The sequence below is a fragment of the Aeromonas salmonicida genome (genome assembly GCF_028355655.1).
Taxonomy (GTDB): domain Bacteria; phylum Pseudomonadota; class Gammaproteobacteria; order Enterobacterales; family Aeromonadaceae; genus Aeromonas; species Aeromonas salmonicida.
Window position 1 is genome coordinate 3,945,001 of record NZ_CP110645.1, and the last position, 114,409, is coordinate 4,059,409.

At 58.8% G+C, this 114,409-nt stretch carries 113 protein-coding genes, 1 tRNA gene and 2 pseudogenes (2 of these 116 running past the window's edge); 55 read left to right on the top strand and 61 right to left on the bottom strand.

The features are described from left to right. Together rapA and rluA are read left to right on the top strand one after the other, a co-directional pair. Positions 1-1,047 carry the 3' end of an RNA polymerase-associated protein RapA gene (gene rapA, locus ONZ54_RS18255; protein ID WP_271786848.1) on the top strand. 1,821 nt of this gene lie to the left of the window's left edge, so only the last 1,047 of its 2,868 coding nucleotides appear in the window; the start codon falls outside the window, past its left edge; its stop codon occupies positions 1,045-1,047. Positions 1,048-1,247: 200 nt separating this feature from the next. Continuing rightward, complete coding sequence (rluA, locus tag ONZ54_RS18260) at positions 1,248-1,904, top strand: bifunctional tRNA pseudouridine(32) synthase/23S rRNA pseudouridine(746) synthase RluA (RefSeq protein ID WP_271786849.1); 657 nt, start codon at positions 1,248-1,250, stop codon at positions 1,902-1,904. A 56-nt stretch (positions 1,905-1,960) separates the two neighbouring features. Here the strand turns inward: rluA and ONZ54_RS18265 are convergent, their stop codons facing one another. The 5 genes from ONZ54_RS18265 to ONZ54_RS18285 form a co-directional block, all read right to left on the bottom strand. Next, entirely contained in the window at positions 1,961-2,149 is a 189-nt protein-coding gene (locus ONZ54_RS18265; protein WP_005318982.1) for a hypothetical protein, read from the bottom strand. Between the two features lie 58 nt (positions 2,150-2,207). Further along, complete coding sequence (locus ONZ54_RS18270; RefSeq protein WP_058395188.1) at positions 2,208-4,139, bottom strand: putative bifunctional diguanylate cyclase/phosphodiesterase; 1,932 nt, start codon at positions 4,137-4,139, stop codon at positions 2,208-2,210. Between the two features lie 23 nt (positions 4,140-4,162). Next, positions 4,163-4,660, bottom strand: coding sequence for a putative pterin-binding protein (locus ONZ54_RS18275; RefSeq protein ID WP_005318977.1), 498 nt, complete (start codon positions 4,658-4,660; stop codon positions 4,163-4,165). Between the two features lie 95 nt (positions 4,661-4,755). Further along, a complete protein-coding gene (gene groL, locus ONZ54_RS18280; RefSeq protein WP_021140096.1) occupies positions 4,756-6,390 on the bottom strand; it encodes a chaperonin GroEL in 1,635 nt (544 codons plus the stop codon). Positions 6,391-6,431: 41 nt separating this feature from the next. Next, entirely contained in the window at positions 6,432-6,725 is a 294-nt protein-coding gene (locus ONZ54_RS18285) for a co-chaperone GroES (protein ID WP_005318973.1), read from the bottom strand. 216 nt (positions 6,726-6,941) lie between these two features. Here ONZ54_RS18285 and ONZ54_RS18290 point away from each other — a divergent pair, with 216 nt between their 5' ends. After that, the gene (locus ONZ54_RS18290) at positions 6,942-8,312 is read left to right on the top strand and encodes an MATE family efflux transporter (protein WP_271786850.1); all 1,371 of its coding nucleotides are present in this window, start codon (positions 6,942-6,944) and stop codon (positions 8,310-8,312) included. 24 nt (positions 8,313-8,336) lie between these two features. Here the strand turns inward: ONZ54_RS18290 and ONZ54_RS18295 are convergent, their stop codons facing one another. Next, positions 8,337-8,813: an FxsA family protein gene (locus ONZ54_RS18295; protein ID WP_271786851.1), complete on the bottom strand. Its 477-nt coding sequence runs from the start codon at positions 8,811-8,813 to the stop codon at positions 8,337-8,339. Positions 8,814-9,263: 450 nt separating this feature from the next. Here ONZ54_RS18295 and aspA point away from each other — a divergent pair, with 450 nt between their 5' ends. The 3 genes from aspA (at position 9,264) to ONZ54_RS18310 (ending at position 13,440) form a co-directional block, all read left to right on the top strand. Then, a complete protein-coding gene (gene aspA, locus ONZ54_RS18300; protein WP_005318968.1) occupies positions 9,264-10,706 on the top strand; it encodes an aspartate ammonia-lyase in 1,443 nt (480 codons plus the stop codon). Between the two features lie 128 nt (positions 10,707-10,834). Then, positions 10,835-12,154 carry an anaerobic C4-dicarboxylate transporter gene (locus ONZ54_RS18305; protein ID WP_271786852.1) on the top strand — a complete coding sequence of 440 codons (1,320 nt, stop codon included), beginning with the start codon at positions 10,835-10,837 and terminating at the stop codon, positions 12,152-12,154. A gap of 200 nt (positions 12,155-12,354) precedes the next feature. Next, positions 12,355-13,440, top strand: a complete 1,086-nt coding sequence (locus tag ONZ54_RS18310; protein WP_271786853.1) for a porin — start codon at positions 12,355-12,357, stop codon at positions 13,438-13,440. Positions 13,441-13,502: 62 nt separating this feature from the next. On the opposite strand, the gene mdtH is transcribed toward ONZ54_RS18310, so the two are convergent. Next, on the bottom strand, positions 13,503-14,696 hold the full coding sequence (mdtH, locus tag ONZ54_RS18315; RefSeq protein WP_021140091.1) for a multidrug efflux MFS transporter MdtH: 1,194 nt from the start codon (positions 14,694-14,696) through the stop codon (positions 13,503-13,505). A gap of 209 nt (positions 14,697-14,905) precedes the next feature. Between mdtH and ONZ54_RS18320 the strand changes: the two genes are divergently transcribed. Then, entirely contained in the window at positions 14,906-15,805 is a 900-nt protein-coding gene (locus ONZ54_RS18320) for a LysR family transcriptional regulator (protein WP_058395194.1), read from the top strand. A gap of 50 nt (positions 15,806-15,855) precedes the next feature. On the opposite strand, the gene ONZ54_RS18325 is transcribed toward ONZ54_RS18320, so the two are convergent. After that, on the bottom strand, positions 15,856-17,334 hold the full coding sequence (locus ONZ54_RS18325) for a M4 family metallopeptidase (protein ID WP_416995737.1): 1,479 nt from the start codon (positions 17,332-17,334) through the stop codon (positions 15,856-15,858). A gap of 12 nt (positions 17,335-17,346) precedes the next feature. Then, positions 17,347-17,469 (bottom strand): annotated as a pseudogene (locus ONZ54_RS23305) (hypothetical protein); the annotation flags it as partial. A gap of 506 nt (positions 17,470-17,975) precedes the next feature. On the opposite strand from ONZ54_RS23305, the gene ONZ54_RS18330 reads away from it, so the two are divergent. The 3 genes and pseudogenes from ONZ54_RS18330 to ONZ54_RS23355 all read left to right on the top strand — a co-directional run. Beyond that, entirely contained in the window at positions 17,976-18,530 is a 555-nt protein-coding gene (locus ONZ54_RS18330; protein ID WP_271786855.1) for a GNAT family N-acetyltransferase, read from the top strand. A gap of 65 nt (positions 18,531-18,595) precedes the next feature. Next, the gene (gene rimJ, locus ONZ54_RS18335) at positions 18,596-19,147 is read left to right on the top strand and encodes a ribosomal protein S5-alanine N-acetyltransferase (protein ID WP_271786856.1); all 552 of its coding nucleotides are present in this window, start codon (positions 18,596-18,598) and stop codon (positions 19,145-19,147) included. A gap of 37 nt (positions 19,148-19,184) precedes the next feature. After that, positions 19,185-19,307, top strand: a pseudogene (locus ONZ54_RS23355) (30S ribosomal protein S5 alanine N-acetyltransferase); the annotation flags it as partial. Between the two features lie 62 nt (positions 19,308-19,369). On the opposite strand, the gene ONZ54_RS18345 reads toward ONZ54_RS23355, so the two are convergent. The 3 genes from ONZ54_RS18345 to ONZ54_RS18355 form a co-directional block, all read right to left on the bottom strand. Then, complete coding sequence (locus ONZ54_RS18345; RefSeq protein WP_005318949.1) at positions 19,370-19,615, bottom strand: hypothetical protein; 246 nt, start codon at positions 19,613-19,615, stop codon at positions 19,370-19,372. 310 nt (positions 19,616-19,925) lie between these two features. Further along, complete coding sequence (locus tag ONZ54_RS18350; RefSeq protein WP_271786857.1) at positions 19,926-20,975, bottom strand: oxidoreductase; 1,050 nt, start codon at positions 20,973-20,975, stop codon at positions 19,926-19,928. Positions 20,976-21,082: 107 nt separating this feature from the next. Then, positions 21,083-22,246 carry a multidrug effflux MFS transporter gene (locus ONZ54_RS18355; RefSeq protein ID WP_021140085.1) on the bottom strand — a complete coding sequence of 388 codons (1,164 nt, stop codon included), beginning with the start codon at positions 22,244-22,246 and terminating at the stop codon, positions 21,083-21,085. A 235-nt stretch (positions 22,247-22,481) separates the two neighbouring features. Here ONZ54_RS18355 and rdgB point away from each other — a divergent pair, with 235 nt between their 5' ends. Further along, positions 22,482-23,078 carry an RdgB/HAM1 family non-canonical purine NTP pyrophosphatase gene (gene rdgB, locus ONZ54_RS18360; protein ID WP_021140084.1) on the top strand — a complete coding sequence of 199 codons (597 nt, stop codon included), beginning with the start codon at positions 22,482-22,484 and terminating at the stop codon, positions 23,076-23,078. 85 nt (positions 23,079-23,163) lie between these two features. Further along, positions 23,164-24,309, top strand: coding sequence for a radical SAM family heme chaperone HemW (gene hemW, locus ONZ54_RS18365; protein ID WP_271786858.1), 1,146 nt, complete (start codon positions 23,164-23,166; stop codon positions 24,307-24,309). A 225-nt stretch (positions 24,310-24,534) separates the two neighbouring features. Here hemW and ONZ54_RS18370 read toward each other — a convergent pair whose 3' ends face one another. The 3 genes from ONZ54_RS18370 to zntR all read right to left on the bottom strand — a co-directional run bounded on the left by ONZ54_RS18370 (position 24,535) and on the right by zntR (position 25,964). Beyond that, a complete protein-coding gene (locus tag ONZ54_RS18370; protein ID WP_005318940.1) occupies positions 24,535-24,771 on the bottom strand; it encodes an alternative ribosome-rescue factor A in 237 nt (78 codons plus the stop codon). A 131-nt stretch (positions 24,772-24,902) separates the two neighbouring features. Then, complete coding sequence (locus ONZ54_RS18375) at positions 24,903-25,442, bottom strand: dihydrofolate reductase family protein (RefSeq protein WP_271786859.1); 540 nt, start codon at positions 25,440-25,442, stop codon at positions 24,903-24,905. Between the two features lie 81 nt (positions 25,443-25,523). Further along, positions 25,524-25,964 carry a Zn(2+)-responsive transcriptional regulator gene (gene zntR, locus ONZ54_RS18380; RefSeq protein ID WP_096119099.1) on the bottom strand — a complete coding sequence of 147 codons (441 nt, stop codon included), beginning with the start codon at positions 25,962-25,964 and terminating at the stop codon, positions 25,524-25,526. 431 nt (positions 25,965-26,395) lie between these two features. Between zntR and purH the strand changes: the two genes are divergently transcribed. The 6 genes from purH (at position 26,396) to ONZ54_RS18410 (ending at position 33,871) form a co-directional block, all read left to right on the top strand. Continuing rightward, positions 26,396-27,988, top strand: a complete 1,593-nt coding sequence (purH, locus tag ONZ54_RS18385) for a bifunctional phosphoribosylaminoimidazolecarboxamide formyltransferase/IMP cyclohydrolase (RefSeq protein WP_131729963.1) — start codon at positions 26,396-26,398, stop codon at positions 27,986-27,988. Between the two features lie 116 nt (positions 27,989-28,104). Then, entirely contained in the window at positions 28,105-29,394 is a 1,290-nt protein-coding gene (gene purD / locus ONZ54_RS18390) for a phosphoribosylamine--glycine ligase (RefSeq protein ID WP_155603097.1), read from the top strand. Between the two features lie 299 nt (positions 29,395-29,693). After that, a complete protein-coding gene (locus ONZ54_RS18395; protein WP_005318930.1) occupies positions 29,694-30,068 on the top strand; it encodes a cytochrome b562 in 375 nt (124 codons plus the stop codon). Then, the gene (locus ONZ54_RS18400) at positions 30,049-30,600 is read left to right on the top strand and encodes a cytochrome b/b6 domain-containing protein (protein WP_271786860.1); all 552 of its coding nucleotides are present in this window, start codon (positions 30,049-30,051) and stop codon (positions 30,598-30,600) included. Before ONZ54_RS18395 ends, ONZ54_RS18400 begins: the two co-directional genes overlap by 20 nt. Before the next feature lie 345 nt (positions 30,601-30,945). Beyond that, positions 30,946-33,210, top strand: coding sequence for an alpha amylase C-terminal domain-containing protein (locus ONZ54_RS18405; protein WP_271786861.1), 2,265 nt, complete (start codon positions 30,946-30,948; stop codon positions 33,208-33,210). Between the two features lie 190 nt (positions 33,211-33,400). After that, positions 33,401-33,871 (top strand): tetratricopeptide repeat protein, encoded by a 471-nt coding sequence (locus ONZ54_RS18410; RefSeq protein WP_271786862.1) that lies wholly within the window; start codon positions 33,401-33,403, stop codon positions 33,869-33,871. Between the two features lie 48 nt (positions 33,872-33,919). Here the strand turns inward: ONZ54_RS18410 and ONZ54_RS18415 are convergent. The 5 genes from ONZ54_RS18415 to rpsU all read right to left on the bottom strand — a co-directional run bounded on the left by ONZ54_RS18415 (position 33,920) and on the right by rpsU (position 38,819). Continuing rightward, positions 33,920-33,996 (bottom strand) — tRNA-Ile (locus ONZ54_RS18415). A gap of 193 nt (positions 33,997-34,189) precedes the next feature. Further along, positions 34,190-36,055: an RNA polymerase sigma factor RpoD gene (gene rpoD / locus ONZ54_RS18420; RefSeq protein ID WP_081045675.1), complete on the bottom strand. Its 1,866-nt coding sequence runs from the start codon at positions 36,053-36,055 to the stop codon at positions 34,190-34,192. Between the two features lie 213 nt (positions 36,056-36,268). Continuing rightward, positions 36,269-38,056 carry a DNA primase gene (dnaG, locus tag ONZ54_RS18425; protein WP_021139214.1) on the bottom strand — a complete coding sequence of 596 codons (1,788 nt, stop codon included), beginning with the start codon at positions 38,054-38,056 and terminating at the stop codon, positions 36,269-36,271. A gap of 88 nt (positions 38,057-38,144) precedes the next feature. Then, positions 38,145-38,588 (bottom strand): GatB/YqeY domain-containing protein, encoded by a 444-nt coding sequence (locus ONZ54_RS18430; RefSeq protein ID WP_021139213.1) that lies wholly within the window; start codon positions 38,586-38,588, stop codon positions 38,145-38,147. Between the two features lie 15 nt (positions 38,589-38,603). Further along, positions 38,604-38,819 (bottom strand): 30S ribosomal protein S21, encoded by a 216-nt coding sequence (gene rpsU / locus ONZ54_RS18435; RefSeq protein WP_005309452.1) that lies wholly within the window; start codon positions 38,817-38,819, stop codon positions 38,604-38,606. Between the two features lie 179 nt (positions 38,820-38,998). Here rpsU and tsaD point away from each other — a divergent pair, with 179 nt between their 5' ends. Then, complete coding sequence (gene tsaD / locus ONZ54_RS18440; protein WP_108572294.1) at positions 38,999-40,012, top strand: tRNA (adenosine(37)-N6)-threonylcarbamoyltransferase complex transferase subunit TsaD; 1,014 nt, start codon at positions 38,999-39,001, stop codon at positions 40,010-40,012. A gap of 85 nt (positions 40,013-40,097) precedes the next feature. Here the strand turns inward: tsaD and rpoS are convergent, their stop codons facing one another. The 14 genes from rpoS to rlmD form a co-directional block, all read right to left on the bottom strand. Continuing rightward, a complete protein-coding gene (gene rpoS / locus ONZ54_RS18445; protein ID WP_017411567.1) occupies positions 40,098-41,081 on the bottom strand; it encodes an RNA polymerase sigma factor RpoS in 984 nt (327 codons plus the stop codon). Between the two features lie 47 nt (positions 41,082-41,128). Beyond that, complete coding sequence (locus ONZ54_RS18450) at positions 41,129-42,175, bottom strand: LysM peptidoglycan-binding domain-containing protein (RefSeq protein WP_058395211.1); 1,047 nt, start codon at positions 42,173-42,175, stop codon at positions 41,129-41,131. A gap of 9 nt (positions 42,176-42,184) precedes the next feature. Next, entirely contained in the window at positions 42,185-42,766 is a 582-nt protein-coding gene (locus tag ONZ54_RS18455) for a YqaA family protein (protein ID WP_165484161.1), read from the bottom strand. After that, positions 42,763-43,380: a protein-L-isoaspartate(D-aspartate) O-methyltransferase gene (locus ONZ54_RS18460; RefSeq protein WP_005318888.1), complete on the bottom strand. Its 618-nt coding sequence runs from the start codon at positions 43,378-43,380 to the stop codon at positions 42,763-42,765. Before ONZ54_RS18460 ends, ONZ54_RS18455 begins: the two co-directional genes overlap by 4 nt. 4 nt (positions 43,381-43,384) lie before the next feature. Beyond that, positions 43,385-44,131, bottom strand: a complete 747-nt coding sequence (gene surE / locus ONZ54_RS18465) for a 5'/3'-nucleotidase SurE (protein ID WP_021139209.1) — start codon at positions 44,129-44,131, stop codon at positions 43,385-43,387. Continuing rightward, on the bottom strand, positions 44,112-45,170 hold the full coding sequence (truD, locus tag ONZ54_RS18470) for a tRNA pseudouridine(13) synthase TruD (RefSeq protein ID WP_059113506.1): 1,059 nt from the start codon (positions 45,168-45,170) through the stop codon (positions 44,112-44,114). Before truD ends, surE begins: the two co-directional genes overlap by 20 nt. After that, positions 45,170-45,646, bottom strand: coding sequence for a 2-C-methyl-D-erythritol 2,4-cyclodiphosphate synthase (gene ispF / locus ONZ54_RS18475; protein ID WP_005318882.1), 477 nt, complete (start codon positions 45,644-45,646; stop codon positions 45,170-45,172). Before ispF ends, truD begins: the two co-directional genes overlap by 1 nt. Before the next feature lie 133 nt (positions 45,647-45,779). Then, positions 45,780-46,469, bottom strand: coding sequence for a 2-C-methyl-D-erythritol 4-phosphate cytidylyltransferase (ispD, locus tag ONZ54_RS18480; protein WP_271788306.1), 690 nt, complete (start codon positions 46,467-46,469; stop codon positions 45,780-45,782). Further along, positions 46,462-46,779: a cell division protein FtsB gene (gene ftsB / locus ONZ54_RS18485; protein ID WP_005318876.1), complete on the bottom strand. Its 318-nt coding sequence runs from the start codon at positions 46,777-46,779 to the stop codon at positions 46,462-46,464. Before ftsB ends, ispD begins: the two co-directional genes overlap by 8 nt. 179 nt (positions 46,780-46,958) lie before the next feature. After that, complete coding sequence (gene eno / locus ONZ54_RS18490) at positions 46,959-48,260, bottom strand: phosphopyruvate hydratase (protein ID WP_005318874.1); 1,302 nt, start codon at positions 48,258-48,260, stop codon at positions 46,959-46,961. Between the two features lie 89 nt (positions 48,261-48,349). Next, positions 48,350-49,987: a glutamine hydrolyzing CTP synthase gene (gene pyrG, locus ONZ54_RS18495; protein ID WP_005318871.1), complete on the bottom strand. Its 1,638-nt coding sequence runs from the start codon at positions 49,985-49,987 to the stop codon at positions 48,350-48,352. A 141-nt stretch (positions 49,988-50,128) separates the two neighbouring features. Continuing rightward, positions 50,129-50,926 carry a nucleoside triphosphate pyrophosphohydrolase gene (gene mazG / locus ONZ54_RS18500; RefSeq protein ID WP_271786863.1) on the bottom strand — a complete coding sequence of 266 codons (798 nt, stop codon included), beginning with the start codon at positions 50,924-50,926 and terminating at the stop codon, positions 50,129-50,131. Positions 50,927-51,021: 95 nt separating this feature from the next. Further along, positions 51,022-53,232, bottom strand: a complete 2,211-nt coding sequence (gene relA / locus ONZ54_RS18505) for a GTP diphosphokinase (RefSeq protein WP_271786864.1) — start codon at positions 53,230-53,232, stop codon at positions 51,022-51,024. Between the two features lie 173 nt (positions 53,233-53,405). Further along, positions 53,406-54,725, bottom strand: coding sequence for a 23S rRNA (uracil(1939)-C(5))-methyltransferase RlmD (gene rlmD, locus ONZ54_RS18510; RefSeq protein ID WP_271786865.1), 1,320 nt, complete (start codon positions 54,723-54,725; stop codon positions 53,406-53,408). Positions 54,726-54,878: 153 nt separating this feature from the next. On the opposite strand from rlmD, the gene barA reads away from it, so the two are divergent. The 3 genes from barA (at position 54,879) to ONZ54_RS18525 (ending at position 59,130) form a co-directional block, all read left to right on the top strand. Then, the gene (gene barA / locus ONZ54_RS18515; protein ID WP_058395218.1) at positions 54,879-57,590 is read left to right on the top strand and encodes a two-component sensor histidine kinase BarA; all 2,712 of its coding nucleotides are present in this window, start codon (positions 54,879-54,881) and stop codon (positions 57,588-57,590) included. Positions 57,591-57,720: 130 nt separating this feature from the next. Beyond that, positions 57,721-58,200 (top strand): YehS family protein, encoded by a 480-nt coding sequence (locus tag ONZ54_RS18520; RefSeq protein WP_271786866.1) that lies wholly within the window; start codon positions 57,721-57,723, stop codon positions 58,198-58,200. Between the two features lie 3 nt (positions 58,201-58,203). Beyond that, the gene (locus ONZ54_RS18525) at positions 58,204-59,130 is read left to right on the top strand and encodes an N-acetylmuramoyl-L-alanine amidase (protein WP_271786867.1); all 927 of its coding nucleotides are present in this window, start codon (positions 58,204-58,206) and stop codon (positions 59,128-59,130) included. Between the two features lie 70 nt (positions 59,131-59,200). Here ONZ54_RS18525 and ONZ54_RS18530 read toward each other — a convergent pair whose 3' ends face one another. Next, positions 59,201-59,998 (bottom strand): DeoR family transcriptional regulator, encoded by a 798-nt coding sequence (locus tag ONZ54_RS18530; protein WP_058395219.1) that lies wholly within the window; start codon positions 59,996-59,998, stop codon positions 59,201-59,203. 272 nt (positions 59,999-60,270) lie between these two features. Between ONZ54_RS18530 and kbaZ the strand changes: the two genes are divergently transcribed. The 9 genes from kbaZ (at position 60,271) to ONZ54_RS18575 (ending at position 69,440) form a co-directional block, all read left to right on the top strand. Continuing rightward, entirely contained in the window at positions 60,271-61,584 is a 1,314-nt protein-coding gene (gene kbaZ / locus ONZ54_RS18535; RefSeq protein WP_271786868.1) for a tagatose-bisphosphate aldolase subunit KbaZ, read from the top strand. 12 nt (positions 61,585-61,596) lie between these two features. Continuing rightward, entirely contained in the window at positions 61,597-62,766 is a 1,170-nt protein-coding gene (locus tag ONZ54_RS18540) for an SIS domain-containing protein (RefSeq protein ID WP_058395221.1), read from the top strand. Beyond that, complete coding sequence (agaV, locus tag ONZ54_RS18545) at positions 62,766-63,239, top strand: PTS N-acetylgalactosamine transporter subunit IIB (RefSeq protein WP_042872688.1); 474 nt, start codon at positions 62,766-62,768, stop codon at positions 63,237-63,239. The genes ONZ54_RS18540 and agaV overlap by 1 nt, the downstream gene beginning before the upstream one ends. A 15-nt stretch (positions 63,240-63,254) precedes the next feature. After that, a complete protein-coding gene (gene agaW / locus ONZ54_RS18550) occupies positions 63,255-64,031 on the top strand; it encodes a PTS N-acetylgalactosamine transporter subunit IIC (protein WP_043142155.1) in 777 nt (258 codons plus the stop codon). Beyond that, the gene (gene agaE / locus ONZ54_RS18555; RefSeq protein WP_271786869.1) at positions 64,021-64,899 is read left to right on the top strand and encodes a PTS N-acetylgalactosamine transporter subunit IID; all 879 of its coding nucleotides are present in this window, start codon (positions 64,021-64,023) and stop codon (positions 64,897-64,899) included. The genes agaW and agaE overlap by 11 nt, the downstream gene beginning before the upstream one ends. A gap of 47 nt (positions 64,900-64,946) precedes the next feature. After that, complete coding sequence (gene agaF / locus ONZ54_RS18560) at positions 64,947-65,381, top strand: PTS galactosamine/N-acetylgalactosamine transporter subunit IIA (RefSeq protein WP_065401346.1); 435 nt, start codon at positions 64,947-64,949, stop codon at positions 65,379-65,381. Next, positions 65,382-66,581: an N-acetylglucosamine-6-phosphate deacetylase gene (gene nagA / locus ONZ54_RS18565; protein ID WP_271786870.1), complete on the top strand. Its 1,200-nt coding sequence runs from the start codon at positions 65,382-65,384 to the stop codon at positions 66,579-66,581. Further along, entirely contained in the window at positions 66,572-67,426 is an 855-nt protein-coding gene (locus ONZ54_RS18570; RefSeq protein WP_271786871.1) for a tagatose bisphosphate family class II aldolase, read from the top strand. The genes nagA and ONZ54_RS18570 overlap by 10 nt, the downstream gene beginning before the upstream one ends. 124 nt (positions 67,427-67,550) lie before the next feature. Continuing rightward, positions 67,551-69,440, top strand: coding sequence for an alpha-amylase family protein (locus tag ONZ54_RS18575; RefSeq protein ID WP_271786872.1), 1,890 nt, complete (start codon positions 67,551-67,553; stop codon positions 69,438-69,440). An 84-nt stretch (positions 69,441-69,524) separates the two neighbouring features. On the opposite strand, the gene pdxJ is transcribed toward ONZ54_RS18575, so the two are convergent. From pdxJ to rpoE, 10 genes are all read right to left on the bottom strand, one after another. Beyond that, positions 69,525-70,262: a pyridoxine 5'-phosphate synthase gene (gene pdxJ / locus ONZ54_RS18580; RefSeq protein ID WP_271786873.1), complete on the bottom strand. Its 738-nt coding sequence runs from the start codon at positions 70,260-70,262 to the stop codon at positions 69,525-69,527. Between the two features lie 73 nt (positions 70,263-70,335). Next, positions 70,336-71,043: a DNA repair protein RecO gene (gene recO / locus ONZ54_RS18585; RefSeq protein ID WP_005318856.1), complete on the bottom strand. Its 708-nt coding sequence runs from the start codon at positions 71,041-71,043 to the stop codon at positions 70,336-70,338. Beyond that, positions 71,044-71,943, bottom strand: coding sequence for a GTPase Era (gene era, locus ONZ54_RS18590; RefSeq protein WP_271786874.1), 900 nt, complete (start codon positions 71,941-71,943; stop codon positions 71,044-71,046). Positions 71,944-72,001: 58 nt separating this feature from the next. Next, a complete protein-coding gene (gene rnc / locus ONZ54_RS18595; protein ID WP_005318852.1) occupies positions 72,002-72,673 on the bottom strand; it encodes a ribonuclease III in 672 nt (223 codons plus the stop codon). Continuing rightward, positions 72,674-73,597: a signal peptidase I gene (gene lepB, locus ONZ54_RS18600; RefSeq protein WP_005318850.1), complete on the bottom strand. Its 924-nt coding sequence runs from the start codon at positions 73,595-73,597 to the stop codon at positions 72,674-72,676. Between the two features lie 3 nt (positions 73,598-73,600). Next, positions 73,601-75,394 (bottom strand): translation elongation factor 4, encoded by a 1,794-nt coding sequence (gene lepA / locus ONZ54_RS18605; RefSeq protein WP_005318848.1) that lies wholly within the window; start codon positions 75,392-75,394, stop codon positions 73,601-73,603. 118 nt (positions 75,395-75,512) lie between these two features. Then, positions 75,513-75,974 (bottom strand): SoxR reducing system RseC family protein, encoded by a 462-nt coding sequence (locus ONZ54_RS18610; RefSeq protein ID WP_005318845.1) that lies wholly within the window; start codon positions 75,972-75,974, stop codon positions 75,513-75,515. Positions 75,975-76,067: 93 nt separating this feature from the next. Then, entirely contained in the window at positions 76,068-77,048 is a 981-nt protein-coding gene (locus ONZ54_RS18615; RefSeq protein WP_271786875.1) for a MucB/RseB C-terminal domain-containing protein, read from the bottom strand. Positions 77,049-77,069: 21 nt separating this feature from the next. Further along, positions 77,070-77,663, bottom strand: coding sequence for an RseA family anti-sigma factor (locus ONZ54_RS18620; protein WP_096119073.1), 594 nt, complete (start codon positions 77,661-77,663; stop codon positions 77,070-77,072). Positions 77,664-77,684: 21 nt separating this feature from the next. Next, entirely contained in the window at positions 77,685-78,266 is a 582-nt protein-coding gene (rpoE, locus tag ONZ54_RS18625; protein WP_005318837.1) for an RNA polymerase sigma factor RpoE, read from the bottom strand. 182 nt (positions 78,267-78,448) lie between these two features. On the opposite strand from rpoE, the gene nadB reads away from it, so the two are divergent. After that, entirely contained in the window at positions 78,449-80,056 is a 1,608-nt protein-coding gene (gene nadB / locus ONZ54_RS18630; protein WP_058395231.1) for an L-aspartate oxidase, read from the top strand. Positions 80,057-80,218: 162 nt separating this feature from the next. On the opposite strand, the gene ONZ54_RS18635 is transcribed toward nadB, so the two are convergent. Both ONZ54_RS18635 and sdhE read right to left on the bottom strand, forming a co-directional pair. Beyond that, the gene (locus ONZ54_RS18635) at positions 80,219-80,596 is read right to left on the bottom strand and encodes a porin (protein ID WP_234576157.1); all 378 of its coding nucleotides are present in this window, start codon (positions 80,594-80,596) and stop codon (positions 80,219-80,221) included. 18 nt (positions 80,597-80,614) lie between these two features. Then, positions 80,615-80,884, bottom strand: a complete 270-nt coding sequence (gene sdhE / locus ONZ54_RS18640) for an FAD assembly factor SdhE (protein WP_005318829.1) — start codon at positions 80,882-80,884, stop codon at positions 80,615-80,617. Between the two features lie 113 nt (positions 80,885-80,997). Between sdhE and ygfZ the strand changes: the two genes are divergently transcribed. After that, on the top strand, positions 80,998-81,909 hold the full coding sequence (gene ygfZ / locus ONZ54_RS18645; protein ID WP_271786876.1) for a tRNA-modifying protein YgfZ: 912 nt from the start codon (positions 80,998-81,000) through the stop codon (positions 81,907-81,909). A 6-nt stretch (positions 81,910-81,915) separates the two neighbouring features. Here ygfZ and ONZ54_RS18650 read toward each other — a convergent pair whose 3' ends face one another. Beyond that, the gene (locus tag ONZ54_RS18650) at positions 81,916-82,797 is read right to left on the bottom strand and encodes a LysR family transcriptional regulator (protein ID WP_059112836.1); all 882 of its coding nucleotides are present in this window, start codon (positions 82,795-82,797) and stop codon (positions 81,916-81,918) included. Between the two features lie 136 nt (positions 82,798-82,933). On the opposite strand from ONZ54_RS18650, the gene ONZ54_RS18655 reads away from it, so the two are divergent. Next, a complete protein-coding gene (locus ONZ54_RS18655; RefSeq protein ID WP_059112837.1) occupies positions 82,934-83,371 on the top strand; it encodes a PACE efflux transporter in 438 nt (145 codons plus the stop codon). A 95-nt stretch (positions 83,372-83,466) separates the two neighbouring features. Here ONZ54_RS18655 and ONZ54_RS18660 read toward each other — a convergent pair whose 3' ends face one another. Continuing rightward, positions 83,467-83,808: a hypothetical protein gene (locus tag ONZ54_RS18660; protein WP_005318822.1), complete on the bottom strand. Its 342-nt coding sequence runs from the start codon at positions 83,806-83,808 to the stop codon at positions 83,467-83,469. A 193-nt stretch (positions 83,809-84,001) separates the two neighbouring features. Between ONZ54_RS18660 and cutA the strand changes: the two genes are divergently transcribed. From cutA to ONZ54_RS18680, 4 genes are all read left to right on the top strand, one after another. Beyond that, the gene (gene cutA / locus ONZ54_RS18665; RefSeq protein ID WP_059112838.1) at positions 84,002-84,319 is read left to right on the top strand and encodes a divalent-cation tolerance protein CutA; all 318 of its coding nucleotides are present in this window, start codon (positions 84,002-84,004) and stop codon (positions 84,317-84,319) included. Continuing rightward, complete coding sequence (locus tag ONZ54_RS18670; RefSeq protein WP_271786877.1) at positions 84,316-86,112, top strand: protein-disulfide reductase DsbD; 1,797 nt, start codon at positions 84,316-84,318, stop codon at positions 86,110-86,112. Before cutA ends, ONZ54_RS18670 begins: the two co-directional genes overlap by 4 nt. After that, complete coding sequence (locus ONZ54_RS18675) at positions 86,102-86,593, top strand: GNAT family N-acetyltransferase (protein WP_271786878.1); 492 nt, start codon at positions 86,102-86,104, stop codon at positions 86,591-86,593. The genes ONZ54_RS18670 and ONZ54_RS18675 overlap by 11 nt, the downstream gene beginning before the upstream one ends. 70 nt (positions 86,594-86,663) lie before the next feature. Beyond that, positions 86,664-87,077: a hypothetical protein gene (locus ONZ54_RS18680; protein WP_059112841.1), complete on the top strand. Its 414-nt coding sequence runs from the start codon at positions 86,664-86,666 to the stop codon at positions 87,075-87,077. 42 nt (positions 87,078-87,119) lie between these two features. Here ONZ54_RS18680 and ONZ54_RS18685 read toward each other — a convergent pair whose 3' ends face one another. The 6 genes from ONZ54_RS18685 to ONZ54_RS18710 form a co-directional block, all read right to left on the bottom strand. Then, complete coding sequence (locus ONZ54_RS18685; protein ID WP_271786879.1) at positions 87,120-88,424, bottom strand: NAD(P)/FAD-dependent oxidoreductase; 1,305 nt, start codon at positions 88,422-88,424, stop codon at positions 87,120-87,122. 228 nt (positions 88,425-88,652) lie between these two features. Continuing rightward, positions 88,653-89,732: a class II fructose-bisphosphate aldolase gene (fbaA, locus tag ONZ54_RS18690; protein WP_005318811.1), complete on the bottom strand. Its 1,080-nt coding sequence runs from the start codon at positions 89,730-89,732 to the stop codon at positions 88,653-88,655. A 116-nt stretch (positions 89,733-89,848) separates the two neighbouring features. After that, complete coding sequence (locus ONZ54_RS18695) at positions 89,849-91,012, bottom strand: phosphoglycerate kinase (RefSeq protein WP_021139186.1); 1,164 nt, start codon at positions 91,010-91,012, stop codon at positions 89,849-89,851. A 61-nt stretch (positions 91,013-91,073) separates the two neighbouring features. Beyond that, the gene (gene epd / locus ONZ54_RS18700) at positions 91,074-92,084 is read right to left on the bottom strand and encodes an erythrose-4-phosphate dehydrogenase (protein WP_059168290.1); all 1,011 of its coding nucleotides are present in this window, start codon (positions 92,082-92,084) and stop codon (positions 91,074-91,076) included. 49 nt (positions 92,085-92,133) lie between these two features. Further along, positions 92,134-93,063: an ROK family protein gene (locus tag ONZ54_RS18705; RefSeq protein ID WP_271786880.1), complete on the bottom strand. Its 930-nt coding sequence runs from the start codon at positions 93,061-93,063 to the stop codon at positions 92,134-92,136. Positions 93,064-93,424: 361 nt separating this feature from the next. Further along, on the bottom strand, positions 93,425-93,772 hold the full coding sequence (locus ONZ54_RS18710) for a hypothetical protein (RefSeq protein WP_271786881.1): 348 nt from the start codon (positions 93,770-93,772) through the stop codon (positions 93,425-93,427). Between the two features lie 140 nt (positions 93,773-93,912). On the opposite strand from ONZ54_RS18710, the gene ONZ54_RS18715 reads away from it, so the two are divergent. The 14 genes from ONZ54_RS18715 to ONZ54_RS18775 all read left to right on the top strand — a co-directional run bounded on the left by ONZ54_RS18715 (position 93,913) and on the right by ONZ54_RS18775 (position 105,381). Beyond that, positions 93,913-94,791 (top strand): hypothetical protein, encoded by an 879-nt coding sequence (locus ONZ54_RS18715; RefSeq protein ID WP_021139182.1) that lies wholly within the window; start codon positions 93,913-93,915, stop codon positions 94,789-94,791. A gap of 223 nt (positions 94,792-95,014) precedes the next feature. Further along, positions 95,015-95,557: a YtfJ family protein gene (locus tag ONZ54_RS18720; protein ID WP_087757213.1), complete on the top strand. Its 543-nt coding sequence runs from the start codon at positions 95,015-95,017 to the stop codon at positions 95,555-95,557. 43 nt (positions 95,558-95,600) lie between these two features. Further along, positions 95,601-95,906, top strand: a complete 306-nt coding sequence (locus ONZ54_RS18725; protein WP_125608714.1) for a hypothetical protein — start codon at positions 95,601-95,603, stop codon at positions 95,904-95,906. A 20-nt stretch (positions 95,907-95,926) separates the two neighbouring features. Next, positions 95,927-96,505: a DUF2796 domain-containing protein gene (locus ONZ54_RS18730; RefSeq protein ID WP_271786882.1), complete on the top strand. Its 579-nt coding sequence runs from the start codon at positions 95,927-95,929 to the stop codon at positions 96,503-96,505. 4 nt (positions 96,506-96,509) lie between these two features. Further along, the gene (locus tag ONZ54_RS18735; RefSeq protein WP_059112849.1) at positions 96,510-97,199 is read left to right on the top strand and encodes an ABC transporter ATP-binding protein; all 690 of its coding nucleotides are present in this window, start codon (positions 96,510-96,512) and stop codon (positions 97,197-97,199) included. 76 nt (positions 97,200-97,275) lie between these two features. Next, a complete protein-coding gene (locus tag ONZ54_RS18740) occupies positions 97,276-98,523 on the top strand; it encodes an ABC transporter permease (protein ID WP_005318791.1) in 1,248 nt (415 codons plus the stop codon). Positions 98,524-98,545: 22 nt separating this feature from the next. Continuing rightward, positions 98,546-99,019 (top strand): DUF3299 domain-containing protein, encoded by a 474-nt coding sequence (locus ONZ54_RS18745; protein ID WP_011899071.1) that lies wholly within the window; start codon positions 98,546-98,548, stop codon positions 99,017-99,019. A gap of 207 nt (positions 99,020-99,226) precedes the next feature. Continuing rightward, on the top strand, positions 99,227-100,093 hold the full coding sequence (locus ONZ54_RS18750; protein ID WP_059112851.1) for a TIGR03899 family protein: 867 nt from the start codon (positions 99,227-99,229) through the stop codon (positions 100,091-100,093). A 266-nt stretch (positions 100,094-100,359) separates the two neighbouring features. After that, positions 100,360-101,994 carry a methyl-accepting chemotaxis protein gene (locus ONZ54_RS18755; protein ID WP_271786883.1) on the top strand — a complete coding sequence of 545 codons (1,635 nt, stop codon included), beginning with the start codon at positions 100,360-100,362 and terminating at the stop codon, positions 101,992-101,994. A gap of 565 nt (positions 101,995-102,559) precedes the next feature. Continuing rightward, a complete protein-coding gene (locus tag ONZ54_RS18760) occupies positions 102,560-102,979 on the top strand; it encodes a hypothetical protein (RefSeq protein WP_271786884.1) in 420 nt (139 codons plus the stop codon). 76 nt (positions 102,980-103,055) lie between these two features. Further along, a complete protein-coding gene (imm45, locus tag ONZ54_RS18765) occupies positions 103,056-103,388 on the top strand; it encodes an Imm45 family immunity protein (protein WP_271786885.1) in 333 nt (110 codons plus the stop codon). Positions 103,389-103,475: 87 nt separating this feature from the next. Continuing rightward, positions 103,476-103,658, top strand: coding sequence for an Imm41 family immunity protein (locus ONZ54_RS23315; RefSeq protein ID WP_416995739.1), 183 nt, complete (start codon positions 103,476-103,478; stop codon positions 103,656-103,658). Between the two features lie 458 nt (positions 103,659-104,116). Further along, positions 104,117-104,542, top strand: a complete 426-nt coding sequence (locus ONZ54_RS18770) for a nuclear transport factor 2 family protein (RefSeq protein ID WP_271786886.1) — start codon at positions 104,117-104,119, stop codon at positions 104,540-104,542. 149 nt (positions 104,543-104,691) lie between these two features. Further along, positions 104,692-105,381 carry an HNH endonuclease gene (locus ONZ54_RS18775; protein WP_271786887.1) on the top strand — a complete coding sequence of 230 codons (690 nt, stop codon included), beginning with the start codon at positions 104,692-104,694 and terminating at the stop codon, positions 105,379-105,381. Between the two features lie 193 nt (positions 105,382-105,574). Here the strand turns inward: ONZ54_RS18775 and cysC are convergent, their stop codons facing one another. The 5 genes from cysC to cysG form a co-directional block, all read right to left on the bottom strand. Next, a complete protein-coding gene (gene cysC, locus ONZ54_RS18780; RefSeq protein WP_271786888.1) occupies positions 105,575-106,168 on the bottom strand; it encodes an adenylyl-sulfate kinase in 594 nt (197 codons plus the stop codon). A 171-nt stretch (positions 106,169-106,339) separates the two neighbouring features. Beyond that, positions 106,340-108,064 (bottom strand): SLC13 family permease, encoded by a 1,725-nt coding sequence (locus ONZ54_RS18785; protein ID WP_271786889.1) that lies wholly within the window; start codon positions 108,062-108,064, stop codon positions 106,340-106,342. 4 nt (positions 108,065-108,068) lie between these two features. Continuing rightward, complete coding sequence (gene cysN / locus ONZ54_RS18790; protein ID WP_219591275.1) at positions 108,069-109,484, bottom strand: sulfate adenylyltransferase subunit CysN; 1,416 nt, start codon at positions 109,482-109,484, stop codon at positions 108,069-108,071. Between the two features lie 11 nt (positions 109,485-109,495). After that, entirely contained in the window at positions 109,496-110,440 is a 945-nt protein-coding gene (cysD, locus tag ONZ54_RS18795; RefSeq protein ID WP_257979974.1) for a sulfate adenylyltransferase subunit CysD, read from the bottom strand. 80 nt (positions 110,441-110,520) lie between these two features. After that, positions 110,521-111,963: a siroheme synthase CysG gene (cysG, locus tag ONZ54_RS18800; protein WP_080937953.1), complete on the bottom strand. Its 1,443-nt coding sequence runs from the start codon at positions 111,961-111,963 to the stop codon at positions 110,521-110,523. A 197-nt stretch (positions 111,964-112,160) separates the two neighbouring features. Between cysG and ONZ54_RS18805 the strand changes: the two genes are divergently transcribed. Continuing rightward, positions 112,161-113,084 (top strand): SPFH domain-containing protein, encoded by a 924-nt coding sequence (locus tag ONZ54_RS18805; RefSeq protein ID WP_005318765.1) that lies wholly within the window; start codon positions 112,161-112,163, stop codon positions 113,082-113,084. Next, on the top strand, positions 113,081-113,536 hold the full coding sequence (locus ONZ54_RS18810) for an NfeD family protein (protein ID WP_005318764.1): 456 nt from the start codon (positions 113,081-113,083) through the stop codon (positions 113,534-113,536). Before ONZ54_RS18805 ends, ONZ54_RS18810 begins: the two co-directional genes overlap by 4 nt. A 78-nt stretch (positions 113,537-113,614) precedes the next feature. Here ONZ54_RS18810 and ONZ54_RS18815 read toward each other — a convergent pair whose 3' ends face one another. Further along, a complete protein-coding gene (locus ONZ54_RS18815) occupies positions 113,615-114,025 on the bottom strand; it encodes a CBS domain-containing protein (RefSeq protein WP_005318762.1) in 411 nt (136 codons plus the stop codon). 154 nt (positions 114,026-114,179) lie between these two features. On the opposite strand from ONZ54_RS18815, the gene ONZ54_RS18820 reads away from it, so the two are divergent. Further along, on the top strand, positions 114,180-114,409 hold the 5' end (the start) of the coding sequence (locus ONZ54_RS18820; RefSeq protein WP_271786890.1) for an ABC transporter ATP-binding protein. Its footprint extends 1,681 nt past the window's final position; 230 of the gene's 1,911 nt are visible here — the first part of the coding sequence; it begins with the start codon at positions 114,180-114,182; its stop codon lies beyond the right edge, outside the window.

The following is a 114,409-nucleotide window of genomic DNA, read 5'->3' on the forward strand; positions in this document are numbered from 1 at the left end:
GCCCTGCAGCTCTGGTATCACGATGGTCTGGATGCGTTCGAGCAGACCTGCCCGACTGCCCGCCCGGTATTCGAAGCTGTGCGTGACGAACTGTTCGAGCTGCTGGCCGCCAACACCGGCGATCAGGTGACCCTCGACGCCCTGCTGATCAAGACCCGCGAGCTGCACGAGCCGCTCAAAGCCCGACTGGAACAGGGTCGCGATCGCCTGCTGGAGATCCACTCCAGCGGTGGCGCCGCCGCCCAGCAACTGGTTGACAAGCTGGCCGCCGAAGATGATGACACAGGCATGGTTTCCTTCGCCCTCAAGATGTTCGACGAGATCGGCGTCAATCAGGATGACAGAGGCGAGAACGCGCTGGTGCTGACCCCGGGGGATCACATGCTGGTATCCAGCTTCCCGGGCCTGCCGCAGGATGGCATGACCATCACCTTCGATCGCCCGACCGCCTTGTCACGGGATGACATGGCGCTGCTCTCCTGGGATCACCCCATGATGCGCGGCGGTATAGACCTCATTCTGGGCTCCGAGATCGGCGCAACGTCTGTGGCCCTGCTCAAGAACAAGGCGTTGCCCATCGGCTCCATCCTGCTTGAGCTGATCTTCGTCGCCGAGTCTGCAGCCCATCCCCAGCTCTATCGCTTCATGCCGCCGACACCGATCCGCCTGCTGATGGACAAGAACGGTCAGAATCTGGGCGAGAAGGTGGCATTCGATGCCTTCAACCGCCAGCTGACCCCGGTCAACCGCCACCTTGGCAGCAAGTTGGTCACCGCCTCCCAGCCGGTGATTCACGGTCTGATTGGCAAGGGCCAGGTCATTGCCGAAGAGCTGAAAGCCGGGATTGTCGACAAGGCCCGTGCCCGGATGGCGCAGACCCTGCAGCAGGATCTCGATCGTCTGGAAGCGCTCAAGGCAGTCAATCCGAACGTGCGTGACAGCGAACTGGATTATCTGCGCAATCTGCAGGCAGAATTGCACCACCTGATCGATCAGACCCAACTCAAGCTGGATGCAATCCGCTTTATCGTGGTCACTCATAACTGACGCGGCAATGAAGAGACATGACCTGATCCGGCTCAGGCTCAGGCTGGATGCCATGCACTTTATTATCGCGGTCATCCATAACTGACAAGGCAGTGAAGAGGCATGACCGGCTCCGGCTCACGCGGGATCTCATACCCTTTATGATTGTGGTTACCCATAACTGATGGGGGCTTGCCCCCACCTTCTGATGCGAGACATTTATGTTTGAATACTCACCGCCTCTGGAACCCTGGCTCGATATCCTGTTCAAGGACAAGGACATCATGGTGGTCAACAAGCCCACCGGCCTGCTGAGCGTCCCCGGGCGCGGCCCCGAGAATGAAGACAGCGTCCTGCATCGGGTGAAGCAGCAGCACCCCAAGGCGGCCGCAGCCCATCGCCTCGACATGTCCACCACTGGCGTCATTGTCATACCCCTCACCCCCAATTCTCATCGGGAGCTGAGTCGGCAATTTCGCGAGCGGGAGACCGAGAAGCACTACCTCGCCTGGGTGTGGGGCGAGCCAGAAGCAGACTCGGGTCAGGTCGACCTGCCACTTTGCGTCGACTGGCCCAACCGCCCGAAACAGAAGGTGGATTTCGAAGAGGGGCGCCATGCCCTGACCCTGTGGGAAAAACTGAAGGTGGAGAACGGCAACAGCCTGATCAAGCTGACCCCCATCACAGGTCGCTCCCACCAGCTGCGCGTCCATATGCTGGAGCTGGGACACCCCATTCTCGGTGACAACCTCTATGCCCATCCGGATGCACTGGCGGCAGCACCCCATCTCTACCTCCATGCGGCCATGCTGACCATCAGCCACCCCCGCAGTGGCGAGCGGATAACCTTCGAGGCGCCAGCGCCTTTCTCGCTGTAAGCCAGCGCAGACATAAAAAAAGCCCCCATCTACTGATGGGGGCTTTTTCATTAGGATCAGACGCGAATATCAATCTTGCTTCCCAGAGTGGAGCTGGCCGTTGGCGCTGCAGCAGGGGCTGACTGAGCAGCCGTCTGGAGCAGTTTCAATGCGGCTTCACCATCCTGAGTCTGCTGTTTTTTGGCCAGACTGGCCGTCAGCAAAGCAGAACCAAATGACGTTGATGCGGAACTAGATATATCCATGGTGTACCTCCTGCCCTAAGACTATCGGCCATCTTGCGCCAGACATGAATCATTTTGGCTAAATTAAATACGCTTTGTCGGGTTGGCGTCGCTTCAACCACGCCTCCTCCATCTCCAGAAGAGTCTGATATATTTTCTCCGCCTGTTCGGGACGGCTGAACAGATAGCCTTGTCCATAGAGATGAATATCGGTAAGAGTACGCAGGACATCGAGCTGCGCCTGGGTTTCTATCCCTTCGCACACCAGACTCTTGCCCAGCATGGAACCCATACGGCAAATGTTGGCGACCAGTTCAGATGCTTCTATCGAGGTATCGATCCCCTGGATGAAGGAGCGATCGATCTTCACCTTGCTGACCGGCAATTTCTGCAGATAGCTGAGAGATGAGTAGCCGGTACCGAAATCATCCAGCGCCAACTGCACCCCTTGTTGATTCAGATCCTGCATCAGCTGCAGGGAATTCTTCACCTCGCGCATTGTGGTGTCTTCCGTCACCTCCAACACCAGGCTGGCAGCCGGGATATGGTGATCCATCAACGCCTTGGCGACCAGTTTCAACAAATTGCGCTGGTACATGCCAGGCGAGATATTCACGCACATTTGCAAGTCGACCAGCCCGAGCTGCTGCCACTGATAGAGTTGCTCACAGGCGGTGTTCAACACCCAGCTGCCCAGTTTCTCGGCCAGCTGGAACTCTTCCGCCACCTGGATCACCTCGTTGGGTGGAATGAACCCCAACTCAGGATGCCGCCAGCGCAGCAGCGCTTCGACTGCCTCGCAGCGACCGCTTTCAAGATTGACTATGGGCTGGTAATACAGTTCGAGTGCGTTGTGCTCCAGCGCCATGATCATGTCGCTTGCCAGATGCTTGCGCCGCGCCGTTTCATTGAGCAGCGAGTTGTCATAGATGACATAAGGGACATGGGTCTTGCGACTGTGGAACAGCGCCTGCTCGGCCCGACTGAGCAGCTCCTGAGTCAGCTTGCTGTCCATCGGGAAGAAGGCGATACCTATCCCCACCTCCAGCCGGAAGGGGTAATTGTCGATGATGATATCTTGCTTGAGCGCATGAAGCAGGCGTACAACCAGCTCTCTCACCTGCCGCAGGTCACTGCTCTCGCGCTGGATAATGGCAAACTGATCGCCACCCAGACGCGCCACCCACTCACCGTTTTCACACAGGCCGCGAACCCGTTTTGCCATCTCCTGCAGCAAGAAGTCACCGGTGTTGTAGCCAAATTTGCTGTTGATATCCCGAAAATCGTTGATATCAACCAGTACCAAACCAAATGGTATCTCCTTGGTTGCGTACGATTCCATCTTCTCCAGCAACGCCAGCCGATTGACCAGCCCGGTCAGGGGATCGACTCTTGCAGCCCGGAAATGGCGACGCGCCTCGCGGATCAGCAGGCCACTGAGCAACATCACGGACAACACCAGACCGGAAACCATAAACAGCAAGGCGTTGCGCAGCTGGCCAAAGCGTTTGTCATTACCGGAATAGACATTGATGTTCTTTTGCATCACAGAGGCGAGAGAGTAGGAGAGAGGTTCTTGCAGAGGGGCCAATCGCATCATGATTTGCTGATACTCTGGCGTGCCCGACTTCAGATTGGTGATGTTGGACTCCATCTCGCGGATGTTGCTTTCAATCAGCTGCACCAGACGCAGGGTCTTTTGCTTGTCTTTCATGCTCTGGCGCAACTGCCCGCTGAGCAGGATTGGCGTGCGGCTCCAGAGGATGTCGTAACGCAGCATCAGAGTGTCGTGATCGATGCCACCATAATGGTAGATCTCGACGGAGTTGAGGAAGCGCCCCAACTCCAGCTGCAACTGCATCAGCGCCCAGGAGACGTCATAGGTGTACTTTTCCATCACCCGGGTCGCATTCTGTATCTGCGCGAGGCAATACAGGGTACTTCCCGTAAACAACAGGATGGATAGGTAAAGAACGACAAGTAAAGGCCACGCCTTGGTCTTTGCTTTCACTCGCACTCCCGCACGCCGTTATATCAATGTTGAACGTCAACCGCATTCAACTGCCAGATCATCATGTCAGTGAACTCTGATCGTTTCAGCTCCGGATGCTGATCAAGCGGTAGGATAAACCAAAGCGGTCCCTTATTCCGTACCCGCATGGTCACACCGTCATCTTGCCAGGCCAGAATGGGATCGTATTTGCTGACCTTGTCCCAGTTGATCCGTATCTGAAAACTGTTCAGGGCGGTTAGGGTAATGGATTTGCCATCCGCTCCGACGGCAGCCAGCACATCTGCCAGCTTGGGCCCCACATACTTGTGCGGTTTGTCGACCCAGGGATTTCCCGTCACTATTTCATGCTGGGGCAAGGCCTTGAGCATGGCCAGATCGAAAGCCACCTCCCCCTCTGTTGCCTCGGCAGGCTTCACATTGCCGGTCACCGTCAAGATGACGGGACCCTGCGGCGCCTCAAGGGCCATGACCGGCATCGCCAGAGAAAACAGTAATGGAATCAAACCCAGTGCACGCATACTCACCTCAGAAAAAGTCACCAACAATAGACTCAGTTTAGTCGCCATAAAAAAAACGGCCCGCAAAAGCGAGCCGTTTGGTAACCAGGACTGAATTACATCATGCCCATGCCGCCCATGCCGCCCATGTCAGGCATGGCAGGGGTATCTTTCTTCGGCAGCTCGGTGATCATGCACTCTGTGGTGATCATCAGGCCGGCGATGGAAGAGGCGAACTGCAGAGCAGAACGGGTGACCTTGGTCGGATCCAGGATACCCATGGCCAGCATGTCACCGTACTGTTCGGTGTAAGCGTTATAGCCGAAGTTGCCTTCACCATTTTTCACGGCGTTGGCAATGACGGAGGCTTCTTCGCCAGCGTTGATGACGATTTGACGCAGCGGGGCTTCCATGGCGCGCAAGGCAACCTTGATACCCACATTCTGATCTTCGTTGTCACCACGTAGGCCGGCCAGTTTGGCGGCAACGCGTACCAGCGCCACACCACCACCAGCAACAACGCCTTCTTCTACGGCAGCGCGGGTTGCGTGCAGGGCATCGTCAACACGGGCTTTCTTCTCTTTCATCTCGACTTCGGTCGCAGCACCGACCTTGATCACGGCAACGCCACCGGCCAGTTTGGCTACGCGCTCTTGCAGCTTCTCACGGTCGTAATCGGAAGAGGTCTCTTCGATCTGCTGACGGATCTGGGCCACACGGCTTTCGATCAGGGCAGCATCACCCACGCCATCGATGATGGTGGTGTTCTCTTTGGTGATGACGATACGCTTGGCACGACCCAGATCTTCCAGGGTCGCTTTTTCCAGCTCCATGCCTACTTCTTCGGAAATCACGGTACCACCGGTCAGCATGGCGATATCCTGCAGCATGGCCTTGCGACGGTCACCGAAGCCCGGCGCCTTGACGGCAGCCACTTTCACAATGCCACGCATGGTGTTGACCACCAGGGTCGCCAGCGCTTCGCCTTCCACGTCTTCGGCAACGATCAGCAGCGGCTTGCCTGCTTTGGCAACGCCTTCCAGCACCGGCAGCATTTCGCGGATGTTGGATACTTTCTTGTCCACCAGCAGGATGAAGGGATCATCCAGCTCAACGGCACCGGTTTCCGGCTTGTTGACGAAGTAGGGGGAGAGGTAGCCACGGTCGAACTGCATGCCTTCTACCACAGCCAGCTCGTCGTCCAGGCCCTGACCATCTTCAACCGTGATGACGCCATCACGGCCGACTTTGTCCATGGCTTCAGCAATCAGCTTGCCCACTTTCTCGTCGGAGTTGGCGGAGATGGTGCCTACCTGAGCGATGGCGTTGTTGTCAGCGCATGGCTGGGACAGCACTTGCAGCTCGGCAACGGCGGCGATCACGGCCTTGTCGATACCGCGCTTCAGATCCATGGGGTTCATGCCGGCAGCAACGGCCTTCAGACCTTCGTTGACGATGGCCTGAGCCAGTACGGTTGCTGTGGTGGTACCGTCACCGGCAGCATCATTGGCCTTGGAAGCAACTTCCTTGACCATCTGGGCACCCATGTTCTGGAACTTGTCTTCCAGTTCGATTTCGCGCGCCACGGAGACGCCATCCTTGGTGATGGTCGGCGCACCGAAGGACTTGTCCAGTACCACGTTGCGGCCTTTCGGACCCAGGGTAACCTTGACGGCATCGGCCAGGATGTTTACGCCTTCCAGCATCTTGATGCGGGCTTCGTTGCCAAATTTGACTTCTTTAGCTGCCATTTTCTTCAATCCTTCAATCAATTCGCAGGGGAAAGGGTGGATTACGCTTCGACAATCGCCAGGATGTCGGTTTCAGACAGGATCAGTACATCCTGACCATCCAGCTTCTCGGTCTTCACACCGTAGCCTTCGTTGAAGATCACCTTGTCACCAACCTTGACGGCGAGGGCTTTGACATCGCCATTATCCAGAATTCGGCCAGTCCCCACGGCAAGTACTTCACCACGGGTGGACTTCTGGGCCGCAGTACCAGTCAAGACAATGCCGCCAGCGGATTTGGCTTCAGCTTCGATGCGCTTGATGATGACGCGGTCGTGCAGTGGACGAATTTTCATCGATAACTCTCCCAAAATGAGTCTCTGTGTTGCTTTGAGGAATGGCCATTCCTGGCCAAATTAGATATGCCTCTGATGTGGGGCGTTTTTGTTAACCCTTCAAGGGCAAATACAAAAAAAATATTTTCACGTACTATGAATATCTTCGATGGATCGCCCGTGTCCCGGTCAGGAAACCGGGTTTGTGCTGCCTGCAGCCAGAACTCACTTCGCCAGATGTATAGAGACGAGCTCGTGACCCGACCCAACCCCCTGCTGACCGCCCCCATGACGTCCGTGCTGCTGCGCATGACGGGCCCCATGATCCTCGGCATCATCGCCATACTGGCATTCAATCTGGTCGATACCTTCTTCATCGGCATGCTGGGCACCCAGGCACTCGCCGCCATCAGCTTCACCTTCCCGGTCACCTTCGTGGTCACCTCGCTGGCAATGGGGCTGGGGGCCGGGCTCTCCGCCGTCATCGGCCATGCCCTCGGTCAGGGCAAACATGACGAAGCCGCCCGCATCACCACCGACTGCCTGTTTCTGGCCGTGGGGCTGGTCACGCTCCTCTCGCTGCTGGGAGCATGCACCATACAGCCCCTGTTTCGGCTGCTCGGCGCCAGCGATCAGCTGATCCGCCTCATCTATGACTACATGCTTATCTGGTATCTGACCGTGCCCATGCTGGTGCTGCCCATGGTGGGCAATGCCGCCATTCGGGCCACCGGGGATACCAAGACGCCCAGCCTGGTGATGACGGTGGCGGGGCTGGTGAACGGCGTGCTGGACCCACTGCTCATTTTTGGCATAGGCCCCTTTCCCGAATGGGGGATCCGCGGGGCGGCCATCGCCACGTCGATCTCCTGGTTGATGGCCATGCTGGTCAGCCTCTACATATTGCGCCATCGGGAAGGCTTGCTGCGATTGCGCCTGTCCCCTCGCCCACAATTGCTGGCCCACTGGCGCGCCTTGCTCCACGTGGCCGTGCCGGCCTCTTTCACCAACATGCTCAACCCCCTGGCCAATGCGGTGCTGATGATCATCTTCGCCGGTCTGGGCACCGAAGTGGTGGCCGCCTACGGCGCCGCCTCCCGGGTCGAGGCACTGCTGCTCATAGTGATGATGGCGCTCTCCTCCGTGCTGGCCCCCTTCATCTCGCAAAACTGCGGGGCTGGCAACCCGGCCCGCGCCAGGGCCGCACTGCAATTTTGCATGCGCTTCGCTTTGCTGTTCCAGCTCGGGGTGTACGGGCTGACCTGGTTGCTGGCACCGCTTATCGCCAACCTGTTCAGCGATCATCCACAAGTAGTGCGCCTCATCATTCTGTATTTGCACCTGGTCCCCATAGGGTATGGCTTCCAGGGCATGGTGATGCTGCTAGCCTCGGCACTCAACGGCGTCAGGGCATCGAGCATCTCGTTTCTGTTCAACGGATTGCGGCTGTTTGTCTTCTTGCTGCCAGGGGCCTGGCTGGGGGCGGAGCTGGGAGGGGAACAGGGAGTCTATCTGGGGATACTGCTGGCAAATCTGGCAGCGGGCACTCTGGCATGGTGGTATGCCCGCCACCGTTTCGAGCGATTGTGCCATCAGGGCAAACCCTGACAGGCACAGCTTCGCTACAGAGGCTTACTCTTTACGCTCGAATTCGCCTTCGATGGTGGTCCCGCCACGATTGACCTGACCCGGTTTTTCCTCGCCTGGACGCGCCTCGAATGGAGGCTGCTGGGCATGAAAACCGCCCATCTGCATCCGGAACTGATTGCTGCCAATGAGTTTGTCAGCCAGCTTGTTGCGCAGCCAGGGTTGCAGCAACAGGATACCGAAGAAATCGGTCACAAAGCCCGGGATGATCAGTAGCAAGCCGGCCAGCGCCAGCATCATGCCCCCCATCACCTCACGACCCGGCATCTCCCCTTGCTGCATTTTTTGCTGCGCATTGAGCAGGGTCTTGATGCCTTCACTGCGAACCAGCGATGACCCGAGCACGGCGGTCAGCACCAGCAAGCCTACGGTTGGCAAGGCGCCAATCACGGAGCCCACCTCGATCATCACGGTGAGCTCGAGCAGCACCAGACCGACCAACAACAGAAATAACTTGCCCATAACAACCTCAGTGCGAGTGAATTTGGATGAACCCATAAACTCTTGCAGCAAACGCATATTTCGCTGCCAACACGCCACAAAGTCGGTTCCTGAATATTAAAGTGGGGGTCGACACCCATTTTTCAAGTGTGAAGGGTGACAGAGCGCCAGATATTCAGAAAAACCGGCATGGCCGACTGTGATTGAAGTCCTTGTTCTGTCAAAGTTAATCGCTCAATTGCAATATCTGTTTAATGACCACAAGTTATTTGAGGTTGTCTCAAATTTAGTGATCCAGGTCTAATATCAGATACCTCAATTGAGGTAATATCGACGCTAGTAATTAAGGGAGCAAAAAACGCTCCCAACTGCCCCACTCGATGTGTGGTGCTTCAGGATGAGCCGTGCGTAAGGAACTCGCGACCACTCGGTGAGGATCGTTTCCATTTATCTGATTTCTGAGGCATTACAATGAGCGACATCAAGAACGTCCGCATTGAAGAAGACCTGCTGGGCACCAAAGAAGTTTCCAATGAGCTCTACTACGGCGTGCATACCCAGCGCGCAGTCGAAAACTTCAAGCTGAGCACTCAGAAGATTTCTGACGTTCCGGAATTTGTCCGCGGCATGGTGCTGACCAAGAAGGCCGCCGCTCTGGCGAACGGCGAACTGGGCACCATCCGTCCTGAAATTGCTGACAAGATCGTAGAAGCCTGCGACCTGATGCTGAACACCGGCAAATGTTTCGACCAGTTCCCGGTCGACGTTTACCAGGGTGGTGCAGGCACCTCCGTCAACATGAACACCAACGAAGTACTGGCCAACATCGCCCTCGAGATCATGGGTCTGGAGAAGGGCCGTTACGACGTCATCAACCCCAATGACCACGTCAACAAGTGCCAATCCACCAACGACGCCTACCCTACCGGCTTCCGCGTTGCCGTGGTAAACAGCACAGACACCACGCTGCATGCACTGGAAGCACTGATCGCCGCCTTCGATGCCAAGGCCAAGGAATTCAAAAGCATCCTGAAGATGGGCCGTACCCAGCTGCAGGACGCGGTTCCCATGACACTGGGTCAGGAGTTCCACGCCTTCGCCGTTACCCTGCGTGAAGAGATCAAGTCCATCAAGCGTTGCCAGGAGCTGCTGCTGGAAGTGAACCTGGGCGCAACCGCCATCGGTACCGGCCTGAACACCCCGCCCGAGTACTCTGCGCTGGCCATCAAGCGCCTGGCCGAGATCACGGGTCGCGCTTATGTTCCGGCAGAAGACCTGATCGAAGCTACCTCCGACTGTGGCGCCTATGTGATGCTGCACGGTGCCATCAAGCGCATGGCCATGAAAATGTCCAAGATCTGTAACGATCTGCGTCTGCTCTCCTCCGGTCCGCGCACTGCACTAAAAGAGATCAACCTGCCGGAAATGCAGGCGGGTTCCTCCATCATGCCGGCCAAGGTCAACCCGGTTATCCCGGAAGTGGTCAACCAGACCTGCTTCAAGGTATTCGGCAACGACGTCACCATCACTTTCGCCGCCGAAGCCGGTCAGCTGCAGCTGAACGTCATGGAGCCGGTGATTGGTCAGGCCATGTTCGAATCCCTGAGCCTGATGGAAAAAGCCTGTATCTCCCTGCGCGAGAAGTGTGTGGAAGGTATTACCGCCAACCCGGAAATCTGTATGAACCACGTGCTGAACTCCATCGGCATCGTGACCTACCTGAACCCCTTCATCGGCCACCACGAAGGGGATATCGTCGGCAAGATCTGCGCCCAGACCGGCAAGAACGTCCGTGAGGTCGTGCTGGAACGCGGCCTGCTGACCGCCGAACAGCTGGACGAAATCCTCTCCATCGAGAACCTGATGAACCCGCAATACAAAGCCAAGCGCTACACCCGCGAAGCCACCGTATAAGCGAGAAAATGGGCCGGGTTTATCCCGGCCCATAAAGTCAGTTCCCGATCGGTCTCACCCAGTCCCATCGGGAATTGGCTTTTCTGCCAAATAAAACCTAAAAAAAACCGGAAAATGGAGTGTTCGCTATGATTGTTATCGAGTTACTTGTCGTGCTCGCCGCTATCTATCTGGGTGCCCGGATAGGCAGTATTGGTATCGGCTTTGCCGGTGGTCTGGGTGTGCTGGTGCTGACCTGGGGCCTGGGGGTACAAATTCCGAGCGACCAACTGGTCACCTTCATCCCCTGGGACGTGATCATGATCATCGCGTCCGTCATCTGTGCCATTGCCTGTATGCAACTGGCCGGTGGCATGGACTACCTGGTTTCGCTGGCAGAAAAGGCTCTGCGCAAGAATCCCAAGTACATCACCTTTGCCGCCCCCATCGTCACCTATCTGATGACAATGCTGGCCGGTACCGGTCACACCGCCTTCTCCACCCTGCCGGTAATTGCCGAAGTGGCCAAGGAGCAGGGCATTCGTCCTTCCCGTCCGCTCTCCATCGCGGTCGTCGCCTCCCAGATTGCCATCACCGCCTCCCCGATCTCCGCGGCCGTGGTTGCCTTCTCCGGCATGCTTGAGCCGTTCGGTGTCGACTACCTGACCCTGCTGGCCATCTGCATTCCGTCCACCTTCATCGCCTGTATCCTGGGCGCCTTCATTGCCAACATGATGGGCAAACCGCTGGATCAGGATGAAGTCTATCTGGAGCGTAAAGCCAAAGGGCTGATCAAGCTGCGCGGCACCACCAAGCTGGAGCTGAAGCCTTACGCCAAGGTTTCTGTCTGGATCTTCATCGCCGCCATCGTGGCCGTCATGGCTTATGCCACCGCCATCTCAGGCAAAGTGGGGCTGATCACCAACCCGCCAATTCCCCGTGACGGTGCCATCATGGGCATCATGCTGGCTGCTGCCACCATCATGACCCTGGTCTGCAAACTGGACGCCACTCAAATCACCAACATGCCGACCTTCAAGTCCGGTATGTCCGCCTGTATCTGTGTACTGGGTGTGGCCTGGCTGGGCAACGTCTTCGTGAAAGGCAACATGGATACCATTCAGCTGATCGCTGGCGACCTGCTGAACCAGTATTCCTGGCTGCTGGCCGTGGTGCTGTTCTTCTCCGCCATGCTGCTCTATTCACAAGGCGCCACCACCAAGGCCCTGATGCCGGCCGCACTGGCGCTGGGTGTCAGCCCGCTGACCGCCATCGCCTCCTTCGCCGCCGTGAGCGCCCTGTTCGTGCTGCCGACCTACCCGACCCTGCTGGCCGCAGTCGAGATGGACGACACCGGCTCGACCCGAATTGGCAAGGCCGTGTTCAACCACCCCTTCTTCATCCCCGGCACCGCGACCATTGCTTTCGCCGTGCTACTGGGCTTCTTCTTTGGCGGTCTGATGCTCTAATCAGCATTTAATGCCATAAAAACTCAAACGGCCCCTATTGGGCCGTTTTTTATTCCTCGTTTTTCCCTTTCTCCGCCAATTAATCCTCGACCGCTTCAGTTCCTATCAAGGTTCACAGATCTACTCTGGGCCATCGGAACAGCAACCGATCCTGCAGGACCGAGCACAGGTCCGACATTGTTTACACAGAGGAAAAAACGATGAAGAAGACAGCATTGACTATGGCCATCTCCAGCGTGCTGCTGGCCGGCGGCGCCCAAGCCGCGACCGTCTATGACCAGAACGACACCAAACTCGAGATAGGTGGCCGTGCTCAAGGCATGTACTACGGTACCGACAACAAGGATTCCGAGGGTGATCAGAGCTACTTCCGTCTGCACATTGCCGGCGAAACCAAGATCGACAACGAGCTGACCGCCTTCGGCTTTGCCGAGTACAACCTGCCGGTGTCCGGTTCTGACAACGACGAACTGCGTTATGCCTTCGCCGGTATCAAGCACGATCGTTTCGGTGCCTTCAGCTATGGTCGTCAGGATGGCCTGTTCACCAAGGCGGTGAACAACTACACAGACGTGCTGCCGGAATGGGGTGGTGATGGCCTGGGTAAAGACACCGAAGTATTCGGCACCGGCCGCACCAACGGTCTGGCTCAGTACATCTACACCTATCAGGGTCTGACCCTGGGTGCCCAGTTCACCGGCAACAACGATCCGCAGAACGCTGGCCGTTCCGAGATGACCGGTCCGAACAGCACCTGGAATTCAGAAGGGTCTGCTGAAGGTTTCGCCCTGTCCGCCAACTATGACTTCGACATGGGTCTGAGCCTGGGTGCCGCCTACAACCAGGCTGGCAAGACCGACGAGCAGGCTGACAACTCTGCCTTCGGTGGCGACCGCGATGCCAAGCTGTACGGTGTGGGTGCCAAGTACGAAGCCGGTGACCTCTACCTGGCCGCTACTTACTCCCACGGCGAAGACCACCTGTTCGTCAACAACGGCTACGCCGAGAAGATGGATGGCTACGAAGCCGTGGCCCAGTACACCTTCGGCAAGTTCAAGCCGTCTCTGGCCTACCTGCGTACCGACGTGAAAGACAATGCCCGCGGCATTGACGATACCGCCACCGAATATGTTTCCATCGGTGCCTGGTACAACTTCACCGACAACTTCAATGCCTATGTTGATTACAAGATCAACCTGCTGGACAACGTCAACGGTACCCACACCAACTCGCTCGGCAAGAACACCGACGACGTGGTCGCCGTGGCCCTGCAGTACAACTTCTAAGTCTTCCCTGAATTGCCTACTGTATTTTACCGGCCGCACTGCGGCCGGTTTTTTATTGCCTGTCAGATGTTGACCCGCGCCAGACTCGGTTCGCGGTGAAAGCAGTTCACCAGCAGCAACAAGGTAGTCACGCCAACCGTTCCCAGCACCAGCCAGGGTAACCAGGGCTGCCCCTGGGCATTGGCGTAGTCATGCAGGGCCCCGCCCCCCACGTATCCCGTCATGCCGCCGAGCGCCAGCCCCAGCCGGCTGAATCCCATGTAACTGCCACGTGCCCCCGGCTGTGCCAACTTGGTCATGAGCGTCTCTCGCGCAGGCTCGGCGATGACGATCCCCAGATAGAAGCAGGCCAGCAATACGAAGACGGCAGGCAGCGTAGTGGCAAACGCCACCAGCCCAATCCCGGTTGTCATCAGCAGCACACCCGCCATCAGGCGATTTTCCAGCTTGAAGTGCTTCTCCCCATAGCGGGCAAGCGGATAGAGCAGCGTCAGCGAGATGGCGGTCTCCAGGGTATACATCCAGCCCACCGCCGTGGTGGTGCCCGCCATCTGTTTGACCAGGATGGGGAAAATCAGCATCACCTGCACCCAGAGCGCGTAGTAACCGCTCAGGATCAGCACCAGCCGGCAGAAGGCCTTGTCCGCCAGCACCTGGCCGAGACCGGCCCGGATAGGCGTCGGCCGCTGCGAGAGCTTGTAGGGGGGCAGGATCAGCAAGTTGCACAGGGCCGCACAGACAAACAGACCCGCCCCCAGCAGGCAGACATACTCGAAGTCGAAGTTGAGCAGCCAGCTGCCAAGCAGGGCCCCCACCACGGCGCCGGCGCTCTCCAGCATCATCAGCAAGGAGATGTAACGGCCCCGCTGACGCGGGCGGGTAAACTTGATCACCAGGGCGGCACGGGGTGGATCGAACAGGCAACCACCCAGCCCCGAGATGATGCAGGAGAGGATCAGTTCAAGCCCGCTCTGGGCATAGGCCAGACTGGCAAACCCCGCGGCCCGCAACAGCATGCCCCCCACTATGAGTGGCCGGGCACCGAACTTGTCTGCCAGCGATCCCCCCAGCACCCCCAATCCCTGCTGGGTCAGCTGGCGCAACCCCAGCGCCAGACCGACCACACCGGCCGCCCAGCCCAGCTGATCCACGAAGCGCAGACTGATCATGGGCATCACCACGAAAAATCCCAGGATCACCAAGAGGGAATCCAACGCCAAAAACCACCGCCCCAACCGCCTCGCCCGCTCCACCATGACTGCCTGACCCCTGCTTTGCTAATGACATCCAACTCGCTCGTCTCATCGCCCGGATGACACCGTCGTCAAATCGGGCAAAGGGTAACTGCAACCCTCTGACCCGACATGGCAATATGCCAATTCGCAACAATTGATACTGCTATTCTGGAAGGGCGCCAGATATAGTGGTAGCCGACAACTGGCTATATTTCATATTGGATTACGTTATGGCTATGACCCTGGATGACTTGCAATTACTACTGGATGTGGTCAATCGCGGCAGCTTCAGCAAAGCGGCAGCCATTCGTGGCTGGTCGCAACCCATGGTCAGCCAGCGGATCGCCGTACTGGAGCAGGCGCTGGGGCAGCCCCTGTTTCGCCGCCACAGACGCGGAGCCACGCCCACTCCGGCTTGCGAGCAGTTTTTGCCTGCGGCGGCGGCAGCCCTGAGTGCACTGGAAGGGGGACGCCTGGCGATGCAGGGAGCACCGGCCCTGCCGCGCATCAAGCTCTCCTGCCTGCCCTCCCTGACCACAGTGGTATTTGGCCCCCTGTTGCTGGCATTGGTAGACGAAGCGTTCGAGATCCGCTGCAACACGGATCACTCCGGCATCATAATGCAGGAGCTGCTGACCGGGGAGACCGACGTCGGCTTCATCCTCAAGTGCCCCGCCATAGCCGGTATCCAGCTCGAGCTGCTCTACCGCTCCCCCATCATAGCGGTGGCCTGCGCCACCCATCCGCTGGCGGGAAGACAAGGTTTGACCCTGCAGGATATCGCCAACGAGCGGCTGGCCCCCCAGCAATGGGGCATCGGCTGTGACGAGCTGATCCTGCAACTGCGGCTGCTGCGTCAGGTAACGAGCCCGCTGCACGCCATTCAGCCCGCCAGCGCGGCGCGGGAACTGGCGCTGGAGCACGGCTTCATCACACTGATGCCGGCACTCGCCATCAGCCGGGATCTGGAGTTTGGCCGCCTGGTCCAGCTGGATGTGGTAGACCTGCCGCCGGATCATTGGGATGTCATGATGGCCTGGCGTAGCGGCAAGCGGCCCAATCCGGCCAAGGAGCAGGTGCTGGAGGCAGCCAGAGCCCTTGCCCGGCGCTGGTCGGGCAAATCTGCATAAAAAAGCGCCGGACAAGTCCGGCGCCAAACACTCGGTCACATAGCTCAGGATCAGTAGCTTGCCTTGAGTGTCACTCCCGAAAAGGCGCTGTAACCACTCAGCTGTACATACCAGGTACCCGCCTTGGGCGAGTTCAGGGTACAGGTCTCTGCATTACCCCCCTTGTAAGGACGGCAGTCATAGCTGGTGCTGGTCGGAGCCGAACCAAACTTGACGTAGAGATCCGCATCACCTGTGCCGCCACTGCTGGTGACCACCAGCTGGCTCTTGCCGGCCGGCACATCGATAGTGAAGTTCACCTTGCCACCCTTGGCGGCGGAGAGCCCGGTCACAGGTACCCCGTTTTGCAGCACGCTGCCGCTCGGTGGCGGCGTGGTACCGCAGGAGGCGTTGACCCCGACAGTGGTAAAGGCTGCCGCCACGTCGGTCAGGCTGTAGCCCAGGTCTGTGGCCGCCTTGGTCACGCCACAGGCACCCTGATCGTAGGTGGTGTTGGCGCCCCAGTAGAGGCGGTTGGCCAGCACGAACACTTCGAATGCCTTGCGGGTGTTCCAGCCACTGGTGTTGGCCAGCAGGTAGAAGGCCCGATTGTAGACGCCCGAGCTGTGGTGCACGTCGATGCCATCGTAGTAATCGCTGGCATGACCGATGGAGCTGCCATCCCGGGTTGGATCCTCGAAGTAGCGCAGGGAGCCGTTGCCCTTGAAGATCTGGGCCCCCACCAGCCAGTCGTTACTGCCCTTCATGTAGTTCTCGGCCGCTTCCCCCGCCATGTCGGAGAAAGCTTCGTTGATGCCACCTGACTGACCGGAATAGACCAGCCCCGAGTTCTGTTCGGTGAAGCCGTGGCTCACCTCATGGGCCGCCACGTCCAGGCTCACCAGCGGATAGAAGGTGGTAGCACCATCCCCGAAGGTCATCTGGCTGCCGTCCCAGAAGGCATTTTCATAGTTGCGACTGTAGTGCACCCGCATCTTCAGCTTGAAGTTGAGCGGCGCCGTGTTGTACCAGTTGCGATACATGTTGAACACAACATTGCCGAAGTAGTGGGCATCGTTGAGCGGCGAGTAGGCACCATTGATCTCCTTGACCGTGTTCTCCGGGCAGGTGAACTGGTGCACGGCGCCACCCGAGGTCGCGTGATTGAGGTTGATGGTATCCACGTTCGGGCTGGTCATGCGGCAGCTGTCATCTACCAGCAGGGGGCCGAAGTCCGCGCCATAGAAGTACTTGCCGGTCTTGATGTTGCCACCCGGGCCTGTGGCATCCTTGTGGTTGATTCCCTCCCAACGCTTGAGTTCGGCGCCGCTCTGGGCATCGATCACCACGAAGGGGCGGCTCGGCTCTTCGCTTGCCGCCAGCCAGGAGACCAGATAGACCAGACGGGCCTGACCGGCCTCATCCTGCATCACGAACAACTTGACCCGCTCGTTGCTGCCCTTGGCCCCGGCACGGGCCTTGCCAGCAGCGTCAACCGGCGACAGGGCGGCGGTCGGGCTGGCCACGTCAGCATCAATCTGGCGCAACATCTGGCCGGAAACCTGGCTTATCTGCCCACCGAGAGACTGTTCGGCCACCAGCACCTGACCCCAAACCGGAATGCCTCGCCAGGTTTGCTCATAGCGAACCCGCTGCTGGCCATTGGGCAACTTGACTACCCGTACCTGACGAAACTCGCCATCCCCGGCCAGAGCGCTGACACCGGCAGCGCCGCTCGGTGCCCCCTGAATACCCGCGACCTGATGCACTTCTACCTGTTCTGCAGCCAAGGCTGCGCTTCCCCAGCAGGCCAATACCACGGCCAAATACACTTTGTTCATCTCGTCTTTCCTTAGGTCGATGAAGGTTACACGCCGGATCCGTTGCCCGGCGTTCCTACACTAGTTGTCGAGATCAAAATTGCTGCCTGTCATATGTGACAGAGCAGCATGAACCCGTAGCAGGATCTGCTGTTACACCTGTTCAGTAGCGAAAACAAAACCAGAAGTAGTGAATCGCGCTGAAAAAGGGCGGAGAATGGCAAGGCCTCGAACAACCCCGCATATGGGCCCCTCCATATGGGGATAGCGGACGCAGGCGAGAGGATGAAAGTCCTTGGCGCACAAGAGGTTGATTGGCTACATTGGCTGTTTGGCGGCCAGCAAAGGCCTAGTTCGGGTGGGAGGTAAGGATGTTTTCATGGCAACTGGACGACGAGTTGGCGCTGCTATTTTTGCAGCCCGACATGGCCAGCGAACTTTTCGGCCTGTGCCGGGAGAACCGCGACTACCTCACCCAGTGGCTGCCCTGGCCCCCCTACATACAGCAGCCGGCTGACAGCGCCACCTTCATCCGCCACGCCATCGAGAAATTTGCCCGGGGTGAGGGGCTGACCACCGCCATCGAATATCAGGGGGAAGTGGTTGGCGTCATCGGCTACAACCAGATCGATCAGGCGCTGGCCAAGGTCACCATAGGCTACTGGCTGGCGGAGCGCTGGCAGGGCAACGGCATCATCACCCGCGCCTGTCAGGCATTGATCCATCACGCCTTTGAAGAGATGGCGATGGAGAAGGTCGAGATAAGCGCGGCGGCAGAGAACGAGCCGAGCCGGGCGGTGTGCGAGCGACTCGGCATGCAGCAGGAGGGGATCACACGGCGGGCCGAGCGGCTGGCAGATCGGGTGGTGGATCACGTCCACTACGGTCTGCTGCGCGATGACTGGCTAAGACAACGGGATCACTGATGGGCGCAGGCTGCCCGGCCCCCAGCGGCCGGCACCATGTTCATGAATCCACAGAGGGAACCTTGATGGCACTACCACACCTCAGCACGGCCCGCACCCGAGTCACTGTTCTGCCGCCCGAACGGGCCGACCTGATGCTGGATTTCTATCTGCGCAACCGCGCTCACCTCACCCCCTGGGAACCCTGCCGTGACGAGAGCTTCTATACCCTGAGTCACTGGCATGGTCGATTGCGCGACAGCTATGGCCAGTTCTTCAACGGCAGCGCCATCCATCTGGTGGCGCTCGACCCCAAGGGCGAGCAGGTGATCGCCACCTGCAACTTCACCAACATCATGATGGGCATGTTCAAGGCCTGTCACCTCGGTTATGCCGTCGATAAAGCCCATGAGGGTCAGGGTCTGATGCAAGAGGTGGTCGGTGCCGGAATAGCCTATCTGTTTAGGGAACACGGCCTGCACCGCGTCATGGCAAGCTATATGCCAGCCAATCTGCGCAGCGGCACCCTGCTCGAGCGCCTTGGCTTTGAGCGGGAGGGTTATGCCCGGGATTACCTGATGATCAATGGCCACTGGGAGGATCATGTTCTCACCGCCCGGCTCAACCCCGCGGTCTAGCGCCATCAAGCGAGCCATATGCCAGTCAATCACCCTGCGTAGCGGCACCCTGCTCGAGCACCTTGGCTTTGAGCGGGAGGGCTATGCCCGGGATTACCTGATGATCAATGGCCGCTGGAAAGATCACATACTGACAGCACTGATCAATCCAGCCGTCTGATCAGGCCATAAAAAAACGGGCCCGGAGGTAACTCCGGGCCCGTCTTCAGATGAGGTGCAGGCTTAGTTGGCCTTGGCATCGCTCACTGCGGCTTCAGCCTTGGTGGCTACGTCAGCAGCAGCTTTCTCAACAGTTGCAGTCGCTTCGGAAGCAGCCTTCTCTACAGTAGCAGTGGCTTCGCTAGCGGCTTTCTCAACAGTTGCAGCAACGTCGGCGGCCGGAGTCGCAGCCGGAGCAGCGGCTTCTTCTTTCTGACCACAGGCGGTCAACATCAGACCCAGGATACCGGCTACCAGTACTTTGTTCATGTGCATACCCTCAAAAAAATATGGAGAGATGGTTCATTCAACCATCACAGTGCGTCCTTTCACCCGGTTAGAAACCCATTAGGCCGGGAGCCAAGAGGCGCGCGAAATATATCCCCATACGCGGCCAATGGAAACGAGTATCACAATGATATTTTCTCGTTGGCTGGATGAAAAGAACTACTACAACGAAAAACATTAACACAAAACACTCACCAAGCCGTCAGTTAGTATAATAAACCACCAAAAATGGCGTATTCACTGGCAGTAAATGGTGATTGCATCTGGCCGAATGATACCCACGACAGAAGTATCAATCAGACAAATTCTGACAAACCAGCCGTTTCCCCTGCTGGTGGCTGTCACGGGCCAGATCCAGCAGCGCCATCACGGCCAATGCCTCGCTGGCCGGAACGGGATTCTCTCCCTCCCCCAGGATGGCTGCGCAAACACCGCGATAGTAGGCACCGTAATCCCCTGCCTCACCGGCCACTGTCTCTTGCTGCAACTGCCCCTCCCGGATACGGCTGAGCTGACCGGGCTCATCATCCAGACCCCAGTCGGCCGCCGGGGGCCGCTTGCCAAGTTTGAGCTGATCTTCCTGCACGTCCATGCCGAACTTGATGAAGGATCCTTCACTGCCGTGAATGACGAAGCGAGGCATGGTGGCCGACACCAGACAGCTGCCGTGCAATATCACTCTCAATTCGCCATAGCCCAGTGTCACGTGGAAGTAGTCATCGCTCAATGCACCCGGCCGCTGAAGGGCCAAGTCCGCCTGCAACCAGTCGGGCTGGCCAAACAGTTGCAGCGCCTGATCCAGAATATGAGGACCAAGATCGAACCACAGACCCGAGCCTGGGCCGCCCGCTTCGCGCCAGCGCTGGCGCACTTCGGGGCGATAGCGGTCGAAGTGGGATTCGAACTGGGCAATTTGCCCAAGGGCCCCCTCTGCCAGCAGACGGCGCACAGTAAGAAAATCCCCGTCCCAGCGCCGATTGTGGAAGATGCTGAGCAGCCGCTGCTGCTTCCCGGCCAGCTCAACCAGCGCCTTCGCCTCGGCCAGATCCAGCGCGAACGGCTTGTCGATCACCACATGCTTGCCGGCCAGCAGCGCCTGGCGGGCAATGGGGGCATGGGTGTCGTTGGGGGTGGCGATCACCACCAGATCAACAGCGCTGTCGGCCAACACCTCTTCCAGCGAGCCAACCCGACAACCGGGCAGATCGGCCTGCACCTTGGCCGCATCGCGGCTCACGACCCAACCGAGGGAGAGGCCCGGAGTACTGGTCAGGAAAGGGGCGTGAAAGGTCTTGCCTGCAAAGCCATAGCCCACCAGGGCGGCGTTGAGAGTCTGGCTCATCCGGTTTTCTCCACGGGTCTGTGTGTCATGAGAGTCAGGCGAGATGTCGCCTGCAAAAAGAACAGAGGGCTCATGGCCCCCTGAGTGTGCCCATCAGAGCACAGGATTTATTGCAAACACAAGCGCCGGCCCTGACGGGTCAGCAGCAACAGCAATGGCGGCAACAGCAGCCACATGTGCAACGCCAGCTGGTTGAGCGGATCCGGCATCAACCAGCCCGTGATCCCCACCAAGGCGCCGGAGCCGCTCATCTGGAACAGGCCGAGCAGGGCCGCTGCCGTACCGGCACAGTGGCCGAACGGTGCCAGTGCCATGCCAGCCGCAGCCCCCAGCACCATGGCAAAGCCGATGCTGGAGAAGAACACGGGCCCCATCATGGCCAGCGGGTGATCGATATGCTGCACCAGGGTCAGCGCCATGGCTGACAGTGTGATCACCAGCAGACCGATGCGCAGTGTGCGTCTCGGCCCGACTCTGGCGATGAAACGGGGCGCCAGGAAGCAGGCGAGGATGTTCAGCGCCGCATTGGCCGTGAACCAGTAGCTGAAACCGCTCATGTCCAGCCCCAGTTTCACCATCAACTGCACAGGGGCGGCCGTGACATAGGCCAGGATCACCGCCATCGCCAACATGCACAGACAGGCGTTGAACAGGAAGCTGGGAGAGCGCAGCACAGGGCTGTAGCGGGACCAGCTGATGAGCGGACCACTGCTGCTGGTCTCGCCCGGGCGGGTCTCCGGCATCCGCCACAGCAGCCAGCTGCCGACGATGGCCGCGTAACCTGCCATGAACCAGAAGTTGGCAGACCAGCCTGCCTTGGCGGTGAGCCAGCCACCCAGCAGCGGCGCCAGCGCCGGAATGAAGCAGATGGCGCCATTGAGATAGGAGATCATCTGGCCGCTCTTCTTGGGACCATAGCTGTCACGCACCACAGAAAAAGCGGCGACCGAGGTGGCACAGGCGCCGAAGCCTTGCAGCACCCGCGCCAGCATCAGCTCACCCAGGCTGGCGGCAAAGCCAGCCGCCAGGGCGCTCAGGCCATAGAGCAGCACACCGCCCAGGGCGATGGGCTTGCGGCCATAACGGTCTGCGAGCGGCCCCACCAGCAGCTGACCCAGCCCCATGCTGAACAGAAACCAGGTGATGGTACCCTGCATCAGTGTCACTTCGGCACCTAGTTGCTCGGCCATCTGCGGAATGGCGGGCAGGTAGATGTCGATGGCCAGCGGACTGAACAGCACCAGTAGTACAAGCAGAAGAATCAATGGCATCAGTCACCTCATGGCTTACGGAAAATCGATTGGGGCGCGAGTCTACTGACTCACAGTAATGAATTGAAATGGTATTTAATCACTTTGGTTATTCCTATACGGAAACATGTATGTTATTCGCACCTCCACCAGGGTCAAGGTAGCGGCAAGCCTCGGAAGTATTGAGGGCAATTGGCGCTTTTACTCAAGGCGTGCCCCGCATAGAATGCGCAGATTATTTTTGCGGAGGTGCTCGATGAACAAGCTTGTCCTGGCAACAGGGAACCAGAAAAAGGTGAAGGAATTGGCCACCATGCTGGCCGATATGAAGATCCAGGTGATCCCACAGAGCGAGTTTGCTGTGCCTGATGCCGACGAGACTGGCACCACCTTCGTCGAGAATGCCATCATCAAGGCCCGTCACGCCGCCCGCATTACAGGTCTGCCCGCCGTCGCCGACGACTCGGGACTGGAAGTGGATCTGCTGCACGGTCGCCCCGGCGTCTACTCCGCCCGCTTTGCCGGTGCAGGTGCCAGCGACAAGGAGAACATCGACAAGCTGCTGGCCGAGCTCAAGGGTGCCCCCGACTATCTCAAGAGTGCCCGCTTCTGGTGCGTGCTGGTCTACATGCGTCACGCCGACGATCCCACCCCCATCATCTGCCAGGCAAGCTGGGAGGGAATGATCATCGACGAGCCCCGCGGCCAGCACGGCTTTGGCTATGATCCCGTGTTCTTCGTCCCCGACCATGACTGCACCTCGGCCCAGATGCCGAGCGAGCTGAAAAACCAGCTGAGCCATCGCGGCCAGGCGCTGGCCAAGCTGAAAGCCGCTCTGGCTGCGACTCACTGAGTTCGCCGCCTCTCGCCAATCAAGCATTGTCATCTACAATGGGGGCCGTCAGCCCCCGTTTTTATTTTTGATTATTGGAAGCCCCATGCTGCAACTGCCGCCCCTCTCCCTCTATATCCATGTGCCCTGGTGCGTCCAGAAGTGCCCCTACTGCGACTTCAACTCCCACGCCCAGAAAGGGGAGCTACCCCACCTCGAGTATGTGGCCGCTCTGCTGGAGGATCTGGATCTGGATCTGAAGTGGGCCCAGGGGCGTCCGCTCTCCTCCATCTTTATCGGCGGAGGCACCCCCAGCCTGCTGACGGTAGAGGCCATGCAGACCCTGCTGGACGGGGTGCGCGCCCGCATCCCCCTGACGCCGGATTGCGAGATCACCATGGAGGCCAACCCGGGCACTGTGGAGGCGGACAAGTTCGCCGGCTTCAAGCAGGCGGGCATCAACCGCATCTCCATCGGGGTGCAGAGCTTCCAGCAAGAAAAATTGACCCGGCTCGGCCGCATCCACGGTCCCGAAGAAGCCCGCAAGGCCGCAGCGCTGGCCCACGCCATCGCGCTTCCCACCTTCAACCTGGATCTGATGCACGGCCTGCCGGATCAGAACCTGGACGACGCCCTCTATGATCTGCAACAGGCCATCGACTGCGCGCCGCCGCATCTGTCCTGGTATCAGCTCACCATAGAGCCGAACACAGCCTTTGCCTCCAAGCCGCCACGGCTGCCGGAGGATGACACCCTGTGGGACATCTACGAGCAGGGGCACGCCATGCTCACCGCCCGGGGCTATCAGCAGTACGAGATCTCGGCCTATGCCAAAGCGGGCTATCAGTGCCGCCACAATCTCAACTACTGGCGTTTCGGCGATTATCTCGGGATAGGTTGCGGCGCCCACGGCAAGATGACGGATCTTGCCAGCGGCCAGATACTGCGCAGCGCCAAGGTGAAGCACCCGAAAGGCTATCTGGATCCCGCCCGCCCCTACCTGGACAAGCAGTGGCAGGTGACCGAGGACGAACTGCCGCTGGAGTACTTCATGAACCGGTTCAGATTATTCGAGCCGGCCCCCAAGGCGGAGTTCGAGGCTTACACCGGCTTGGGCCTGGAGCGGGTGGAGACTATGCTCGCGATTGCCCAGACCAAGGAGCTGATCGAAGACCTGGGGGATTGCTGGCAGCTCACAGCTCTCGGCCATCGTTACCTGAATGTGCTGCTGGAACTCTTTATGGACGAGTAAAAACTTGTTCACGATCTTGCTGCGAAACCGTGATCAAGGCTCATGCGCTGCTCGGAATCCTCACGTATGCCTATACGCTCCGGTTCCTGCGCTGCTCTTCACCTTGTTGACTGTTTCTCGCGACAGGTCGTGAGCCAAGTATTGGCGAGCCGTTTTCTCCATAAAACAATCAGGGCGCTATTGGCGCCCTGATTGTTTTGAATCCTGCCTATGGCAGAAACCCGCTCAGCAGCAGACGCGTCTCATCTGCTGTTGGCCGGGCTCCCACCGTTTGCCATATTTGGCCTTGCGCTGGTAACTCCCCTTGCCCTTCTTGTTTTGCTCGACCCGGCTGCGAAACAGCGGATCCGTGAGCAGGGCTTGCAAGTGGTTATCCTTTATCTCCCCGCGCCTGTGGGCATAGCCTGCCTGAGCAGCGATATCCTGCACGATGACGGGCTCATCAACCCTTCTCTTGGCCATAGTGGCTCCTTCTCTTCTCTCTCGTTATTGGCTGTATTGCGGTTTTCTCTGCAGGCCCTGTGGCCCAAGTCAAAAACGCAGCGATTTTGTCACCAAATCGCCGCCGTCACAATGGCATCCTGGCAAACTGATCAGCCCCCTTGCTTGCGCTGGTAACTCACCTGAACAATCCCGCTTGGCAGCCTCTTCACCTGAGCTGGATGCCAATGACTCACCGGGATATCAGTTCCGAACAGCGGAATGCCTTTGCCAAGCAGCACCGGGACGCTGGACAGGGTCAGCGTATCGACCAGGTCGGCCTGCAGTGCCTGACGTACCAGGTTGCCGCCATCCAGATAGACATGACGGGCCCCTTCATCCCACAGCGCGGCCAGTACCTGCCTCAGTTCACCACTGACAAATTGCTCCTGATAGCGAGGCTCGACGGGATTGTGCGTCATCACCCTGACTGTCAGCCCGTCATAGGGCCAGACGCCGAACCCCATGATAGCATCATAGGTATTGCGCCCCATCAGCAGCGTATCGCTATGTTCCATCAGCGCATTGAACCCGGTTTCATCGGGGGGATCGGAGGAATAAGGCGTCAACCAGTCGAGCGAGTGGGCCTCCCCCGCGATGAAGCCATCAAGGGAAAGCGCCAGGAAGACGGTGACTTCGGGTCTTGTCATCATGATGTTTGTCTCTGTGAGCAAACGGCTGATATGGCGCTATCTGGATGCTCGCCACCAGCAACCGCTGTCGGGTCAATGGGTTTATTCATGAGCGTGGGCGTGATGCTCATGCTGGGCAGGAGCGCCAGATTCGAGCACCTCCAGGATGGCGCAGTGCTCCGCCGAGCGCGGGCCGCCGCAGCAAATGTTGGAGAGCTCGCGCAGATTTTCGCGAAATCGGGTCAGCTCCACGATTTTCTGCTCCACCTGGGCCAGCTTGGTGTCGGCCACCGCCTTCACCTCCTGACAGGTCACCTTGGCTTTGTTGGTATCGAGGTCGAGCAGCTCACCTATGTCGGCAAGAGAGAAGCCCACCGACTTGGCACGAATGATAAACTCGAGTCGCCGCCTGTCCTGCTCGCCGTAGAGGCGGTAGCCGGACTCGTTGCGGATCCCCGGCGAGATGAGGCCGTTCTTCTCGTAAAAGCGCAGGGTATCCGCCTTTACCCCGCACGCCTTGGCCAGTTCACCGATCCGATACATGCCCTGTCTCCCTTCTGGTTTGCCACTCGAAAAAACCGGAACCTACTATCGCCCCTTTGCCCCTTGATTGCCAGCCAAGGGCAGGAAAGGGGCAAGCAAAAGGTGAGTCCGCCGCTTTTTTTCATCAAAACACTGAAAAGACAAACGTTTCACAAAAAACAACCAGAAAACGTTTAACACCGCACCAGACAAGGCTTTGTCACTTTAAAAAATCCACCACAGGTCACATTTTTTGTGTAGAATACGCGCCCACAAGAGAGCGTCGCGTCAAGCGGGCATTTCCTAAAACGCTTTTGCCAGAAACGGGTCTTTCAGGCGAGAGTGGTTTGCGAAATCCCCCACTTACATTTATTTGGGGACTCTCTGTGCTTGGTGCGACCCAGTGCGCTTGCCTGCCATAGAAGTTCCCGCATGCTGAGGACGATAGTGTGATGGAACAAGCTCGACCCATTCGCCGTGCACTGCTGAGTGTGTCTGACAAGACTGGCATCCTGGAATTTGCCAAGGCACTCAACGAACGTGGCGTGGCCCTGCTCTCCACTGGCGGCACCGCCAAGCTGCTCGGCGACGCGGGTCTGCCGGTGACCGAGGTCTCCGACTACACGGGTTTCCCTGAAATGATGGATGGTCGGGTCAAGACCCTGCATCCCAAGGTTCATGGCGGCATTCTCGGCCGTCGGGATCAGGATGACGCCATCATGGCCCAGCACAATATCTCCCCCATCGACATGGTTGTCGTCAACCTCTACCCCTTTGCCGCTACCGTGGCCAAAGCCGGTTGTTCCCTGGCCGATGCAGTCGAAAACATCGACATCGGCGGCCCGACCATGGTGCGCTCCGCCGCCAAGAACCACAAAGACGTGGCAATCGTGGTCAAGGCAGCCGACTACGCACGCGTGATCGCCGAGATGGATGCCAACGGCAACAGCCTCAAACTGGCTACCCGTTTTGACCTTGCCATCGCCGCCTTCGAGCACACTGCCGCCTACGACGGCATGATCGCCAACTACTTCGGTACCATGGTGCCCTCTTATGGCGACAACAAGGAGGGTGATGCCGAGTCCCGCTTCCCGCGCACCTTCAACAGCCAGTTCATCAAGAAGCAGGACATGCGCTACGGCGAGAACAGCCATCAGGCTGCCGCCTTCTATGCCGAGGAGCATGCCACCCCGGGTTCTGTCGCAAGCAGCCAACAGCTGCAGGGCAAGGCGCTCTCCTACAACAACATCGCCGATACCGATGCGGCGCTGGAGTGCGTGAAAGAGTTCAGTGAGCCCGCCTGCGTCATCGTCAAGCACGCCAACCCCTGCGGTGTGGCCATCGGCGATGACCTGCTGACTGCCTACGATCGCGCCTACCAGACCGACCCCACTTCCGCCTTTGGCGGCATCATCGCCTTCAACCGCGAACTGGACGGGGCCACCGCAGCCGCCATAGTCGCGCGCCAGTTCGTGGAAGTGATCATTGCCCCGAGCGTGAGCCAGGAGGCTCGCGATGTGGTCGCCGCCAAGCAGAACGTTCGTCTGCTCGAGTGCGGCCAGTGGACTGCACCGGCCCAGGGGTTTGACCTCAAACGGGTCAACGGCGGCCTGCTGGTACAAGAGCGGGATCTCGGCATGGTGACCCAGGGCGACCTGAAAGTGGTCAGCAAGCGCCAGCCAACCGAAGCCGAACTGAAAGATCTGCTGTTTTGCTGGAAAGTGGCCAAGTTCGTCAAATCCAACGCCATCGTCTACGCCAAAGAGGGCCAGACCATAGGCGTCGGCGCCGGCCAGATGAGCCGGGTCTACTCCGCCAAGATCGCCGGCATCAAAGCCGAGGATGAAGGGCTGACAGTCGCAGGTTCCGTCATGGCGTCCGATGCCTTCTTCCCGTTCCGTGACGGCATCGATGCCGCCGCGGCCGCCGGTATCGCCTGCGTCATCCAGCCAGGTGGCTCGATGCGCGATCAGGAGGTGATCGACGCCGCCGACGAACATGGCATGACAATGGTGTTCACCAACATGCGCCATTTCCGTCACTGATGAGTCAGGGTCGCCGCTGGCGACCCTTTTGTTGTCTCTTTTCAACTGACTATTTTCAACCGGCGACACGCTATCTGCGGCCGAGCCGGTTACCACAAATAGAAGCGAGCGATACGATGAAAGTACTGATCATTGGCAACGGCGGTCGTGAACACGCCCTGGCCTGGAAGGCCAAACACTCTCCACTGGTGCACCACGTCTTCGTCGCACCGGGCAATGCGGGCACCCAGCTGGAGCCTGGCGTCGAGAACGTCGCCATCGAGGCGACCGACATCGAGGGGCTGCTGGCCTTTGCCAAAGAGAAACAGGTCGGTCTCACCATAGTCGGGCCTGAAGCCCCGCTGGTGAAGGGGGTGGTCGACGCCTTCCGCGCCGCCGGTCAGCCCATCTTTGGCCCAACCGCCGCCGCCGCCCAGCTGGAAGGCTCCAAGGCCTTCACCAAGGATTTCCTGGCCCGTCACGCCATTCCGACCGCCGACTACCAGAACTTCACCGAGGTGGATCCTGCGCTCGCCTATCTGCGTGAGAAGGGTGCTCCCATCGTCATCAAGGCCGATGGTCTGGCGGCAGGTAAAGGCGTGATCGTCGCCATGACCTTGCAAGAAGCGGAAGACGCCGTGCGTGACATGCTCTCCGGCAATGCATTTGGCGATGCCGGTGCCCGTGTGGTGATCGAAGAGTTTCTGGACGGGGAAGAAGCGAGCTTCATCGTCATGGTGGATGGCGAGCATGTGCTGCCCATGGCCACCAGTCAGGATCACAAGCGGGTCGGCGATGGCGACACAGGTCCCAATACCGGCGGCATGGGCGCTTACTCCCCCGCCCCCGTGGTCACCGATGCGGTGCACAAGAAGGTGATGGAGCAGGTGATCATGCCAACCGTGCGTGGCATGGCGGCCGAAGGCAATGTCTACACCGGCTTCCTCTACGCCGGCTTGATGATCGATGGCCAGGGCAACCCCAAGGTGATCGAGTTCAATTGCCGCTTCGGCGACCCCGAGACCCAGCCCATCATGCTGCGGATGCAGTCCGATCTGGTGGAGCTCTGCCTGGCCGCCTGCGAAGGCAAGCTGGATCAGAAAGAGGCCATCTATGATCCTCGCGCCGCCATCGGTGTTGTGCTGGCAGCGGGTGGTTATCCTGGCGACTACAGCAGCAATCACCCCATCAGCGGCTTGCCGGTGGATGAAGTGGCCGGTGAGAAGGTGTTCCATGCTGGGACCCGACTGGAAGGGGATACCAGCCTGACCCAGGGTGGCCGCGTGCTGTGCGCCACCGCGCTGGGCTACACGGTTGCCGAGGCGCAGCAACGCGCCTATCAGCTTGCTGGTCGCATCAAGTGGGATGGCATCTTCTACCGCAAGGACATCGGCTGGCGTGCCATAGAGCGCGAGCAGGAGCAGTAATTCCCTCCTTCGCCACCACCATGATCATCAGGGCCTGCGGGCCCTTTCTTCTGCCCGGCACAGCCCGACTACCAGCAACGGGATTGTGATGTCGCTATTCCTCCCCTCGCCAACGTCCATCGTCTGACAAACCAGATGCCATTCGGCGTGCTACATGTGATCAGCACAATGGACACACTTGGTCACAATTGGTCGTACTTTCTTCATACAATTGCCCAATCTTCATGGCATCATGTTAAATTAACCGCACTCAAAAGAGTGCCATAAGAAACCGCAATGTCGTCCAATAAGGAAATTCCATGTTGAAAACTGTTCGCCCCCTGTTGCTGCCCCTGATGTTTGGCCTGATGACCCTGCCTGCCATGGCGGGTGATCTGGAACAGCCGATGAAGAAGATCGGCTTCAACTACAAGCAGGCTGTCAAAGCTGACGATGCAGCCACCATGGAGAAGCACATCAACGAGATGAAGGCTCAGCTCGACGTCGCCAAGCAGAAGAACATGCCAACCGCCAAGAAAGAGAAGTTCCTGGAAGGCATGAACGAGGTGCAGAGCGAGCTGGATGCCAGCCTGGCCGCCCTCAAGGCAGGTGACGAGGCCAAGGCGCGCGAGCACTTGGCCAAGGTCAATGACCTGAAGAAGGAGTACCACAAATATGCCAAGCAAAAAGGCTGATCCCTTTCACTGGGATAGTCTGGTCCGCCTCACCCATTGGGGTGTGGCGGGTGCCTGTATCGGCAATCTCTGGCTCAACGAAGCCGGGGAGGAGTGGCATGAATGGCTGGGGTACGCAGCCATGGCACTGATTGTCCTGCGCCTGCTGTGGGGACTCTCGTTCGCCAAAGACCATGCCCGGTTGCGAGCCCTGATCCCGAGCCGGGAAGATTTTCGCCAGCAGGCCGTGGAGCTGCGGGAACGTGCTCCGGCCGCCCCCGGTCATCATGGCAGCGGCAAACTGGCGGTATGGGCGCTCTGGCTGACCGTATTGGCCACCGCAGGTAGCGGCTGGTTCCAGAACACGGAGACGGGGTTTGAGCTGGGTGCCGATGACTGGCACGTCTGGTGTACCTGGGTGCTGCAGGGGCTGATTGCTCTGCACCTGACGGCCCTGGCGTTCACCTCCTGGCGTCAGCGCAGCAACCTGGTGGCTCGCATGTTGCCGATGCGCCAGCGTACCGCAACAGTCCGGCAAGAGCCGCACTCTTGACCCAGACGGGCATCCTCCCCGGGTGCCCGTATCCCGACACCATTTAGATGCGGCCATGCTGCATCGGCATACTCGCACCTGCATACCCAGTCATCCTTCCCCTGCTTAACGCCAGCGTCGATACCGGATGATTCCGACGCTGGAAAGCCTCATACCTTGTCATCGATAACCCTTCAAACAGGCATGAAAACATTTTCATTCACAATTATTAACTAAATAAAATTGTTTGATTTTCAACCAGATCGATTTCATTGATGCTACTGAGCCGAACGAGGATTGTTCGTTGTCCGTTCGAAATTCCGACAGTGACACATCAATAACAGCAAAATCGAAGGGAAAATCGTCATGCACAACACACTGTTTCGAACTGCCATGCTCGCTGCGGTGCTGAGCTCATTCAGCCACACTGCCGCCGCCGAAGGCGTCATGGTTCACCTGTTCCAATGGAAGTTCAACGACATCGCCAACGAGTGCGAGAATGTCCTCGGCCCCAAGGGATTCGGAAGCGTTCAGATCACGCCGCCTGCCGAGCACAAGCAAGGAAGCCAGGTCTGGTGGACCGTCTATCAACCTGTCAGCTTCAAAAATTTCAATAGCCATGGCGGCAACGAGGCGGAGCTCAAGAGCATGATCGCCCGCTGTAACGCCGCCGGGGTCAAGATATACGCCGATGCCGTCTTCAACCAGCTGGCATCGGGCACGGGAACCGCCACCGGCGGCGGCAGCTACAACTCGGGGCAATATCAGTATCCCCAGTTCGGCTACAACGACTTCCACCATAGCGGTGACATCACCAACTACAGCGACAGCAACAACGTCTGGAATGGCGCGCTCTACGGGATGCCGGACCTGAAAACCGAGTCGCCCTATGTGCAGGATCAGATTGCCACTTATATGAAGACCCTGCTCGGTTGGGGAGTTTCGGGTTTTCGGGTTGACGCGGCCAAACACATGGCCCCTGCCGATGTGAAGGCCATCCTCGTCAAGGCCGGCTCCCCAAAAGCCTATCTGGAAGTGATCGGTGCAGGTGGTGAATCCGCCGAGATCCAGCCCAATCGCTACACCCATATCGACACAGTCACCGAGTTCAAGTACGGCACCGATCTCGCTGCCAACTTCAACGGCAAGATCAAGAATCTCAAGACCCTGGGAGAAAGCTGGGGCCTGCTCCCTTCCGACAAATCCTTCATCTTCGTGGTCAACCACGACCGCGAGCGCGGTCACGGTGGCGGCGGCATGCTCACTTTCATGAACGGTGCCCGCTATGAGCTGGCCAACGTCTTCATGATGGCCTGGCCCTATGGCTGGAAGCAGGTAATGTCGGGATATCGCTTTGAGAACATGGGTACCTACGAAACCGACAAGGGCGCCCCTGGCAGCACACCTTGCTCCGATACCCAGTGGAACTGTGAACAACACCGTCCACAGATCATGAACATGGCCATGTTCCACAATCAGACCAAGGATCTGCCGGTCAACAACTGGTGGGATAACGGCAACAACCAGATTGCCTTCGGTCGGGGTGACAAAGGTTTCGTCGCCATCAACAACGAAAGCGGCAACCTGGTGGCCTCAGTCCAGACCGGACTGCCAGCTGGCGAGTACTGCAACATCCTGAGTGGCAATGATTACTGCAGCGGCGCCTACATCAAGGTCGACGGCAGCGGCAAGGCCAGCCTGAACCTCGCCGGCATGAAGGCCGCCGCCATCCTGGCCGGCTGTACCAAGGCAGCCCCTTGCGGTGGCGTCATTCCGGGTAACCGATTCAGCAGCCTGAATCTGCGCGGTACCCATAATGCCTGGGGCAACACGGCAATGCAGGTGGATGACAACCGCATCTGGTCGGCCATCATCAACTTCACCGGCGCCGGTGACACCAGCGGTGCCCAGCGCTTCAAGTTCGATGTGTTTGGCAACTGGACCGAGAACTACGGTGACAACGAAGGGGACGGCATTGCCGACAAGGGCAGCACCAGGGATATCTACTTCAATGGTGCAGGCCAGTATCGTATCGCCCTCAAGGAGAGCGATCTCAGCTACACGGTCACGGCGTTGAACAATAACCAGGCGCCAGTTGCGGTCATCTCGCCCAAAAACCCCAGCGTCAAGCTGGGTGATAGCCTGGTGTTTGACGCCTCAGGTTCCACCGATGATGCCGGTGTTGCGAGTTACAGCTGGTCCACCGGTGGCAGCGGCAAGACAGAGACTGTCCAGTTCGATACCCTGGGTTCCCGCACAGTGACAGTCACTGTCACCGATACAGAAGGGCTAACAGCCAGTGTCAGCGCGACCGTGCACGTGACCGACGGCAGTGGCGCCTACACCAGCGAGCTGCCGACCCTGCACTTTCGCGGTACCCCGAACGGCTGGGGTGTTCTTGCCATGACCCTGGTCGCCGACAATCAGTGGGAAGCACGAGTCACCTTCGATGGCCAGACCAACCAGCGCTTCAAGTTCGATGTAAAGGGTGACTGGAGCCAGAACTACGGGGATACCAACAAGGATGGCTTCACCGAGCTGACCGGTGCCGACATCACTACCCCGGTTATAGGAGCCTATGTGGTCCGCTTCAACGATCAGACCCTGACCTACAGCCTGAACGCCCAGTAAACCCCAAGGGGTTGCGACGCTTTCAGGTTGCAACCAACCAGCAGGGCCTCCTTCCCATCCGGGCAGGAGGCCCTACTCATGTGGGGCCCTCTCAACTGCCCCTTGCACCCACACGATAGCGCTCCCTCTGTCATTTCCCGGTCGCCGACTCGCAGGCATACTGAGTCGACATTCCCATGCAGGAGCGCATATGGAACAGCTACAAAATCTGAAAGCCGAGGGACGGATCGAAGAGGCTCGTCAACACGGCCTGCTTCAGCTCGCAGAGCATCCGCAAAACGCCGAGCTGCATTATGAAGTGGCTGGCCTGCACGATAACCTGGGGCGAGAGGCACAGGCGATCCCCCTCTATCAACGAGCCATCGCACTGGGGCTGATGGATGAGGCGCTGCGCGGAGCCTGGCTCGGCCTTGGCAGCTCTTATCGCACCACAGGACAGTATCCGGAGGCGCTGACAGCCTTCGAGCAGGGTCTGGCCTGCTTCCCGAATGCCAATGAGTTCAAGGTATTTCGCGCCATGGTTTGCTACAATCTGGGGCGCAACAAGGAGGGAATGGAGAGCCTGCTGGCGGTGCTGGCAGAGACGACAACCGCTCCTGATCTGATCCCTTATCGACGCGCCATGGCGCTCTACGCCACCGATCTGGATCGGCGATGGTAAGCGCCAGAAACGACAACGCCGCTCATAATGAGCAGCGTTGTCTGGAATTGGTGGCCCCTGCCCGACTTGAACGGGCGACCAATCGATTATGAGTCGACTGCTCTAACCAACTGAGCTAAGGGGCCAGAATGTTGGTTTGCGGCGTGGATTATAGGGGATGTCTGCTAGTCAGTCCATAGGCAGATCAATCACTTGGCGACATTTTGTCCACTCGGCTATCAATATGTCTGTCCCCCTGGCCTCTTCGTGAAACCCGAATAAAACAAAGCCCCGCATGGCGGGGCTTTTGAGACGACAACTCGGGCAGATACCTAGGGGCTATTCGTCCAGGAAGCTGCGCAGCACTTCCGAGCGGCTCGGATGACGCAGCTTGCGCAGCGCCTTGGCTTCGATCTGGCGAATACGCTCACGGGTAACGTCGAACTGTTTGCCCACTTCCTCAAGGGTGTGGTCAGTGTTCATGTCGATCCCGAAACGCATCCGCAGTACCTTGGCTTCACGAGCGGTCAGACCGGCCAGCACTTCACGGGTCGCGTTGCGCAGGCTTTCGCTGGTGGCTGCATCCGCTGGCAGGGCCAGGGTGGTATCTTCGATGAAGTCGCCCAGATGGGAATCTTCATCATCACCAATGGGCGTCTCCATGGAGATAGGCTCTTTGGCAATTTTCAGTACCTTGCGGATCTTGTCTTCCGGCATGCCCATGCGCATGGCCAGCTCTTCCGGGTTCGGTTCACGACCCATCTCCTGCAGCATCTGACGGGAGATACGGTTGAGCTTGTTGATAGTCTCGATCATGTGTACCGGGATACGGATAGTACGGGCCTGATCCGCAATGGAGCGGGTAATGGCCTGACGGATCCACCAGGTGGCATAGGTCGAGAACTTGTAGCCGCGACGGTATTCAAACTTGTCTACCGCTTTCATCAAACCTATGTTGCCCTCCTGGATCAGATCCAGGAACTGCAGACCGCGGTTGGTGTACTTCTTGGCGATAGAGATAACCAGACGCAAGTTCGCCTCAACCATCTCTTTCTTCGCACGGCGGGCCTTGGCCTCACCAATGCTCATGCGACGGTTGATGTCCTTGATCTGCGCGATGGACAGCCCCGTCTCTTCTTCAATCTGCTGCAGTTTGCCGATGGAACGCAGTACTTCTTCGTCCATCTCAAGCAGACGTGGAGACCAAGCCTTGCCAGCCTGTTTCTGGTATTCAAACCAGGCAGTTTCACACTCGTTGTTGGTGAAGGCCGCAACGAAGGTTTTCTTCGGCATTTTGGCCTGCTCAACGCAGAGCTTCATGATGATGCGTTCCTGCACACGGACGCGCTCCATCATTTCGCGCATGTTGTTGACCAGGCGATCGAACTGCTTGGGCATCAGGCGGAATTGACGGAACACATCGGCCAGCTGGGCAATTGCAGCCTGGGTATCTTCGTGAGCACGACCATTCTTCTGAATGGAGAGGCGAGTTACCTCATACTGGGCACGCAGATCACCAAACTTCTCGCGAGCAACTTCCGGATCAGGACCACCATCACCCTCGTCATCCGAGCTGTCACCATCGTCGTCTTCATCTTCGTCTTCGTCTTCGTCTTCGTCGGCCAGATCGTCTTCGCCGAGTTCGGAACCGATATGGGTAGCAGTCGGTGCTACATCATCGGCTTCGTTAGGATCGATAAAACCTGAGATGATATCGGACAGACGCAGCTGTTCGGCTTCGTATTTATCATACTGCTCAAGCAGATAGGTAATCGCTTCCGGGTACTCTGCCACAGAGCTTTGTACCTGGTTGATACCGTCTTCGATCCGCTTGGCGATGTCGATTTCGCCTTCGCGGGTCAGCAGTTCGACGGTACCCATTTCCCGCATGTACATGCGGACGGGATCGGTCGTTCGACCAATCTCAGATTCAACAGATGCCAGTGCCTGGGCCGCTGCTTCGGCAGCGTCCTCATCGGCAGTACCACCTTCAGCCATGATAAGGTCATCGGCATCCGGGGCGTTTTCAACCACCTGAATACCCATGTCGTTGATCATCTGGATGATGTCTTCGATCTGGTCAGAGTCAACAATGTCTTGCGGGAGGTGATCGTTCACCTCGGCATAGGTCAGGTAGCCCTGTTCTTTACCTTTGGCAACGAGGAGTTTAAGCTGAGACTGCGGGGTTTGCTCCATAGAACTCATCCGGTTGGTGATGCTAGGTTGCGCGTACAGTGCGCTGCTGCGCAAATAGCCAATTCTAATAGAAAACCGCCAGACATGCTATGTCTGGTTGCGGCGTCGGTCGTGAGAAACCCCTGCCCGCAGTATTGTCGGGGCCAGGCGGTCATAAAGTGTTTGCTTTTAATCCCGTCGATTCGGGCAACGCTATTTATATTGGGACTAATCACTCAATTATCAAGCCCCACTCTCATTTCTTTTCTCAGTCTGTACTTCTCTAATCAACATCATCAGCTCCTGTGTTTCCTCAGAGCTTAGCCCTTCCTGAGCCACTTTGGCCTGCAATTCTTCAATTCGTTGCTTCAGAAACTGGTTGATAAAGCCGACGAAGGTATCCTGCAATTCTCCCAGAATATCCGGCTCCTGGTCGAGCTTTACCTCTTCAAACAAGTCGTGCATTGCCAGCTGGGCCAGGATCTCGCCTTCTTTGGTACCACGCCAGTGTTCCAGCAAGATACCGGTAGTAATGCCGGATTGCGCCAGGATCTGCTGATGCAGCTGCAACAGAAACTTGATGCCTTGTACCCGCAATCCAGCCAGCTCAGGCATAGCCGGCAGTTCGGCGGTGACCGACGGATACTGCACCATCAGCGCCAGTGCTCGGCGCAATGGTGTCAACTTGGCAGCTTTGGGTTTGGTGAGTTCTGCCTTCGGCTGGCTATTGCGGGCGAACAATTCGGCAATACGTTGTTTATTCTCCCCCCAGCGCATCATGCTGGAAAGGCGGGTGATCAACCCTTCGCGGGTAAACCCTTCCGGCACGCGACGAATAAGCTCGGCTGCCTTGTTGGCCACCTCGAACTTGCCCGCCTCACCGGAGAGGGCCGCATCCCGCCCCAGACGCTCGAACATGAAGTCGGCGAAGGGTTGAGCTTGATCCAGCAAGGCCTCAAAACCTTCCTTGCCAATCTGACGCACCAGCGAATCCGGATCTTCTCCATCGGGTAGGAACACGAACTTGAGTTCACGTCCATCCTGCAGATGGGACAGTGCATTATCCAGCGCTCGCCAGGCCGCTTCACGACCGGCATTGTCACCGTCGTAGCAGCAAACCACCTCTGCCGTGGTGCGAAACAGGGTGTGGATATGGTCAGTTGTGGTGGCGGTTCCCAAGGCAGCAACGGCATAGTCGATGTCGTATTGACCAAGCGCCACCACATCCATGTAGCCTTCGACTACCAGGATCCGGCGCGGATCTTTGTGTGCCTGTTTCACTTCGTAGAGACCGAACAGCTCCCGCCCCTTGTGAAAGATCGGGGTTTCCGGCGAGTTCAGGTACTTGGGCGTGCCATCACCCAGCACCCGGCCACCGAAGCCGATGACTCGGCCCCGCTTGTCACGGATCGGGAACATGATGCGATCGCGGAAGCGATCATAGCTGCCGGCACCGCTGTCACGAGTGATCAACATGCCACCCGAGATGAGCAACTGCTCGTGATCGCGGCTGGCGCCAAAACGGCGTCTCACCTGATCCCAATCTGCAGGGGCATAACCAATATTGAAACGCTTGACCACTTCCCCGGTCAGCCCGCGCCCCTTCAAGTATTCCACCGCCTGGGGGGCACTCTTCAGGTTGCTTTCATAGAAGCGGGCGATCTGGCTCATCAGCTCATAGAGATCCTTGCTGACGGCGGGTTGGGAACTGGCGGAGCCACCCATGCTCTGCTCGCGAGGTACCTGCATGCCCTGCATGCTGGCGAGCTCTTCGATGGCATCGGGAAATTCGAGACCGTCGTACTCCATGACAAAACCGATGGCATTGCCGTGGGCACCACAACCGAAACAGTGATAGAACTGTTTTTCCTGGCTGACGGTAAAAGAAGGGCTTTTTTCGTTATGAAAAGGGCAGCAAGCCTGGTAGTTCTTACCGGCTTTTTTCAGCCGCACTCGCGAGTCGATCAGCTCGACTATGTCTGTGCGTACGAGCAGATCATCGATAAAGGATTGTGGGATCCTGCCTGCCATAACCGTCCTGTTTCACTGCGTAGAAAATAAAAAAGCCGCGCATTCCCAGGGAAGCACGGCTTCTTCGACCAAACAAGAGAGTTGCCTGTTACGCCAAGCGGGTTTTCACCTGAGCACTGACGGCGCCGACATCGGCACGCCCCTGAATTTTCGGCTTCAAGACAGCCATGACCTTGCCCATATCAGCCATGACGGCAGCACCACTTTCAGTGATGGCTTGCTCAATCAGTGCGGCAATTTCGTCTGCGGTCAGCTGTTGTGGCAGGAATTCCTGCAGCACAACGATCTCGGCGGACTCTTTGTCGGCGAGATCCTGGCGACCGGCAGCTTCAAATTGGCTGATGGAATCGCGGCGCTGTTTGACCATTTTGGTCACGACAGCGAGGATATCCTCATCATTGAGCTCGATACGGGAATCAACTTCACGTTGCTTGATTTCTGCCATCAACAAACGGATCGCCCCCAAGCGAGCCTTATCTCTGGCAAGCATGGCAAGTTTTTGTTGATCCTTGAGTTGATCCTTCAGAGACACGGCATTATCTCCCGATTAGTACAGGCGGATACGACGTGCGTTTTCGCGAGACAGCTTCTTGGCGTGACGCTTTACAGCAGACGCTTTGGCGCGCTTACGAATGGTAGTCGGCTTCTCGTAGAACTCACGGCTACGAACTTCAGACAGGATACCGGCCTTTTCGCAAGAACGCTTGAAGCGACGCAGAGCAACGTCAAACGGCTCATTTTCACGGACTTTGATTACTGGCATGTGCCTTTCACCTCAGTGATATATTGTTAGCTGACCATCAGTCGATCAGCATGTCTTAAAATGGTGCGAAATTATACTCTGGACAGGGAATGAAAGTAAACCCGCAGAGATCGCTCTGGTTTAAAAAACCCGCGAAGGTTACCATAGCCATCTCATTTTAGCAGTGAAATTTTTTAGCAATGCGTGTATTGGGCATAGAGACATCCTGTGACGAAACCGGGATCGCGATCTTCGACGATCAAAAAGGGATCCTTTCCCATCAGTTGTACAGCCAGGTCAAGCTGCATGCGGACTACGGTGGCGTCGTCCCCGAGCTCGCCAGCCGAGATCACGTTCGCAAGACGATCCCCTTGATCCAGGCCGCATTGCAAGAGGCGGGACTGGGTAAAGATGACATCGACGGCATCGCGTATACAGCAGGGCCGGGTCTGGTTGGCGCCATTCTGGTGGGGGCCACCATCGGCCGCTCGCTGGCCATGGCGTGGAACAAACCGGCCATCGCCGTCCATCATATGGAAGGCCACCTGCTGGCCCCCATGCTGGAGGAGAAGGCCCCCGAGTTTCCCTTCGTGGCGCTGCTGGTCTCCGGTGGTCACTCCATGCTGGTGCGGGTCGACGGCATCGGCAGCTATCAGCTGTTGGGTGAATCCATCGACGATGCGGCTGGCGAAGCCTTTGACAAAACTGCCAAGCTGATGGGACTGGACTACCCGGGTGGCCCACTGCTTTCCAGGCTGGCAGAAAAGGGCACCACCGGACGTTTCCACTTCCCCCGTCCCATGACTGACCGCCCGGGGCTCGACATGAGCTTTTCCGGTCTCAAGACCTTTGCCGCCAACACCATAGCCGCCAACGGTGATGATGAGCAGACCCGTGCCGATATCGCCCGTGCGTTTGAAGATGCGGTTGTCGATACCCTGGCCATCAAGTGCCGCCGCGCGCTGAAAGAGACTGGCCTAAAACGGCTGGTGGTGGCCGGTGGCGTCAGTGCCAACCGTCACCTGCGTGCCCAGCTGGCCGAGCTGATGGAGAGCCTCAAGGGTGAGGTGTTCTATCCGCGTACCGAGTATTGCACCGACAACGGCGCCATGATCGCCTATGCTGGCATGCAGCGCCTGAAGGCAGGTGTGTTCGAGCCGCTGGCGGTCAAAGCAGTGCCACGCTGGCCACTAGACACTCTGGATCCGGTGTGATCCTGCGGATCCAGTTGCAATAGAAGAAGGGGCCCATGGCCCCTTCTTCATTTCTATCAGCAGTATCAGACTGCCTTGGTACTAACTAATTGGTACGAAACAGTGCCTCGATGGAGAGCCCCTGCCCCAGCAGGATCTCCCGCAGGCGACGTAGTCCTTCCACCTGGATCTGGCGTACCCGCTCCCGGGTCAAGCCTATCTCGGATCCTACATCTTCCAGCGTGGCCGGTTCATAACCGAGCAGACCGAAACGACGTGCCAGTACTTCGCGCTGCTTGGGATTAAGCTCTTCCAGCCAGTGCACTATGCTGGCACGCATGTCGTCATCCTGCGACTCCAGCTCGGGCCCCATGCCACGTTCGTCAGAGAGCACATCCAGAAGCGCCTTGTCACGATCGCCACCGATGGGGGTATCCACCGAGGTGATCTTCTCGTTGAGCTTGAGCATACGATTTACGTCGTCTACCGAGCGATCCAGTGCAAAGGCGATGTCCTCTGCTGTCGGTTCATGATCGAGACGATGGGAGAGTTCACGAGCAGTACGCAGATAAACGTTCAGCTCTTTGACCACATGAATAGGCAGACGGATGGTGCGGGTCTGGTTCATGATGGCCCGCTCTATGGTCTGGCGGATCCACCAGGTGGCATAGGTGGAAAAACGAAAGCCGCGTTCCGGGTCGAACTTCTCTACCGCGCGGATGAGGCCAAGGTTGCCCTCTTCGATGAGATCCAGCAGCACCAGGCCGCGGTTGTTGTAGCGACGGGCGATCTTGACCACCAATCGCAGGTTGGACTCAATCATGCGCTTGCGAGCGGCTTTGTCGCCTCGCAACGCACGACGAGCGTAATAGACTTCTTCTTCGGCGGTGAGCAAGGGGGAGAAGCCAATCTCCCCCAAATAGAGCTGGGTAGCGTCCATCACCTTGTTGACTTCCGGAGCCATCAGTTCATCGGAAATAGTCTCTTCAACTTCAGCGGCTACTTCTTGAACCTCTTCTTCCTCACGGGTCTCCAGCTCTTCGTCGAACTCTAACTCGGCATCCTGCATAACCAGTTGTTCTTGGCTCATGGTGTGTCTCCCTGACCTGAACCAGAGTAAGACTTAACTCTCTGGGGTTAACGCTTTGGCAAATAGCTCATCGGGTTTATCGACTTGCCTCGATACCGGATTTCAAAGTGCAAACGCACATCCGGCGCGTCCGTGCTGCCCATGTTGGCAATGACCGCTCCGCCTTTGACGCTATCCCCTTCCTTCACTCGCAACTCGTCGTTGTGAGCATAAGCCGAGAGGTAGTCATCATCATGCTTGAGGATGATCAGCTTGCCATAACCCCTTAGTGCGCTACCCGCATAGACGACTTTTCCGCCACTCGCTGCGTAGACAGGTTGCCCCTTCTGACCAGCGATATCTATGCCTTTGTTTCCCTGTTCTGCAACGGAGAAACCCTCAACTATCCGGCCTTGCGTCGGCCAGTGCCAAGAAAGTCTCGACTGAGGCTTGTTGTTGTTTTTTTGTTCTCTTATCTGAGCGTATTCTTTTGAAGATGGCTGAGCAATCGTTTTCTGTTTGATAAATGGTGTGGTCGTACCTGATGGTGCCATTGCAAGCGGTTTGGGGCCGCTACTTTGCGGTGTGACAGGACGCGTCACGGCAACCATCTGGCCACCACCCATAGCGGCAGACTGTACGTTCAGCACCTGACCAACATGGAGCCCATAGGGTGCCTGCAGGTTGTTGCGCTGTGCAAGTGTTTGATTCGACATGCCAAACTGACGGCCAATACTGCTTAACGTGTCGCCACGACGCACTTGATAGGTGCTGGCGCTGCGATTGGCAGTCAGGGTATTGCTACCGGATGCATCGAGCCTGAGTTGCTGTCCCGGGTAGATGTTATAGGGAGGGCTGATACCGTTGAGGCTGGCCAGTGATGGCACATCGTTACCCGAATTGAAGGCGATGGAGTAGAGGGTATCCCCTTTTTTCACCGTGTAGCTGTTGCCCTGAATAGCAGGTTGGGCCGCCCCATGACGAGCCGGTATGGTGGAGACAAGGCGATCATTGCCCAATCCCTGTACCGGAGCAGCAGTCTTGCTGGAAGAGCAAGCGAGCAGCAGCCATGACAACACGACGATACTGCTTCCTTGCCAGACACGCGAACGCATAGTGGATCCTTAACGACTAAACCAGAAATAGGCCGCAACGGCCAAACCAATACAGAGCCAGCCCAGCACATCCACATAGTGCATCAGCTTGCGCTCCATTTTCTCACCGCCCCAGCGCATCAGGCCTGCCACCAGGAAGAAGCGCATGCCACGGCCGATCAGCGAGGTCACAATGAAGGGCAACAGTGCCATATGCAGCAAGCCCGCCGTGACGGTAAACACCTTGTAGGGGATTGGCGTGAAGCTGGCAATAAAAATCACCCAGATGCCCCACTGCTCGAACCACTGCTGTGCCAGGACAATCTTGCCTTCATACCCCACAGAGACCACCAACGGCTGCACCAGCGGCTCCCACAGGGCATAGCCGAGCGCATAGCCGAACACTGCCCCCAATACGGAGAAGATCGTAGCCAGGGTAGCGTAGTGCCATGCCTTGTGCGGCTTGGCCAGCGCCATGGGTGCCAGCATGACGTCAACCGGAATAGGCCAGAACACCGACTCGATGAAAGCAGTGATCGCCAGATAATAAGGGGCATACCTGTGACGAGCCCACTGCATAACCAGCACATACAAACGAGAAAACAGCTTCACTCAACATCTCCATCAATTAGGGGAACAAAGCGCACAGGCTCCAGGATCCGGCTGGTCAGCTGGGAACCAGCCCGTTCGATTAGCTGCAAGGTCTGATGACTATCACCTACCGGCAGCACCAGACGGCCACCATCGGCCAGTTGATCGGTGAGAGCAGTAGGCACCTCACTGGCCGCGGCCGTCACCAGAATTGCATCGAACGGCCCTTTATTGGGCCACCCCAGCCAGCCGTTGCCGTGCTTGGCCGAGACGTTGTGCAGATCAAGCTGGCGCAGTCGGCGCCGAGCCTGGAACTGCAGCGACTTGATCCGCTCCACCGTATAGACGTGCTCCACCAGATGTGCCAGCACGGCGGTCTGGTAACCGGAACCAGTACCAATCTCCAGCACGTGGGCCGGATCATTCTGGATCAGCAGCTCGGTCATCCGCGCCACCATGTAAGGCTGGGAGATGGTCTGACCATTGCCGATGGGCAACGCCGTGTTATCCCATGCCTTGTGGGCCATGGCTTCATCCACAAACAGCTGGCGCGGTACTTTCGCAATAGCCGCGAGTACGCGGAAATCACGAATGTCCTGTGCGATCAGCTGGTTCAACAGGCGCTGTACTATCACACCTTCATCCCTGCAGGTCTAACCAAGCCCCCAGACCCGCCAGACTGCTGTATGCAGTCATATCGATGGTCAGGGGGGTGATCGAGACATAGCCCTGCTCGATGGCGGCGAAATCCGTGCCTTCTCCCGCATCTTGCTGGTTGCCGGGGGGACCAATCCAGTAGATCGGCTGACCACGGGGATCCTCGGTACAGATCACCGACTCCGCCCGATGTCGATTGCCAAGGCGTGTCACCTTGATCCCCTTTACCTGATCAAGGGGCAGGTCGGGCACGTTCACATTGAGGATCTGATCGGCAGGCAGCGGATGCACCATCACCCCCCTCACCAGTTGGGCCGCATAGTGCGCCGCCGTGGCGAAGTGGGTCCTGCCTACCAGTGAGATAGCAAGGGAGGGGAAACCGAGATGACGCCCTTCGGTCGCCGCCGCGACCGTGCCTGAGTAGATGACATCATCTCCCAGGTTGGCGCCATGATTGATGCCTGCAACGACCATGTCCGGCTCGGGGCGCACCAGTTCGTTGACCGCCAGATGCACACAGTCGGTCGGGGTGCCCTTCACCGCATAGTAACCGTTTTCGCTGATACGGGAGACCCGTAGCGGTACTTCCAGCGTCAGGGAGTGACTCGCGCCGCTGCGATTGCGATCCGGCGCCACCACAGTAACCTCGCCACACGCCCTCAGTGCATCGCTGAGCGCGCGAATGCCCTCGGCATGTACACCATCGTCATTACTGACCAGAATTCGCATCGGACTGATTCCTGAAACCATGATCGGCCTCTTCGGCCTGCATTAATTCGCGTACCACGCTGGTCGCAAAGGCGCCGGCAGGCAGGAAGAAGGACAAGGTCAACACCTCGCCGTCCAGCTGCCAGCTCATCTGTTCCGGCTTGAGCAGCAGCGGGCGGCGATCCTGATCCAGTCCGGCTTTTTCCAGCCCGTCACACCACTCGGCATAAGGAGCCAGCACTGCCTGCTCAAACTCGGCGGCAGCGCCCTGGCTTGCCAGGCGGCCGCGTCCCCACTGGGGGGCGGTCAGTTGCACGTCACCGGAAGCCAGCCGTGCAGCCAGCTCAGGGGTCAGCACCTCTTCACTGAAGATGGAATGGCTGCCTTTGAGCATCACGCAATCGCCGGCCAACAGCTGATGGGCCAACCCCTGCTCGATGCGGGCACTGACGATGGCATTGAACAGCATGCTGCGGGCGGCGGAGAGATAGAGGGAGCGCTTGTTGCGATCCTTGATCCGCTTGCCGGCAAACATCGCCTTGGCCGCTTCCAGGTTGTTACCCCCCCGGCCGAAACGCTGCTCGCCATAGTAATTGGGCACCCCCTGAGTGGCGATGGCTTGCAGGCGGGCCTCCAGCCCGTCGGCCTGCGCCAGACCGGTGAGGCGCAAGGTGAAATGGTTGCCCTTGAGGTAGCCGACCCGCAATTTGCGGTTGTGACGCCTGGCTTGCAAAATCTGGATGCTGTCGCTCTCGACCACCGACAAGTCCGGCTCGGCTTTGCCCGGCAAGTGGATGCCGAACCACTGCTCGGTCACAGCGTGGCGATCTTTGAGGCCAGCCCACGTCACCGCATTGCGGTTAACCCCGGCTGCATCGGCCAGCAGGCCCGCAACCCAGGCAGTGTTCTCGCCGGTTTTGCGAACCCGGACGAAGATGTGCTCACCTTCACCACAAGGCTCGAAGCCCAGATCCTCAACCACCACAAAATCGCTGGCCTCGGCCTTGAGAATGCCCTTGGCGGCAGGCACACCATGCAAATAACTGAGCTGTTCCAACATTATTGTTTCACCAGTAAGACGACGGCTTCGGTGGCGATCCCTTCCTTGCGCCCCGTAAAGCCGAGTTGTTCTGTGGTAGTCGCCTTGACATTCACCCGGTTCAAATCACATTGCAGGTCGGCGGCAAGCACGGCGCACATGGCGTCGATATGGGGCGCCATCTTGGGGGCCTGGGCTATGATGGTCACATCCAGATTGCCGATGGCATAGCCTGCGGTTTTTACCCGGGCAAAAACGTCCCGCAGCAGGATACGACTGTCGATCCCCTTGAATTGCGCAGCGGTATCGGGAAAGTGACGGCCTATGTCACCGGCGCCGATGGCGCCCAGCAGGGCATCGCTCACAGCATGCAGCACCACATCACCGTCGGAGTGAGCAAGCAGTCCTTGCTCGTACGGAACCGCAACCCCGCCCAACATGCAAGGCCCCACGCCACCAAACTTGTGTACATCAAAACCATGACCAATTCGCATCATGCTTGGCGTCCTCTCAACATACAGGGACCTACCTCGTCAATTTTGTGCACGTCAAAACCACGTCCAATCCGGATCATGCCTGCTCCTTTAAGTCACTTTCATCGCCAGTGGACCCATCCGTCGCAAAAACGGCTTATGTCTGCTGGCTTAAAAACAGCCCAGCCAGAGAGAGATCCTCAGGCCGGGTTACCTTGATATTGTCAGCGCGCCCTTCCACCATCCGTACCGTGAAACCGGCACGCTCCATGGCAGAGGCCTCGTCAGTGATGGTGGCCCCCAGTACCAGCCCCTCCTCCAGCGCTCGCTTCAGGGTGCGAGCAGGGAACATCTGCGGCGTCAGCGCATGCCAGAGCTGCTCGCGATCGACGGTACCAATGATGTTGCCTGCAGCATCAGAGCGCTTCATGGTATCGCGCACCCGGCTGCCGAGAATGGCGCCCCCACACTGGATGGCGGCGGCGATCAGGGCATCGAGATCGCCATGGGTCAGACAGGGACGGGCGGCATCGTGAACCAACACCCAGTCACTGTCGGCCGTATGTAACGCATTGAGAACGGAAAAGGCGCGCTCGGCGCCCCCCTCTACCCGCAGGATACGCGCGTCGGCCGCCACTGGCAGGGTTTCGAACCAGCGATCATGAGGCGCCAGCGCCACTATCACCTGCACTATCGCCGGGTGAGAGAGCAGCCGCTCCAGGGTATGTTCGAGAATGGTCTTGCCCGCCAGGTGCAGGTACTGCTTGGGACAATCGGCCCCCATCCGGCTGCCGATGCCAGCGGCCGGAACGATAGCGATCACGCCAGTGATTTTCACATCAGTCATCATAGGGCTCATCGTCCGGCGCCGTCTCCTGGTCTTTATCCTTGGGGATAATCCGGTAGAAGGTCTCGCCCTGCTTGATGTAGCCAAGATCGTTGCGCGACAACTCCTCGATGGCCTCAAGGCCCGAGGTTAAATCATCAATCTCGCGATAAATCAGGTTATTACGATCCTTGAGTACCAGATTATCCTGCTGCTGCCGGGAGATGGCATCAGACAATTCGTGATAATCGGACAGGCCATTCTTCCCCAGCCAGAGGTCGTATTGAAGCCCTCCCAACAGGAAGAGCAGGATAAGAGTGAGTAGCCGCATGCACTGAGTCTCCTTCAAGCGGCCTAGTTTCCCATATTCGCAGGCAAGACAAAAGGAAGCCTGTGCCCCGTATGGGTTGGGCCGGAATAAAAAATGCAGAAACCGCAAGCGGCTGAGCTGGATACGAAAAAGCCCCGCCAGATTGGCGGGGCTTTGAGCAGATTAAGGGCGGGCTGGAATTAAGCCTGGCCTTTCACTTCTTTCAGACCGTTGAAAGGAGCTTTGGCACCCAGAGCTTCTTCGATACGGATCAGCTGGTTGTACTTGGCAACACGGTCAGAACGGCTCATGGAACCGGTCTTGATCTGGCCAGCAGCGGTACCCACAGCCAGGTCGGCGATGGTCGCGTCTTCGGTCTCACCGGAACGGTGGGAGATGACGGCAGTGTAACCAGCGTCTTTGGCCATCTTGATGGCAGCCAGAGTTTCGGTCAGGGAACCGATCTGGTTGAACTTGATCAGGATGGAGTTGGCGATGCCGTTGTCGATGCCGCGCTTCAGGATCTTGGTGTTGGTTACGAACAGGTCGTCACCCACGATCTGGATCTTTTTGCCCAGCTCTTTGGTCTGGTAAGCGAAACCGTCCCAGTCAGATTCGTCCAGGCCATCTTCGATGGAGACGATCGGGAACTTGGTGGTCAGGTCAGCCAGGTAGTCAGAGAACTCGTTGGAGGTGAAGATACGACCTTCGCCTTTCAGGTTGTACTCTTTCTTCTCGGCGTCGTAGAACTCGGAAGCAGCGCAGTCCATGGCCAGAGTGATGTCTTTACCCAGTACATAGCCAGCAGCAGCAACGGCTTCTGCGATCACTTCCAGCGCTTCGGCGTTGGATTTCAGGTTGGGAGCGAAACCACCTTCGTCACCAACAGCAGTGTTGTAGCCCTTGGACTTCAGCACTTTGGCCAGGTTGTGGAACACTTCAGCACCCATGCGAACGGCTTCTTTCAGGGTCTTGGCGCCAACCGGCTGGATCATGAACTCCTGGATGTCGACGTTGTTGTCGGCGTGCTCACCACCATTGATGATGTTCATCATCGGCAGCGGCATGGAGTAAACACCCGCAGTGCCGTTCAGCTCGGCGATGTGAGCATACAGCGGCATGCCTTTGGCAGCAGCAGCGGCCTTGGCGTTGGCCAGGGAAACAGCCAGGATGGCGTTAGCGCCAAACTTGGATTTGTTCTCGGTGCCGTCGAGGTCGATCATGATCTGGTCGATAGCAGCCTGGTCCTTGGCATCTTTACCCAGCAGAGCTTGAGCGATCGGGCCGTTTACGGCTTCGAGGGCTTTCAGCACGCCTTTACCCAGGAAACGGCTCTTGTCGCCGTCACGCAGTTCCAGCGCTTCGCGGGAACCGGTAGACGCGCCAGACGGAGCGGCTGCCATACCAACAAAACCACCTTCCAGGTGAACTTCGGCCTCAACGGTCGGGTTACCACGGGAGTCGATGATTTCACGACCGATCACTTTAACGATCTTGGACATGTGTATTTCCTCAGGTTTCGTAAAAAAACAACAAAAATATGCCAAAAAAAGCGGCTGTGGCACAGAGCCTCAACCGCATTTATTTTCAATTACTTCAGATTACGCTTCTGATACTCGCCTGCCGCCTTCACAAAACCGGCAAACAGGGCGTGGCCATCACGGGGAGTTGAGGTGAACTCCGGGTGGAACTGCGCCGCCACAAACCAGGGGTGATCCGGGATCTCGATAATTTCCACCAGTTTCTTGTCGGCGGACAGACCGGTCACTTTCAGACCTGCCGCTTCAATCTGCGGCAGCAGCTTGTTGTTCACTTCGTAACGGTGACGGTGGCGCTCGTAAATGGTCGGGCTGCCGTACATCTGACGCACCTTGGAATCCTCGACCAAGTGGCAGAGCTGGGAGCCCAGACGCATGGTGCCACCCAGATCGGACTTCTCGGTACGGGTCTCGACGTTGCCTTCGTCATCCACCCACTCAGTGATGAGACCGACAACCGGATAGGCGCAATCTTTCTTGAATTCAGAGGAGTGAGCCCCTGTCATGCCAGCGACGTTGCGCGCGAATTCGATCATGGCAACCTGCATGCCGAGGCAGATACCCAGATAAGGGATCTTGTTCTCACGGGCATACTGGGCAGCCAGGATCTTGCCTTCCACACCACGCTCACCGAAACCACCCGGTACCAGGATCGCATCCAGGCCTTCCAGCAGCTCGAAGCCACGGGTCTCGATGTCTTGAGAGTCGATGTACTTGATGGTGACGGAGAGACGGGTCTTCAGGCCACCGTGCTTGAGCGCCTCGTTGACGGACTTGTAGGCATCCGGCAGAGAAACATACTTGCCGACCATGCCGATGGTCACTTCCGCAGTCGAATTGGCCTCTTCGAAGACAACCTGTTCCCACTCGGACAAGTCGGCCTCCTTGCACTCCAGACCGAAACGCTCGGTGAAGTAGGAGTCCAGATTCTGGGACTTGAGCAGTGCCGGGATCTTGTAGATGGAGTCGACGTCTTTCATGGAGATGACGGCGCGTTCTGGCACGTTGCAGAACAGACCGATCTTGGCACGCTCGTTGGCCGGAATGGTGCGATCGGAACGGCAGATCAGCACATCCGGCTGAATACCGATGGAGAGCAGCTCTTTCACGGAGTGCTGGGTCGGCTTGGTCTTCAGTTCACCGGCAGCCGCCAGGTAAGGAACCAGGGTCAGGTGCATGAACATGGCGCTGTTGCGGCCCACTTCAGCCGCCAGCTGACGAATGGCTTCGAGGAACGGCAGGGACTCGATGTCACCCACGGTACCGCCCACTTCGACGATGGCAACCTGATGGCCTTCGGCACCGGCAATCACCCGCTCCTTGATGGCGTTGGTGATGTGCGGGATAACCTGAATAGTGGCGCCCAGATAGTCGCCACGGCGCTCTTTGCGCAGCACGTCAGCGTAGATGCGGCCAGTGGTAAAGTTGTTGCGGCGAGTCATCTTGGTGCGAATGAAACGCTCGTAGTGGCCCAGATCCAGATCGGTCTCGGCCCCGTCCTCGGTTACGAACACTTCACCGTGCTGGGTCGGGCTCATTGTGCCCGGATCCACGTTGATATAGGGGTCCAGTTTCATGATGGTCACATCCAGACCACGGGCTTCCAGAATGGCTGCCAGAGAAGCTGCGGCAATGCCTTTGCCGAGGGATGAAACAACGCCACCAGTTACAAAAATATATTTTGTCGTCATGCTGAACCTGAAAGAAGTTTAGGGAATTTTAAGGGGTGCTTCGGGGATGAAGCAGGACGGGGAAACAGTATACCAAAACCCCCACTCCCAAACAATGAACAAAAATCTATCAGGCTCACAGCGCCATCGTCTTGCGCCAAATCAACTTTGTTCGGTTTCCTTGGCCTTGTCCCAGGCGGAGTCCAGCTTTTCGAGCGAACAATCGGTCATTTTCAAGCCTTCCGCAGCGATAAATTGCTCAACCTGCCGAAAGCGACGCTCGAACTTGGCGTTGGCGCCCCGCAGCACCTGCTCCGGATCCTTGCCCAAGTGACGCACCAGATTGACGGTGGCAAACAAGAGATCGCCAAGCTCATCGCTCACCCGCGCCTCGTCCACGTCGACCATCAGCGCCTCTTCCATCACTTCGTCGATCTCTTCGTGGATCTTGTCCACCACAGGCCCCAGGGTTTTCCAGTCAAAACCGACGGTGGCGCAGCGCTTCTGGATCTTGGCGGCGCGAGTCAGGGCCGGCAGCGAGAGCGGTATGTCATCCAGCACGCTCTCTTTATCGAGTGCCGCCCGCTCTTTGGCTTTTTCCGCCTCCCAGTTCACCTTGACCGCCTGCTCATCGCCAAGATCCGCATCGGAAAACACATGGGGATGACGGCGAATGAGCTTCTCGCTCACCGCATCGACGATATCGGCGAAATCGAACAGCCCCTGCTCCTTGCCCAGCTGGGCATAGAAGACTACCTGAAACAGCAGATCGCCGAGCTCCCCCTTCAACCCCTGCCAATCCTGCGTTTCGATGGCATCGGCAACCTCATAGGCCTCTTCCAGGGTGTGCGGCACTATGGTCTGGAAGCTCTGCTTGAGATCCCAGGGGCAACCTCCTTGCGGGTCACGCAGACGAGACATGATATCGAGCAGTTGGGGCAGATCGTAACGTTGGGACATGGGATGTTAGCTTTCCATTCGTGGTTGCAGGGGCGTGATCAGGAGGGAAACAGTGACCGACCTTGCGGTCGGTCACTGCTGCGGGCGGGTCACCATCAGAGGCGCTTGGCGCTGATCACGTCATTGAGCTGGCTCAACTTGGCCAAGGCCCGGTTGAAGGCGTTGATGTTGTAGATCTCCAGCTCCATGTCGATCTCGGCAGTCTGCTCGCGCACGTTGGAGCGCGAACGCACCCCCATCACGTTGATCTTCTCGTTGGCCAGCACTGTGGTGATGTCCCGCAGCAGACCCGAGCGATCATTGGAGAGGATACGGATGGTAAGGCCATAGCCACCTGAGTAGTTCTCTCCCCACACCGCATCGATCAACCGCTCCGGGTTGCGGCGGGAGAGCTCCTTGAGCTGCTCGCAATCATCCCTGTGGATGGAGACCCCGCGCCCCATGGTGATGAACCCCTGTATGGTGTCGCCCGGAATGGGCTGACAGCAACGGGCTATGTGGGTCATCAGATTGCCGACCCCTTCCACCACTATGTGATCCTTGGGCTTGGGCCTGAACGGGGTATTGGCCTTCTGCTCCAGTTTTTCCAGCACCCGGCGATCTTCTTCCTCCGCCGTCGGCTTGTTGTAACGAGTGTCGAGGTAGTTGAGCAGCTGGTTGATGCGAATGTCACCGCTGCCAATGCCGGCCAGCAGGTCTTCCAGCTCTTCGGCGTGGAAACGCTCCAGCACCACCTTGTCGACCTTGGAGAGGGTCAGGTTGTGTCTGTCCAGCTCTTTTTCCAGCAGTTCCTTGCCGGCGGCTATGTTCTTGTCCTTGTCCAGTTTCCTGAACCAGGTGGCCACCTTGGCTCGTGCCCGGCTGGAGCGCAGGAAGCCGGAGTTGGGGTTCATCCAGTCGCGGCTCGGGTTCGGCTCCTTCTGGGTGATCACCTCCACCTGATCGCCTGTCTGCAGCGCGTAGGTGAACGGCACTATGCGGCCGTCAATCTTGGCACCGATGCAGCGGTGGCCGATCATGCTGTGGACGTGATAGGCAAAATCGAGTGGGGTCGCGCCTGCCGGCAAGTCGATGACATCCCCTTTCGGGGTGAACACATAGACCCTGTCCTCGAATACCTGACTGCGCAGATCTTCGAGCAGGGATCCGCTCTCGGAGAGATCCTCCTGCCAGGCGAGCAGCTTGCGCAGCCACTCGATCTTGTCTTCAAAGTTGTTGGCTTTGTTGGCAGCCTGCGCCCCTTCCTTGTAGCGCCAATGCGCAGCAACGCCGAGCTCGGCATCCTGATGCATCTGGTCAGTACGGATCTGGATCTCCACCGTCTTGCCCTCTGGCCCCACCACGACAGTGTGGATGGACTGGTAACCGTTGGGTTTGGGGTTGGCGACATAGTCGTCAAACTCGCGGGGAATATGGTGGAAATGGGTATGAACGATACCGAGCGCCGCGTAGCAATCCTGCAGCCGCTTGGTCACCACCCGCACGGCACGCACGTCGAACAGCTCGTTGAATTCGAGGTGCTTCTTCTGCATCTTGCGCCAGATGCTGTAGATGTGTTTCGGACGGCCATAGACTTCCGCTTCCACCCCGGCCTCTTTGAGCCCGTCGCGCAGGGACTGCACGAACTCGCGGATGTAACGCTCACGGTCGAGCCGCTTCTCGTCGAGCTGTTTGGCGATCTGCTTGTAAGTGTCCGGGTGCAGGTAACGGAAGGCGAGATCTTCCAGCTCCCATTTGAGCTGACCAATGCCAAGCCGGTTGGCCAGCGGGGCATAGATGTTGGTGATCTCCTGGGCCATCAACACCCGGGTCTCTTCATCTGCCTTCTTGGCTTCCCGCAGGCAGGCAATCCGCTCCGCCAGCTTGATGACAACGGCACGCACATCCTCGACCATGGCGAGCAGCATACGCCGCACATTGTCGACCTGCTCCGGTGAGGTTTCGCTGCGGTGCAGAGTCTGCAGGGAGCGGATGGCTTCCATCTCCAGCACCCCTTCCACCAGCTTGGCGATCTTGGAGCCGAAGTCTTCGTCCATCCGCTCCTGGCTGATGAGGCCGGCTTCGACGAAGGGGTAGATGATGGCGGCTTTGAGAGTACCGAGATCCATGCTGAGCATCAGCAGAATGCCCGCCATCTCGACACCACGCACCAGCAGACGGTTGGTGATCGCCTCGTCACCGAGCGTCAGACAGTACTGATAGACGGTTCGCAGTTGATCCTTGTCACTCTCACCGAGAGAGAGAGAGCTGACCCACTCTTCCAGGGTGAAGTTGTCTTTCAAATGAATATCGCGAACCGCAACCATGGTATCAATCCTTTAAATTATTGGGCCGAAAGCTGCCGCTTCCTCCCCCTCACCTGATAAGACTGCCTCAAATGGGGATATTCGGAGAACTTTTCAAGGCATATTGTCAATAAAGACAATAGAGTTCTCCAACAGGCCCTGCCGATTTACGAGGGTCTAGATTACCTCAATCATTACTGCTCAAACAGCGCCATTGACTCGAGATGACCCGTGTGCGGGAACATGTCGAGCATCCCCAGGCGCACCAGTCGGTAGCCCCCTTTCACCAGCACCTGACTGTCACGGGCCAGGGTGACCGGGTTACAGGAAACGTAGACCACTCGCTTGGGTGAAAGTTTCACGACGTGACCCATCACCTCCAGCGCACCGGGGCGTGCCGGATCCAGCAGCACCAGATCGAACCCTTCCCGCGCCCAGGACATGCCGACTATGTCGCCGCTCAAGTCCGCCTTGTAGAAACGGGCGTTGTCGATGCCGTTGCGACGGGCGTTCTCCTCGGCGCGGGCCACCATGGCCAGATCCCCTTCCACACCCACCACTTCACGGGCCTGACGGGCCAGTGGCAGAGTGAAGTTGCCGATGCCGCAGAACAGATCCAGCACCTTGTCATCCTTGCTCGCACCGAGCCACGCCAGCGCCTGGGCCACCATGCTCTGGTTGATGGGGCCATTGACCTGAATGAAGTCACCGGGAGCGAATGCAAGAGACAGGCCATCCAGTGAGTAGGATGGCTGGAATGCTTGGTGCAGTGGCTCGATGCGTTCATCGGCCGCCTGCAGATAGAGGTCTATCCCCTGCGACTTCGCAAACGCCACCAGCAGGGCGCGATCCGCCTCGTTGGGACGACCGGTGTGGCGCAGCAGCATCATGATCCCCTGCTCTGCCTGGATAAGCTCCGCATGGCCCAGTTCACGCTGGCTCTTGAGGCGATTGAGGCATTCGCGCAGCGGCACTATGAGGGCAGAGAGCGGCTCGGCCAGCACGGGGCAACCCTCAATCTCCACCAGATCGTTGGACTGACGGCGACGAAAACCGACCCGGGTACAGCGGCCATTCTTGTCAAACTTGATGGCCAGCCGGCAGACCCGGCGGTAGGCGCGGGACTCCCCAGTCAGCACGGGCTCGAGCAATGGCGCCTTGATCTGCCCCAGTCGTTCGAACAGGCTGACCAGCCCAGCCTCTTTAGCAGCCTGCTGATCCGCTTCGCCGAGGTGTTGGGCATTGCAGCCGCCGCACTCGCGGTAGTGGTTGCAGAAGGGGGCGATGCGGTTCGCCGCCGGGGTCACTACCTGTTGCAAGGCGGCGTGAGCATACTGCTTCTTATCGTCGAGGATGCGGGCCTTGACCTGCTCGCCGGGCAGGGCCCCTTCGATGAAGATCGCCTTGCCCTGATGACGGCCGATACCGACGCAGTGGTGATCCAGACTGTCTACCGTAAATTCAATACGTTGGGGCTGGGTGGATTTCTTTTGGGGCTTGAAAAACTGGGCCATAAAACTTGGTGCCTATAGGTGGCTATGTCATGATTGTGGAATCTGCAGCAGGCTATTGTCCCACAAGAATAATAGTATGACCAAATCCGGCCTGCGGGCCCGCCCACTGTCGTTGACCCTATTGCCAACCCGGATGATCGGGGGACTATCCGCATGACCAAGTACGGCCTTCGAGCCCGTGTACTGGCCTTTACCATATTGCCGACCCTGATCATTGGCGGCCTGATGGCAGGTTATTTTACTTTCCACCGCTACCAGCAGCTGGAAAACAACCTGATCGATCAGGGCATCAACATCATAGAGCCCCTGGCCATCGCCAGTGAATACGGCATGACCCAGCACAGTCGCGAGTCGCTCAAGCGGCTGATAGGCCTGACCCACCGCAAAAACTCGCCGCTCATCAAGTCCATCGCCGTCTTCACCCAGGACAACCAGCTGTTCGTGACGTCCAACTATCACAGGGACTTCACCCGACTGCGGCTGCCAGATGGCAGCCAGATCCCCGAGCTGACCAGCGTCACCCTGTACGGTGACGACATCATATTGCGCACCCCGATCCAGGCCGAAACCAGCATGGATGGCTTCCCGCTGCCCAGCGACGTGGAGCCGCCCATGATCGGCTACATCTCCATGCAGATGACCACTGACAGGGCCATGATCCTGCAGTATCGCGACACCTTCTTCGCGGTGATCATGGTGCTCATCGGCATCGCCTTCAGTACCCTGTTTGGCTTCAGGCTGGTCAAGAGCGTGACCCAGCCCATCACCGATATGGTGCAGGCGGTGCACAAGATCAGGGAGGGTCGCCTCGACACCCGGGTCAGCGGCCAGCTCACCGGCGAGCTGGACATGCTGAAAAACGGCATCAACGCCATGGCCAAAGCGCTCTCCGAATATCACGAGGAGATGCAGCAGAATATCGATCAGGCCACCTCGGATCTGCGGGAAACACTTGAACAGATAGAGATCCAGAACGTCGAGCTCGACATGGCCAAGAAACGGGCACAGGAGGCTGCGCGGGTCAAATCCGAGTTCCTGGCCAACATGTCCCACGAGCTGCGCACCCCGCTCAATGGCGTCATCGGCTTCACCCGCCAGCTGCTCAAGACGGCGCTGACTCCGAGCCAGACCGACTACATGCAGACCATAGAGAAGTCGGCCCGCAACCTGCTAGGCATCATCAACGACATCCTCGACTTCTCCAAGCTGGAGGCAGGCAAGCTGCAGCTGGAGCATATCCCGTTCAGCCTGCGCGACACCCTCAACGAGACCATGCACCTGCTCGGCCCCAGTGCTCACGACAAGCAGCTCGAACTCTCCCTGCAGGTAGATGCCGAGGTGCCGGACTATCTCACTGGCGATCCCATGCGCCTGCAGCAGGTGCTGACCAACCTCGCCGGCAACGCCATCAAGTTTACCGAGCGTGGCAACGTGGATGTGCACATAGAGCAGACCGGCGGCAGCAACGGCAACAAGGTGCGGCTCAACGTGCTGATCCGCGATACCGGTATCGGCATCTCTGAAGAGCAGCAGCGCCAGTTGTTCCAGGCCTTCAATCAGGCCGACTCCTCCATCTCGCGCCGTTATGGCGGCACGGGCCTGGGTCTGGTCATCACCCAGAAGCTGGTACAGCAGATGGGAGGCCAGATCCGTTTTGAATCCGAGCTGGGCAAGGGGTCCATCTTCTCCTTCAGCCTGGATATGGACGTCTCTCCCCTGCCCCAAACCGAGAAGCTGCCGCTGGATCGCATTCAGGGCAAGCGGGTCTGGCTGCTGGAGCCGGATCCCTTCAGCCACTCTTCCCTGTGTGCCCTGCTGGCCGAATGGCAGCTGGATGTGCAATCTCTCGCCATCGACACCATCTGGCCCGAGATGAGCAATCAGGACATGGTGATCATCGGCAGCAGCACACTGCACACTCCGCAGCAGGTGATCGCTCGCCTCGATGCGCTGGACGGCCAGCAGAACACCATAGTGTTGCTCAGCAGCCACGAGCCATCGCTCTATGAGGCCATGCTGGCCCACGGTGCCCAGCACTGTCTCTCCAAGCCCACCAACCATCGCAAGCTGCTGCACGCCCTGCTCTCCCCCGAGGCGACCAAGAGCGCGCCGCTGCCCACCCCCTCCCCACGCAGCGTGCAGGCGATCAAGGTGCTGGCGGTGGACGACAATGCGGCCAATCTCAAGCTGATCGCCGCCATGCTCAAGGAGATGGTGAGCCAGGTGGTGGTGTGCAAGAACGGCAAGGAGGCCGTCAGACTGGCCCAGAGTCAGCCGTTCGACATCATTTTCATGGATATACAGATGCCGATCATGGATGGCATCAGTGCCACCCAGGCGATCCGCAGCCAGTCCCTCAACACTGAGACGCCCATAGTGGCGGTCACAGCCCACGCCATTCCCGGTGAGCGGGAACGGCTGATCCGGCAGGGGATGGATGACTATCTGGCCAAGCCCATCGACGAGAGCATGCTGGCCCAACTGATCACTGACTTCGCCCACCGTCGCCACCAGAACCACGGGGATCAGCAGATCGACTGGTCCCTGGCGGTGCGTCAGGCAGCTGGCAAGCTGGATCTCGCCAAAGAGATGCTGACCATGCTGATGGCCAGCTTCGACGAGGTGGACCCGGTTCTGGAGGCAGCGTTCGCCGGTCAGGTGGAGGATGCCGAGGTGCTGGCACAGCTGCATCGCCTCAATGGCGGCTGTGCCTATTCCGGGGTGCCCGGCCTGCAACGGCTGCTCTCCCAACTGGAGCAACAACTGCGCGACGGGGTGCAGGTCAGCGAGCTGGAACCCGAGTTGCTGGAGTTGCAGGATGCGATGGAGCAGGTGCGTCGGGAGGCGCCCCTTTACCTCGCCTGAATGCCGTGGATGCAGCGTGGCGCCGGTTGGCAGCCGCTATCAGCCTCCGTTAATGAACAGAGTCGGCCCTGCTTTTTCTGACGCGGGGCGCGCCAGATGATAAAGTTGCGCCGTTTCTACAGGAGTCAACATGACCAACAACGATATTCTGCGCCGTCTGCGCTACGCCCTCACCATCAGCAACGACCAGATGGTCGAGATGTTTGCCAAAGGCAATCTGACGGTCACTCACGCCCAGTTGCACAGCTGGCTGATGAAAGAAGCGGCTGAAGGGGAAGAGCAGGAAGCGGGCTATGTCGCCTGTCCCGATGTAGCCCTGAGCCAGTTCCTCGACGGCTTCATCATAGCGCGCCGCGGTGTGCGGGAAGATGCCCCGGCCCAGGTGATCCCGAACCGGATCAACAACAACATGATACTGCGCAAGCTGCGCATCGGCCTGAACTACAAAGAAGAGGACATGCTCGGCACCCTCAAGCTCGCCGACTTCAACCTCTCCAAGTCCGAACTGAGTGCCCTGTTCCGCTCCAAGGATCACAAGCACTATCAGGATTGCGGGGATCAGATCCTGCGCAACTTCCTCATCGGCCTCACCGCCAAGTACCGCGCCTGAGTCATGGGCCAGCGTATCTGCTCACTGTCAGCCCGTGTCCCGCTGGCCAGTGGGCGGCGCTGGCCGTCGCGCCTTCCCGAACCGGGTGCGAACAGGGCCATATGGCTGCGGTTATGGTCACTCTGCCTCATACTGCTGCTGAGCGCCTGCCAGCCTGCCCCCTATCAGCTCTCGTCCCGTTACCCCAGCGCCAGCCAGAATGAACGCATCGCCTTCCTGATCCTGCACTACACGGACGAGGACGACGCCCACTCACTGCGCCTGCTGACCGAACCGGCCCATCAGGTGAGCGCTCACTACCTGATCCCCCGCGACACCGACCAGACACCGCTGCCCGTCTACCAACTGGTGCCCGACAGCCAACGCGCCTGGCATGCGGGCCGCAGTCGCTGGCACCAGTATGCGGGGCTCAACGCCAGCTCCCTCGGCATCGAAATCGTCAACCTGGGCTATCCGCCGGAAGATGCGCTGCTACCCGCCCACCAGCGGCGCTGGCAGCCCTACACCCAGGCGCAGATCGCCGCCATCGGCGCCCTTACCCAGAAGCTGGTGCAACGCTACCGGATTCCGCCAACCCAGGTGCTGGCCCACAGCGATGTCGCCCCCGAACGCAAGCAGGATCCCGGCCCCCACTTCCCCTGGCGCGAGCTCGCCCTGCACTACGGGGTCGGCGCCTGGCCTGATGAAGCCAGGGTCACAGCCCTGCGCCAGCAGCCAGCACCCGTCTGGAATGCCCTCAACTGGCAACAGCAACTCGCCCGTTACGGTTATGGGGTAGTCCCCAGCGGTACCTGGGATGAGCAGAGCCGCGCCGCCCTGCGCGCCTTCCAGCTCCATTTCCGCCCGGCCCTGGTCAGCGGCGAGCCCGACGAGCAGAGCCAGGCCATCCTCACCGCCCTGCTGGAACGTTACTTCCCCGAGCCTGGCTGAGCCTGTCTCCTGACAACGAAAGAGGGATGCCATGGCATCCCTCTTTCTCACTCCCTTTTCACTGTCCGGATCAGGCCGGCACCAGCAACACCTCTATCCCCGTCTGACGCAACCCCGCCAGCGTCTCGGCCGCAATGGCATCATCGGTGATCAGGGTGTGGATGCGCTGGGTATCGATGATCTTGTGCAGGCTCAACCGACCAAACTTGCTGGAATCGGTCACCACTATGATCCGCTCAGCTACCTTGCACATACAGCGATTGAGACGCGCCTCATCTTCATGATGGGTACTGACGCCACGCTCCAGATCGATGCCATCGACCCCGAGAAACAGCAGGTCAAAATGGTAGTTCTGCAAGGATTGATCCGCCTGGGCACCATAGAAGGAGAGCGACTTGCGGCGCAGGTGTCCCCCCGTCATCAGCAGCTCTACCCCTTCCGCCTCCAGCAGTGCATCCGCCACGTTCATGCCGTTGGTCATCACCACTATCTCCTGATGCTCGCGCAGGTGACGCGCCACCTCCAGTGTGGTGGTTCCCGAGTCAAGAATGAGACGACTTCCCGCCTGTACCAGACTCGCCGCCATGGCGCCAATACGCTGCTTGACCGGTGTGTTGAGCACGCTCTTGTCGGCGATAGTGCGCTCGGGCACTGCCTGATTCGGCTCACACAAGAGAGCCCCACCATAGGCGCGTACCGCTATCCCCTGTTTCTCCAGAAACGCCAGATCATTGCGGATCGTGACTGTGGATACCTGATAGTGACTGGCCAGCTCGTTGACCTGAACGCTGCCATTGCTGCGTAGTTGCTGAATGATGCGTTCCCGCCGCTCGCTGGTGCCAAGCACACTTTTTTCGGTTGTTTGCATAATCTCTCTGCCGGAGTGCTGTGGTGAAATCAGGACTTTCACTTCGTTACGTTTAGCTATTAACGCCCAGCCTTTATGCCAAATCAAGCTTTCATTGGTTTAAAAGCCCTCATTTAGACTCTTCCGAAACATCAAAAGCATTTCGATTCATTTCTTTTTGTGATCTTGCTCAAGATGCGAGCACGCTTTTGTTTCGTTTAAGGGGCTGCACGCCTAGTGTAAAGAAAGACATCGAAAGATTCATTCTGTATTCAGCCATGAGGGAGAGGGAAATGAAATCAATGCTGGCACTGATCACGCAACACAAGCAGGGGGTACTGGTCGGGATTTACGCCGTCTGCTCCGCCCACCCGCTGGTGCTGGAGGCAGCCCTGCGGCTGGCGGCACAGGGAGAGGATCTGCTGCTGGTCGAGGCCACCTCCAATCAGGTGGATCAATTCGGCGGCTATACCGGCATGACGCCGGTGGATTTTCGCGACCGGCTGCACCGGCTCGCCGCCGAGTGCAATTTTCCCCTGCAGCGACTGGTATTGGGAGGCGATCACCTGGGCCCCAACCGCTGGCAGGGGGAGCCAGCCGCGCAGGCCATGGAACACGCCGAGGTGCTGATCGCCAGCTATGTCGCCGCCGGCTTCAAGAAGATCCACCTCGATTGCAGCATGTCCTGCCTGGGGGATCCGGTTCCCCTCCCCGATGAGCTGGTCGCCGAGCGGGCCGCCCGACTGGCCCTGATCGCCGAGCAGACCTGCCAAGCCGAATTTGGCTGCTGCGATCTGGTCTATGTGATAGGCACGGAGGTGCCTGTGCCTGGCGGTGCCCATGAGACGCTGGCCGAGCTGGCCGTGACCACACCGGAAGCCGCCCGCCATACCTTGAGTACCCACCAGCAGGCCTTTGCCAGGGTCGGACTCGAGGCCATCTGGCCCAGGGTGATCGGCCTGGTGGTGCAACCCGGGGTGGAGTTCGACCACACCCATGTCATCGACTATCAGTCCGACAAGGCCGCTCCCCTCAGCCGGATGATCGAAGCCTACCCCCATCTGGTGTTCGAGGCACACTCCACCGACTACCAGACCCCGCAAGCCTACTGCCAGCTGGTGCGCGACCACTTCGCCATCCTCAAGGTCGGCCCTGCCCTCACCTTCGCCCTGCGGGAGGCGCTGTTCTCCCTTGCCGCCATCGAAGAGGAGCTGGTGGTCGCCCGCGCCTGCTCGGGCCTGCGCCAGGTGCTGGAGGAGACAATGCTGGATCGTCCCGACTTCTGGCGCAGCCACTATCAGGGCAATGCCAACGAGTGCCGGCTGGCCCGCGGTTACAGCTATTCCGACCGCATTCGCTACTACTGGCCCGACAGCCGGGTCGACGACTGCTATGCCCGGCTGCTCGCCAACCTGGCCGCCGAGCCCATTCCCCTGCCCCTGCTCAGCCAGCATCTGCCGCTGCAGTACCGCAAGGTGCGCCAGGGCATGCTGTCGGCCAGAGCCCACGACCTCATTCTCGATCAGGTGCAGGAGGTGCTGCGCCAATACGCCCAGGCCTGTGGCACCACCCCCGCCAGTCATTCCCGGCTCACCCCGGTTGCATAAGGAGTTGTAGAGATGATCCTTGGTTATCCAGAAGAGACACTGCGCTCGGCCAACGGCCTGGCCACCGCCCGCGAAATCCGGCAACAGCCCGCCGCCTGGCGGGAGACACTCACCATGGTAGAGGAGTGCCGCGCCACCATAGAGCGCTTCCTGCTGCCCCTGCTGTCCCGGAGCAACCTGCGGGTGATCCTGACCGGCGCCGGCACCTCCGCCTTTGCCGGCCGGGCCCTGGCGCCCTACCTCTGCGGCAGGCTCAACGGCCGCTTCGAGGCGATCGCCACCACAGATATAGTCACCAACCCTGACGTATACCTGGCGCAGGATTACCCGACACTTCTCATCTCCTTCGCCCGCTCCGGCAACAGCCCGGAGAGCATGGCCGCCGTCGAGCTGGCCAGCCAGCTGCTGAGCGAGTGCCACCACCTGGTGCTCACCTGCAACGGCGAAGGGGAGCTCTATCGGCGCTGCCAGAAGGATGTCCGCTCCCTGGCGCTGCTGATGCCGCCCCAGACCCACGACCGCAGCTTCGCCATGACCAGCAGCCTGACCAGCATGATGCTGAGCTGCCTGGCTGTGTTCCTGCCGCGCCAGTTCAATCCCGCCGTCAGCCAGCAGCTCATCGCCCTGGGGGAAGCCATTCTGTCCCAGGCCGAACTGAGCGTGCCCGAGTGGAATCAACCGCTGCCGGAGCGGGTCATCTATCTTGGCAGTGGCAGCCTGCAGGGGGTGGCCCAGGAGGCCGCACTCAAGCTGCTCGAGCTCACCTCGGGTCAGCTGATGGCCATGTATGACTCCCCCACCGGCTTTCGCCACGGGCCGAAATCCGCCATCAACGGCCAGACCCTGATAGTGCTGATGATCTCCAACGATCCCTACACCCGCCAGTACGACCTGGATCTGCTCACCGAGCTTCGCCAGGACGGCCACGCCGCCCGGGTTGTCGCCCTGGCCGATCGGCCCGATCCGCTCATCGCGGCCGGCGAGCACATCTATCTGCCCACCCCCCTCAACGGCGACGATGCCGAGCTGGCGTTCTGCTACCTGCTCTACGCCCAGTACTACGCCTTCCACACAGCGCTGGCGCTGGGTATCACCCCGGACAACCCCTGCCCGAGCGGCCGGGTCAACCGGGTCGTGCAGGGCGTCAACATCTATCCGTTCAACCAGCAAGGAGGCGTCTGATGCCAAACATAGTGCTGAGCCGTATCGACGAGCGGCTGATCCACGGTCAGGTCGGGGTGCAATGGGTCGGGTTTGCCGGCGCCAACCTGGTGCTGGTGGCCAATGACGAGGTGGCGGAAGACCCCATACAGCAGAACCTGATGGAGATGGTGCTGGCGGAGGGGATAGCGGTGCGCTTCTGGCCGCTGCAGAAGGTGATCGACAACATAGGCAAGGCCGCCGATCGCCAGAAGATATTGCTGGTGTGCAAGAACCCGACGGATTTTCGCACCCTGGTCGCGGGGGGCGTGCCCATCCCCCGCATCAACGTCGGCAACATGCACTACGCCGACGGCAAACGTCAGATCCACAAGACGGTATCCGTGGATGAGACGGACATAGCGGCGTTTCGCGCCCTGCAGGACGCCCACGTCGAGTGCTTTGTCCAGGGCGTGCCGACCGAACCGGCACAGGACATTTTCAACCTGATCTGATTAAGGACAATTGTGATGGAAATCAGTTTATTGCAAGGGCTCTTGCTGGGCATTCTGGCGTTCTTCGCCGGACTTGACCTGTTCAACGGCCTGACTCACTTCCACAGGCCAGTGGTACTGGGTCCGCTGGTGGGCCTGATCCTCGGCGACCTGCCCACCGGCATACTGGTGGGCGGCACCCTGGAGCTGGTCTGGATGGGGTTGGCACCGCTGGCGGGGGCGCAACCACCCAACGTCATCATAGGCACCATAGTCGGCGCCACTTTCGCCATCACCACCGGGGTCAAGCCGGATGTGGCGGTCGGGGTCGCGGTGCCGTTCGCGGTGGCGGTCCAGATGGGGATCACCTTCCTCTTCTCGGTGATGTCGGGGGTCATGTCCCGCTGTGACCGGATGGCGGAGGCAGGCGATACCCGCGGCATAGAGAGGGTCAACTACCTGGCCCTGCTGGCGCTCGGCACCTTCTACTTCCTGTGCGCCTTCCTGCCCACCTACTTCGGGGCCGAACACGCCAAGACCGCCATCGACGTGCTGCCCGCCCGCCTCATCGACGGCCTAGGGGTCGCCGGCGGCATCATGCCCGCCATCGGCTTCGCCGTGCTGCTCAAGATCATGATGAAGAACGTCTACATCCCCTACTTCATCCTCGGCTTCGTCGCCGCCGCCTGGCTCAAGCTGCCGGTGCTGGCCATAGCCGCGGCCGCTCTGGCCATGGCCCTGATCGACTTCATGCGCAAGGACCCGGCGCCGCAAGCCCGCCCCACCCAGGAGGAAACTGAAGATGGTATCTAACAACACAGCCCGGCAGATCGCCCCGGCGGCCGAGCCGCAACCGACCCGCGCCGTCTCCGACGACGTCTACGAAGATCAGCAACTGGGGGCCGAGCTGACCCGCCAGGACATCAATCGCTTTGCCTGGCGCTCCCTGCTGTTGCAGGCCTCCTTCAACTACGAGCGGATGCAGGCCTCCGGCTGGCTCTACGGCCTGCTGCCGGCGCTGCAGAAGATCCACACCAACCCCAAGGATCTCTCCCGGGCCATGAAGGGACACATGGGCTTCTTCAACACCCACCCTTTCCTGGTCACTTTCGTGATGGGCATAGTGCTGGCGATGGAGCGCTCCAAGCAGAACGTCAACAGCATACAGAGCACCAAGATAGCGGTCGGCGCACCGCTGGGCGGGATCGGGGATGCCATGTTCTGGCTCACCCTGCTGCCCATCTGCGGCGGTATCGGCGCCGATCTGGCGCTGCAGGGCTCCATCATGGGCGCCGTGTTCTTCTTCCTGCTGTTCAATGTGGTGCACTTCGGCCTGCGCTTCGGGCTGGCGCACTACGCCTACCGCATGGGGGTCGCCGCCATTCCGCTCATCAAGGCCAACACCCGCAAGGTGGGCCATGCCGCCTCCATCGTCGGCATGACGGTGATCGGCGCCCTGGTCGCCACCTATGTGCGGCTCGGCACCACCCTGGAGATCACCGCCGGTGATGCGGTGGTGAAACTGCAGGCGGACGTGCTCGACAAGCTGATGCCGGCCTTCCTGCCGCTGCTCTACACCCTGGCCATGTATGCGCTGATCCGCCGCGGCTGGAGTCCGCTGAGCCTCATCGTCATCACGGTCGTGCTCGGTATCGTCGGCAAGTTTGCAGGCTTCCTCTAATCCGGTGCCGGCGACAGGCCGGCCCCTTTGCAGTAAAGGAACACCTTATGTTGGGCATCATCATTTGCGGTCATGGCGGCTTTGCCAGCGGCATGGAGCAGGCCATGATCCAGATCCTCGGCGAGCAGGAGGCGGTCGTCGCCATCGACTTTCCCGAGTCCTCCACCACGGCCTTGCTGCAGAGCCAGTGCGAGGCAGCGCTGGCCCGGGTCGACCGTGGCGACGGCGTGGTCTTTCTGACCGATCTGCTGGGCGGCACCCCGTTTCGGGTCGCCTCTACCCTGGCGCTGCGCCAGCCAGACCGGGAAGTCGTGACCGGCACCAATCTGCAGCTGCTGCTGGAGATGACCATGGATCGCGGCGAGCTGACCCCGTCCCAGTTTCGCGAGCAAGCCCTGTGCTGCGGTCATCGCGGCCTCACCAGTCTGGTGGACGAGCTGGCGCGCGAGCGGGCCGAAGCGCGGGTCGAGGAGGGTATCTAGATGGCAACACGGATCCGTGCCCGTCGCCTGCTGACCGAGCAGGGTTGGCTCGAACATCAAGTACTTACCCATGAGGGCGGCATCATCACCGCCATCGCCCCCATACCGGCAGACGATCCGGTGCGGGAGGTCGAGTTGCTGGTGCCCGCCTTCATCGATGGCCACGTTCACGGCGGGGCCGGCGTCGATGTGATGGACGAGGAGGCCGGCGTGCTGGCCCGGCTTTCTCTCGCCAAGGCGACGGAAGGGGTCGGTGCCTTCCTCGCCACCACGGTTACCGCACCGCTACCCGCCATAGCACGCGCCCTGAATCGGGTCGCCGATGCCATGGAGAGCGGCATGCCGGGCGCCCAGCTGCTCGGCAGCTACCTGGAGGGGCCCTACTTCACCCCCGACAACAAGGGCGCCCACGATCCGGCGCTGTTCCGGGAACTCGACCTGGCGGAGCTGGCACAGTTGCAGCGTCAGGCACGTGGCACCCTGAAGGTTGTCGCCCTCGCCCCCGAGAAAGCCAACGCCCTGGCGGCCATCTGCCACCTCAAGGCGGCCGGCATCCGGGTCATGCTGGGTCACTCCGCCGCCGACCACGACACAACACAGGCGGCACTGACGGCCGGTGCGACCGGCCTGGTGCACTGTTTCAACGGCATGCGCGGACTGCACCACAGGGAACCCGGCATGGTGGGGGCCGGTCTGGTGCATCCCACCGCCTGGCTGGAGCTCATCGCCGATGGCCATCATGTGCATCCTACCGTACTCAAGCTGTGCCACCGCTGCGCCGGGGATCGCCTGCTGCTCATCACGGATGCCATGCGCGCCGCCGGCATGCCGGACGGCCACTACCTGCTCGGTGACTACCGAGTGGAGATGAAGGACGGAGTGGTGCGTACCGCCACCGGCGGCCTAGCGGGCAGTACCCTCACCCTGATCGGGGCCGTGCGCAACATGGTGCATCTGGCCGGGGTACCCCTTGCAGACGCGATCCAGATGGCATCGCTGGCTCCCGCCCGCATGCTCGGCATTGACGACCAGCTGGGCTCGCTGGCCGTCGGCAAACGGGCCAACCTGCTCGCCCTCACACCGGCCCTCTACCAGCAACATATCTGGGTCGCCGGCAGGGAGATAACTCCCGCCAGCGCCCCCGCCTCTTTCTCTGAACCCGACGCCACTGAAGGCGCCAAGGAGTCCTCATGTATCTGATCTCGTCTCACGAAATGCTCAAGGATGCCCAGCGCCGCGGCTACGCGGTACCGGCCTTCAACATCCACAACCTGGAAACCGTCGAAGTGGTGGCCCGCACCGCCGCCCATCTGAAATCTCCCGTCATCCTGGCCGCCACGCCCGGCACCTATCGCCACGCCGGGGTCGAGTATCTGGTCTCCATCTGCGCTTCGGCGGCCCACCAGTACCGCATACCGCTGGTGCTGCACTTGGACCACCACGAGGATGAACAGGATATCCACTTCAAGGTCGAATCCGGCATTCACTCCGCCATGATCGACGCTTCCCACCTGCCATTCGAGGAGAACGTCGCCAAGGTGCAGCGGGTCGTCACCTTCTGCCACCGCATGGGGGCGAGCGTGGAGGCCGAGCTGGGCCAGCTCGGCGGGCAGGAGGATGACCTGATTGTGGACGCCGCCAACGCCCACCTGACCGATCCGGACAAGGCGGCCGAGTTCGTGGCGCGCACCGGCATCGACTCCCTCGCCGTGGCCATCGGCACGGCGCACGGCCTCTACAAGGAAGAGCCACGTCTCGACTTTGATCGCCTCGCCGCCATCCGGAACAGGGTCTCCATTCCGCTGGTGCTGCACGGCGCCTCCGGCATTCCCGACCGGGACGTACGCCGCTGCATCGCGCTCGGGGTATGCAAGGTCAACGTGGCCACCGAGCTGAAGATAGCCTTCGCCGACGCCATGAAGGCCTTCCTCGCCGCCCACCCGGATGCCAGCGATCCGCGCCAGTATCTGGTGCCCGCCATGGCCGCCATGGAGGAGGTGGTCGCCGCCAAGATCCGCATGTGCATGAGCGACGGCAAGCTGTAACCGGTCAGCGGGCTCGCCAGCTAGGTGAGCCCGCACCAGATCCCGCAAATCCGCCAGCATCAGGAGGACACCAAGCCCCATCACCCCAGTCACACCGCCATTCATCATCTATACGGAGATAAATATGAACGCACGTACCGCCATGACGCTGCTGGTCCTGCTGACCCTGCCCGCCCTCGCCCGGGCCGAGGTGATGTCGCTGCAGGGCAACCAGTACCAGATCAGCGTCAAAACGGATGCCGGAAAATTCCAGGAGATCACCTTCACCAACAGGGCGAACGGGGATGTCATCCGCTCGAATACCCTGTTCGATATCAAGGGGCTGGATGACAGGCTGACCTCGTCGGCCGACTTCACTGTAGATGCGTTTGCCAAAGAGCAGGACCACATTGACATCGCACTGAGCAACGCCGACTTCCTGATCAAGAGCGAGATCCGGCTGGCCAAAGACAAGCGCTACGCCAGCATCGACTTCTCCCTCGACACCCTCAAGAATGGCAAGCGGATCAACGGCTTCTCCATGCTGCCGTTCCACTCCCAGGCACCCTTTGTCTACGGCGCCATCAACAGCTCGCCCATCGTCAGCGACAGTTTCTTCATCACGCCACAGAATCCACTGGTCAACACCCGCGCCTACGAGGGGGGCATCAGCCAGCTGATCCCGCTCGCGCTGCCGCTGGAGCAGGGCAAGCCGCTCACCTATCGCACCTATGTCGGCACCTTCGGCGAGGGCCAGCTCAGACGTGACTTCAACCAGTTCATCAACGACGCCCGTGACAGACCCTACGCCCCCTATCTGCACTACAACTCCTGGCTCGATATCGGCTTCTTCAACCCCTACACGGAAGACGACGCCCTCACCCGCATCACGCAGTTTGGCGAGGAGCTGGTCACCAAACGCGGTGTGCCCATGAGCGGCTTCCTGTTTGACGATGGCTGGGATGACCGCAAGGGCAACTGGGGATTCAGCAAGGACTTTCCTCATGGTTTCAGCAAGCTGAAAAAGGCGGCAGAAGAATATCACGCCCAGCTCGGCATCTGGTTCTCCCCCTGGGGTGGCTACAACAAGCCGAGGGATGAGCGGGTCTCCCATGCCGCCGAGTTTGGCTATGAGCTGAGCGATGGCAAGTTCGCCCTCTCGGGCCCCGTCTACTACAAAAACTTCCACCAGAAAGTGATGTCACTCATTCAGGATCAGGGGGTCACCCACTTCAAGTTCGATGGTACCGGCAACGCCAACAAGCAGATCAAGGGCAGCCAGTTCACCAGCGACTTTGATGCCGCCATCCATCTGATCTCGGATGCCCGCACCGCCAATAAAGAGGTCTTCATCAATCTGACCACGGGCACCACGGCCTCTCCCTCCTGGCTCTTCTTCGCCGATTCCATCTGGCGCGGCGGCGATGACATCAACTTCTATGGCCCCGGCTCCAGGGTACAACAGTGGATTACCTACCGGGATGCGGAGACCTACCGCTCCATCGTCAAGCAAGGCCCGCTGTTTCCGCTCAACTCCCTGATGCTGCACGGGCTTGTCTATGCCAAGCAGGCCAAACATCTGGAGCAGCAGTCGCCACAAGATTTTGCCGATCAGGCCTGGAGCTACTTTGCCACCGGCACCCAGTTGCAGGAGCTCTACATCACACCGGAGCTGCTGACTGGCGAGAACTGGGATCTGCTGGCCAAGGCGGCGCTCTGGTCGCAGCAGAACCAGGCCGTGCTGTTTGACAGCCACTGGATTGGCGGCGACCCCACCCTGCTGGCTGTCTATGGCTGGGCGGCGTGGAGCCCGGCAAAGTCTTTCATTACCCTGCGTAACCCTTCGAGCCAGCCTCAACAGTTCTTCCTGGAACCGACAGGCCAGCTTGAAGTGCCCACCACAGAGGCGAAAGGCTTTAATATCAAGCCACTATATGGCGACAACAAAACCGTGCCGACTTCAATCAGTGATGGAATGGTCATCAAACTGACACCACTGGAGCTCATCACCCTGGAGCTGACGCCCATCAAATAGGCATGAATCCAATCAGCCGGTGGCTGATGCTATACAAAAGGGACGCCGCGGCGTCCCTTTTCATCTCTCATCAACCCAAGTCTGTCAGATCCCCTGACGGGCTTCCTGCATCAGCAGGCGCATGTCGCTGACCGCCTTGGTCAGGCCGTCGAAGGCGGCCCGGCCTATGATGGCGTGGCCTATGTTGAGCTCATAGAGTTCGGGGATGGCGGCGATGGCCTTGACGTTGTGGTAGTGCAGGCCATGACCTGCATTGACCTTGAGCCCCTTGCCGGCAGCATAGGAAGCGCCGGCGGCGATGCGCTTGAACTCGGCGTTGCGATCGGCATCCGTGGTGGCGTCGGCGTAACGGCCGGTGTGGATCTCGATGAAGTGAGCACCACTGTCGGCGGCCGCGTCGATCTGCAGCGGGTCGGCATCGATAAACAGCGACACCTGGGCCCCCACGGCCGACAACCGAGTCACCGCATCCGTGATTTTGTCGAGCTGACCAGCCACGTCCAGACCACCCTCTGTGGTCACCTCGGTACGCTTCTCCGGCACCAGGCAGACGAAGTGGGGCTTGATGCGACAGGCGATGCCGATCATCTCCTCGGTCACCGCCATCTCCAGGTTCATTCTGGTTTGTATGGTCTGGCGCAGTATCTCCACATCGCGGTCCGTGATGTGGCGGCGGTCTTCCCGCAGGTGGACGGTAATGCCGTCGGCCCCGGCCTGCTCGGCCACGAAGGCAGCTTGTACCGGATCCGGATACTGGGTGCCACGGGCATTGCGCAGGGTGGCGATATGGTCGATGTTCACACCCAGATAGATTTCGCTCATTGATGACTCCTTGAAACACTTCATCTGTTAACTGTGCGGCTGCCGCCTTGGCGCCAGCGCGGATATCCATATGTCACTGTGTGCTGGCTTTGCGCTTTAAAAACAGCTCCCGGCTCTTTAATTGCCGTCTGCCCAGATAGGGTTGCAGCGCCAGTCGGCTGAAACGTTTGGCCGCCTGCAGCAAGGGAGGGGTATCGAAACGTCCCTCGGCGAAGGCCAGCAGGTGGGCACCGAGAAACAGGGTACGGGGATCCGGCGCCCGCTCGCAAGCGACAAAGCCCAATTCGCGCTCGAAGCCATAGAGCAGCTCGGGCTGGATCGCGGACTCGTCGTCGGCGGCGTATTCGAAGTCCACCGCATAGCCGAGCGCCTGCAACAGCAGGAACTCGAAGCGGCGCAACGGCAGCTCGGGCGTCTCGCCATCCGCCAGCGCCATCAGGGCACGGGCATAGGCGTCAAACACCTCGGGAAAAGGGGTATGGGCTTCCAGCAGGTAGTAGACCAGCTCGTTGAGGTAGAGGCCGTAGAAGAGGCGATCGCCACCAAGTCGCAAGGAGTGATCCGGACATTCGACCTGGGCGAGATTCTTGAGATCCCCCTTACCACGCCAGCTGATGGTGAGCAGGGAAAAAGGTTGAAGCAGCCCCTTCAGAGGGGAGCGTGGCCCGCGAGAACCGCGAGCCACCAGAGTAAATCGGCCACTATCCTGGGTAAACACCTCGACCAGCTGACTGGTCTCCCGATAGGGCCGACTGTGGATGACGAAGGCTGGACTCAGCAATCAGTCATCGCCATAGCCGAGACTGCGCAGAGCGCGCTCGTCATCGGCCCAACCTGCCTTGACCTTGACCCACAGCTCAAGGAACACCTTGTTCTGGAACAGGCGTTCCATGTCGATGCGTGCCTCTGTGCCTATGGTCTTGATCTTCTCACCCTTGTTGCCGATGACCATCTTCTTCTGACCATCGCGCTCCACCAGGATCAGGGCATTGATGTGATAGATACCGCTCTCTTCCACCTTGAAGCGCTCTATCTCCACGGTCACGGAGTAAGGCAGCTCCTCACCGGTGAAACGCATCAGCTTCTCGCGGATGATCTCGGAGGCCATGAAGCGGGAAGAGCGGTCGGTCACGTAATCTTCCGGGAAGAAGAAGTTGTTCTCTGGCAGCAGATCCTTGGACCACTCGCGGATCTTCTCCACGTTGGTGCCCTTCTCGGCACTGATGGGCAGGATATGGGAGAACTTCATCTGCTGGCCCAGCCACTCCAGGTGGGGCAGCAGGTCTTCCTTGTCCTTGACGTTGTCGATCTTGTTGATCGCCAGCACAACGGGACAGGGCAGATGGCGCAACTTGCCGAGCACCATCTCGTCATCCTTGGTCCAGTGGGTACCGTCAACCACGAACACCACCATGGCCACATCACCCAGCGAACTGGTGGCAGCGCGGTTCATCAGGCGGTTGATGGCCCGCTTCTCTTCGATGTGCAGACCCGGGGTATCCACATAGATGGTCTGATAGTTGTCCTCGGTGTCGATCCCCAGGATCCGGTGACGGGTAGTCTGGGGTTTCTTCGAGGTGATGCTGACCTTCTGGCCAAGCAGCTTGTTGAGCAGAGTGGACTTGCCCACGTTGGGGCGGCCCACGATGGCGACAAAGCCGCAGTAAGTCGTATCTGTCATGACAGTTTTTCCAATACCTGTTGTGTTGAAAGACCGCGGCCTCTTGCATCAATAGCAGTCATGACAGTCTTTCCAATGCTTGCTGCGCCGCAGCCTGTTCGGCCTTGCGACGGCTGGTGCCGACCCCGACCAGCGGACCATCCAGCCCTTCCACGTCGCACTGGACGGTGAACTCCTGGTTGTGGGCCTCGCCCTTGACGTTGGTCACCGTGTAGGTCGGCAGGGATTTGCGGCTCCCCTGCAAAATTTCCTGCAGGCGGGTCTTGGGATCCTTCTGCTCTATGCCCGGTTTGATCTCATCCAGACGGCTGGCATACCAGCTCAGCAGCAGCACCCGCACCGCCTCAAGATCAGTATCCAGATAGACGGCGCCGATCACCGCCTCGACCGTGTCGGCCAGAATGGATTCGCGGCGAAAACCGCCACTCTTGAGTTCGCCTGGCCCGAGGATAAGGTCATCCCCAAGGTCAAACTCCCGGCCCAGTTCGGCCAGGGTCTTCTCGCGCACCAGAGTGGCGCGCATCCGGCTGAGATCTCCTTCCGCCGCTTGCGGGAAGCGGTGGAACAGAGCATCGGCAATCACCAGACTCAGGATGGAGTCACCCAGAAATTCCAGTCGCTCGTTGTGACGGGAACCGGCGCTGCGGTGAGTCAGCGCCCGGGTCAACAGCTCTTTATCGTGAAAGACATGCCCGAGACGGGACTGCAGTCTGTTCATTTTGATATTCATTTACTTGATTCCGCCAATGCGGTTGAAGCGCACACCTGTCGGTACCCAGCTTGGCAGCAGGGAGCCTTCTTCACGCTCAAATTCAAAACTTATCCAGATAGCGACCGCCTTGCCCACCAGATTCTGCTCGGGCACAAAGCCCCAGAAACGGCTGTCAGTACTGTTGTCACGGTTGTCACCCATCACGAAGTACTGACCTTCCGGTACCACCCACTCATCGGGGTAGGTACCGGGCTGGCGATAATAGCGGCCGACCATATCGGGCATCAGCGGGTTACGCAGGGTCTCGTGAGACACCTCACCCAGCTGCTCGGTATAGCGATCAAGCGGGATCCCCATCTGGGTAAATTCACCCCTTTGTTCAAACTTGACGTCGAGCTTCTTGAAGCCCGGGCACGTTTTCCCTTCCTGCTCCTCGCACTTGGGCCGGATCATCAGCTCCTTGTTGCGATAGATGACCCTGTCCCCCGGCATGCCAACCACTCGCTTGATGTAGTCCACCCGGGTATCCAGCGGATACTTGAACACCACCACATCGCCGCGTTTGGGTTCGCCGGTCTCGAGGAATCGGGTGTTGGTCACCGGATCCTTGAGGCCATAGGCAAACTTCTGCACCAGAATGAAGTCACCCACCAGCAGGGTCGGCATCATGGAACCTGACGGGATCTGGAACGGCTCAAACAGGAAGGAGCGCAGTATCAGCACCAGGGTAATGACCGGAAACACACCTGCGGTCTGTTCGATCCAGACCGGCATGGGGGCAACCTTGGCCAGGGTTTTCTCATCCAGATGAGCACCGCCGTGGGCACGGGCCACGGCAATCTTGGCGGCCCGCTGCTTGGACCAGATCATCTTGTCCAGACACCAGATAATACCGGTGATCACGCAGACCACCACCAGGATCAGGGAAAACGTGCTTGCCATCGATTAATCCTTTCCTACATGGAGAATTGCGAGGAAGGCTTCCTGCGGCACGTCGACACGGCCCAGGGACTTCATCCGCTTCTTGCCTTCTTTCTGCTTGTTCAGCAGCTTTTTCTTCCGGCTCACGTCACCGCCATAACACTTGGCGGTCACGTCTTTACGCAGGGCCTTGACCGTGCTGCGCGCGATGATCTGGTTGCCAATGGATGCCTGAATGGCGATATCAAACATCTGGCGCGGGATCAGCTCACGCATCTTCTCCACCACCTGGCGACCGCGATACTGGGCGTTCTCCTTGTGGGTGATGATGGCCAGCGCATCGACGCGCTCACCGTTGATCATGATATCCAGACGGACCATCTCGGAGGTTTCAAAGCGCTTGAAGCCGTAATCCAGCGAGGCGTAACCACGGCTGGTGGATTTCAGGCGGTCGAAGAAATCGAGCACCACTTCCGCCATCGGGATTTCGTAGGTCAGTGCAACCTGATTGCCGTGATAGACCATGTTGGTCTGCACGCCACGCTTCTCGATACAGAGAGTGATGACATTGCCCATGTACTCCTGCGGCAGCAATATGTTGCACTCGGCGATCGGCTCACGCATCTCTTTGATGTTGTTGACCGGCGGCATCGCAGACGGGCTGTCGATGTGGATGGTTGAGCCATCATTGAGCTCAATCTCGTAGACCACGGTTGGGGCCGTGGTGATGAGATCCAGATCGTATTCCCGCTCCAGACGCTCCTGGATGATCTCCATGTGCAGCATGCCGAGGAAGCCACAACGGAAACCGAAGCCCAGCGCGGTGGAACTCTCGGGTTCGAAGAACAGGGAAGCATCGTTCAGGGACAGTTTGTCGAGGGCATCACGGAATGACTCATAGTCATCGCTGGAGATGGGGAACAGACCCGCATACACCTGTGGCTTCACCTTCTTGAAACCCGCCAGCGCTTTTTCGGCGCCATTCTTGGCCTGAGTCAGGGTATCGCCCACAGGGGCACCGTGGATGTCCTTGATGCCGCAGACGACCCAACCTACCTCGCCACAGCCCAGACCCTGGGTATCCACCTGCTTGGGCGTGAAGATACCGATACGATCGACACCCCACACCTGACCGGTGCTCATTACCTTGATCTTGTCGTTTTTCTTGAGGGAGCCGTTCTTGATCCGCACCAGAGAGACGACGCCCAGATAGGAGTCAAACCAGGAGTCGATGATCAGCGCTTGCAGCGGTGCATCGGGATCACCGACCGGCGCCGGAATGCGAGCCACTATCTCTTCCAGCACAAGGTCAACGCCCAGGCCGGTCTTGGCGGAGCAACGGACAGCATCAATGGCGTCGATGCCGACTATGTCTTCGATCTCCTCGGCAACCCGCTCGGGCTCTGCGGCCGGCAGGTCAATCTTGTTCAGCACCGGCACCACTTCCAGCTCCATTTCCATGGCGGTGTAGCAGTTGGCCAGAGTCTGTGCCTCAACCCCCTGGCCGGCATCTACCACCAGCAGCGCCCCTTCACAGGCCGCCAATGAGCGGGAGACTTCGTAGGAGAAATCTACGTGGCCCGGGGTGTCGATAAAGTTCAGCTGGTAGGTGTTACCGTCTTGTGCCTGGTAGTTCAGGGTCACACTCTGTGCTTTGATGGTAATGCCGCGCTCGCGCTCCAGGTCCATGGAGTCAAGCACCTGAGCCTGCATCTCGCGGGAGGACAGGCCGCCGCAAGTCTGGATCAGACGGTCCGACAGGGTCGATTTACCGTGGTCGATGTGCGCAATAATCGAAAAGTTACGAATGTGTTTCATCGAGCAAGAATCACTCAAAATTAGGTTAGGGCCGGATATGGAGGCAGGATTTTACTGGATAACCCGGTCGACGGCCAATCTTTAGTCGACGGAGCACCAGAAATACAGGCCTGCACGCTCAGGAGAGGTTGCGGGTATGGAGTACCACACCCAGCATGCGGGGGCCGTATGCCCCCTGTTCGAGTCGAGTGGAAAAGTAACGAACCAGTGAAAATCCGATGACGCCACCCAGCAGGCAACTGAGGATGGTGATCCCCTCCCCGCCCGCCAGCAAGGGTACCAACCAGAGCTGACCGAGCAGGGCGCCCGCCAGCAGACAGAACAGCGGCAATACATACACCAGTGCTGCACCCCGCAGGATACTCGCCTGGGGAATACCGAGCCTCACTTGCTGACCAACGCTCACCTCGGCGGTGAGGGCAATCCGCAGTCGTTGCTGCTTCATCACAAACGCCTTGGCAACCGTGCCGGTACCGCAGTTGGATTGTTGATGGCAACTGCTGCAAGCGGAGCGCCGTTCGCACTCCACCCAGGCATGTTGTCCATCAATGGCCACCACGGTTGCCAGCTCTTCGCTCATTTCACTCACAAGACGGTTCCACAATAACGAGGGAAAGATTGACCCCATCTGAACATGACTGACCCGCTCGGGCAAGCGAGCATGTGCAGACGACTACTGTACAGTCTCATTGCGAGCCAACGGTTGCACCGACTCGGCGATACGTTTCGCTGTGTCGGCCGGTACTTCGCCGACGACTGTGATCTCGACCCCCACATCGTTGACGTAGCTCACCAGCGAAGTAGCGCCCTGGCGAATCAGCTGCTGACGCACCGCCTGCTTGGGATCAACCCTGGCCACATAGACGGAGAGATCCACCAGCCCATCGGAGAGCATCATGTAATCGACCGGCAAACTGGTGGTCACCAGTTGATGCCTGTCCTGAGACAACACCTTGAAACCATCCGGCAACCAGGTCAGGTGCCAGTTAAGCGTCTGCTGCGGCGCCGGATAGGCATCCTCCAGCGCCAGCGCCTGGGGCAGCTTGCTGCTGGCCAGCTTCACCAGCCAGGGCGCAGGCGCGCTCAGCCTGTCCAGATCCACCCCCAACACCTGCTCGACCAGATTGCCTTCCCGATCCACCATGTCCACCCGCAGCAAGAGGCTGCTCTGTTCATCGATCCAGAGCATGAAGCCATACTTGTCTGCCTCTTTGGGGACCAGCCTGACCACTTGCGCCACCAGACCGGCTACCCGACTGCGGCCGGCCAGCACGGGATCATAACTTTCCAGCACACGGGACAGCGGCATATTCACCAGCGTCGCCCAGACACCGGGGAAGCGGGCGCCTTTGAGGGTGTAGGGTTCGTGGGTATTTTCGAAGAAGGTGAACTCATCCTGGCGCTGCAGGTACTCTATGGTCTTGCCGTCGAGATAGCTCAGATGAGCCACCTCCTTGCCATCGATCACCCCATGGCTGAAACGTATGGGTTCGAGGCGCCCCTGACGGGCCTTGACCATGGATAATTCGAAATTTTGTTGCGAAACGGCACTCTGCATCTGCTGCAACAAGGCCTCGGCCGACTTATCGTCGGCCGAGGCCTTGGCACAAATCAGCAGGAGAGAGGCCAGCAAAATACGGCTGGACTGGCGCACGGTCTGATCCCTAAAAATGCGTTATTCCTGAATCTGCTTGTCTTGCAGCAGACGCTGTTGCAACTGGTGGTCACGCAGGAAGGCATTGATACGCTCACGCTGCTCCTGCATCTGTTGCTCGCTCAACCCTTGCTGGCGGGTGGAAGCCCGGTTGCCATCTTGCGGGTAATGCACACTCACTGGCGAGGCACTGCCACCGACAGGAATGGTGTTGAGCACAGGGTTGGTCGGTATGCCGTCCTGACCCTGATATTGCTGCACCCCGAAGATGACGGCAGCGGCGACCGACGCGGCGATGGCGTATTGCCCCACCTGTTGACCGACCCGGCGAAACAGCGGAACCACCTTGGCTGCAGTGTGAATCTGCGGTGCAGTTGGCTTGCTCTCCACCGGCTTCGGCGCCAGTATGGTGGGCTCGTCTTCCAGTGCAGCCATGATGCTGTCACTGAGATCCAGTTGCAGATTGACCGGCAGGTCACCCCGCATGGCATCACCGATCAAGTGGTAACGAGACCAAGTATCTTGCAGCGCCGGATCCATTCCCAGCTCGCCAAGAACCTCAACATCGCTCAAGTCACCATCCATCAGGGCCGAGAGTTGCTCTTTAGTTGCCATAGTTAACCTGTCTTTCCCCAGTTAATTCTCGATCAGAGGTTTCAGCTTTTTATCGATTGCTTCCCTCGCCCGGAAGATGCGGGATCTCACCGTACCCACCGGACAATCCATGATTTCGGCAATCTCTTCGTAGCTCAGCCCTTCCAGTTCGCGAAGGGTGATGGCTGTCCTCAAGTCTTCAGGCAAAGCTTCTATGGCGGAAAACACGGTACGCTTGATCTCGTCGGTCAGCGCCAGGTTTTCCGGTGTGGCAATCTCTTGCAAGGCTTCGCCACCACCATAGTATTCTGCCTCGTCCGCCTCTACATCACTGCTGGGCGGCCTGCGCCCCTGAGAGGTCAGATAATTTTTGGCCGTATTCACGGCGATTCGGTACAACCAGGTGTAAAACGCGCTCTCGCCACGGAATGTCGGCAACGCCCGGTAGGCTTTGATAAACGCCTCCTGCGCCACATCCGGCACATCGCCCGGATTGTTGACATACCTGGCAACCAGGTTGACCACTTTATGCTGGTATTTTTTTACCAACAGGTTGAATGCATTTTTATCGCCACGCTGGACCCGTTCAACCAGCTGTTCGTCCAGTAGATTCTGGTCGCTCATCAGAGCCGTAAAACCCCCATCAGGTTATCGTTTTTCTTTTCCGGCCCTTCCTAAGCGCACAAGTTCAGACAGGAGGAATCAGGGAAAGTTCGGTTGCATTGAAAAAAATGTGACGCAGGCTGCATCACCGCCCTCGCTTGGGCTACCATGGTGCCAGTTCTTAATCCAGGCCAATGATACTTATGAAAGCAAGTGTTGAATACCTTTGCGATGTACTGATCATTGGCAGCGGTGCCGCTGGTCTGTCCCTCGCGTTGCGGTTGGCAGACCAGGCCAAAGTCCTGGTTCTGAGCAAGGGGCCCATCAGTGAGGGGGCCACTCTCTATGCGCAAGGAGGCATCGCTGCCGTTTTCGACGAAACCGACAGCATCGAATCCCACGTGAGCGACACGCTCAACGCCGGGGCAGGGTTGTGTGACCCTGCCGTGGTGGAGTTCACCGCCCGCAACGCCCGCGAATCCATCCAGTGGCTGATCAAGCAGGGGGTTCCCTTCGATCAGGAGGAGGACGCCGAGGGCGAGTCCCACTATCACCTGACCCGTGAAGGGGGCCACAGCCATCGCCGCATCTTCCACGCGGCCGATGCCACCGGCAAGGCGGTGCAGCTCACCCTGATCGATCAGGTGCGCTCCCACCCCAACATCCAGTTGATGGAGCGCTTCAACGCGGTCGACCTTATCACCACCCGCAAGCTCAACCTGCCGGGCAACAAGGTACTGGGCGCCTACGTCTGGAACCGCAACGCCGAGCAGGTCGAAGTGATCCGCGCCCGCTTCGTGGCGCTGGCCACCGGCGGTGCCTCCAAGGTGTATCAGTACACCTCCAACCCGGACGTGAGCTCGGGTGACGGCATCGCCATGGCGTGGCGCGCCGGCTGCCGGGTGGCGAACCTGGAGTTCAACCAGTTCCACCCCACCAGTCTGTTCCACCCCGATGACCCCAACTTCCTGCTGACCGAAGCCCTGCGCGGGGAAGGTGCCTATCTGCGCCGTCCCGACGGCAGCCGCTTCATGCTGGAGTTCGATGAGCGGGCCGAGCTGGCCCCGCGGGACATAGTCGCCCGCGCCATCGACCACGAGATGAAACGCCTCGGTGCCGACTGCATGTATCTGGACATCAGCCACAAGCCTGCTGATTTCATCATCAAGCACTTCCCGACAATCCACGAGCGCTGCATGGCGGTCGGCATCGACATCACCAGGGAGCCGATGCCCATAGTCCCAGCGGCCCACTACACCTGTGGTGGCGTGATGATCGACAACAATGGCCAGACCGACATTCCCGGTCTCTATGCCATTGGCGAAGTGACCTACACGGGTCTGCACGGTGCCAACCGCATGGCCTCCAACTCCCTGCTAGAGTGCGTGGTTTATGCCCATCAGGCGGGGGCCGACATCATGGCCAAGTTGCCCATGAGCGTGGAACCGCCCCATCTGCCCGCCTGGGATGAGAGCAAGGTGGACGATTCGGACGAACAGGTCGTTATCCAGCACAACTGGCATGAGCTGCGACTGATGATGTGGGACTATGTGGGGATAGTGCGTACCAACAAACGCCTCGCTCGCGCCAAGCGCCGCATCGACCTGCTCAAGCAGGAAGTGCAGGAGTACTACGCCAACTTCCGCGTATCCAACAACCTGCTGGAACTGCGCAACCTGCTGCAGGTGGCCGAGCTCATCGTCAACTGCGCACTGCAGCGCAAGGAGTCACGCGGCCTGCACTACAACCTGGATTATCCGGACATGCAGCCAGACTCCAAACCCACTGTGCTGACCCCGGAGCGGGACTGATCCTGCACCCCACATCCCGGACTACCCGGACATGCAGCCTAACTCCAGGCCCACAGTACTGACGCCGGATCAGGAGTAATGACCCGCTAGCAGTCACCCAAATGACCTCGCCCCGGCGGGGTCATTTGCTATGAGGGAGAAGGGTTGAAACAGGCAGGATGATTAACGGGCGGGTGGCGTTAGCCTGATGGCGCGGGCCAGCGCCCTGTAATGTTCCGGTGCGAGTGCGTCGGAGAAGAGCCAGAGACGGGCATCAGGCCTGTCGCTTGCCACCAGTTGCAGCCAGAGTACACCAGGCAGGACGCGACTGCGCGCCCCCAGCTGGTAGCGATAACCCTGCCACACCAGCCACTGCCCATCCCACTCCAGCAAACCGGCCATACGGCTGGCACCCTGCCAGGCAAGCCAGAGCCCCGCCAACCAGCAGGGGAGCAGCAGTGCCCACTGCCAACCATGGATCAGGCTGGCAACCGGCCACAACAGCAGCAGAAACAGGATCAGCAGCAGGATACGCTGCTGCCGGGAGGGAATGACGGGCATGTAAACCCGCATACGGGATCAACTCAGGCTATCGTGGCGAGCCTGATTGCGTTCCAGGATCAGGGCGATCATGGCGGCAAACGCGGGATCGGCAGGAACGCCGTGGCCCATGCACCACTTGAACAGGTCAGGGTCATCGCTCTCCAGCAAACGGATGAAGGTCTGCTGCTGCTCGTCACTCAAGCTGTCGAACTCGTGTTCAAAGAACGGCATAAAGATCACATCCAGCTCGAGCATGCCACGACGGCAAGCCCACTTCAGGCGGGATTTTTCAATTGGGCTCAACATGGAACTCTCCTTACAAAGACCCGAGGATGGTAACAGCTGGATTTTCCGGCTGACAAACATTCCTTACGTCTTTACCATGCAGGTCACATACTTTCTGTCTCTGGAATACCATCGTGAGCCTGCAAACGCCTGTTTTTCCTGCCGAGCCAACCCTTTTCTCCCTGACCGATCTCGCCATCACCAGCCTGACCGGTGCAGATCGCGTCAAGTATCTGCAAGGCCAGGTCACCTGCGATGTCAATGCACTGCAACCGGGCCAAAGCACGCTGGGCGGCCACTGCGATGCCAAAGGCAAGCTGTGGAGCGATTTTCGTCTGCTCTGCCTGAGCGATCGCCTGCTGATGCTGACCAAGCCCTCTGTGCTGGCGCGTCAGTTGCCCGAACTCAAGAAGTTTGCGGTGTTTGCCAAGGTCGAGATCGCCGAGAACCATGGTCAGGCAGTTGGCGTGGCTGGCCAGGGCACGGATGAGTGGATGGCGGCCCGATTTGCCGTGTCACAAACCGGCCTGATCGACGATGGCATGGCAGTGCAGATCGAAGCGGATCGCTGGCTGCTGGTGAGCGAGCAACCACTGACCATAGACTTGCCTGCCGGTAGCGAATCACTCTGGTGGGGACTGGATATCAAGGCTGGCATCCCCCATCTGGAAGCCGTGCATCAGGGGGAGTACATACCCCAGATGTTGAACCTGCAGGCACTGGATGGCATCAGCTTCACCAAGGGCTGCTACATGGGACAGGAGACTGTCGCCCGCGCCAAGTATCGCGGGGCCAACAATCGCGCCCTGTTCGTGCTGGCCGGGACTGCCAGCGAGCCCGTCGCCTGTGGCGATGCCCTGGAGATCCAGCTCGGTGACAACTGGCGACGCAGCGGCATGGTGCTCAACGTCTGGCAACAGGCAGATCAGGTGTGGATCACGGCCGTGCTGCCCAAGGATACAGAGGCCGATGCCCATTTTCGTTTCAAGCAGGAGGAGGCCTCCAGCCTTGCTCTGCAAGCCCTGCCCTACTCGCTGAACGAGTAAGGTCGGCTAACGAGGCACCCGCGCCAGCAGTGCCTCCTTGAGCCAGCGCCCCGCCTGTCCGAGCGGGCGGGCGCGATACCATTGCAGCTCCAGTGCCAGCTCGGCCAGCGCAATGAAGTCCGGATTGAGCACCACTACCTCCCCTCGCGCCAGCGGCCGGTGCAACAGAAAGTCCGGCACTGAGGCCCAACCCAACCCCAGCTTGACCAGCTCCAAAATGCCCAGATCCCCCTCCACCCACCACACCTGTGCCGAGAGGCGAAAACGGTGACGTTCCGTGCCTTCCCGTCGCCCCGTCACCATCAGCTGACGGGCCCCTTGCAAGTCGCTCTCTCGCAGTGGCGTCTTGCGGGCCAGCGGATGATCGGGGGAGACCACCAACGGCATCTTGACGGAGCCCAGTGAACAGGAGGCGAGCTCCCGCTCAGGCCGCTCCTTCTGATAGCTGATGCCAAGCTGGGCCCGGCCGCTTTTAAGCAATTCGGTCACATCCTCCATCAGCGGAAACAACAACTCCAGCTCGACGCCGGGGTAGCGGGTGGCGAACTCCTCCAACAGGGAGCCAAGCCAGGGCAGATGAGAGTCATCATCAATGGCCAGGGTGAGCCTCGACTCTACGCCTGCGGCCAGCTCACCGGCGATCGCCTGCAAGCGCTCGCTTTGGGCCAGCAAGATACTGGCCTCCTGATGGATGCGGGTGCCCGCCTCCGTCAGCACGGGATAGCGGGCAGAGCGATCGAACAGCTCCAGCCCCAGGTCTATCTCCAGGTTGGAGATGGCCGTACTGACCACGGACTGCGCCTTGCCCAGCTTGCGGGCAGCCGCCGAGAAGGAGCCCGTCTCTGCTGCCGCCAGCAGCGCCTTGAGTTGTTCCAGCGAGGGGTTCATCCGGTTGCTCCTGTCATGACCTGGTTGCGCGCCAACCTATCTATTTTATCGATAGATACCAACGTGAACCTATCACAAATTCGCGATAAATTGGCCACCATAGACACTCAGACACAGATAGATAGAGAGACAGATCATGCGTAATACCCGTGACCGCCTGCGCCATGCCATTGGCTTCGAACTGATTGGCCTGCTGATCGCCGCCCCCCTGGCAAGCTGGATCACTGGCGTAGGACTCAACCATATGGGGCCGCTGGCGTTGTTCTTCTCGGTGCTCGCCACCGTCTGGAACTACGTCTACAACATCGGCGTGGACAGGCTGCTGCTCAAGTATCAGGGTCACACCCACAAGACGCTCTGGCAACGGGTATGGCATGCCATGGGCTTCGAGGGTGGATTGCTGTTTGTCGCCTTGCCAGTGATGGCCTGGTGGCTCGAAATCAGCATGATGGAGGCGCTGGTGCTGGATCTGGGCTTCGTGCTGTTCTACCTGGTCTATGCCTTCATCTACAACTGGAGCTATGACAAGGTCTTTCCGATCCCGGGCCAGGTACAGCAGAACGCACTGGGCTAAACGGCAGGAAAATAAAGCGGGGAACACTAGGCACCATCATGCAACTGGCATGATGGTGCTGGAGGAAGACAAGCCCGCAAGGCCTGCCGCAGCGTTCAGGCTTGCGCCTTCAGCTCTTCAGTCGGGGCATCCGCCTCGGCCGACTCCTGGGTCAGCATGGCCTCGAGGTCGCTCTGGTACTGGTTCAGCAGGCGCTGGGCCGCCACCATGTCACCCTTGTGCAGACGCTCGAACAGATGGTGTTGCACCACGCCGTTGAGATACTCCACCGTGACGGGTTGCTCCAGGGTAGCCAGCAGCTCCTCTTTTTCCAGCTCGGCATTGATTTCATCGGCACTGGTACGCAGCAGACCGGCCAGTTGCACCAACATACGGCGCTCACCTTCGCGCAACAGGCTCAACATGCGGTTTCTCTGCTGCTCATTCTGTTGGGTCATACATTTCCTTACGTCGAATGGGAACAAGCCCGCTCATTCTGCCTTGTCCCTTTGACAGCGTCTATCTCATGCCCCCCACTTATTTTCATGTCGAGCCGATAAAGCCCGTCAGATGCTATTTACCCCGTCGCTAGGTATAGTAGCCACTGGTTTAAAGGCGCCGTGCCGCCTCGAACGGACGAGAAATTTCACCATGACAGATGCCATTCTGGTGCTTTGCACCTGCCCGGATGAGGCCAGTGCCGACCTCATCAGCGAACAACTGCTGAACCAGCGGCTGGCGGCCTGCATCAATCAGCTGCCCGGTCTCACCTCCGTCTATCGCTGGCAGGGGCAGATCGAACGGGCACGGGAGATCCAGCTCATCATCAAGTCGCGGGCCTCCCTGTTCGAACTCTTGCGCCAATGCATCCTCAGCCATCACCCCTATGAGGTGCCGGAGATCCTGGCACTCCCGACAAGCCAGGGCCATCAGCCCTATCTCGACTGGTTAACACAGGAAACCTCATGACGCTGTCTCGCCTGCTCTCCCCCCTGCTTGTGCTCTTCGCCCTGCTGCTGTCCACCCTGAGTGTTACGCCGGTTCAGGCCAGCAGTGACAGTCTGCTGAGCGCCCTCGGCATAGAGGCCAACGCCCAGCCCAAATTTCTGAAAGTCGACGACGCCTTCGCGCTCGAGAGTGAACAGCAAGGCAACCAGCTGTTGCTGACCCTGCGCATCGCCGATGATTACTACCTCTACCGCCACAGCTTCCGCTTCAAGGGCGAGAACCTCGCCTTCAGTGAGCCCGTCTTGCCTGCCGGGGCAGAGCATGAGGATGACTTCTTCGGCAAGACCCGGGTCTACTACCGGGAGGTGCAGATCCCCGTCACCCTGACCGAGGCGGGCCAGCAGGCCAGCCTCACCGTCAGCTATCAGGGCTGTACCGACGGCCTCTGCTACCCGCCCACCGACAAGCAGATTGCGGTGCAGCCTGTCGTGGCTAACGATACAGATCCGGCCGCCACCGATGACATGACCCGCACCCCGACCAGCAGCCAGCAGGATCAACTGGCCGCGGCCCTCGGCAGCCAGGGCTTCTGGCTCAGCATAGCCGCCTTCTTCGCGCTGGGGCTGGGGCTCGCCTTTACCCCCTGCGTCTTCCCCATGTACCCGATCCTGACCGGCATCATAGCCGGGGCGGGTCATAGGCTCTCCACCCGCCGCGCCTTCCTGCTCTCCTTCGTCTATGTGCAGGGGATGGCGGTGACCTACACCCTGCTCGGGCTGGTGGTGGCGTCGGCGGGCTTGAAATTCCAGGCGGCGCTGCAGCACCCCTATGTGCTGATCGGGCTCTCCGTTATGTTCGTGCTGCTCGCCCTCTCCATGTTCGGGCTCTACACCCTGCAACTGCCGAGCAGCCTGCAAACCCGCTTGAGCGGCCTCTCCAACCGCCAGCAGGGCGGCTCAGTGCTCGGGGTCGGCATCATGGGGATGATCTCGGGCCTGGTCTGCTCCCCCTGCACCACGGCACCGCTCTCCGGCGCCCTGATTTACGTGGCTCAAAGCGGCGATCTCTGGCTCGGCGGTGCGGCCCTCTATGCCCTGTCGCTCGGGATGGGACTGCCGCTGCTGCTGCTCGGCACCTCGGGCGGCAAGCTGCTGCCCAGGGCTGGCGCCTGGATGGATGTGATCAAGCAACTCTTTGGTTTTGCACTATTGGCGGTACCCATACTGCTGCTGTCGCGGCTGTGGAGCGACCAGGTTGCCACCCTCGCCTGGCTCGGCTGGGGGCTGCTGCTGTGCGGCTACCTCTATCACCACAACCAGCATCGTGCCCACTCGGTCGGCAAGAGTCTCGGCGGCTTCGTGCTGTTGCTGACGATGATGAGCCTGGTGGTGGTAGGCAAGGATCTGCTGCTGCCCGTGCCCGGCGTCAAGGCCAGCGCCGAGACCCAGGCGCCCCAATTTATCCGCATCAAGACCCTGGACGATCTCAAGACGCAACTCGCCGCCGCCCGCGGCAAACCTGTGCTGCTGGACCTCTACGCCGACTGGTGCGTGGCCTGCAAGGAGTTCGAGCACAAGACCTTCAGCGATCCCGCCGTGCGTGAGCGCTTCGGCCAGATGGTGCTGTTGCAGGCGGACGTCACCGCCAACGACGATGCCGATGTGGAGCTGCTCAACGGCCTGAACGTGCTGGGGCTGCCGACCCTGATCTTCTTCGACAGTGCCGGCCAGGAAGTGAGTGGCCAGCGGGTGACCGGCTTTATGGGGCCGGAAGCATTTGCCGGACACCTCGATAGGGTGCGCGATGCAAGCTGAGTTGCGTCGGCTGCTGGCAACCGATGGTCCAGCCTTGCAGCGTCTGTTCGAACTTGCCCCTGCCTATCAGGCGACCGTGAGTCATGAGCCCCTCTCCGCGCGAGCTGCGGAGGAAGCGCTAGTGGCATGTCCGCCCGACCTCTCGCTCTCTGACAAATATCTCATCGGCCACTGGGAGCAGGGAGAACTCACCGCCGTCATTGATCTGCTGCGCGGCTACCCCAATCCAGACACCGCCTATCTGGGACTGTTACTGGTGGGGGAACCCTGGCAAGGGAGTGGCCGTGGTCAGTCACTCTATCTTCACGCCTGCACGCTGGCACGCTCATGGGGGGCTACCCGGCTTCGCCTGTCAGTGATTGCCAGCAATGAGAGTGCTCTATCCTTCTGGCTGCGCAGAGGGTTCATCGAGTGCTATCGCCGCGAGCTGGCTGTCTATAGGGCAGAGGCCATAGTGCTGGAACGCACTCTGGAACCATGAGCCGAGGTTTGCCACCGCACGTTGGCGTGGCACAATCTGCCCTCCCGTTTTGCACTTGTCCGGAGTTTTGATGAAAAAGTGGTTCATCCCCCTGCTGGCCCTCTGGCTATATGGTTGTTACGCAGGACCCGGTGAAGAGGCAATCCAGCATCAGGTCACCGCCAAACTCCAGTCTGACACAGACGACAATCTGTTCGAGATCAGTGACTTTGCCATTCTCGGCAAAGAAGAGCGGATGGAGGGCGTCTATCTGATAAAGGTGAGCTACCAGCTCCATTTCAAGCTGGGGCTGGATCAGTTGCAGGTACTGCACGACGAGGACCTGGTCTATGACAGGGTTGGTCCCTTCCAGCAAGAGATGGGACTGATGGAGCTGGAGCGCAAATATGGCGAATTCGAGGCCGGTCAGGTGCTGCAGCAAGAGACCGACGTCTGGATGATGAAAACCGAACAGGGCTGGCGTCTGGCCGAACCTGCTCAATAACGCCTCCCCACCCGCCCCCTTCGGACTGCTTGCGCTCGCCCTTTACAACAGATCCTTCATCCGGTGCCACAGCATGCCGAGCGCCAGCAGGGGGGAGCGCAACGCCGGGCCACCGGGGAAGGTCATGTGGGGCACGCTACTGAACAGATCGAAGCCCCGGCTCTCGCCGCGGATCGCCTCTGCCACCAGCTTGGCCGCCATGTGTGTGGCGTTGAGGCCATGACCTGAATAAGCCTGGGCATAGAAGACGTTGGGATGATCCTGCAAGCGGCCGATCTGCGGCAAGCGATTAGCCCCTATCCCTATCATGCCGCCCCACTGAAACTCGATGGCCGTCCCCGCCAACTCGGGAAAGACTCTCAGCAGCTTGGGCAACATAAAGGCCTTGATGTCTCGCGGGTCCCTTCCCGAGTAGTTGCAGGCACCACCAAACAACAGGCGACCATCGGCGGAGAGGCGATAGTAGTCGAGCGCCACGTTCTGATCGCACACCGCCATATTCTGCGGCAACAAGCGCTGGCGCAGCCGCTTCTCCAGCACCTCAGTGGCGAGAATGTAAGAGCCCGCCGGTAGCACCCTGCCCCCCAATTCGGGATTGAGATCATTGAGGTAGGCGTTGCAACCTATCACCAGATAATCGGCACTCACCCGGCCACGGGCCGTGGTGATCTGCACCCGCTTGCCATAGTCGATATGGGATACTCGGGAGTGCTCGAACAGAGCAACACCCAGGCTGGCCGCGGCGCGCGCCTCACCCAGCGCCAGATTGAGGGGATGCAGGTGACCCGAGCCCATGTCGATCATGCCGCCAATATAGCGATCCGACCCCACCACTGAGTGGATCTCCTCCCGTGGTACCAGCTTGATCTCGTGCTGATAACCCAGGCTGGCCAGATGTGCAGCTTCTTCCTCAAATCCGGCAAGATGGCGCTGACGGGTAGCGAGGTCGCAGTAACCCCAGGTGAGATCGCAGTCGATGTTGAAGTGCTCGATGCGCTCTCGCACCAGCTGTACCGCCTCCAACCCCATCAGATCCAGCTCCCTTACTCCCTGCTCGCCGATACAGCGGGCGAACTGGCTGGTATCGTGGCCAATGCCACGAATGAGCTGGCCGCCGTTGCGACCGGACGCCCCCCAGCCGATGCGGTTTGCCTCCAGCAGGGCCACCTTGTAGCCCGCCTGTGCCAGGTTGATGGCGGTATTGAGGCCGGTAAAGCCGCCACCAATGATGCAGACATCGACATTCAGCTCACCGCCAAGTTCTGGCCACTGCTGATTGTCGTTGCGGGTGGCCGCATAATAGGAGGCCACATGTTCCTGATATCCGTTGAACTTTCCTGCCTGCATACTCAGCATCCCGCCTTGGTGACCATGTGTTTACTAAAATAAACGACCTGTCATCGATAATACCCAGCCCCCCGCCACCAATCCAGTCCATGAGGATCACAGAAATGGAAAAGGCATCCCGGGGGATACCTTTTGCTTCGGTCACGCCGTGGGGCTGATGACCGCAACCCACAAATACAAAAGGCGCCCCGAAGGGCGCCTTTGCAGCAATCAAGATACGATAACGAATTACAGTACGTTGATGGCGTTCAGGTCGGAGAAGGCTTTCTCCAGACGGGCGATCATGGAAGTCTGACCGGCACGCAGCCATACGCGCGGATCGTAGAACTTCTTGTTCGGCTTGTCAGCGCCTTCCGGGTTGCCCAGCTGACCTTGCAGGTAAGCTTCGTTGGTCTTGTAGAAGTGCAGCAGACCTTCCCAAGTAGCCCACTGGGTGTCGGTGTCGATGTTCATCTTCACTACACCGTAGGAGATGGACTCGCGGATCTCTTCCAGAGTGGAACCTGAACCACCGTGGAATACGAAGTCCAGAGACTTGGCAGGCAGACCAAACTTCTCGGAAACGAATTTCTGGGAAGCGTCCAGGATGGACGGGGTCAGCTTGACGTTACCCGGCTTGTATACACCGTGTACGTTGCCGAAGGAGGCAGCGATGGTGAAACGCGGGCTGATCTTGGACAGACGCTCGTAGGCATAAGCCACGTCTTCCGGCTGGGTGTACAGGGCGGATTGGTCCATGTGGCTGTTGTCCACACCGTCTTCTTCGCCACCGGTGCAACCCAGTTCCAGCTCCAGAGTCATGTTCATCTTGGCCATGCGGGTCAGGTACTCGCAGCAGATGTCGATGTTCTCTTCCAGAGACTCTTCGGACAGATCCAGCATGTGGGAGGAGAACAGCGGCTTGCCGGTTTCAGCAAAGTGCTTCTCGCCCGCTTCCAGCAGACCGTCGATCCACGGCAGCAGCTTCTTGGCAGCGTGGTCGGTGTGCAGGATGACAGGTACACCGTAGGCTTCGGCAACGGCGTGAACATGCTTGGCACCAGAGATGGCACCGATGATGGCGGCTTGCTGGCCTTCCAGCTTCAGACCCTTGCCGGCGGTGAACACGGCACCACCGTTGGAGAACTGAACGATAACCGGCGCTTTGACCTTGGCAGCCGCTTCCAGTACGGCGTTGACGGAGTCGGTACCAACGCAGTTTACAGCTGGCAGAGCGAAGCCGTTCTCTTTGGCGATGGCGAATACTTTCTGAACGTCATCACCAGTGATCACGCCGGGTTTTACGAAGTCGAAAATTTTCTTAGACATGTTTAATCGTCCTGTTCTCGTATGCCGTTAATAAAAAATGGGGGGTTCATCATGAACCGGCACAGCGGCCACATGATAAACGAAACGGGAGGCTTTTGCCCCCCGTCCCGGGTCAATTAGGCTTTGGCGCGCTGTTCCAGCATCGCAACAGCCGGCAGTACCTTGCCTTCTACAAACTCCAGGAAGGCGCCGCCGCCAGTGGAGATGTAGGAGACTTTGTCGGCGATGCCGAACTTGTCGATGGCGGCCAGGGTGTCACCACCGCCAGCAATGGAGAAGGCCGGAGAAGCAGCGATGGCTTCGGCGATCACCTTGGTGCCTGCGGAGAACTGGTCGAACTCGAACACGCCGACCGGGCCGTTCCACAGAATGGTCTTGGCGTTCATGATGATGTCGGCCAGAGCCTTGGCAGAGTCAGGGCCGATGTCGAAGATCATGTCGCCGTCGGTCACGTCGGAGACGGACTTGATGGTGGCCGGAGTGGACTCGGAGAACTCGGTGCCCACGACCACGTCTGTGGTGACCGGAATGTTGGTCTCGGCGGCCAGTTTCTTGGCGGTGTCGAGCAGGTCGTGTTCACACAGGGACTTGCCGACGTTGTGACCGGCAGCGGCGATGAAGGTGTTGGCGATGCCACCACCGACCACCAGCTGGTCAGCGATCTTGGAGAGGGATTCCAGCACGGTCAGCTTGGTGGAGACCTTGGAGCCACCAACGATGGCAACCATGGGGCGCTCGGGTTTCAGCATGGCTTTGCCCAGGGCTTCCAGTTCACCGGCCAGCAGCGGGCCTGCACAGGCGATCGGGGCAAATTGAGCAACACCGTAGGTAGAACCTTCGGCACGGTGAGCAGTGCCGAACGCATCCATCACAAAGACGTCACACAGGGCGGCGTATTTTTTGGCCAGCTCTTCGGTGTTCTTCTTCTCGCCTTTGTTGAAACGGCAGTTTTCCAGCACGACCAGCTCACCGGCGGCGACTTCTACGCCATCCAGGTAATCCTTGGCCAGGCGGACCGGGCAGGACAGAGCGTCTTTCAGATAGTTGACAACCGGAGCCAGGGAGAACTCTTCGTTGTATTCACCCTCGGTCGGGCGACCCAGGTGGGAGGTGATCATCAGCTTGGCGCCCTTTTCCAGAGCCAGCTTGATGGTCGGCAGCGTCGCCACGATACGTGCGTCGGAAGTGACCTTGCCGTCTTTTACCGGTACGTTCAGGTCAGCACGGATCAGAACGCGTTTACCCGCCAGATCCAGGTCGGTCATCTTGATAACAGACATATTCAGTCCTCTATATTTTCAGGTAATGTTAAAAACAGTAACCTTGCGCCCGTTCAGGCTCTCAGCCTGCGGCCATCATGGCCCGGGTGGTATCCAGCATACGGTTGGCGAAGCCCCATTCGTTATCGCACCACATCAACATCTTGACGAGGTTGGCATCGCTTACCCGTGTCTGGGTACCATCGATGATGCAGGAGTGTGCATCATGATTGAAGTCAACGGAGACCAATGGCTCCTCCGTGTAATCCAGAATACCGCTTAATGTACCTCTGGATGCCCGTTGCAGGGCTTGATTTACGTCAGTAACCGTCACTTTTTTACGAACAGTAATACTGAGATCCATTGCCGTTACGTTGATGGTCGGCACCCGTACCGCGATCGCCTCGAACTTGCCGGCGAAGTGGGGGAGGATTCGCTCCAACCCCTTTGCCAGCTTGGTATCCACCGGAATGATGGACTGGCTGGCAGCACGGGTTCGACGCAAGTCGCTGTGGTAGGCATCGATGACTTGCTGATCATGCATGGCCGAATGAATTGTCGTAATAGTACCACAATTTATCTCGAATTCTCGATGCAATGTTTCGATGACGGGCACCACGCAATTGGTGGTGCAGGAAGCGTTGGAGACGATCCGCTCCCTTCCCGTCAGCACCTGATGGTTCACTCCGTAGACGATGGTGGCATCCACATCCGCATCCGCCGGATGGGAGAAGAGCACCTTGCCCGCCCCCGCGCCCAGATGACGCTCGGCGTCGGCCCGCGAGCCGAATACGCCGGTGCAATCGAGCACCACGTCCACTCCCAGCGCCCGCCAGGGCAGATTGGCGGGATCCTGCTCGGCAAACAGGGAAATGAGATCCTCCCCCACCAGCATGCTGTGACCCGCCAGTTGTACCGGATAGCGGAAACGACCGTGGCTGGTGTCAAAACGCGTGAGGTGCACCATGGCCTCAGGCGCCGCCAGCTCGTTGATTGCAACTATCTTGATGTTCTTGTCGCGCCCGCTTTCATAAAGAGCACGTAGCACGTTGCGGCCGATCCGCCCGTACCCATTGATGGCAATCTTGATCATGAAAAAAGTGTGTCCTTACCTGCGACAAAGGGACGAACGGATGGATGATTCACGACAGCAGGGCGTCCTGGAATACGCCACTGGCCAGCAGTGCGGCCCCGAACACACCGGCGCTGTCTCCCAAGGCTGGAGCAATAATGGGGGTAGCGAAGCGGGGATTAAAGAGGAATGGCAAAATTGTCTGGCGCCCTGCGCTGTAGAGGCTCTGCACATTGCCGACGCCACCACCGATGACGATGACATCCGGATCGAGAATATTGACCACGTTGGCCAGCGCCTGACCGAACAGCAAGTGCAAACGATCGATAGTGAGTTTGGCCACATGATCATAAGCCGTCGCCGCCGCAATCTGAGCCAGCGACAGATGACGCTTGGTCTTGGCCTGATACCAGGCCTCCAGCGCGGGGCCGCTGATGAGGGTCTCGACACAGCCACGCTTGCCACAGTAGCACTCGGGACCATCGGGGGAGAGCACATTGTGGCCCCACTCACCGGCGGTGCCGTGATGGCCATTCAAGATACTGCCATTGATGACGATGCCGGAGCCCACGCCGGTACCCATTATGATGCCGAACACCACCTTCGCATCGGGATGGTGCTGGCGCACCGCACCGAGATGGGTTTCCGCCAGGGCGAAACAGTTGGCGTCGTTGGCGATGAGCACGGGAACGCCGAGCCTGCGTTCCAGATCCTCCTTGAACGGCTTGCCGTTGAGCTCGGTGGTATTGCAGTTCTTCATTACCCCGGTCTGGGGATCACGCGCGCCGGGCGTGCCCATGCCTATGATGGTTGGGCGCTGACCCAGTTTGACCGCGCACTCCTCTACCAGTTTCGCGATCTGGCCGATCATGTGGTCATAACCGCCCTGACGTTCAGTGGGGATGCGATGACGCAGCAGCACCTCGTCGCCATCCAGCACCACACACTCACACTTGGTACCACCGAGATCGATACCCCAATCCAACGATTTCTTGCTCATCCTGTCTCCTGCCATGGCCAAGGATACTGCCGTAAGGACGCCCCTTGTCCGGCCTCCTCACGGTCGCTCATCTTGCTTTTTCTGCGCCCAACGATGGCACAGTGTAACCCGAGCCAGAGCCATGATGCAGCCCCAAACAAGGGCGTCTCCAGTCACCCCAAAGAGGTCAGGCGCCAAAGCGCCAATAGCGCCGTTGCTTCATTTATAGGTTGAACAAGAGGTGGAAACGGTTGAGGTGATATCCCTTGGCCGAAAGATAGCAACACGAGCATTGAAGAGGTATGACGGCACCGCCATCGATGCCTTGATGCCGTTCAGATAAAGCAGAATATCGCTCAGTCGCGACAGAACGGCACTGGCCTCAAGGCGCCTTCTTCATTGGATGCGACGGAGGCTGACCCGGCGTCACCCCGGCTGGATCGCCCTGGATATAAATCTCCCGTCCATCCTGCTGATAGGGTCGGTAATTGTTGCTGCCACAGCGATAACCACCGCCCGGCTGACTCATCAGCTCACAGTTGACCGGCAATACTTCCAGCCACTTAATGGCCTGCTGGAAACGCAGCCACTCCTGCCATTCATGCTCCCGCGCCAGCTTGTCTCGCAGCGCGAACGTGTCCTCAATGGATATGCCTTGGTTGACGATCACCTGGCCCGCCGCCGCAGGCAAGGCGGCCAACAGCAGCAAGAGTATCGGAATTCGCTTCATGGCAGTTTCCTGTATGACTTATTTCGAGAATTAAATTTAAAGCCTTATCAGACTGTTACCCAGATCACAAAAACTAAACCAATCCAAATCCGGTCGGCTCACCTAGTTGTTTAGTATCACCCCGAGCAGGATGCACCATCATGAAACTGGCACAAGGTCTGTTGTTGAGTCTAGTGGTCGCATCGACGGTCGGGGCAAGCGAGGTCAACCTGAGCTGGCAGTGGCAATCTGCCGACGGGCAACAGAAGCGACTGCAACTGAATACCAATGAACGCATCATGTCGGTCAGCCGCCACGAAATGACCCTGCTCGATGCCGCCCTCAACTATCCGCTGGAGACACTCTACTCCTACATAAGCCCGCGTCTTTACAACAGCATCAATCTCATCAATCAGAACAGTCCCGAGACCGCCACCAAGTTTCGCAATCTGGAGCAGGCCTTCACCCTGCGCGACGACAGCATGGAGTCGACCCTGTTCTGGCAGGCTTACCAGCAATATCAGGACGACGCCTTCTACCAGATGCGGGTCGTGCCCTGCGTTCATCCATCCAACCGCAAGCTGCCCTGCGTGCGCCCCAATTACTCCCAGTTGTTCTACCAGTTCAAGGGGGATCTCAAACCCCTGGCAAAACAGTTTTCCGCCAAGGATCTGGCCACCAGCGTCGGCCTGTTGCAGGAGTGGCTAAGCGGGATACCCACACCACCGGAACAGATGGATCACTTCGCCCCGCCCCTGCAGGCATTGCAGAACAACAAGGCAGACAGCGATGAGAAGGCACTGCTGATGGCAAGCCTGCTGGCAGAGCTGGCACCGCAATACATGCTCAGCATCATCTACCCGAATATCAGCATCGGCAGCGTCTCGCCAGCCTGGCTGGCCATCACGGCCGACAGTGGATTGAAAGGGGATACGGTGGTGATCGGCAATCAGCGCCACGTCTTGCTGACAGGTTCGCCCCTGCTGGCCGAGCAGATGACCATGGCCAAAATCCCGCTGGTCAGCGAACCCTTGTACTAGGCTCTACACTCATCAAACCAGTTGATAACCAATTGATTTTTATCGACTGCGTGCCATCCTTGCCGCCTTTGTCAGCCAAGCTCAGCGCTGACGGGCGGCACCTTCGATGCTCTTGCGAGTTTATTTAACACTTTTTAAACATATCCGATCAGTTTAGGATGAGTTCTGCCCCATTCCCTCAAGTGAAAAATCGTTATAACATAACAAAAGGAGTGTCATCAGGATGAAACATCTCGTACTTACTCTGGCGCTGCTGCCGACCCTGGCCATGGCTCACAACATCAAGGAGTCTGCCCAGGTGCCGCTGGTCAATATCAGCGACAAGGGTGAACTGGTGCTGAAAGAGAAAGAGGTCAGCTACCAACCCTGGCAAAGCAAGGTACTGACTGGCAAAGTTTTTCTGATCCAGCACATAGCGGGTCGCTCCAGTGCCAAGGAACTGAACGCCCCCATGATCGAGGCGATCAAAGCGGCCAAGCTACCTCACGACAAGTACCAGACGGTCACCATCATCAACAGCAATGACGCCATCTGGGGTACTTCCGGCTTTGTGAAGAGCAGTGCCGAAGACAGCAAGAAAGAGTTCCCCTGGTCCGCCATGATACTGGATGCCAAAGGTATGGCTCGCAACGCCTGGGATCTCGCGCCGGAAAGTTCGGCCATCATACTGCTGGATAAAGAGGGCAAGGTGCTGTTCGCCAAAGACGGCCAGCTCGATGCCACCAATATTGCTACCGTGATGGGGCTCATCCAGTCCCATCTCTGAATCAGAGAGAAGGGGCGCTGACGGCGCCCTTTCATAAGGGTCTATGGGTCGTTCCAAGCTGAAAATCGGGTTGTTGCTGCTGGGCTGGTTGTGGATACAACCGGCGCTGGCACAACACCCGCTGGAAGCAGACCTGCCGGACCACAATCACAGCTGCCTTCTCTGCGCCCTCCATCTGGATGGCAAGCTTGCTCTGACGCCGACACTGCCAGTCCCACAGCCACTCTTTGTCGCAGGTCATCTCGCCCCCATCGCTTTCCCTACCCCGCAGTACAGGACCACAGGTCATTGCCGCATCCGCGCGCCTCCACCCCTCATCGCTTTTCCCTCTGAACATTCCTCTTATTAATTGTTTCGCAAGGATTAACGATGAAAGCAGTCACCTTATTACTGGCAGCCGCCGCCTTTGGCGTGCACGCAAACCACGACGAGCATGAAAGCCACGGCCACGGGGCCCACGAGCACGGTCACGCTCACCTCAATCTGGTGCTCGATGGCAACCAGCTGATGATAGAGTTGCAGGCACCCGGCGCCGATCTGGTCGGGTTCGAGCACGCAGCCAAGAGCAATGCAGACAAGGCGCAATACGCCAAGGCCATGGCTCAGCTCAAGCAGCCGGATGCTCTGTTCCGTTTAGACCCGGCGGCTGGCTGCACCTTGACTCACCAGGAGCTGCAGGCGGCCAAAGAAGATCACGACCATGACCATGACCATGACCATGCAAAGGCTGGCAGCGATCACGATGAACACCACCATGATGAGGCGAGTCACGCCGATCTGGGGGCCATGTACACCTACACCTGCCAGACACCTGCCAAGCTGACCGGCCTGGAAGCCACCCTGTTCAGCGTCTACCCGAGCCTGGAAAAGCTGAGCGTGCAGGGCATCTTGCCCAGCGGCCAGACTGCGGCCGAGCTGACCCCATCCGCCAACAAGCTGAGCTGGTAATTCTATGAAAAAAGCCGTGGTTGAGATCCGCGATCTGGCCTTTTCCTGGCCGGGTCACGAGCCTGTACTCGATCTGCCCGCCCTCACCATATCCCAAGGTGAGCGGGTGTTTATCAAGGGGCCGTCGGGCTCTGGCAAGTCGACCCTGCTCGGCTTGCTGGCCGGGATCCAGACCGCCAACCACGGCACCCTGGAGGTGCTGGGCCAACCATTGGCCCAGCTATCCGGCCGTGCCCGTGACCACTTCCGGGCGGCCAATCTGGGTTATATCTTCCAGCAGTTCAATCTGCTGCCATTTTTATCCGTGCTGGACAACGTCACCGCCGCCCTCACTTTCTCGTCCGAGAAACGGGCTCGTCTGCAGGGGAGCCCCGAACAGGAGGCTCGCCGTCTGCTGGGAGAGCTGCAACTGCCGGCCGAGGCACTGCATCGTCCCGTTCACGCCCTCAGCATCGGTCAACAGCAACGGGTTGCCGCCGCACGGGCGCTGATCGGCTCGCCGCCGCTGGTGATCGCCGATGAACCCACCTCGGCCCTGGATACCGACAACCGGGCCGCCTTTATCAAGCTCTTGTTCGAAGAGTGCGACAAGCAGGGTTCGACCCTCATCTTCGTCAGTCACGATCCCTACCTCGAACCTCTCTTCCCGCGGGTTGAAAACCTGCAACAGCTCAACCGGAGGGCCATATGCTGACCATTCATCACCACGGCACCCGCCCGGCGGGATCCGCATGCGCGGATGCATCGCAACAACAAAACCGGAGGCTATCGTGCTGAAACTTGCCCTGCAAAGTCTCTGGGCCCGTCGTCTCACCGCCGGGCTGACCCTGCTGGCCGTGGCCATCAGCGTCACCCTGCTGCTCGGGGTGGAGCGGGTTCGCACCCAGGCCCGCGAGAGCTTTTCCAATACGGTATCGGGCACAGACCTTATCGTCGGCGCCCGCTCCGGCCAGGTCAACCTGCTGCTCTACTCGGTATTTCGCATCGGCAATCCCACCAACAACGTAGGCTGGGATGCCTATCAAGCCATCAAGCAGAAACCCGGCGTGGCCTGGACCATTCCCCTCTCCCTCGGTGATTCCCACAAGGGCTTTCGGGTACTCGGTACCAATGGCGACTACTTCACTCATCTGAAGTACGGCCAGCAGCAGTCGCTGCAACTGCGGGAGGGGCGGCCGTTCGACACGCCATTCGAGGCGGTACTCGGGGCCCAGGTGGCAGAGAAGCTGGGCTACCGGCTGGATCAATCCATCATCATCGCCCACGGCGCCGGCAATACCTCCTTCAGCCAGCATGACAACCTGCCGTTCAAGGTGGTGGGAATACTGGCACCGACCGGCACCCCCATCGATCGCACCATTCATGTGCCGCTGGCCGGTATCGAGGCCATCCACCTCGGCTGGGATACGGGCCGTCACAGCAAGAATGTGACCGCCGAGCAGGCACTGGCGCAGGATCTGACGCCTAAAACCATTACCGCCTTCATGGTGGGGTTGAGCAACCGCATCCTGGCGTTCCAGCTTCAGCGCAGCGTCAACACCTACAGAGGCGAGCCGCTGATGGCGATCCTGCCGGGGGCGGCCCTGCAGGAGTTGTGGAGCCTGATGAGCGTGGCAGAAACCGCTCTTTCGGTGATCGCCGGATTTGTAGTGGTGGCGGGCCTTATCGGCATGCTGACCACACTGCTGGCGGGGCTCAACGAGCGGCGGCGCGAGCTGGCCATATTGAGATCCCTCGGCGCGGGTCCGGCCCACCTCTTCCTGCTGCTGGCGCTGGAGGCGATGGCCCTCACCACAGCGGGCATAGCCGTCGGGGTAGCCGCGCTCTATCTGGGGCAAGGGCTTGCCACTCCCTGGTTGCTCAGCCACTATGGCCTGCAATTGAGCCTGGGGCTGCCCAGCGCCTATGAATGGCAACTGCTGGGGCTGGTGTGGCTGGCTGGCATGGTGATAGGCCTGCTGCCGGCGGCCCGCGCCTACCGTTACAGCCTGAGCGATGGCATGAGCATCCGGGTCTAGTGAGCGACAAACAGAAGGACAGATGATGAAGTGGAAAATAATGGCGCTGCTGGCCAGCCTGCTGGTGCTGCCGGCGGTGGCTGCCGATTACAAGACCATCGACTGGGATGTGCTGATCCCGGAAGGGGAAAGGCTGCTGCCACCGCCCCAGGTCAACCATGAAGATCCCATGTCGGTTCCTCAACCCGTGGGGGGCGTCAATCAGAAGCTGGATCAGCAGGACGTGCGCATTCCGGGGTTCGTGGTACCGCTGGAGGGAGATGCCAAGAAGATCACTGCCTTCCTGCTGGTGCCCTACTTCGGCGCCTGTATCCATGTGCCGCCACCCCCGACCAATCAGGTGATCTATGTGAGCTATCCCAAGGGCGCTCCCGTGGATGATCTCTGGGACGCCATCTGGGTGAAGGGCAAGATGCGCACCATCAGTTCAAGCCATGAAATGGCGACCGCCTCCTACTCCATGGAAGGGGTCGAGGTCAGCGTCTACGAAGAGTGATCCTGGCCATGAAAGGTGTGCGGGCACTGGCCACCATGACGCATACCCCGGCCCTGCAATAACGCCAGCCACGAGATGGCCTCCATTCGGAGGCCATTTTTTGTCCCGCCACGGGCAAAAATCCAGACATAGTCCCTGCCTGAGGGATTGCCCGCCATGCCGGTTGGAGTAACATTCAAGGCCAAACCTTGCGATCACGGAGCCAGCATGGCTGACCTGCCCCCGCCCAAGAAAGAGAGTGCCATCCTGAGCAGCCAGGAGCAGACCCTGCGCCTGGCCCGCAGCCGCGGCATCGATGGCATGCTCACTCGCAACAGCGACAGCACCTTCGAGCAACGCGCCACCTTTCGCCATCTGGCGGATCAGGCCGCTCGCCAGCGCAACCTGGAAGCCATCATGGTGATGGCCTCCCGTCACTGTGAGGAGACGGCTGCCGGTGGCGAGATGGACAGCGACTGGCTGACCCGCTTCCTGCAACTGGCAGAAGACATCAGCATGGTGCCCATGCAGCAGCTGTGGGGCCGCATCTTCGCCATCGAGGTCGCCACTCCCGGCCGCTTCTCCATCCGCGCCCTGACCACCCTCAAAGAGATGACCCAGCGCGAAGCCATGCTGTTTCAGCGGGTCTGCGCCCTCTCCTGCCACTATGCGGGCAGCGATGAGCAGCGTCTGCTGCTGGGGTTGCACAAGGGTGCCAGCCTGCTCACCCGCGCCAAGGTGACCCGTCTTGGCCTTGGCAAATACCGGCTCCCCTACAACGCCATGTTGCAACTGTTCGAACTGGGCTTGCTGCACAGAGGGGAGCTGGAATCCGGTCCGCTGCCCGCCGATGGGGTCGAGCTGGCCTTTGGCAACCAGCACTGGCGCCTGCAACGCAAGCAGGCCAACATCACCCTGCTTTACTACCGCCTGACGCCTGTGGGCAATGAACTCGCCCATCTGTTGCAGGAGTCGCCACTGGAGGAGTACTTGCAGGACTTGAAAACCGTGCTGGTGCAGGGGCTGCAGATAGAGACCATGACGCTGCCCCCGCCGCCCGAACAAGATCCCCTCTCGCCGGCACCGACTGTCTGAATCCAGGGGAGCCCTCGGCGGGCTCCCCTGTCATGACACGCCTGTCGCCCCATCTTGCGAAATTCCCCCTGTTGCTCCCAAATCGGTTCTCGAAATGCGAATCGATCTGTTTGATCACCCCTCCATGATCCGGACTCCCGGCAAAGTCTGACCATTTTGGTCGGATAAAGCCTCTATTTACAAAATCATCACCAAAGGTGTCACCTTGGTGCGCCACTTGCACTGGCAATACGTCTTTCCTAACAACCCCATTCTGGAGCAGCTCCATGAGAGTCAACCAACCCGTTACTCAGCACGAACGCCTCTATCCGGACCACCAGAACCTGATCTCCACCACGGATCTGGAAAGTCGCATTACCTATGCCAACGATGAATTCTGTGACATCGCAGGCTTCAGCCCTGACGAGTTACGAGGCCAACATCACAATCTGGTGCGCCATCCGGATATGCCCAAACAGGCCTTTGCAGATATGTGGCACCACATCAAGGAGGGAAAGAGCTGGATGGGGCCGGTCAAGAACCGCTGCAAGAATGGCGACCACTACTGGGTCAGCGCCTTTGTCACCCCCATCAAAGACACAAATGGACGGATAGCCGAATTTCAATCGGTACGTACTGCGCCGAGCGACGCGCTCAAACAGCGTGCCGAGGGCGTCTATGCCGACCTGCGCAATGACAAGGTTCCACTGACGCTCAGGCTGCCCACCTTCTCCCATACCCTGACCATCAACCTCTGCCTGTTGTTAAGTCTGGCGACCATGCTCGGCCTGGGTTACAGCCAGGGCATTAACTGGCAACTGACGCTGGCAGCCCTACCGCTGGCACTCGCGGCTGTGGTTATCCATGCCCTCTCCCGCCGTCTGGGCAAGCTTAACAAGATGGCTCGCAGCCGCTTCGACAACCCGCTGATGCAACTGCTCTATACCAACAAGGTCGACAACATCGCCGCCATCGAGCTCGCCATGCTGATGAATCAGGCCGAGTTCAATGCCGTACTGGCCCGCACCCAGCAAACCTGCACTCAAATACTGCAGGCCGCAGAGGGGGATCTGCGCAACGCCGAATCCATCACCGACAACTTGCAACAGCAGCAAGCCGAGACCAATCAGGTGGCCACCGCCATCACAGAGATGTCGGAGTCCATCCGCGAGGTATCGCAAAGCTCCAGCGACGCCTCCAGCCTGCTGGACGAGACCACCGACCTGTTCAGGAACGGCAACAGCAGCGTTGCCGAGACTGTGGCGGCCGTGGCAGGCATGAACAGCGAGCTGACCACCTCAAAGACGGTCATCAGCGAACTGGTTGGCCACTGCCGCGATATCGACGGCATTCTCGATGTGATCAACAACATCGCCAATCAGACCAACCTGCTGGCGCTCAATGCGGCAATTGAAGCGGCCCGCGCCGGTGAAGCGGGTCGGGGATTCTCGGTTGTGGCGGATGAAATCCGGTCGCTTGCCATCAAGACCCAAGCCTCCACCAGCGAAATCCAGAAGATGATTACTGAGCTGCAAACCAGCGCCGGGGATGCTGAGCAGGCAATGGAGAAGGGGTGCCAGCTCTCCGAGAGCTGCCAGCAGAAGGCATCGGCGACCGGCAGCATACTGCAGCAGATCAATAACATGTTGCAGCAGGTTGCCTCAGGCAGCGGCCAGATTGCTCAGGCGGTACAGGAACAATCTCATGTGACTGCCGAGATCAATCGCAACGTGCTCAGCATCAAGACCCTGGCCGATGACTCCAGCACAGGCAGTCAGCACGCCGTGCACGGCATCACCCAGCTGGTGAGTCAGTTGAGCGACCTCGATCGGCTGGTACGTCAGTTCCAGAAGCCGGCACCGACAGCCCAAAACCGCCATGCACATGCAGCAGCGGTCCCGAACGCCATGCCAGCCAGATAGCACCCCGCTGGCAATTGCCGCAAAACCCTATGGGCCCGCAGGCCCATAGGGTTTTTTAATGCCCGCCAACAAGAGGGAAACACTGCCGCTTTCACCTTCCGATTTTCCCTTGCGCTGATGGGCCGCTGCTGTTGCACGACCCCATAACCATCAGATGTTAATTAATTTATTGATCCTGCTCAGAAAGCTACCATCTCCCCCTTCCTTACCAAGTTCCGTTCGGTAACATAGCAGCTTGACAACCTCTCGTTGGAATCAGCCATGAACCAGACCAGAGCCACACAACAGGGAAAGAGCAGCAGGCTGGAGGCTGGGATTCAGGGGCGGTAGCTTTGTCGCTGCTTTCCATGGTCAAGTTCTTAACTGTTTTTATACAGAGGTAACGGTTGAGCTAAAAGAGGAAGTCAAGCGAATACATTCAGCTTCAGAGCAATAAATTTAACTCATTGATTTAAAATGCCATTTATTACACCCTATATCAGGCTGGAGCGGAGTTAGATGGAAGGCGGCATTAATGTGTTAGTACCGCCTTCCATCTAATCACTGTTAGGGGTCAAGAATAATCGTGTGCGAATTCGAGCTTAAATATCCAAGCGGCCCCTACATTCATCGAGGTCTCAGAGAAGCAGAACTTGAGCTATTTCTCAATGTGTTAGATATCAAAGTTCGTGACGTGGGGACCGGTTGGATTTGGTATCGCCTACCAACTTTCGCAGATGGCGAAATTGGCATTGGCATTGGCATTGAGTTAGGATTCAATCACGGAAACTTGCAGGAGCTAATTCTATTTCACGACGATCCAGCTATCTACGGAACAGGCTGGAGTGATTGGTCAGAAACAAAGGAAAAGCTCCGTGCAGAAAGTACTTTGTGCTGGCTACAAGGCAGAGGTTTCGATACTGGCCAGCATTATTGGGGCGAAGTTTGGTCGTACTACGACGCCAAATCTGGATTTGGCTCTGGCGGAGTCAGGTATTCCCCCTAACAAATGGTTCAAACCGTTCGCTCCGCTCACTGGGACGGGCTAAAGCCCGCCCCTTAACCAAACGTTAGGTTACACGATGAATTGGCACCCACTTGCAAACTGCAATAAAAAATCTTTTGGAAGAGGTGTGGTATTCCGTTTCCCGGCAAAAGCTCCATTTGAGAAAGTCGTCGACTTCATGATTATCGAAGAGCATGATTCACCAACCTTTTATAAGCTGATATGTTCATCTGGCCATCATGCCGGACAAACTGAGTTGGTGTTTCCAGCCGAAGCGAAACATGAAACTGGCGCAGTGTCAGTGGCTTGGCTAAAGAAAAATTGGCAAATTTGGATTTATCCCGAGTGCGAAGTTGAAGCCGTCAGTTACGTGGACTGCTATCCACCGGACCACGGCGTGAAAACCTAACTAGTGGTTCAAACCGTTCGCTTCGCTCACTGGGACGGGCTGAAGCCCGCCCCTTAACCAAACGTTAAGTGCTAAGGAGATTACATTATCGAAGATCTATTTAGGAATTGGGCATCACGCGAGTTGTTTGATGAGCAATCTTTCATATCAAAACTTCATGAGTCTCACATATGGGACGATAATGAATACTGGAAACTAGATAACGCGATCTACGACCTTACAATAAAAGAACTATTGGACACCCACCATTTTGAGCAAGCCTTGAGGTGACTGGCTGTGGTTGCCGTGATAGCACCATGATTGAGGGCTTTGGGTCAGAAAGGAGGAACGCTTGAGATTTTGGCTGAAAAAGCGGTTTTTCAGCCAGCACCAGCCATGACATCAAAGGCGATGCAGGGGAATCAAAGTGGTGTGCAGCAACTCAGAGTGAAGGTTGGTGACATCGTCGCTGGCCACAATGCGCCGCGTAACGCTTGTAGTGCGCCTTGTCACCCACAGGGGAATAGGACACCCACTTTTTGAGACCCACGTAACGGCCTAAAGAACTACGATGCTGCGGCCATGAATGGACACGGCAATAGACATGCCTGACAAGCAATAAACAAGGGGGGGCAAACACGCCCTCGCTTATCGCTGCTTGATATATGCAATCGACCTTAGTCGGACTTGCGAAGCTCTCCGCGGAGCAAGGCACTATACATAAAACCAATACGGACGTAGAAATAGTTATGGAAAAAGAAAACTTAGTTGAGCTAGTAATTGAGTATTTCGAAAAAGTAGATGCAGGAGATCCTAGTTATCTTGACCTTTTCTCGGAGAATGTTGATTTTTTCTTCCCCAAATTTGGGAAAGCTGAAGGAAAGGATGCATTGGTTGAGTTTGGCAATAGGATTGGTAGCTCACTCACCAGCATCTGGCACGACATAGATGGCTTTAAGATAACAACGGCTGGCAACACCGTGATTGTCGAGGGGCAAGAGGGGGGTATAATGAGTGATGGTACCTCTTGGCCGGACAATAATATCTCCATAGGCCGTTTTTGTAGCGTATTTGAATTTACAGGAAAGCTGATAAGCCGCATGTACGTGTATGTCGACCCTGACTTTCCAAGTAGAGATGTAGCAAGGATTGCTGTGTTGTCAGGGACAATTTAACACCTAAAAAACTGTTCAAGACAGATTTCAATGCTAGGCACTTCAGGTTTTAATCAGACTTAGTGTCTATAGCCTAATGGCTTAGGTTATATGGTAGCGTTGCTCACTACTTAACATGGCGTTAGGCTATTTTCAGTAATGGAGTTCAAATGGCAGACTTGGAAATTCTATATAGTCGTTTAAAAGATGCGGTTCTCAAGGAACGTAACAGCACTTACTGCTTAAGATTATGGAGCCAATTTATTCGGGAAAGAGATGAAGGTCGTTGTGTTATTTGTAATTCTAAAAAACGTCTTTCCGCTCACCATATAATTCGAAAAAGTTTTTGGAAAGGCCTGAAGTATCAGACTGGAAACGGTATTACACTGTGCCATATTTGTCATAAAGAACCACACGTAGGATTTAATGGCCGACCCGATCTAAACCAGCCAATGGATGCCCAAGGAGGTGAGAAAATTGACTTATTTACAGGCTACTTAGGCGCATTAGTCATTGACTCTAGAGATCGAAAGTTATATCAAGAGCACTATTACTATTTTAGTGATGCCGCATTGGATGTATTTAAAAGCATTCAGCAAATACCCGAAGTTGCTAAGTTTGAAGGAAGGCGTATTGAACAGGCCTATCAAATATGGAACCAGACTCCACGGGGTATGCTGGAAGCTATAATGAACTCGCTAGGAGTATCCATACCTGAGGACTATGTGCAAAATGAAGAAATGACTATTCATTACTCTGAAAAATACAAAAATGAAGATGGGTCACCTGCAGATGTTATGTACTTGAGGTATATCCCTCCAACCGAGTTTAAAGAAAATCCAGATGAAATTGAGAAGTAAGCCTAACAAAATACTGCTGTCGGACAAATTTTCCGCATTGCGCGGCGTTAGTCAGAGGAAAATCCACCTTTTGAGCATCATATAACATGCCCCATTAAGCCGTTAGCCACGTATAACAAGGGGAATACAGGTAGGCAATAAACAAGGGGCCCAAGGCCCCCTCTGTTATCGATGTCGGTGAGAAATATCAACCTCAGTCGATTAACCCCCTCTGCCGCAAAGCGGTAAGCAACTCATCCACCAGCGCAGCGACCGGTTTGCCAGCATTCAGCAGATGGATTTCCGGCTGCTTCGGTGCCTCATAGGCGGAGTCGATGCCAGTGAAGTTGCGAATTTCCCCCGCCCGCGCCTTTTTGTAGAGCCCTTTGGGGTCGCGCTCTTCACAGATGGCGAGTGGCGCATCCACGAACACCTCGACAAACTCGTCCGGCCCCAAGAGATTGCGCACCAGCTCCCGTTCGGCACGGAACGGCGAGATAAAGGCGGTGAGGACGATAAGGCCCGCATCCACCATGAGTTTTGCCACCTCGCCGACCCGTCGGATGTTCTCCTGACGGGCCGCATCATCGAAACCGAGATCCCCGCAAAGACCGTGGCGCACATTGTCCCCATCCAGCAGATAGGTGTGCTTGCCCTCGGCCGCCAGCGCCTGTTCCAGCGCCCCCGCCAGGGTAGATTTTCCCGCCCCGGAGAGCCCGGTGAACCAGATCACCAGGGGCTTTTGCCCCTTCAATTCAGAACGGCTCTGTTTGCTGACAGCATGCTGGTGCCACACTATATTGCTCATCTAAAACTCCTTGTTTGGCATTGACGCTGCCACGCTGAAACTCTCTTTGACTCCCCGCAGCCAAGCCGCTGCCCATCAATGGACGGCTTGCCGGTGACATGGTCATGATTACTCATCTCAACCCCTTGAATCACGACGAATGACCCAGCCTTTATCACCCGCCATCACGCCTCAGAACGGGAACAGCAGGGGCACCATGATAATCACCCCCAAGCTGTAGGCCAGCGAGACCGGCAGGGCCAGCTTGAGGTAATCCGGCATCTTGTAGTTGCCCGCCGCATAGACCATCAGGTTGGTCTGGTAGCCGTAAGGCAGGATAAAGCTTGAACTTGCGCCAAACAGCACAGCCAGAATAAACGGCATGGTCGAGACGTCCATGCTGAGCGCCAGCTGGTAGCCCATGGGGAAGGCGAGCGCCGCCGCGGCGTTGTTGCTCATCAGCTCGGTCAGTACCAGGGTAAACAGGTAGATGCCGATAAAGGCGATGATGGGGCTAGAACCGTTGAACTCCCCCATCAGCCAGTCGGCAATCACCCTGGCCAGACCGCTCTTCTCAAGCTGATCGGCGATGGCGAGCGCCCCGCCCACCACCAGCCAGATATCCAGCGGAAAGCGGCGGCGGATCTCGTCCAGGGTCAGGATGCGGGAGAACAGCAACGCCACCAGCATCATGAGCAGCCCCTTGAACAGCGGCACCAGCTCAAACACCGACAGTGCCAGCACGCCGAGGAAGCCCAGCACAACGGCGGCGCTGCGCTTGCCATCGAGGCGAGTGGAAGCCTCAAGCCCGCTCACCACCACAAACTCCAGCGACAGGGACTTGTTGCTGGCAAACTTGGGACCCGGGGCAAGCAGCAGGGTATCGCCGGCGTGCAGCTCAATCTGGCCGAGGCCGCCGGTAAGCTGGGTCTCGCCCCGGCGCACCGCCAGTACCACGGCATCGAAGTGGGTACGAAACTCGGCATCCTTGATGGATTGCCCCACCAGTCGCGAGCTGTGGCTGACGATCACCTCCACCAGATGCTGGCCGTTGAGACGATGCTGACCGTACAGATCCAGCCCCTTCATCTCCTGCAACACGCCGACACTCTCCACCTCGCCGCAGAACAGCAACACATCCCCTTCGTGCAGCTCGTGTTCCGGCTGTACCGGGCAGATCACCTGGTCGCCGCGAATGATCTCCGCCAGATAGAGGCTTTTCAGGCTGCGCAGGCCGTTCTCCTTGACGCTGCGCCCCGCAAGCGGCGAACCGGCGCCTACCTTGGCTTCGAGAAAATAGCCGGACTCCCGGCTCATCTCGGTATCCTGCTCCGGCAGATAGCGGGCAAACAGCAGCACGGCCACCAGACCGGTCAGCAAGGTCCCGGCTCCCACCATAAAGAAGTCGAACATGCCGAGCGGCTGGGCCCCCATCTTGATGAGGAAGCTGTTGACGATGAGATTGGTGGAGGTGCCGATCAGGGTCAGCACACCGCCAAAGGTGGCGGCGAAGCACATGGGCAGCAGCAGCCGGGAGGGCGCATGGTTGGGATTGCGTTTGACCGCCCCCAGCATGGACGCCACCACGGCCGTGTTGTTGACGAAGGCAGACAGGAAAGCGGTGGAAAACCACAGCTTGATCAATACCTTGTTGAATGAACCCGAGCCCACCAGATTGGCGAACCAGCTCATGATCCGGGTCTTCTCCACCGCCAGCGACACCAGCAGCAGCAACACCAGGGTCAGCAGGGCGCTGTTGGTGTAACCCGCCACCACGGCGTTGATGTCCGCCAGTCCACTCAAATAGGTGATGAGCACGGCGCCCGAAAAGAGCAGCGCCGGGCGGAGTTTGCCCTGGATCAGCAGGGCGACGAGCGCAGCCAGCAGACCCAGCACCAGGGATTGTTGCCAGGTCATGGGGTTACTCCTTGCCGATGGCGAGTGCTTGCCAGTGCGGGAAGTGCTTGCGTACCAAGGCGTTGAGCTCGATTTCAAACTCGCTGTATTGCCCTGCCACTGCTTTCGCAGCCAGGCCTTCCACTATCATGCCCGCCCCGACGGTGACGTTGGTCAACCGGTCGATCAGGATGAAGCTGCCGGTATCGCGGATATCCGTGTATGGATCAAACGCCACAGGGTCGGTCAGACTCACTTCGCACAAGCCAATCTCGTTGAGATGCAGTTCGCTCGCATCCAGCTGGTCCAGCTTGTTGATCTCGATGCGATGACGGATGACCTCCACCTGACCACGGGTCTTCTTGGTGGCCAGCTTGACGTCATAGACCCGGCCCGGTTGCAGGGACTCCTCCCCCATCCAGACGATGTGGGCCAGCACGTTCTGGGTCACCTGGGGCTTTTTCGCCGCATCCACCAGCAAATCGCCGCGGCTGATGTCGATTTCATCGGCAAAAGTCACAGTGATGGCCTGACCCGGCAAGGCGTACTCCAGATCCCCGTCGAAGGTCACGATGCGGGTGACTGTGCTCTCTTTGCCGGACGGCAGCACCGCCAGCTTGTCGCCGACCCGCAAAATACCGGCCGCGAGCGTACCCGCAAAGCCGCGAAAATCCAGGTTGGGGCGGTTCACGTACTGCACCGGCAGACGCACCGGATGACGCTCCAGCTCACGCTCAACGTCGGCGGACTCAAGCAGTGAGAGCAGGGTCTCCCCCTGATACCAGGCCAGCTTGTCGCTCGGGTTGACCACGTTGTCGCCGTCCAGCGCCGAGACAGGCACTATCTGTATGGTGTCGACGTTGAGCTTTTTGGCGAATTCGCGGTAATCGGCACTGATGCGCTCGAACACCTCCTGGCTGAACTCCACCAGATCCATCTTGTTGACCGCCACCACGAACTGCTTGATGCCGAGCAGGCTGGCGATAAAGCTGTGGCGACGAGTCTGATCCAGCACGCCCTTGCGGGCATCGATCAGAATGATGGCCAGATCGCAGGTGGAGGCGCCGGTCGCCATGTTGCGGGTGTACTGCTCATGGCCCGGGGTATCCGAGATGATAAATTTGCGTTTCGCCGTCGAAAAATAGCGGTAGGCCACATCTATGGTGATGCCCTGCTCGCGCTCGGCCTGCAGGCCGTCCACCAGCAGCGCCAGATCCAGCTTCTCGCCTGTGGTACCAAGCTTCTGACTGTCGGACTCCAGCGCCTTTAGCTGATCTTCATAGATCTGCTGGGAGTCATGCAGCAGGCGACCGATCAAGGTGCTCTTGCCGTCGTCCACGCTGCCACAGGTGAGAAAACGCAGCAGGCTCTTGTGCTGCTGGGCGTGCAGGTAGGCTTCAATGCCCTGTTCGCTGATGGCGGTCTGAATATGGTTGTTCATGATGCGATTCCTTAGAAATATCCCTGACGCTTCTTCTGCTCCATGGAGCCTGCCTGATCGTGGTCAATCAGCCGTCCCTGCCGCTCGCTCGAAGTGGTGAGCAGCATCTCTTCGATGATCTCCGGCAGCGTGGTGGCATCGGATTCGATGGCCCCGGTCAACGGGTAGCAGCCGAGGGTGCGGAAGCGCACCAGCTCCTGCTTCACTTCATCTTCAGGGCCGATGGGCATGCGCTCGTCATCCACCATGATCTTGATGCCATTGCGCTCAACGACCGGGCGCACGGCCGCGAAGTAGAGCGGCACTATGTCGATGTTCTCGAGATAGATGTATTGCCAGATATCCAGCTCGGTCCAGTTGGAGAGCGGGAACACCCGAATGCTCTCCCCCTTGTTGACCTGGCTGTTGTAGACGCGCCACAGCTCGGGACGCTGGTTTTTCGGGTCCCAGCGGTGAGACTTGTCACGGAAGGAGTAGACCCGCTCCTTGGCACGGGACTTCTCCTCGTCACGACGGGCACCACCGAAGGCAGCATCAAAGCCATGCTGGTTGAGTGCCTGCTTGAGCCCTTCTGTTTTCATGATGTCGGTGTGCTTGCCGCTACCGTGCACGAAGGGGTTGATCCCCATGGCGAGGCCATCCGGGTTCTTGTGGACGATGAGATCCAGCCCGTACTTTTTGGCGGTCTCGTCGCGGAAGGTGATCATCTCCTTGAACTTCCAGTCGGTGTCGACGTGCAGCAAGGGGAAAGGGATCTTGCCCGGATAAAAAGCCTTGCGGGCCAGGTGCAGCATGACGGAGGAGTCCTTGCCGATGGAGTACATCATCACCGGGTTTTCAAATTCGGCAGCCACCTCGCGGATGATATGGATGCTCTCGGCCTCCAGTTGCTGCAAATGCGTCAGTCTTTCACGGTCCATGTCGGGTCCTCTGGTCTGGCTAACGCGCCGGGTCAGGGCGCGATTCGGGTTCAGGTCGGTGCCGCTGTCGCCGCACCGTCAAATCGATTCATGGTCAAAACATTCAGGAGTGGGGCTCAGGCCAGGTTGACCAGCTTGAGGTCGCAGCCATTCATGTCAGCCCCGGCTTGCACATCGCGCTTTTCACCACTCTTTTCCCCAAACCAGGCCAGCTGTTTGCGCAGGGAGACCACTTCACCAATGACGATGAGGGACGGGCTCACTGCCTGCTGGGCCAGCACAGCCAACTCAGCCAGGGTGCCGGTCAGCACGCGCTGACGGGCCGTGGTGCCCCGCTCTATGATGGCGATGGGGGTTTGACTGCTACGGCCATGGCTCACCAGTTGCTGCTGGATATGTTCGGAGCGCATCAGCCCCATGTAGATAACCAGCGTCTGCTGGGTCATGGCGAGCTGCTGCCAGTCGGGCTCCTTGCCCTCTTTCTGGCAGTGGCCGGTAATAAAGACGGCACTCTGGGCGTGGTCGCGGTGGGTAAGCGGGATACCGGCATAAGCGGTGGCGCCAGCGGCGGCCGTGATGCCGGGCACCACGGAGAAGGGGATCCCCTCTGCCGCCAGTACCTCCAGCTCCTCGCCGCCACGGCCAAACATGAAGGGATCACCGCCCTTGAGGCGCACCACACGGTTACCCGCCCTGGCGTACTCCACCAAGAGGCGGTTAGTCTCTTCCTGGGGCACGCTGTGGGCACCGGCCTTCTTGCCGACCGAGACCAGGGTGGCATCGCGGCGCACCAGGTCCAGGATCTCCGGAGAGACCAGCTGGTCATAGAGCACCACTTCCGCCTGCTGGATTTGTTGCAGCGCCTTGAGGGTCAACAGGCCCGGATCGCCAGGGCCCGCACCGACCAGCACCACCTCGCCCACCTCGCTTTGGGCCTTGTCGAGCCCGTCATTGAGCCAGGTTTCGGCACTCTGCCAATCCTGCTTTTCGATAAGCCCGGCCAGGGTGTTGGAGGCAAAGGCCCGCTCCCAGAAGCGGCGACGATCAGAAATGGATGAGAGCACCTGCTTGGCCTTGTCACGCACCCGACCTGAGAGCTCGGTGAGCCCCCCCAGGTGGCGGGGCAGCAGACTCTCGAGTCGCTCGCGCAACAGGCGCACCAGGACGGGAGCCTTGCCACCGCTGGAGACGGCGACCATCAGGGGCGAGCGATCTATGATGGAGGGAAAGATGAAACTGGAGCGCTTGGGGTCATCCACCACATTGACGAACAGACCCAGCTGGTTGGCGCTCTGATAGACCAGGGCGTTGACTTCGAGATTGTCGGTGGCGGCAACCACCAGCAGCTGACCGGCCAGGTGCGCCGGGGTGAAGCGCTCGACCAGATGGGTAAAACGGCCGGCAAATTCGGCGAATTCGGGTTCAATCTCGGGGGAGACCAGGGTCAGCCTTGCGCCTGCTGCCAGCAGCAGGCGTGCCTTGCGCAGGGCCACCTCGCCCCCGCCTACCAGCAAGACGGGGCGGCCTTCCAACCTGGCAAACATAGGTAAATAATCCATTTCGGCCCATCCCTCGGAACACGACTAATATGGGGCGACTATAGGCAGGGCTGCTTATCCCTCAAAATAATAAAAAATGCTTTTTAATGCATTTTAGTAATTAGCAAAGCCATATGATGACAAAGGCGGACGATCATCCTTGTGGTGCTCGGAGCAAGGCCATAGGCTAGTGAATGTGTTTCATAAGGAGCTAGATAATGAATGAGTCATTGATTGTGCTAGGGATCTTCGTGTTCCTGGTGATCGTCACCCTGGGTGCCGGCATCAAGATAGTGCCGCAAGGCTACAACTGGACAGTGGAGCGCTTCGGCCGCTACACCCGCACTCTCTCACCCGGCCTCAACCTGCTTATCCCCTATGTGGACAGAGTCGGTCACAAGATCATCATGATGGAGCAGGTGCTGGACATACCGGCGCAAGAGGTGATCTCCCGCGACAACGCCAACGTCACCATAGACGCCATCAGCTTCGTGCAGGTGGTGGATGCCCGCAAAGCCGCCTACGAGGTCAACGATCTCACCAGCGCTATTCGCAATCTCACCATGACAAATATGCGGACAGTGCTGGGCGCCATGGAGCTGGACGAGATGCTCTCCCAGCGCGACACCATCAACGAGAAGCTGCTGCGCACCATGGATGCCGCCACCGCCCCCTGGGGCATCAAAGTGACCCGGATCGAGATCAAGGATGTACGTCCGCCGCTGGCGCTGGTGGAAGCCATGAACGCCCAGATGAAGGCCGAGCGTCAGAAGCGGGCTGAGGTGCTGGAAGCCGAAGGGGTGCGTCAATCCAAGATCCTCAAAGCCGAGGGGGAGAAGCAGTCCCAGATCCTCAAGGCCGAGGGGGAGCGTCAGGCCGCCTTCCTCGCCGCCGAAGCGCGGGAGCGGGCTGCCGAGGCGGAAGCCAAGGCGACTCATATGGTCTCAAAAGCTATAGCGGAAGGGGATATGCAGGCCATCAACTACTTCGTGGCCCAGAAGTACACGGAAGCACTGGCCCGTATCGGCGAAGGCCCCAACAGCAAGATCATCATGATGCCGCTGGAAGCGGGCAGCCTGATCGGCTCGATAGCCGGCATGGCCGAGATGTTCAACAAAGATGGCAAGGGTAACAAGTCATGACAGCCCTGCTCGAGGGGCTAACCCACTGGCACTGGCTGGGGCTGGGTTTCATCCTCTTGGCCATAGAAGTGCTGGGGTCGGTGGGCTTTTTGCTCTGGACCGGCATAGCCGCGCTGGAAGTGGGGCTGCTGCTGTTGCTGTGGCCCTTCGGCTGGCAGGCGCAACTGCTGTTGTTTGCGGTGCAATCCCTGCTCACTACCTGGGCCTGGTGGCGCTGGCAGCACAAGCGCGACCGCTCGGGCCGTGATGCGGCCGCCCCCATCAATGAACGGATGCAGGGTTATGTGGGCCGGGAGCTGGTGCTGCTGGATGACGTGGTGCAGGGGCTGAGCCGGGTCCATCTGGATGACACCGTCTGGACGGTGCGCAGCCAGATGCCGCTCACCGCCGGCAGCCGGGTCAAGGTGGTCGGGACGGATTCCCATATCCTGCTGGTGGAACCCCTGCCCTGACCCGAACGCGCTAGCTTAGGCTTCACCACACCAAAAAGGGCTCCACGGAGCCCTTTTTCATGAGGATGGCGCGAGTGCTTAGAAAGCGTCGGCGTCGAGGGCTGCACGCAGCAGATCCTTCCAGCTGATGATGCCGACCAGGGCACCATTTTCCAGCACCGGCAGGCAGGATACATTCTTCTCCAGCATGATTTTCACGCCGTCGCGTACCGGCAGGTGGGAGGCGATGGTGACGGGCTGGCGACTCATGATCTGATGGGCCCGCCGATTGAGGGTCTCGGTATCCCGGCTCATTTCGGCCTCGGAATCGAGGTAGGGGCTGATGGCGCGGAACAGATCCCTGTCCGAGATGACCCCCACCAGCTCCTCTTCCTCCAGCACCAGCAGGTGACGAAAGTGGGCCTGCTCGAAGATATCCTTGATGACAGTGAGTCTGTCATCCATGGAAACGGTGGCGACCCGGGTCGTCATGATGTCCTTGATAAGCATGCTAACCTCCCGTAACCCGACTGGTTTCTCTGTTATGGCATGTTTTTACCACGCCAGCCAGTCGCCCGTCCTTAGCCCAAGTGCAAATCTGCGCCATTTCACGTAAGATCCGCGCCAGATTTTCTCCTCCATTTTGAGCAAGCAGACCCCACCCATGATAGTTGCCAGTCAAATCGAACTGATCCGCGGCGGCCGCAAGCTGCTGGACAACGCTTCCGCCACCATTCACCCGGGCCACAAGGTGGGCCTGGTGGGTAAAAATGGCAGTGGCAAGTCCACCTTTTTTGCACTGGTACGGGGCGAGCTTGCCATCGACAGCGGCAGCTTCAGCCTGCCCGCTGGCTGGCAGATTGCCGGTGTGGCCCAGGAGACACCGGCGCTGGA

Bases quoted from the DNA above. Each gene is read 5' to 3' on its own strand.
- eno (WP_005318874.1), bottom strand. From the start codon at position 48,260: ATGTCCAAGATCGTTAAAGTGATCGGTCGTGAAATCATCGACTCCCGT.
- rnc (WP_005318852.1), bottom strand. From the start codon at position 72,673: ATGAATATCAAAATGAACAGACTGCAGTCCCGTCTCGGGCATGTCTTT.
- pdxJ (WP_271786873.1), bottom strand. From the start codon at position 70,262: ATGAGCGAAATCTATCTGGGTGTGAACATCGACCATATCGCCACCCTG.
- mazG (WP_271786863.1), bottom strand. From the start codon at position 50,926: ATGTCCCAACGTTACGATCTGCCCCAACTGCTCGATATCATGTCTCGT.
- rdgB (WP_021140084.1), top strand. From the start codon at position 22,482: ATGAACAAGCTTGTCCTGGCAACAGGGAACCAGAAAAAGGTGAAGGAA.
- agaW (WP_043142155.1), top strand. From the start codon at position 63,255: ATGGAAATCAGTTTATTGCAAGGGCTCTTGCTGGGCATTCTGGCGTTC.
- ONZ54_RS18685 (WP_271786879.1), bottom strand. From the start codon at position 88,424: ATGCAGGCAGGAAAGTTCAACGGATATCAGGAACATGTGGCCTCCTAT.
- ONZ54_RS18635 (WP_234576157.1), bottom strand. From the start codon at position 80,596: ATGCCCGTCATTCCCTCCCGGCAGCAGCGTATCCTGCTGCTGATCCTG.
- ONZ54_RS18680 (WP_059112841.1), top strand. From the start codon at position 86,664: ATGAAAAAGTGGTTCATCCCCCTGCTGGCCCTCTGGCTATATGGTTGT.
- groL (WP_021140096.1), bottom strand. From the start codon at position 6,390: ATGGCAGCTAAAGAAGTCAAATTTGGCAACGAAGCCCGCATCAAGATG.
- ONZ54_RS18660 (WP_005318822.1), bottom strand. From the start codon at position 83,808: ATGACCCAACAGAATGAGCAGCAGAGAAACCGCATGTTGAGCCTGTTG.
- ONZ54_RS18715 (WP_021139182.1), top strand. From the start codon at position 93,913: ATGAAACTGGCACAAGGTCTGTTGTTGAGTCTAGTGGTCGCATCGACG.
- aspA (WP_005318968.1), top strand. From the start codon at position 9,264: ATGAGCGACATCAAGAACGTCCGCATTGAAGAAGACCTGCTGGGCACC.
- ONZ54_RS18720 (WP_087757213.1), top strand. From the start codon at position 95,015: ATGAAACATCTCGTACTTACTCTGGCGCTGCTGCCGACCCTGGCCATG.
- imm45 (WP_271786885.1), top strand. From the start codon at position 103,056: ATGAATTGGCACCCACTTGCAAACTGCAATAAAAAATCTTTTGGAAGA.
- ONZ54_RS18725 (WP_125608714.1), top strand. From the start codon at position 95,601: ATGGGTCGTTCCAAGCTGAAAATCGGGTTGTTGCTGCTGGGCTGGTTG.
- tsaD (WP_108572294.1), top strand. From the start codon at position 38,999: ATGCGTGTATTGGGCATAGAGACATCCTGTGACGAAACCGGGATCGCG.
- lepB (WP_005318850.1), bottom strand. From the start codon at position 73,597: ATGGCAAGCACGTTTTCCCTGATCCTGGTGGTGGTCTGCGTGATCACC.
- nagA (WP_271786870.1), top strand. From the start codon at position 65,382: ATGGCAACACGGATCCGTGCCCGTCGCCTGCTGACCGAGCAGGGTTGG.
- ONZ54_RS18650 (WP_059112836.1), bottom strand. From the start codon at position 82,797: ATGAACCCCTCGCTGGAACAACTCAAGGCGCTGCTGGCGGCAGCAGAG.
- ONZ54_RS18450 (WP_058395211.1), bottom strand. From the start codon at position 42,175: ATGCGTTCGCGTGTCTGGCAAGGAAGCAGTATCGTCGTGTTGTCATGG.
- cysC (WP_271786888.1), bottom strand. From the start codon at position 106,168: ATGAGCAATATAGTGTGGCACCAGCATGCTGTCAGCAAACAGAGCCGT.
- ONZ54_RS18805 (WP_005318765.1), top strand. From the start codon at position 112,161: ATGAATGAGTCATTGATTGTGCTAGGGATCTTCGTGTTCCTGGTGATC.
- ONZ54_RS18285 (WP_005318973.1), bottom strand. From the start codon at position 6,725: ATGAAAATTCGTCCACTGCACGACCGCGTCATCATCAAGCGCATCGAA.
- ONZ54_RS18540 (WP_058395221.1), top strand. From the start codon at position 61,597: ATGATCCTTGGTTATCCAGAAGAGACACTGCGCTCGGCCAACGGCCTG.
- ONZ54_RS18275 (WP_005318977.1), bottom strand. From the start codon at position 4,660: ATGCGTGCACTGGGTTTGATTCCATTACTGTTTTCTCTGGCGATGCCG.
- nadB (WP_058395231.1), top strand. From the start codon at position 78,449: ATGAAAGCAAGTGTTGAATACCTTTGCGATGTACTGATCATTGGCAGC.
- ONZ54_RS18265 (WP_005318982.1), bottom strand. From the start codon at position 2,149: ATGGATATATCTAGTTCCGCATCAACGTCATTTGGTTCTGCTTTGCTG.
- ONZ54_RS18370 (WP_005318940.1), bottom strand. From the start codon at position 24,771: ATGGCCAAGAGAAGGGTTGATGAGCCCGTCATCGTGCAGGATATCGCT.
- ONZ54_RS18330 (WP_271786855.1), top strand. From the start codon at position 17,976: ATGTTTTCATGGCAACTGGACGACGAGTTGGCGCTGCTATTTTTGCAG.
- era (WP_271786874.1), bottom strand. From the start codon at position 71,943: ATGACAGATACGACTTACTGCGGCTTTGTCGCCATCGTGGGCCGCCCC.
- ONZ54_RS18405 (WP_271786861.1), top strand. From the start codon at position 30,946: ATGCACAACACACTGTTTCGAACTGCCATGCTCGCTGCGGTGCTGAGC.
- zntR (WP_096119099.1), bottom strand. From the start codon at position 25,964: ATGTATCGGATCGGTGAACTGGCCAAGGCGTGCGGGGTAAAGGCGGAT.
- ONZ54_RS18375 (WP_271786859.1), bottom strand. From the start codon at position 25,442: ATGATGACAAGACCCGAAGTCACCGTCTTCCTGGCGCTTTCCCTTGAT.
- ONZ54_RS18325 (WP_416995737.1), bottom strand. From the start codon at position 17,334: ATGTTGCGCCAGATTGATGCTGACGTGGCCAGCCCGACCGCCGCCCTG.
- rlmD (WP_271786865.1), bottom strand. From the start codon at position 54,725: ATGGCCCAGTTTTTCAAGCCCCAAAAGAAATCCACCCAGCCCCAACGT.
- kbaZ (WP_271786868.1), top strand. From the start codon at position 60,271: ATGAAATCAATGCTGGCACTGATCACGCAACACAAGCAGGGGGTACTG.
- rpoD (WP_081045675.1), bottom strand. From the start codon at position 36,055: ATGAGTTCTATGGAGCAAACCCCGCAGTCTCAGCTTAAACTCCTCGTT.
- barA (WP_058395218.1), top strand. From the start codon at position 54,879: ATGACCAAGTACGGCCTTCGAGCCCGTGTACTGGCCTTTACCATATTG.
- ftsB (WP_005318876.1), bottom strand. From the start codon at position 46,779: ATGCGGCTACTCACTCTTATCCTGCTCTTCCTGTTGGGAGGGCTTCAA.
- ONZ54_RS18775 (WP_271786887.1), top strand. From the start codon at position 104,692: ATGGCAGACTTGGAAATTCTATATAGTCGTTTAAAAGATGCGGTTCTC.
- purH (WP_131729963.1), top strand. From the start codon at position 26,396: ATGGAACAAGCTCGACCCATTCGCCGTGCACTGCTGAGTGTGTCTGAC.
- purD (WP_155603097.1), top strand. From the start codon at position 28,105: ATGAAAGTACTGATCATTGGCAACGGCGGTCGTGAACACGCCCTGGCC.
- surE (WP_021139209.1), bottom strand. From the start codon at position 44,131: ATGCGAATTCTGGTCAGTAATGACGATGGTGTACATGCCGAGGGCATT.
- ONZ54_RS18810 (WP_005318764.1), top strand. From the start codon at position 113,081: ATGACAGCCCTGCTCGAGGGGCTAACCCACTGGCACTGGCTGGGGCTG.
- ONZ54_RS18770 (WP_271786886.1), top strand. From the start codon at position 104,117: ATGGAAAAAGAAAACTTAGTTGAGCTAGTAATTGAGTATTTCGAAAAA.
- mdtH (WP_021140091.1), bottom strand. From the start codon at position 14,696: ATGGTGGAGCGGGCGAGGCGGTTGGGGCGGTGGTTTTTGGCGTTGGAT.
- ispF (WP_005318882.1), bottom strand. From the start codon at position 45,646: ATGATGCGAATTGGTCATGGTTTTGATGTACACAAGTTTGGTGGCGTG.
- ONZ54_RS18675 (WP_271786878.1), top strand. From the start codon at position 86,102: ATGCAAGCTGAGTTGCGTCGGCTGCTGGCAACCGATGGTCCAGCCTTG.
- ONZ54_RS18290 (WP_271786850.1), top strand. From the start codon at position 6,942: ATGTATAGAGACGAGCTCGTGACCCGACCCAACCCCCTGCTGACCGCC.
- sdhE (WP_005318829.1), bottom strand. From the start codon at position 80,884: ATGTTGAGCCCAATTGAAAAATCCCGCCTGAAGTGGGCTTGCCGTCGT.
- rpsU (WP_005309452.1), bottom strand. From the start codon at position 38,819: ATGCCAGTAATCAAAGTCCGTGAAAATGAGCCGTTTGACGTTGCTCTG.
- ONZ54_RS18570 (WP_271786871.1), top strand. From the start codon at position 66,572: ATGTATCTGATCTCGTCTCACGAAATGCTCAAGGATGCCCAGCGCCGC.
- truD (WP_059113506.1), bottom strand. From the start codon at position 45,170: ATGTTGGAACAGCTCAGTTATTTGCATGGTGTGCCTGCCGCCAAGGGC.
- epd (WP_059168290.1), bottom strand. From the start codon at position 92,084: ATGATCAAGATTGCCATCAATGGGTACGGGCGGATCGGCCGCAACGTG.
- ONZ54_RS18350 (WP_271786857.1), bottom strand. From the start codon at position 20,975: ATGAGCCAGACTCTCAACGCCGCCCTGGTGGGCTATGGCTTTGCAGGC.
- ONZ54_RS18355 (WP_021140085.1), bottom strand. From the start codon at position 22,246: ATGCCATTGATTCTTCTGCTTGTACTACTGGTGCTGTTCAGTCCGCTG.
- ONZ54_RS18610 (WP_005318845.1), bottom strand. From the start codon at position 75,974: ATGAGCGAAGAGCTGGCAACCGTGGTGGCCATTGATGGACAACATGCC.
- rpoE (WP_005318837.1), bottom strand. From the start codon at position 78,266: ATGAGCGACCAGAATCTACTGGACGAACAGCTGGTTGAACGGGTCCAG.
- ONZ54_RS18345 (WP_005318949.1), bottom strand. From the start codon at position 19,615: ATGAACAAAGTACTGGTAGCCGGTATCCTGGGTCTGATGTTGACCGCC.
- ONZ54_RS18400 (WP_271786860.1), top strand. From the start codon at position 30,049: ATGCCAAGCAAAAAGGCTGATCCCTTTCACTGGGATAGTCTGGTCCGC.
- dnaG (WP_021139214.1), bottom strand. From the start codon at position 38,056: ATGGCAGGCAGGATCCCACAATCCTTTATCGATGATCTGCTCGTACGC.
- ONZ54_RS18670 (WP_271786877.1), top strand. From the start codon at position 84,316: ATGACGCTGTCTCGCCTGCTCTCCCCCCTGCTTGTGCTCTTCGCCCTG.
- cutA (WP_059112838.1), top strand. From the start codon at position 84,002: ATGACAGATGCCATTCTGGTGCTTTGCACCTGCCCGGATGAGGCCAGT.
- ONZ54_RS18730 (WP_271786882.1), top strand. From the start codon at position 95,927: ATGAAAGCAGTCACCTTATTACTGGCAGCCGCCGCCTTTGGCGTGCAC.
- ONZ54_RS18750 (WP_059112851.1), top strand. From the start codon at position 99,227: ATGGCTGACCTGCCCCCGCCCAAGAAAGAGAGTGCCATCCTGAGCAGC.
- cysG (WP_080937953.1), bottom strand. From the start codon at position 111,963: ATGGATTATTTACCTATGTTTGCCAGGTTGGAAGGCCGCCCCGTCTTG.
- ONZ54_RS18525 (WP_271786867.1), top strand. From the start codon at position 58,204: ATGGGCCAGCGTATCTGCTCACTGTCAGCCCGTGTCCCGCTGGCCAGT.
- pyrG (WP_005318871.1), bottom strand. From the start codon at position 49,987: ATGACGACAAAATATATTTTTGTAACTGGTGGCGTTGTTTCATCCCTC.
- ONZ54_RS18655 (WP_059112837.1), top strand. From the start codon at position 82,934: ATGCGTAATACCCGTGACCGCCTGCGCCATGCCATTGGCTTCGAACTG.
- rpoS (WP_017411567.1), bottom strand. From the start codon at position 41,081: ATGAGCCAAGAACAACTGGTTATGCAGGATGCCGAGTTAGAGTTCGAC.
- ONZ54_RS18755 (WP_271786883.1), top strand. From the start codon at position 100,360: ATGAGAGTCAACCAACCCGTTACTCAGCACGAACGCCTCTATCCGGAC.
- cysN (WP_219591275.1), bottom strand. From the start codon at position 109,484: ATGAACAACCATATTCAGACCGCCATCAGCGAACAGGGCATTGAAGCC.
- ONZ54_RS18815 (WP_005318762.1), bottom strand. From the start codon at position 114,025: ATGCTTATCAAGGACATCATGACGACCCGGGTCGCCACCGTTTCCATG.
- lepA (WP_005318848.1), bottom strand. From the start codon at position 75,394: ATGAAACACATTCGTAACTTTTCGATTATTGCGCACATCGACCACGGT.
- ONZ54_RS18295 (WP_271786851.1), bottom strand. From the start codon at position 8,813: ATGGGCAAGTTATTTCTGTTGTTGGTCGGTCTGGTGCTGCTCGAGCTC.
- hemW (WP_271786858.1), top strand. From the start codon at position 23,164: ATGCTGCAACTGCCGCCCCTCTCCCTCTATATCCATGTGCCCTGGTGC.
- ONZ54_RS18320 (WP_058395194.1), top strand. From the start codon at position 14,906: ATGGCTATGACCCTGGATGACTTGCAATTACTACTGGATGTGGTCAAT.
- ONZ54_RS18305 (WP_271786852.1), top strand. From the start codon at position 10,835: ATGATTGTTATCGAGTTACTTGTCGTGCTCGCCGCTATCTATCTGGGT.
- ONZ54_RS18395 (WP_005318930.1), top strand. From the start codon at position 29,694: ATGTTGAAAACTGTTCGCCCCCTGTTGCTGCCCCTGATGTTTGGCCTG.
- ONZ54_RS18745 (WP_011899071.1), top strand. From the start codon at position 98,546: ATGATGAAGTGGAAAATAATGGCGCTGCTGGCCAGCCTGCTGGTGCTG.
- fbaA (WP_005318811.1), bottom strand. From the start codon at position 89,732: ATGTCTAAGAAAATTTTCGACTTCGTAAAACCCGGCGTGATCACTGGT.
- ONZ54_RS18785 (WP_271786889.1), bottom strand. From the start codon at position 108,064: ATGACCTGGCAACAATCCCTGGTGCTGGGTCTGCTGGCTGCGCTCGTC.
- relA (WP_271786864.1), bottom strand. From the start codon at position 53,232: ATGGTTGCGGTTCGCGATATTCATTTGAAAGACAACTTCACCCTGGAA.
- ONZ54_RS18695 (WP_021139186.1), bottom strand. From the start codon at position 91,012: ATGTCTGTTATCAAGATGACCGACCTGGATCTGGCGGGTAAACGCGTT.
- ONZ54_RS18710 (WP_271786881.1), bottom strand. From the start codon at position 93,772: ATGAAGCGAATTCCGATACTCTTGCTGCTGTTGGCCGCCTTGCCTGCG.
- ONZ54_RS18530 (WP_058395219.1), bottom strand. From the start codon at position 59,998: ATGCAAACAACCGAAAAAAGTGTGCTTGGCACCAGCGAGCGGCGGGAA.
- ONZ54_RS18575 (WP_271786872.1), top strand. From the start codon at position 67,551: ATGAACGCACGTACCGCCATGACGCTGCTGGTCCTGCTGACCCTGCCC.
- rimJ (WP_271786856.1), top strand. From the start codon at position 18,596: ATGGCACTACCACACCTCAGCACGGCCCGCACCCGAGTCACTGTTCTG.
- ONZ54_RS18705 (WP_271786880.1), bottom strand. From the start codon at position 93,063: ATGAGCAAGAAATCGTTGGATTGGGGTATCGATCTCGGTGGTACCAAG.
- ispD (WP_271788306.1), bottom strand. From the start codon at position 46,469: ATGACTGATGTGAAAATCACTGGCGTGATCGCTATCGTTCCGGCCGCT.
- rluA (WP_271786849.1), top strand. From the start codon at position 1,248: ATGTTTGAATACTCACCGCCTCTGGAACCCTGGCTCGATATCCTGTTC.
- ONZ54_RS18310 (WP_271786853.1), top strand. From the start codon at position 12,355: ATGAAGAAGACAGCATTGACTATGGCCATCTCCAGCGTGCTGCTGGCC.
- ONZ54_RS18735 (WP_059112849.1), top strand. From the start codon at position 96,510: ATGAAAAAAGCCGTGGTTGAGATCCGCGATCTGGCCTTTTCCTGGCCG.
- ONZ54_RS18520 (WP_271786866.1), top strand. From the start codon at position 57,721: ATGACCAACAACGATATTCTGCGCCGTCTGCGCTACGCCCTCACCATC.
- agaV (WP_042872688.1), top strand. From the start codon at position 62,766: ATGCCAAACATAGTGCTGAGCCGTATCGACGAGCGGCTGATCCACGGT.
- ONZ54_RS18410 (WP_271786862.1), top strand. From the start codon at position 33,401: ATGGAACAGCTACAAAATCTGAAAGCCGAGGGACGGATCGAAGAGGCT.
- ONZ54_RS18620 (WP_096119073.1), bottom strand. From the start codon at position 77,663: ATGGCAACTAAAGAGCAACTCTCGGCCCTGATGGATGGTGACTTGAGC.
- agaE (WP_271786869.1), top strand. From the start codon at position 64,021: ATGGTATCTAACAACACAGCCCGGCAGATCGCCCCGGCGGCCGAGCCG.
- agaF (WP_065401346.1), top strand. From the start codon at position 64,947: ATGTTGGGCATCATCATTTGCGGTCATGGCGGCTTTGCCAGCGGCATG.